Source organism: Desemzia sp. FAM 23988, from assembly GCF_045528365.1.
Classification (GTDB): Bacteria; Bacillota; Bacilli; order Lactobacillales; family Carnobacteriaceae; genus Desemzia.
Window position 1 is genome coordinate 1 of the sequence record NZ_JBGQQS010000004.1, and the last position, 115343, is coordinate 115343.

At 37.5% G+C, this 115343-nt stretch carries 121 protein-coding genes, 1 pseudogene, 1 riboswitch and 4 other annotated features (1 of these 127 running past the window's edge); of the genes and pseudogenes, 31 read left to right on the forward strand and 91 right to left on the reverse strand.

The annotated features are described in order from the left end of the window. The first annotated feature begins 100 nt into the window (after positions 1 to 100). The 4 genes from ACEN4L_RS03345 to ACEN4L_RS03360 all read left to right on the forward strand — a co-directional run bounded on the left by ACEN4L_RS03345 (position 101) and on the right by ACEN4L_RS03360 (position 5970). A complete protein-coding gene (locus tag ACEN4L_RS03345) occupies positions 101 to 1378 on the forward strand; it encodes a sensor histidine kinase (RefSeq protein ID WP_407095947.1) in 1278 nt (425 codons plus the stop codon). Between the two features lie 191 nt (positions 1379 to 1569). After that, positions 1570 to 1971: a (deoxy)nucleoside triphosphate pyrophosphohydrolase gene (locus tag ACEN4L_RS03350; RefSeq protein WP_407095948.1), complete on the forward strand. Its 402-nt coding sequence runs from the start codon at positions 1570 to 1572 to the stop codon at positions 1969 to 1971. Continuing rightward, positions 1968 to 4841 carry a DUF3427 domain-containing protein gene (locus ACEN4L_RS03355; RefSeq protein ID WP_407095949.1) on the forward strand — a complete coding sequence of 958 codons (2874 nt, stop codon included), beginning with the start codon at positions 1968 to 1970 and terminating at the stop codon, positions 4839 to 4841. The genes ACEN4L_RS03350 and ACEN4L_RS03355 overlap by 4 nt, the downstream gene beginning before the upstream one ends. A 244-nt stretch (positions 4842 to 5085) precedes the next feature. Beyond that, complete coding sequence (locus tag ACEN4L_RS03360; protein WP_407095950.1) at positions 5086 to 5970, forward strand: DUF4238 domain-containing protein; 885 nt, start codon at positions 5086 to 5088, stop codon at positions 5968 to 5970. Between the two features lie 329 nt (positions 5971 to 6299). Here ACEN4L_RS03360 and ACEN4L_RS03365 read toward each other — a convergent pair whose 3' ends face one another. Next, positions 6300 to 6431: a hypothetical protein gene (locus tag ACEN4L_RS03365; RefSeq protein ID WP_262926741.1), complete on the reverse strand. Its 132-nt coding sequence runs from the start codon at positions 6429 to 6431 to the stop codon at positions 6300 to 6302. A gap of 427 nt (positions 6432 to 6858) precedes the next feature. Here ACEN4L_RS03365 and ACEN4L_RS03370 point away from each other — a divergent pair, with 427 nt between their 5' ends. Next, complete coding sequence (locus ACEN4L_RS03370) at positions 6859 to 7653, forward strand: hypothetical protein (RefSeq protein ID WP_407095951.1); 795 nt, start codon at positions 6859 to 6861, stop codon at positions 7651 to 7653. Positions 7654 to 7864: 211 nt separating this feature from the next. Here the strand turns inward: ACEN4L_RS03370 and ACEN4L_RS03375 are convergent, their stop codons facing one another. The 6 genes and pseudogenes from ACEN4L_RS03375 to ACEN4L_RS03400 form a co-directional block, all read right to left on the reverse strand. Beyond that, a complete protein-coding gene (locus tag ACEN4L_RS03375; protein ID WP_188205278.1) occupies positions 7865 to 8128 on the reverse strand; it encodes a hypothetical protein in 264 nt (87 codons plus the stop codon). A gap of 81 nt (positions 8129 to 8209) precedes the next feature. After that, positions 8210 to 9522 (reverse strand): annotated as a pseudogene (locus ACEN4L_RS03380) (ISL3 family transposase). Positions 9523 to 9722: 200 nt separating this feature from the next. Then, a complete protein-coding gene (locus ACEN4L_RS03385; RefSeq protein ID WP_407095952.1) occupies positions 9723 to 10445 on the reverse strand; it encodes an energy-coupling factor transporter transmembrane component T family protein in 723 nt (240 codons plus the stop codon). After that, positions 10438 to 11934 (reverse strand): ABC transporter ATP-binding protein, encoded by a 1497-nt coding sequence (locus ACEN4L_RS03390; protein ID WP_407095953.1) that lies wholly within the window; start codon positions 11932 to 11934, stop codon positions 10438 to 10440. Before ACEN4L_RS03390 ends, ACEN4L_RS03385 begins: the two co-directional genes overlap by 8 nt. Then, positions 11918 to 12505 (reverse strand): ECF transporter S component, encoded by a 588-nt coding sequence (locus tag ACEN4L_RS03395; protein WP_188205490.1) that lies wholly within the window; start codon positions 12503 to 12505, stop codon positions 11918 to 11920. Before ACEN4L_RS03395 ends, ACEN4L_RS03390 begins: the two co-directional genes overlap by 17 nt. Further along, a complete protein-coding gene (locus tag ACEN4L_RS03400) occupies positions 12502 to 13134 on the reverse strand; it encodes a YkoF family thiamine/hydroxymethylpyrimidine-binding protein (RefSeq protein ID WP_407095954.1) in 633 nt (210 codons plus the stop codon). The genes ACEN4L_RS03395 and ACEN4L_RS03400 overlap by 4 nt, the downstream gene beginning before the upstream one ends. Positions 13135 to 13176: 42 nt before the next feature. Next, a riboswitch (TPP riboswitch) is annotated at positions 13177 to 13280 on the reverse strand. Positions 13281 to 13447: 167 nt separating this feature from the next. Here ACEN4L_RS03400 and ACEN4L_RS03405 point away from each other — a divergent pair. Then, the gene (locus ACEN4L_RS03405) at positions 13448 to 13621 is read left to right on the forward strand and encodes a hypothetical protein (RefSeq protein ID WP_407095955.1); all 174 of its coding nucleotides are present in this window, start codon (positions 13448 to 13450) and stop codon (positions 13619 to 13621) included. A gap of 69 nt (positions 13622 to 13690) precedes the next feature. Here the strand turns inward: ACEN4L_RS03405 and ACEN4L_RS03410 are convergent, their stop codons facing one another. Further along, positions 13691 to 14470: an SPFH domain-containing protein gene (locus ACEN4L_RS03410; RefSeq protein WP_407096087.1), complete on the reverse strand. Its 780-nt coding sequence runs from the start codon at positions 14468 to 14470 to the stop codon at positions 13691 to 13693. Positions 14471 to 15056: 586 nt separating this feature from the next. Continuing rightward, the gene (locus ACEN4L_RS03415) at positions 15057 to 15941 is read right to left on the reverse strand and encodes a LysR substrate-binding domain-containing protein (protein WP_407095956.1); all 885 of its coding nucleotides are present in this window, start codon (positions 15939 to 15941) and stop codon (positions 15057 to 15059) included. Between the two features lie 111 nt (positions 15942 to 16052). Here ACEN4L_RS03415 and ACEN4L_RS03420 point away from each other — a divergent pair, with 111 nt between their 5' ends. The 4 genes from ACEN4L_RS03420 (at position 16053) to ACEN4L_RS03435 (ending at position 18870) form a co-directional block, all read left to right on the forward strand. Then, positions 16053 to 17090 carry a YeiH family protein gene (locus ACEN4L_RS03420; RefSeq protein WP_407095957.1) on the forward strand — a complete coding sequence of 346 codons (1038 nt, stop codon included), beginning with the start codon at positions 16053 to 16055 and terminating at the stop codon, positions 17088 to 17090. Positions 17091 to 17382: 292 nt separating this feature from the next. Beyond that, the gene (locus tag ACEN4L_RS03425; RefSeq protein WP_188205485.1) at positions 17383 to 17631 is read left to right on the forward strand and encodes a type II toxin-antitoxin system Phd/YefM family antitoxin; all 249 of its coding nucleotides are present in this window, start codon (positions 17383 to 17385) and stop codon (positions 17629 to 17631) included. After that, positions 17631 to 17915 carry a type II toxin-antitoxin system YoeB family toxin gene (locus ACEN4L_RS03430; RefSeq protein ID WP_188205484.1) on the forward strand — a complete coding sequence of 95 codons (285 nt, stop codon included), beginning with the start codon at positions 17631 to 17633 and terminating at the stop codon, positions 17913 to 17915. The genes ACEN4L_RS03425 and ACEN4L_RS03430 overlap by 1 nt, the downstream gene beginning before the upstream one ends. A gap of 562 nt (positions 17916 to 18477) precedes the next feature. Next, the gene (locus ACEN4L_RS03435; protein ID WP_207558087.1) at positions 18478 to 18870 is read left to right on the forward strand and encodes a hypothetical protein; all 393 of its coding nucleotides are present in this window, start codon (positions 18478 to 18480) and stop codon (positions 18868 to 18870) included. Between the two features lie 1113 nt (positions 18871 to 19983). On the opposite strand, the gene ACEN4L_RS03440 is transcribed toward ACEN4L_RS03435, so the two are convergent. The 7 genes from ACEN4L_RS03440 to hsdR all read right to left on the reverse strand — a co-directional run bounded on the left by ACEN4L_RS03440 (position 19984) and on the right by hsdR (position 29977). Continuing rightward, positions 19984 to 20589, reverse strand: coding sequence for a hypothetical protein (locus ACEN4L_RS03440; protein ID WP_407095958.1), 606 nt, complete (start codon positions 20587 to 20589; stop codon positions 19984 to 19986). Between the two features lie 297 nt (positions 20590 to 20886). After that, positions 20887 to 22236, reverse strand: a complete 1350-nt coding sequence (locus ACEN4L_RS03445; protein WP_407095959.1) for a nucleotide-binding domain-containing protein — start codon at positions 22234 to 22236, stop codon at positions 20887 to 20889. Then, positions 22236 to 23321 (reverse strand): SAVED domain-containing protein, encoded by a 1086-nt coding sequence (locus ACEN4L_RS03450; RefSeq protein WP_407095960.1) that lies wholly within the window; start codon positions 23319 to 23321, stop codon positions 22236 to 22238. The genes ACEN4L_RS03445 and ACEN4L_RS03450 overlap by 1 nt, the downstream gene beginning before the upstream one ends. Positions 23322 to 24056: 735 nt before the next feature. After that, complete coding sequence (locus tag ACEN4L_RS03455; protein ID WP_407095961.1) at positions 24057 to 25736, reverse strand: restriction endonuclease subunit S; 1680 nt, start codon at positions 25734 to 25736, stop codon at positions 24057 to 24059. Positions 25737 to 25748: 12 nt separating this feature from the next. Next, positions 25749 to 27197 (reverse strand): N-6 DNA methylase, encoded by a 1449-nt coding sequence (locus ACEN4L_RS03460; protein WP_407095962.1) that lies wholly within the window; start codon positions 27195 to 27197, stop codon positions 25749 to 25751. Then, positions 27188 to 27547, reverse strand: coding sequence for a hypothetical protein (locus ACEN4L_RS03465; protein ID WP_407095963.1), 360 nt, complete (start codon positions 27545 to 27547; stop codon positions 27188 to 27190). Before ACEN4L_RS03465 ends, ACEN4L_RS03460 begins: the two co-directional genes overlap by 10 nt. Before the next feature lie 81 nt (positions 27548 to 27628). Beyond that, positions 27629 to 29977 carry an EcoAI/FtnUII family type I restriction enzme subunit R gene (gene hsdR, locus ACEN4L_RS03470; protein ID WP_407095964.1) on the reverse strand — a complete coding sequence of 783 codons (2349 nt, stop codon included), beginning with the start codon at positions 29975 to 29977 and terminating at the stop codon, positions 27629 to 27631. 202 nt (positions 29978 to 30179) lie between these two features. Between hsdR and ACEN4L_RS03475 the strand changes: the two genes are divergently transcribed. Next, positions 30180 to 31088: a hypothetical protein gene (locus tag ACEN4L_RS03475; RefSeq protein WP_407095965.1), complete on the forward strand. Its 909-nt coding sequence runs from the start codon at positions 30180 to 30182 to the stop codon at positions 31086 to 31088. Positions 31089 to 31197: 109 nt separating this feature from the next. On the opposite strand, the gene ACEN4L_RS03480 is transcribed toward ACEN4L_RS03475, so the two are convergent. The 4 genes from ACEN4L_RS03480 to ACEN4L_RS03495 all read right to left on the reverse strand — a co-directional run bounded on the left by ACEN4L_RS03480 (position 31198) and on the right by ACEN4L_RS03495 (position 33203). Further along, complete coding sequence (locus ACEN4L_RS03480) at positions 31198 to 31464, reverse strand: helix-turn-helix transcriptional regulator (protein WP_407095966.1); 267 nt, start codon at positions 31462 to 31464, stop codon at positions 31198 to 31200. A 677-nt stretch (positions 31465 to 32141) separates the two neighbouring features. Then, positions 32142 to 32396 carry a hypothetical protein gene (locus ACEN4L_RS03485; protein WP_407095967.1) on the reverse strand — a complete coding sequence of 85 codons (255 nt, stop codon included), beginning with the start codon at positions 32394 to 32396 and terminating at the stop codon, positions 32142 to 32144. Positions 32397 to 32413: 17 nt separating this feature from the next. Next, positions 32414 to 32641 (reverse strand): AbrB/MazE/SpoVT family DNA-binding domain-containing protein, encoded by a 228-nt coding sequence (locus tag ACEN4L_RS03490; RefSeq protein ID WP_407095968.1) that lies wholly within the window; start codon positions 32639 to 32641, stop codon positions 32414 to 32416. 253 nt (positions 32642 to 32894) lie between these two features. Continuing rightward, positions 32895 to 33203 (reverse strand): hypothetical protein, encoded by a 309-nt coding sequence (locus ACEN4L_RS03495; protein ID WP_407095969.1) that lies wholly within the window; start codon positions 33201 to 33203, stop codon positions 32895 to 32897. Between the two features lie 355 nt (positions 33204 to 33558). On the opposite strand from ACEN4L_RS03495, the gene ACEN4L_RS03500 reads away from it, so the two are divergent. Beyond that, entirely contained in the window at positions 33559 to 34731 is a 1173-nt protein-coding gene (locus ACEN4L_RS03500; protein ID WP_407095970.1) for a tyrosine-type recombinase/integrase, read from the forward strand. Positions 34732 to 34818: 87 nt separating this feature from the next. On the opposite strand, the gene rpsI is transcribed toward ACEN4L_RS03500, so the two are convergent. Both rpsI and rplM read right to left on the reverse strand, forming a co-directional pair. Continuing rightward, on the reverse strand, positions 34819 to 35211 hold the full coding sequence (gene rpsI / locus ACEN4L_RS03505; protein ID WP_204212075.1) for a 30S ribosomal protein S9: 393 nt from the start codon (positions 35209 to 35211) through the stop codon (positions 34819 to 34821). A gap of 13 nt (positions 35212 to 35224) precedes the next feature. After that, positions 35225 to 35671 carry a 50S ribosomal protein L13 gene (rplM, locus tag ACEN4L_RS03510; RefSeq protein WP_407095971.1) on the reverse strand — a complete coding sequence of 149 codons (447 nt, stop codon included), beginning with the start codon at positions 35669 to 35671 and terminating at the stop codon, positions 35225 to 35227. 288 nt (positions 35672 to 35959) lie between these two features. Here rplM and ACEN4L_RS03515 point away from each other — a divergent pair, with 288 nt between their 5' ends. After that, positions 35960 to 36454 (forward strand): hypothetical protein, encoded by a 495-nt coding sequence (locus ACEN4L_RS03515; protein WP_407095972.1) that lies wholly within the window; start codon positions 35960 to 35962, stop codon positions 36452 to 36454. Here the strand turns inward: ACEN4L_RS03515 and ACEN4L_RS03520 are convergent. The 41 genes from ACEN4L_RS03520 to rpsL all read right to left on the reverse strand — a co-directional run bounded on the left by ACEN4L_RS03520 (position 36390) and on the right by rpsL (position 65332). Further along, on the reverse strand, positions 36390 to 38186 hold the full coding sequence (locus ACEN4L_RS03520; RefSeq protein WP_407095973.1) for an oligopeptide ABC transporter substrate-binding protein: 1797 nt from the start codon (positions 38184 to 38186) through the stop codon (positions 36390 to 36392). The two genes, ACEN4L_RS03515 and ACEN4L_RS03520, sit on opposite strands and share 65 nt — an antisense overlap. A 493-nt stretch (positions 38187 to 38679) precedes the next feature. Next, the gene (locus ACEN4L_RS03525; RefSeq protein ID WP_407095974.1) at positions 38680 to 39747 is read right to left on the reverse strand and encodes an FUSC family protein; all 1068 of its coding nucleotides are present in this window, start codon (positions 39745 to 39747) and stop codon (positions 38680 to 38682) included. Between the two features lie 247 nt (positions 39748 to 39994). Next, entirely contained in the window at positions 39995 to 40387 is a 393-nt protein-coding gene (locus ACEN4L_RS03530) for a hypothetical protein (protein WP_407095975.1), read from the reverse strand. 83 nt (positions 40388 to 40470) lie between these two features. Beyond that, positions 40471 to 41277, reverse strand: a complete 807-nt coding sequence (gene truA, locus ACEN4L_RS03535) for a tRNA pseudouridine(38-40) synthase TruA (protein ID WP_407095976.1) — start codon at positions 41275 to 41277, stop codon at positions 40471 to 40473. A 376-nt stretch (positions 41278 to 41653) separates the two neighbouring features. Further along, entirely contained in the window at positions 41654 to 42451 is a 798-nt protein-coding gene (locus ACEN4L_RS03540; RefSeq protein WP_407095977.1) for an energy-coupling factor transporter transmembrane component T family protein, read from the reverse strand. Next, positions 42448 to 43344, reverse strand: coding sequence for an energy-coupling factor ABC transporter ATP-binding protein (locus ACEN4L_RS03545; RefSeq protein ID WP_407096088.1), 897 nt, complete (start codon positions 43342 to 43344; stop codon positions 42448 to 42450). Before ACEN4L_RS03545 ends, ACEN4L_RS03540 begins: the two co-directional genes overlap by 4 nt. After that, positions 43320 to 44159, reverse strand: a complete 840-nt coding sequence (locus ACEN4L_RS03550; protein ID WP_407095978.1) for an energy-coupling factor ABC transporter ATP-binding protein — start codon at positions 44157 to 44159, stop codon at positions 43320 to 43322. Before ACEN4L_RS03550 ends, ACEN4L_RS03545 begins: the two co-directional genes overlap by 25 nt. A 477-nt stretch (positions 44160 to 44636) precedes the next feature. Further along, the gene (gene rplQ, locus ACEN4L_RS03555) at positions 44637 to 45017 is read right to left on the reverse strand and encodes a 50S ribosomal protein L17 (protein ID WP_407095979.1); all 381 of its coding nucleotides are present in this window, start codon (positions 45015 to 45017) and stop codon (positions 44637 to 44639) included. A gap of 30 nt (positions 45018 to 45047) precedes the next feature. Next, positions 45048 to 45992 (reverse strand): DNA-directed RNA polymerase subunit alpha, encoded by a 945-nt coding sequence (locus tag ACEN4L_RS03560; protein WP_204212082.1) that lies wholly within the window; start codon positions 45990 to 45992, stop codon positions 45048 to 45050. A gap of 76 nt (positions 45993 to 46068) precedes the next feature. Beyond that, positions 46069 to 46455, reverse strand: a complete 387-nt coding sequence (gene rpsK / locus ACEN4L_RS03565; RefSeq protein WP_407095980.1) for a 30S ribosomal protein S11 — start codon at positions 46453 to 46455, stop codon at positions 46069 to 46071. A gap of 25 nt (positions 46456 to 46480) precedes the next feature. Further along, positions 46481 to 46846: a 30S ribosomal protein S13 gene (rpsM, locus tag ACEN4L_RS03570; RefSeq protein WP_407095981.1), complete on the reverse strand. Its 366-nt coding sequence runs from the start codon at positions 46844 to 46846 to the stop codon at positions 46481 to 46483. 24 nt (positions 46847 to 46870) lie between these two features. After that, positions 46871 to 46984: a 50S ribosomal protein L36 gene (rpmJ, locus tag ACEN4L_RS03575; protein ID WP_034299928.1), complete on the reverse strand. Its 114-nt coding sequence runs from the start codon at positions 46982 to 46984 to the stop codon at positions 46871 to 46873. Between the two features lie 34 nt (positions 46985 to 47018). Continuing rightward, on the reverse strand, positions 47019 to 47237 hold the full coding sequence (infA, locus tag ACEN4L_RS03580; RefSeq protein WP_092480922.1) for a translation initiation factor IF-1: 219 nt from the start codon (positions 47235 to 47237) through the stop codon (positions 47019 to 47021). Positions 47238 to 47506: 269 nt separating this feature from the next. Continuing rightward, complete coding sequence (locus tag ACEN4L_RS03585) at positions 47507 to 48160, reverse strand: adenylate kinase (RefSeq protein WP_407095982.1); 654 nt, start codon at positions 48158 to 48160, stop codon at positions 47507 to 47509. Between the two features lie 58 nt (positions 48161 to 48218). Beyond that, positions 48219 to 49511, reverse strand: a complete 1293-nt coding sequence (gene secY, locus ACEN4L_RS03590; protein ID WP_407095983.1) for a preprotein translocase subunit SecY — start codon at positions 49509 to 49511, stop codon at positions 48219 to 48221. After that, a complete protein-coding gene (rplO, locus tag ACEN4L_RS03595) occupies positions 49511 to 49951 on the reverse strand; it encodes a 50S ribosomal protein L15 (protein WP_407095984.1) in 441 nt (146 codons plus the stop codon). Before rplO ends, secY begins: the two co-directional genes overlap by 1 nt. 42 nt (positions 49952 to 49993) lie before the next feature. Then, positions 49994 to 50173: a 50S ribosomal protein L30 gene (gene rpmD, locus ACEN4L_RS03600; RefSeq protein WP_092480918.1), complete on the reverse strand. Its 180-nt coding sequence runs from the start codon at positions 50171 to 50173 to the stop codon at positions 49994 to 49996. Between the two features lie 17 nt (positions 50174 to 50190). Further along, positions 50191 to 50691 (reverse strand): 30S ribosomal protein S5, encoded by a 501-nt coding sequence (gene rpsE / locus ACEN4L_RS03605; RefSeq protein ID WP_407095985.1) that lies wholly within the window; start codon positions 50689 to 50691, stop codon positions 50191 to 50193. Positions 50692 to 50711: 20 nt separating this feature from the next. Then, positions 50712 to 51068 carry a 50S ribosomal protein L18 gene (gene rplR / locus ACEN4L_RS03610; RefSeq protein WP_407095986.1) on the reverse strand — a complete coding sequence of 119 codons (357 nt, stop codon included), beginning with the start codon at positions 51066 to 51068 and terminating at the stop codon, positions 50712 to 50714. Between the two features lie 51 nt (positions 51069 to 51119). After that, the gene (rplF, locus tag ACEN4L_RS03615; RefSeq protein ID WP_407095987.1) at positions 51120 to 51656 is read right to left on the reverse strand and encodes a 50S ribosomal protein L6; all 537 of its coding nucleotides are present in this window, start codon (positions 51654 to 51656) and stop codon (positions 51120 to 51122) included. Between the two features lie 31 nt (positions 51657 to 51687). After that, positions 51688 to 52086, reverse strand: coding sequence for a 30S ribosomal protein S8 (rpsH, locus tag ACEN4L_RS03620; protein WP_407095988.1), 399 nt, complete (start codon positions 52084 to 52086; stop codon positions 51688 to 51690). Between the two features lie 32 nt (positions 52087 to 52118). Beyond that, positions 52119 to 52304 carry a type Z 30S ribosomal protein S14 gene (locus ACEN4L_RS03625; RefSeq protein WP_092480913.1) on the reverse strand — a complete coding sequence of 62 codons (186 nt, stop codon included), beginning with the start codon at positions 52302 to 52304 and terminating at the stop codon, positions 52119 to 52121. A 17-nt stretch (positions 52305 to 52321) separates the two neighbouring features. Then, a complete protein-coding gene (rplE, locus tag ACEN4L_RS03630; RefSeq protein WP_407095989.1) occupies positions 52322 to 52861 on the reverse strand; it encodes a 50S ribosomal protein L5 in 540 nt (179 codons plus the stop codon). Between the two features lie 27 nt (positions 52862 to 52888). After that, a complete protein-coding gene (rplX, locus tag ACEN4L_RS03635; protein ID WP_407095990.1) occupies positions 52889 to 53197 on the reverse strand; it encodes a 50S ribosomal protein L24 in 309 nt (102 codons plus the stop codon). A gap of 35 nt (positions 53198 to 53232) precedes the next feature. Further along, on the reverse strand, positions 53233 to 53601 hold the full coding sequence (rplN, locus tag ACEN4L_RS03640) for a 50S ribosomal protein L14 (protein WP_407095991.1): 369 nt from the start codon (positions 53599 to 53601) through the stop codon (positions 53233 to 53235). Between the two features lie 56 nt (positions 53602 to 53657). Further along, positions 53658 to 53924, reverse strand: a complete 267-nt coding sequence (rpsQ, locus tag ACEN4L_RS03645; protein ID WP_407095992.1) for a 30S ribosomal protein S17 — start codon at positions 53922 to 53924, stop codon at positions 53658 to 53660. Positions 53925 to 53956: 32 nt separating this feature from the next. Continuing rightward, positions 53957 to 54151 carry a 50S ribosomal protein L29 gene (rpmC, locus tag ACEN4L_RS03650; protein ID WP_092480908.1) on the reverse strand — a complete coding sequence of 65 codons (195 nt, stop codon included), beginning with the start codon at positions 54149 to 54151 and terminating at the stop codon, positions 53957 to 53959. Further along, a complete protein-coding gene (rplP, locus tag ACEN4L_RS03655; protein WP_204212096.1) occupies positions 54141 to 54575 on the reverse strand; it encodes a 50S ribosomal protein L16 in 435 nt (144 codons plus the stop codon). Before rplP ends, rpmC begins: the two co-directional genes overlap by 11 nt. Position 54576: 1 nt before the next feature. Next, positions 54577 to 55233, reverse strand: coding sequence for a 30S ribosomal protein S3 (rpsC, locus tag ACEN4L_RS03660; protein ID WP_407095993.1), 657 nt, complete (start codon positions 55231 to 55233; stop codon positions 54577 to 54579). A gap of 3 nt (positions 55234 to 55236) precedes the next feature. After that, positions 55237 to 55593, reverse strand: coding sequence for a 50S ribosomal protein L22 (rplV, locus tag ACEN4L_RS03665; RefSeq protein ID WP_204212098.1), 357 nt, complete (start codon positions 55591 to 55593; stop codon positions 55237 to 55239). Positions 55594 to 55614: 21 nt separating this feature from the next. Next, complete coding sequence (gene rpsS, locus ACEN4L_RS03670) at positions 55615 to 55893, reverse strand: 30S ribosomal protein S19 (protein WP_079650878.1); 279 nt, start codon at positions 55891 to 55893, stop codon at positions 55615 to 55617. Positions 55894 to 55945: 52 nt separating this feature from the next. Beyond that, positions 55946 to 56779, reverse strand: a complete 834-nt coding sequence (rplB, locus tag ACEN4L_RS03675; RefSeq protein ID WP_407095994.1) for a 50S ribosomal protein L2 — start codon at positions 56777 to 56779, stop codon at positions 55946 to 55948. 31 nt (positions 56780 to 56810) lie between these two features. Next, complete coding sequence (gene rplW / locus ACEN4L_RS03680; RefSeq protein ID WP_407095995.1) at positions 56811 to 57098, reverse strand: 50S ribosomal protein L23; 288 nt, start codon at positions 57096 to 57098, stop codon at positions 56811 to 56813. Next, positions 57098 to 57721, reverse strand: a complete 624-nt coding sequence (gene rplD / locus ACEN4L_RS03685; protein WP_407095996.1) for a 50S ribosomal protein L4 — start codon at positions 57719 to 57721, stop codon at positions 57098 to 57100. Before rplD ends, rplW begins: the two co-directional genes overlap by 1 nt. A gap of 26 nt (positions 57722 to 57747) precedes the next feature. Further along, positions 57748 to 58380, reverse strand: a complete 633-nt coding sequence (rplC, locus tag ACEN4L_RS03690; protein WP_407095997.1) for a 50S ribosomal protein L3 — start codon at positions 58378 to 58380, stop codon at positions 57748 to 57750. Positions 58381 to 58410: 30 nt separating this feature from the next. Beyond that, positions 58411 to 58719, reverse strand: coding sequence for a 30S ribosomal protein S10 (gene rpsJ, locus ACEN4L_RS03695; protein WP_143084253.1), 309 nt, complete (start codon positions 58717 to 58719; stop codon positions 58411 to 58413). Between the two features lie 440 nt (positions 58720 to 59159). Continuing rightward, entirely contained in the window at positions 59160 to 60182 is a 1023-nt protein-coding gene (locus ACEN4L_RS03700; protein WP_407095998.1) for a branched-chain amino acid aminotransferase, read from the reverse strand. 687 nt (positions 60183 to 60869) lie between these two features. After that, entirely contained in the window at positions 60870 to 62057 is a 1188-nt protein-coding gene (gene tuf, locus ACEN4L_RS03705; protein ID WP_407095999.1) for an elongation factor Tu, read from the reverse strand. Between the two features lie 171 nt (positions 62058 to 62228). Continuing rightward, entirely contained in the window at positions 62229 to 64319 is a 2091-nt protein-coding gene (gene fusA / locus ACEN4L_RS03710) for an elongation factor G (RefSeq protein ID WP_407096000.1), read from the reverse strand. A gap of 90 nt (positions 64320 to 64409) precedes the next feature. Further along, complete coding sequence (rpsG, locus tag ACEN4L_RS03715; protein ID WP_407096001.1) at positions 64410 to 64880, reverse strand: 30S ribosomal protein S7; 471 nt, start codon at positions 64878 to 64880, stop codon at positions 64410 to 64412. A 41-nt stretch (positions 64881 to 64921) separates the two neighbouring features. Continuing rightward, a complete protein-coding gene (rpsL, locus tag ACEN4L_RS03720; protein WP_407096002.1) occupies positions 64922 to 65332 on the reverse strand; it encodes a 30S ribosomal protein S12 in 411 nt (136 codons plus the stop codon). Between the two features lie 301 nt (positions 65333 to 65633). Here rpsL and ACEN4L_RS03725 point away from each other — a divergent pair, with 301 nt between their 5' ends. Further along, positions 65634 to 66395, forward strand: a complete 762-nt coding sequence (locus ACEN4L_RS03725; RefSeq protein ID WP_407096003.1) for a prepilin peptidase — start codon at positions 65634 to 65636, stop codon at positions 66393 to 66395. 134 nt (positions 66396 to 66529) lie between these two features. On the opposite strand, the gene ACEN4L_RS03730 is transcribed toward ACEN4L_RS03725, so the two are convergent. From ACEN4L_RS03730 to ACEN4L_RS03775, 10 genes are all read right to left on the reverse strand, one after another. Next, positions 66530 to 67996, reverse strand: a complete 1467-nt coding sequence (locus ACEN4L_RS03730; RefSeq protein WP_407096004.1) for an NAD-dependent succinate-semialdehyde dehydrogenase — start codon at positions 67994 to 67996, stop codon at positions 66530 to 66532. A 338-nt stretch (positions 67997 to 68334) separates the two neighbouring features. After that, positions 68335 to 71958, reverse strand: coding sequence for a DNA-directed RNA polymerase subunit beta' (rpoC, locus tag ACEN4L_RS03735; protein ID WP_407096005.1), 3624 nt, complete (start codon positions 71956 to 71958; stop codon positions 68335 to 68337). 118 nt (positions 71959 to 72076) lie between these two features. Then, positions 72077 to 75631, reverse strand: coding sequence for a DNA-directed RNA polymerase subunit beta (rpoB, locus tag ACEN4L_RS03740; protein ID WP_407096006.1), 3555 nt, complete (start codon positions 75629 to 75631; stop codon positions 72077 to 72079). 614 nt (positions 75632 to 76245) lie between these two features. Further along, on the reverse strand, positions 76246 to 77061 hold the full coding sequence (locus ACEN4L_RS03745; RefSeq protein ID WP_407096007.1) for a MetQ/NlpA family ABC transporter substrate-binding protein: 816 nt from the start codon (positions 77059 to 77061) through the stop codon (positions 76246 to 76248). Between the two features lie 148 nt (positions 77062 to 77209). Further along, positions 77210 to 77468: a binding site (T-box leader), on the reverse strand. 60 nt (positions 77469 to 77528) lie between these two features. Further along, positions 77529 to 77794: a binding site (T-box leader), on the reverse strand. A 98-nt stretch (positions 77795 to 77892) separates the two neighbouring features. Then, positions 77893 to 78498, reverse strand: a complete 606-nt coding sequence (locus tag ACEN4L_RS03750) for a class I SAM-dependent methyltransferase (RefSeq protein WP_407096008.1) — start codon at positions 78496 to 78498, stop codon at positions 77893 to 77895. A gap of 219 nt (positions 78499 to 78717) precedes the next feature. Next, positions 78718 to 79086 (reverse strand): 50S ribosomal protein L7/L12, encoded by a 369-nt coding sequence (gene rplL / locus ACEN4L_RS03755; protein WP_407096009.1) that lies wholly within the window; start codon positions 79084 to 79086, stop codon positions 78718 to 78720. Between the two features lie 78 nt (positions 79087 to 79164). Continuing rightward, entirely contained in the window at positions 79165 to 79665 is a 501-nt protein-coding gene (gene rplJ, locus ACEN4L_RS03760; protein WP_407096010.1) for a 50S ribosomal protein L10, read from the reverse strand. A gap of 62 nt (positions 79666 to 79727) precedes the next feature. Then, positions 79728 to 79856: a sequence feature (ribosomal protein L10 leader region), on the reverse strand. A gap of 57 nt (positions 79857 to 79913) precedes the next feature. Beyond that, entirely contained in the window at positions 79914 to 80603 is a 690-nt protein-coding gene (gene rplA, locus ACEN4L_RS03765) for a 50S ribosomal protein L1 (protein ID WP_407096011.1), read from the reverse strand. A 98-nt stretch (positions 80604 to 80701) separates the two neighbouring features. Further along, on the reverse strand, positions 80702 to 81127 hold the full coding sequence (gene rplK, locus ACEN4L_RS03770) for a 50S ribosomal protein L11 (RefSeq protein WP_407096012.1): 426 nt from the start codon (positions 81125 to 81127) through the stop codon (positions 80702 to 80704). A gap of 623 nt (positions 81128 to 81750) precedes the next feature. Beyond that, on the reverse strand, positions 81751 to 82302 hold the full coding sequence (locus tag ACEN4L_RS03775) for a hypothetical protein (protein ID WP_407096013.1): 552 nt from the start codon (positions 82300 to 82302) through the stop codon (positions 81751 to 81753). Positions 82303 to 82448: 146 nt separating this feature from the next. On the opposite strand from ACEN4L_RS03775, the gene ACEN4L_RS03780 reads away from it, so the two are divergent. Continuing rightward, positions 82449 to 83243 carry an NRDE family protein gene (locus ACEN4L_RS03780; RefSeq protein ID WP_407096014.1) on the forward strand — a complete coding sequence of 265 codons (795 nt, stop codon included), beginning with the start codon at positions 82449 to 82451 and terminating at the stop codon, positions 83241 to 83243. A gap of 681 nt (positions 83244 to 83924) precedes the next feature. Here the strand turns inward: ACEN4L_RS03780 and nusG are convergent. From nusG to ACEN4L_RS03800, 4 genes are all read right to left on the reverse strand, one after another. Further along, positions 83925 to 84473 (reverse strand): transcription termination/antitermination protein NusG, encoded by a 549-nt coding sequence (nusG, locus tag ACEN4L_RS03785; protein WP_407096015.1) that lies wholly within the window; start codon positions 84471 to 84473, stop codon positions 83925 to 83927. 169 nt (positions 84474 to 84642) lie between these two features. Continuing rightward, complete coding sequence (secE, locus tag ACEN4L_RS03790) at positions 84643 to 84822, reverse strand: preprotein translocase subunit SecE (RefSeq protein ID WP_407096016.1); 180 nt, start codon at positions 84820 to 84822, stop codon at positions 84643 to 84645. Between the two features lie 31 nt (positions 84823 to 84853). Continuing rightward, the gene (rpmG, locus tag ACEN4L_RS03795; RefSeq protein ID WP_204212123.1) at positions 84854 to 85006 is read right to left on the reverse strand and encodes a 50S ribosomal protein L33; all 153 of its coding nucleotides are present in this window, start codon (positions 85004 to 85006) and stop codon (positions 84854 to 84856) included. A gap of 189 nt (positions 85007 to 85195) precedes the next feature. Further along, positions 85196 to 86515, reverse strand: coding sequence for an HlyC/CorC family transporter (locus ACEN4L_RS03800; RefSeq protein WP_407096017.1), 1320 nt, complete (start codon positions 86513 to 86515; stop codon positions 85196 to 85198). 246 nt (positions 86516 to 86761) lie between these two features. Here ACEN4L_RS03800 and ACEN4L_RS03805 point away from each other — a divergent pair, with 246 nt between their 5' ends. Then, positions 86762 to 87550, forward strand: coding sequence for a general stress protein (locus ACEN4L_RS03805; RefSeq protein ID WP_407096018.1), 789 nt, complete (start codon positions 86762 to 86764; stop codon positions 87548 to 87550). A gap of 175 nt (positions 87551 to 87725) precedes the next feature. On the opposite strand, the gene ACEN4L_RS03810 is transcribed toward ACEN4L_RS03805, so the two are convergent. After that, complete coding sequence (locus ACEN4L_RS03810) at positions 87726 to 89063, reverse strand: uracil-xanthine permease family protein (protein WP_407096019.1); 1338 nt, start codon at positions 89061 to 89063, stop codon at positions 87726 to 87728. 288 nt (positions 89064 to 89351) lie between these two features. On the opposite strand from ACEN4L_RS03810, the gene ACEN4L_RS03815 reads away from it, so the two are divergent. Further along, positions 89352 to 89522 carry a hypothetical protein gene (locus tag ACEN4L_RS03815; RefSeq protein WP_407096020.1) on the forward strand — a complete coding sequence of 57 codons (171 nt, stop codon included), beginning with the start codon at positions 89352 to 89354 and terminating at the stop codon, positions 89520 to 89522. Positions 89523 to 89585: 63 nt separating this feature from the next. Here ACEN4L_RS03815 and zupT read toward each other — a convergent pair whose 3' ends face one another. After that, complete coding sequence (gene zupT, locus ACEN4L_RS03820; protein WP_407096021.1) at positions 89586 to 90410, reverse strand: zinc transporter ZupT; 825 nt, start codon at positions 90408 to 90410, stop codon at positions 89586 to 89588. Between the two features lie 159 nt (positions 90411 to 90569). Here zupT and ACEN4L_RS03825 point away from each other — a divergent pair, with 159 nt between their 5' ends. Continuing rightward, on the forward strand, positions 90570 to 91562 hold the full coding sequence (locus ACEN4L_RS03825) for an asparaginase (RefSeq protein WP_407096022.1): 993 nt from the start codon (positions 90570 to 90572) through the stop codon (positions 91560 to 91562). A 415-nt stretch (positions 91563 to 91977) separates the two neighbouring features. Here the strand turns inward: ACEN4L_RS03825 and ACEN4L_RS03830 are convergent, their stop codons facing one another. After that, positions 91978 to 92229 (reverse strand): hypothetical protein, encoded by a 252-nt coding sequence (locus ACEN4L_RS03830; RefSeq protein WP_407096023.1) that lies wholly within the window; start codon positions 92227 to 92229, stop codon positions 91978 to 91980. 446 nt (positions 92230 to 92675) lie between these two features. On the opposite strand from ACEN4L_RS03830, the gene ACEN4L_RS03835 reads away from it, so the two are divergent. Both ACEN4L_RS03835 and ACEN4L_RS03840 read left to right on the forward strand, forming a co-directional pair. Then, positions 92676 to 93290, forward strand: coding sequence for an acetate uptake transporter (locus ACEN4L_RS03835; RefSeq protein ID WP_407096024.1), 615 nt, complete (start codon positions 92676 to 92678; stop codon positions 93288 to 93290). A 187-nt stretch (positions 93291 to 93477) separates the two neighbouring features. Beyond that, positions 93478 to 93975: a lipopolysaccharide assembly protein LapA domain-containing protein gene (locus tag ACEN4L_RS03840; RefSeq protein ID WP_407096025.1), complete on the forward strand. Its 498-nt coding sequence runs from the start codon at positions 93478 to 93480 to the stop codon at positions 93973 to 93975. A 254-nt stretch (positions 93976 to 94229) separates the two neighbouring features. On the opposite strand, the gene ACEN4L_RS03845 is transcribed toward ACEN4L_RS03840, so the two are convergent. Then, positions 94230 to 94871 carry an NADPH-dependent FMN reductase gene (locus tag ACEN4L_RS03845; RefSeq protein ID WP_407096026.1) on the reverse strand — a complete coding sequence of 214 codons (642 nt, stop codon included), beginning with the start codon at positions 94869 to 94871 and terminating at the stop codon, positions 94230 to 94232. A gap of 250 nt (positions 94872 to 95121) precedes the next feature. On the opposite strand from ACEN4L_RS03845, the gene ACEN4L_RS03850 reads away from it, so the two are divergent. From ACEN4L_RS03850 to ACEN4L_RS03860, 3 genes are all read left to right on the forward strand, one after another. Continuing rightward, a complete protein-coding gene (locus tag ACEN4L_RS03850) occupies positions 95122 to 95556 on the forward strand; it encodes an RrF2 family transcriptional regulator (RefSeq protein WP_407096027.1) in 435 nt (144 codons plus the stop codon). After that, complete coding sequence (locus ACEN4L_RS03855) at positions 95553 to 96950, forward strand: dihydrolipoyl dehydrogenase family protein (protein ID WP_407096028.1); 1398 nt, start codon at positions 95553 to 95555, stop codon at positions 96948 to 96950. Before ACEN4L_RS03850 ends, ACEN4L_RS03855 begins: the two co-directional genes overlap by 4 nt. 160 nt (positions 96951 to 97110) lie before the next feature. Continuing rightward, positions 97111 to 97527, forward strand: coding sequence for a hypothetical protein (locus ACEN4L_RS03860; RefSeq protein WP_407096029.1), 417 nt, complete (start codon positions 97111 to 97113; stop codon positions 97525 to 97527). A gap of 128 nt (positions 97528 to 97655) precedes the next feature. On the opposite strand, the gene ACEN4L_RS03865 is transcribed toward ACEN4L_RS03860, so the two are convergent. The 3 genes from ACEN4L_RS03865 to ACEN4L_RS03875 form a co-directional block, all read right to left on the reverse strand. Further along, positions 97656 to 98159, reverse strand: a complete 504-nt coding sequence (locus ACEN4L_RS03865) for a helix-turn-helix domain-containing protein (protein ID WP_407096030.1) — start codon at positions 98157 to 98159, stop codon at positions 97656 to 97658. A gap of 248 nt (positions 98160 to 98407) precedes the next feature. Next, on the reverse strand, positions 98408 to 99679 hold the full coding sequence (gene celB, locus ACEN4L_RS03870; protein ID WP_407096031.1) for a PTS cellobiose transporter subunit IIC: 1272 nt from the start codon (positions 99677 to 99679) through the stop codon (positions 98408 to 98410). A 15-nt stretch (positions 99680 to 99694) separates the two neighbouring features. Beyond that, entirely contained in the window at positions 99695 to 100786 is a 1092-nt protein-coding gene (locus ACEN4L_RS03875) for a DUF871 domain-containing protein (protein ID WP_407096032.1), read from the reverse strand. Between the two features lie 187 nt (positions 100787 to 100973). On the opposite strand from ACEN4L_RS03875, the gene ACEN4L_RS03880 reads away from it, so the two are divergent. The 5 genes from ACEN4L_RS03880 to ACEN4L_RS03900 all read left to right on the forward strand — a co-directional run bounded on the left by ACEN4L_RS03880 (position 100974) and on the right by ACEN4L_RS03900 (position 104395). After that, complete coding sequence (locus ACEN4L_RS03880) at positions 100974 to 101645, forward strand: ATP-binding cassette domain-containing protein (RefSeq protein WP_407096033.1); 672 nt, start codon at positions 100974 to 100976, stop codon at positions 101643 to 101645. Continuing rightward, positions 101629 to 102387 carry an ABC transporter permease gene (locus ACEN4L_RS03885; RefSeq protein WP_407096034.1) on the forward strand — a complete coding sequence of 253 codons (759 nt, stop codon included), beginning with the start codon at positions 101629 to 101631 and terminating at the stop codon, positions 102385 to 102387. Before ACEN4L_RS03880 ends, ACEN4L_RS03885 begins: the two co-directional genes overlap by 17 nt. Positions 102388 to 102644: 257 nt before the next feature. After that, on the forward strand, positions 102645 to 102845 hold the full coding sequence (locus ACEN4L_RS03890; protein WP_407096035.1) for a cold-shock protein: 201 nt from the start codon (positions 102645 to 102647) through the stop codon (positions 102843 to 102845). 208 nt (positions 102846 to 103053) lie between these two features. Continuing rightward, positions 103054 to 104106, forward strand: a complete 1053-nt coding sequence (locus tag ACEN4L_RS03895; protein ID WP_407096036.1) for an SDR family oxidoreductase — start codon at positions 103054 to 103056, stop codon at positions 104104 to 104106. A gap of 73 nt (positions 104107 to 104179) precedes the next feature. Then, a complete protein-coding gene (locus ACEN4L_RS03900) occupies positions 104180 to 104395 on the forward strand; it encodes a glycine zipper family protein (protein WP_407096037.1) in 216 nt (71 codons plus the stop codon). Positions 104396 to 104865: 470 nt separating this feature from the next. Here ACEN4L_RS03900 and ACEN4L_RS03905 read toward each other — a convergent pair whose 3' ends face one another. From ACEN4L_RS03905 to ACEN4L_RS03915, 3 genes are all read right to left on the reverse strand, one after another. Then, positions 104866 to 105306: a VOC family protein gene (locus tag ACEN4L_RS03905; protein ID WP_407096038.1), complete on the reverse strand. Its 441-nt coding sequence runs from the start codon at positions 105304 to 105306 to the stop codon at positions 104866 to 104868. A gap of 77 nt (positions 105307 to 105383) precedes the next feature. Beyond that, the gene (gene argH, locus ACEN4L_RS03910) at positions 105384 to 106757 is read right to left on the reverse strand and encodes an argininosuccinate lyase (protein WP_407096039.1); all 1374 of its coding nucleotides are present in this window, start codon (positions 106755 to 106757) and stop codon (positions 105384 to 105386) included. Further along, complete coding sequence (locus ACEN4L_RS03915; protein ID WP_407096040.1) at positions 106754 to 107965, reverse strand: argininosuccinate synthase; 1212 nt, start codon at positions 107963 to 107965, stop codon at positions 106754 to 106756. The genes argH and ACEN4L_RS03915 overlap by 4 nt, the downstream gene beginning before the upstream one ends. A 397-nt stretch (positions 107966 to 108362) precedes the next feature. After that, positions 108363 to 108589: a binding site (T-box leader), on the forward strand. A 63-nt stretch (positions 108590 to 108652) separates the two neighbouring features. Here ACEN4L_RS03915 and ACEN4L_RS03920 point away from each other — a divergent pair. Genes ACEN4L_RS03920 through ACEN4L_RS03930 form a run of 3 tightly spaced genes read left to right on the forward strand, consistent with a single transcriptional unit; the run spans position 108653 to position 110900 of the window. Continuing rightward, positions 108653 to 109303 carry an amino acid ABC transporter permease gene (locus ACEN4L_RS03920; RefSeq protein WP_407096041.1) on the forward strand — a complete coding sequence of 217 codons (651 nt, stop codon included), beginning with the start codon at positions 108653 to 108655 and terminating at the stop codon, positions 109301 to 109303. Next, complete coding sequence (locus ACEN4L_RS03925; RefSeq protein ID WP_407096042.1) at positions 109296 to 110018, forward strand: amino acid ABC transporter ATP-binding protein; 723 nt, start codon at positions 109296 to 109298, stop codon at positions 110016 to 110018. The genes ACEN4L_RS03920 and ACEN4L_RS03925 overlap by 8 nt, the downstream gene beginning before the upstream one ends. 36 nt (positions 110019 to 110054) lie before the next feature. Then, positions 110055 to 110900: a transporter substrate-binding domain-containing protein gene (locus tag ACEN4L_RS03930; protein ID WP_407096043.1), complete on the forward strand. Its 846-nt coding sequence runs from the start codon at positions 110055 to 110057 to the stop codon at positions 110898 to 110900. A 65-nt stretch (positions 110901 to 110965) separates the two neighbouring features. On the opposite strand, the gene ACEN4L_RS03935 is transcribed toward ACEN4L_RS03930, so the two are convergent. The 4 genes from ACEN4L_RS03935 to ACEN4L_RS03950 all read right to left on the reverse strand — a co-directional run. Further along, on the reverse strand, positions 110966 to 111664 hold the full coding sequence (locus ACEN4L_RS03935) for a VIT1/CCC1 transporter family protein (RefSeq protein ID WP_407096044.1): 699 nt from the start codon (positions 111662 to 111664) through the stop codon (positions 110966 to 110968). Between the two features lie 207 nt (positions 111665 to 111871). Beyond that, a complete protein-coding gene (locus ACEN4L_RS03940) occupies positions 111872 to 113188 on the reverse strand; it encodes a PTS sugar transporter subunit IIC (protein ID WP_407096045.1) in 1317 nt (438 codons plus the stop codon). 133 nt (positions 113189 to 113321) lie between these two features. Next, positions 113322 to 114071: a MurR/RpiR family transcriptional regulator gene (locus ACEN4L_RS03945; RefSeq protein ID WP_407096046.1), complete on the reverse strand. Its 750-nt coding sequence runs from the start codon at positions 114069 to 114071 to the stop codon at positions 113322 to 113324. A 269-nt stretch (positions 114072 to 114340) separates the two neighbouring features. Continuing rightward, a protein-coding gene (locus tag ACEN4L_RS03950) for an ABC transporter ATP-binding protein (RefSeq protein WP_407096089.1) crosses the window boundary here: on the reverse strand, positions 114341 to 115343 show its 3' portion. The gene runs 749 nt beyond the window's last position; the window shows 1003 of its 1752 coding nt (coding positions 750-1752); the start codon falls outside the window, past its right edge; it ends in the stop codon at positions 114341 to 114343.

Below are 115343 nucleotides of genomic sequence, written 5' to 3' on the forward strand. Positions count from 1 at the left end.
TACTTATCCATAAGTTGGGTCCTTTTTATTGGTCTTGGATAAGTCATCCAAGTTCAGTATAAAGGACTTTTTTGCATATTGGAATAGGATACATAACATTGTGAAACATATTATGTTTCATGCAACACTAGTGCTAAACAATACAACAAAAGTTTCTTATTTTTTTGATACAAAAAGTAAAAAAATATTTTTATACAGTCAAATTTTTTCTAATATTAGAGAAGATATTAATATTGTAGTTTTTGAAATAGCACCTGAAGTGATATTTCAAAATTTAGATACCATTTCTAATGATCCTTATGCCTTAACTATACAAACCGATAAAGAAGAAACACTGTTCCACTTTTCTAATCAACCTAAACAAAGTCAGTTAAGTTTTATTCATCGTCTACTGCAACCTTTTGCTCAATCCAGCTCAGAGGGTACAAAAACTTTTGCAAACTCATGGAGTTTAACTTTTTCCAGACCTTTCTATTCTATCTATACAGGGGTTCTTATACTGATTTTCGTTGCATTTCTAATTTTTGTTTTTGTTTTATTAATGTTAACTTTATCCATTTGGGGGTTATCCAAAACAGTCGTATTACCTATCCAACAACTTACAGAAACTATGAAGGGTTCACCAGAAAACACTTTAAAACTAAAACCCACATACCAGCTAGATGATGAAATCGGCTATTTATACCGTAGTTTTTATCAAATGATTCAACAAATCCAAAATCTGATTGACCAAGTTTACAAATCAGAAATTAATCAGAAAAAGCATGAATTACGCGCTCTGCAGGCACAGATTAATCCTCATTTCTTTTATAATTCTCTTTCATTGATCAGTAATAAAGCTATCATGATTGGAAACGAAGAAATTAGCGAAATGACGCAGCTTCTTTCTCGGTTCTATCGTCTTAGTTTGAATAATGGTAAAAATACTTTGTCTATAGAAAAAGAATTAGACTTAACCCTTACTTATGCAAAAATTCAATTAAAGATGCATAATAATTCTTTTGATTTAATAACCGATGTGCATCATGATATTAAAGAATATGAAATTATTACGCTCTTAATTCAACCTTTTGTAGAAAATGCTATTTTTCACGGTATTGATCATATAGAAGAAAATCGTAGAGGAATATTGACTATTCGTGGAAGTCTCGTCGATGATTTTATTCAGTTTGAAATAACGGATAATGGAGCAGGCATGACTTCTGATCAAGTAAGTAATATATTAAAACACCATAGTAAGCATTATGGAATTCAAAACGTTCAGCAAAGGATTTCATTGTTTTATGATATTAATAATGCCATTTCATACAAATCTGAACTAAATGTTGGAACAACCGTTCTCATCAAGTTACCTAAAGAACGTTCAATCAACGAGTAGAAGAATGAGCTTAACATATCGTTACAAATTTCTGAATTTTTATTTCAAAAAATATTAATTAAAAAACAGACGATTTGTAACCTGAAGTGGTGGAAATCGTCTATTCTGGTTAGGCTCGTTAATTAAATTTATACCTAAGCTCAAAAGTGATATGATAAAAGTATTAAACAATGTAGAAGGAAGTGAGCACATTGAAAGAAATTACTGTTGTAGGCGCTATTTTAATAGAAAACGGGAAAATCCTATGTGCACAAAGAGGCGAAAGCAAATCGCTAGCTTATTTGTGGGAATTTCCTGGTGGGAAAATAGAAGCTGGGGAATCCCCTCAAGAGGCCTTGATACGAGAACTTCAAGAAGAACTCCTTATTGAAATGGATGTACAACCTGATGTGTTTGAACAAACCAGTTACCAATATGACTTTGGTTTAGTCCACTTGACCACTTTTGTTTGCTTCTTGAAAAAAGGTACGCCACAGTTGACTGAACACATTGCTGTGAAATGGCTAGAACCTAAAGAATTAAACCAATTAGAATGGGCACCAGCAGATATACCAGCTGTTGAGAAATTAATGGAAATGGGAATAGTAGAATGACAGATATGTTAGAGCGTTCATTAAAAAAAGCCTTTATAGATCAAAAAACTGAAGGATCTTTATATGATCCTCAAATCATCCTCAATGATACGAAGAAAAAGCAATACATGCTAAATGTGGTACAAAACGAATTGGATACATGCGAAGAATTCTTTTTCTCAGTAGCTTTCTTAACTCAAAGCGGTCTTGCAGCACTAAAAACACAATTAGCGGACCTTCATCTCCGTGGAATCAAAGGGAAAATTTTGACTTCTATCTACTTAGCCTTTAATCAACCTGCTGTCTTTGAAGACTTAATGAAAATTCCTAATGTAGAAGTCCGTATTTCCAAAAAGGAAGGTTTTCACTCCAAAGGCTATTTATTTAAGCAATCGGGATATCATTCTTTCATTATCGGGAGTTCTAATTTGACCATGAGCGCTTTAAAAGTCAACTATGAGTGGAATGTGCGCTTAACTTCTTATGACCACGGTCAAATGATCCAAGAGATTCAATTACATATGGAACAAGAATGGCAAGCGGCTCTAGTATTAAATGATGATTGGCTTCGCAATTATAAACAGAGTTATCAACCAGCAACCTATTATAAAGAAGTTAACACTATTCAAGACCCGACTCTTATTGATGAGCCGAATTCTTATATCGTGCCAAATACCATGCAAAAAACAGCCCTATTGAATCTTAAAGAACTACGAGCTACAGGCGCTAAAAAAGGCTTAGTTATTTCTGCTACAGGGACTGGGAAGACATATTTGTCTGCTTTTGATGTCTTACAAGCTAAACCTAAACGGGTTTTATTTATTGTCCATAGGGAACAAATCCTAAATAAAGCTAAAAGTGATTTCCAAAAGATCCTTGGTGGTAACAATGAAGACTATGGTATTCTTTCTGGAAACAAGAAAGAAATTGAAGCTACTTATTTATTTGCTACAATCCAAACCATTTCTAAAGATCTAGTCTTGCAACAATTTGCTAAGGACCATTTTGATTACATCTTAATTGATGAAGTCCATAAAGCTGGCGCTCCTTCGTATCATCGAGTAATGAATTATTTTCAACCAGACTTCTTATTAGGCATGACAGCAACACCTGAGCGAACTGATGGATTCAATATTTTTGAATTGTTCGACTACAACATTGCTTATGAAATTCGTCTTCAAGAAGCATTGGAAGAAGATATGCTCTCTCCTTTCCACTATTTTGGAGTAACCGATTATGTAAAAGATGGAGAACTGATTTCTGAGTCGACAGATCTGAAGTATTTGATTGAGGAAGAACGTGTCACTTATTTGTTAGAAAAACTTGACTATTATGGATGTTCTGGCAATATCCCTAAAGGATTGGTTTTTTGTAGCCGCAAAGAAGAAGCAAAAACGTTGTCTGCTTTGTTCCAGCAAAAAGGACATCCTAGTTCTTATTTAACTGGAGAACACTTGTTAGAAGAACGAGAAAGACAAGTCGAACGGTTAGAAGATGGCGAGATTGAATACATTTTTACTGTAGATGTATTTAATGAGGGAATTGATATTCCGAAAATCAACCAAGTAGTCATGCTTCGGAACACTCAATCAAGTATTATCTTTGTCCAACAACTGGGACGTGGTCTAAGAAAAGACCCTTCTAAAAAATTCGTCACAGTGATTGATTTTATTGGTAACTACAAAAACAATTACATGATTCCAATGGCTTTATCTGGTGATGTGTCTAGAGATAAGAACAATTTGCGTAAAGACACCTTTGATACGAATTTTATTTCAGGCGTTTCTTCTATTAACTTTGAAAAAATCGCCAAACAACAGATCTTCTTGTCCATCAATCAAGCGTCTATGGACAGTATGAACGAGTTAAAAAAATCATTCCAACTGCTTTATAATCGCCTTGGTCGTGTACCGTACTTGAAAGATTTTGAAGAACAACATACGATTGATCCTTTGCTAGTTGCTAATAAGAAAAATAGTTATTACGATTTTCTAGTCAACATCAAACAAAACGAAGTGACTATTTCTGACGTAGAAAATCGATTCTTGATGATTGCATCAAGAGAATTATTGCCAGGAAAGAGAAGACAAGAATTGGTTTTGTTAGAACGATTGATGAGGGACCCAACACAAAGCATCTCATTAACAGGGATCAAAGAGTTGTTTACAGAGCATGGAATTCTAGCAGATGAAGAAACAGTCCATTCTGTCCTCAACACTCTAGATTTAAGCTTTTACACTGGTTCAGCGGCTGCTCTATATAAACAACAAGCTTTTATTGAGCGAGTAGAAACTGAAGTATCATTGTCGCCTTCATTTAAAGAAGCGATGGAAAACGACTATTTTACACATTTAATGACCGACATTCTTGAAACAGGATTGCTAAAGTCAAAAGAGTATTCTTCTACCGAGCCCTTAACGCGTTACCAAAAATACAAACGAAAAGATGTTTTGCGTTTGTTGAACTGGGAGAAACAAATGGTGGATCAAAACGTTGGTGGGTATACCTCAAGCAAAGATGAATTTGTTATTTTCGTCACTCTGAAAAAAGGAGAAACCTTCTCAGGTGCCCAAATGGCTTACGAAGATGAGTTGATTGATTATTCTACGATGAAGTGGTTCACGAAGTCTCCCAGAACCATGTCTTCACCTGAAGTACAAAAGTTAATGGAAGCTGAAAAATGGCACATTCGTGTATTTGCGAAAAAATCAGATAACGAAGGAACAGAATTTTATTATTTAGGAGAAGTAAAACCTGTACAAGATTCCATCATTGAATTAGAAAAACCTCTACAAAACGGCGAAAAGAAGAAAGTGGTAGAAATGTTTTTAAAGTTTTTAGAACCGATTGATGTGAATCTTTATCGGTATTTGGAGGCTGGCCAGGAGTAAGTCTAGGTTAGTGGGAAAATGTGAAACTATCTTTTATTTAAGATAATCTTTTAATGTTAATTTTTCAATTAATACTTGAATTGTAGTTATTCACTATGATTTACAATATAAAGTCTCGTATAGTTTCCCATGCAGAACAGTTCAAGAAAGTCTGAATTGACTTTATAACAAGAAGTAGTAGTTCATTTTAATGTAATATAATTATTGGTTACTTAATACAAACAGAATCAAGGAGCTAAACTATATGAACTATACGAAGAAACAACACTATATTTCAAGGTATATTCTAAAGAGGTTTCTAAATCAAAATGAAAAAATAGATGCGGTATTGCTACAATCCTCTCCAAAAAGAATACAGGCTTCAATTGACAATGTTTTTTCTGAAAAAGATTTTTATGAGACAAAAGATAAGAGTGGTAATTACATTAATCGAAATCATACTGAGAATAAATTCGCTGACATGGAATCTGAACTTGCTAAATGGGTTAATAAGTTTATTTCTATTTTAGATAGTAATGATAGAAATAAAATACTTAAAGAAGCAACTGCGTCAGGAGAATATGAAAACTTTACAGTATGGTTAATGTTACATTTGATATTAGTTTTAATTAGATTGCCTAAAATTAAGCAAATTGCTTTTAAAAGTGATATTCCTTTTGAAATGCAACAAGTGTTTTATAATGCACTTATTTGGGGTGATCACGAAGCTAAACACTTAGCTAAATCTTTTTATGAAGATAACGATCTAAACCAAATAGAAAAAATATTTGATGAGGACAATAATACTGGAGCAATAACAACTCTAATGAATTATATAATAAATAATCATTATATAGAAACATATGAGGTCCCTGAAGATAAAAAATTATATTTATCTGATAATCCAGTTATTATAAATGACATCACTAGTATCGATTACTTTTTGCCATTATCACCTCAGTATGCCATTGCTCTAAAAAAAATTCCAGGTGATAAATCTTTTAAATTCCATTATGCTCCTTTTATTATGAAAGACTCAATGGTAGACAATGTGAACAAAGTTTTTATAAAAAATGCTTCAAATTTTGTAGTTGTTCAAAATATGACCAAATATGATGAACAGTTTATTACTGATTGTATTTCAAATTAACCTGAACAGCTATGTAATACAGAGTTGAGAATATCTTGTGTAAATGATAAAATTCATCTGAAGCAGGATTTTTCTGGTATACCAATCACGACACATACCTTGCACAGCAAATTTTCTCGTTTCGTTAATTTTTTCCTTAACGATCTGATGTCAAATTCCATTTAACTTACACCTTTACATCGATTTTGTTTAACATACCATTTCAAGCGCTTCATTGATTGACATGGCAATAGATTCGATTTTTAGACACAAAAAAGAACAGCTTATATACTGACCGCAAAAATCTAGCATTTTGGGGTCAGTATACAGCTATTCTTTTTTTGACTAAATTATTTGTTAAAAATCTTCGGACCTTTGCGCATGTTTTTCATATCATTCTTTGGATCGGTCGTTTGCTTAGACTTCCCGCCGCCTGCTTGTTTCTTTTTGATCAACTCTAACATTTTTTCTTTTGAATTCATTTTCCCACCACCTCATTGGTGTAACACTAAATACTCTCAGTGAGATAAGAGGAGCGGCAACTACATGAATGGAGATTTTTGAAAATGACTAACTCATTCTAAAAATTGTACTATTCTACATTCAACATGATTTCCCATATCCTTTGCCCAACTTCACAATATCCGGTTTACATTCTTCCCTAAATCATACAGGATAAACCGCGATGTGACAACATATTTTCATTTACAGAACAGATAAATTGTCTAAGAAATGTCAGTAATGTCGCTCAAAAACAGCATACACTTTTTATATTTCAAATGTAATCCCTGTAACTGCCATTAAGGATATTGGGAGTACATTCTGTTATAGTAAGGAAAAGAGCCACTAGTTTTTTATTGTTTACTAACTGTTGGTTTGGTACATTTTCTCACTATACGGAGTGTTGTTATGTTTACATTAGGCAGAAAAATCGATTTGCGTTATAAACCTAATCTCATAATCGTACTCGCTGCATTGGTAGTAGTTGCGGCAGGGTGGCTAATGTTTGGGGAGTTCTCCTTAGGAATCTCACTAGGCGGAGGATTCTTTTTGACCTGGGTATTCTCTAGAGAATTGGATCCGGCACATGACTATTCCGCCTACTTAGCGGCTGTTTTGTCTCTTTCGATGCTAGTTGATTTTGAAAGCATCGGCTTCCTTAATGCCTTGTGGCTGGTGCTTCACATGAGAGCAGTAAATGGCATCACAGGCAAAAGTCTGACACTTTTTGATGTTCTCGCCTTATTGGGTCTCACTGTTTTTCTCTCTTTAAATGATGAGAACAGTATCTATTTACTTCTCTTTGTTTTAGCTATGATTTTTATCCGACAAACGAGAGCAAAAACGAAAATGCCAGCGATAGCTGGTTTCCTTGCTCTCATATTGTTTACCATCCAAAGTACTTTGATGGACGCTTTATCTCTAAATCAAATAGACTACTCTAACCTTTTTAACTTGCTCATGATAGTAGTGCCTTGTTTGTCTTTGATTCCATTTTGGTTTTTATCCCGCATCAAAAGTGAAGATGATAAAGGGAATCGTGTCGCTCGATCTAAAGTGTTTGCCAGCCAACTGTTGTACATTGTAGCGGTGCTGCTTTTCTTTTTCTTCAGCGACATCTCTTTTAGCGATCAGATGATTTATTTGTCTGCTAATATCGGAGTCGTCCTTCATTTTCTTATCCTTAAGTCTAAAATTAAATAACGTTAAACCAGCGCCCATGCGATTAATCAGACGCATGGGTGCTGGTTTCTTAAGTTAATGAAATTATTTGATAACCAGTCCCGTTAGAAATCTAAATCATCATCTTCCTGTTTAGGTTCTTTTTTAAACAGCAACGATACTAAACTGCCTATCAAAAGGACCACTATCGCTGCAAAAATAAACTTCGCTAAGAAGAAAACCATGTTATCACCTACTCGTTAGTATCTACAATGGCTTGACCAGTTTGTACTTCAACCCAGCCATGTTCCAAGCGAGCTTCTACTTCTTTTAATTTGATCAATTCTTCAGAAATGGATTCTGATAATTTTTTATTGGCTTCCGCCTCGGCTTCTGCAGCTTTTGTTTTGGCTGTATCAGCTTCTAAGAGAGCTTTTTCTTTTTCTTGACCCGCTTTGATGATCTCATCAATTGATTTTTGTATTTCCGCATCAACATCCGAAACTCCAAAAACCACGTCTTCTACTAAGAATCCTTTAGGCTCAACTGCTTTAGTGGTTCTTCGTCAAATAGGGTTGATGAGAAAATTTTACACAGACTAGGCAACTTGCTTAGTCTGTTTTTCTTTCTCCGGTAAATATAAGCGCGTCATTAATAAAATCCGATTACGGAAGTTGTGTAATTTCGGTAACCGAACGCCGTTCGTTTTAGGTCTTTAATTTTATTATTGATTCCTTCAATAGGACCATTTGTTAAATGGGGGTATTGAAACGTATTCTGGACAAGTCTGAGGTATTTTCTCAACGTTCTGAGTACCCGTTGCAATCCTCTTGAAATGGGTTTGATTTTTGCTTGGTTGAGAACATATGTAAAGAGTTCCCTCTGATTATTTGTTAAAGCGTAACGCAAATTTTGAACGACAGTATATGTTTCTTTTAAAGTTTCATTTAACGACATTAAGTAATCCACAATAGATTGCGTATTGGTTAAGTAATCGAAAAGTTTAAACTTAGCATACTTGGAAGAAGTTAACAGGGTTTCAGATTTTAAAGGCAGTTTCCAGTATCTTTTATATTTATTATAAAGACGGCCGTCTTTATAGCGGTATTCATTCATGGGGGTTACTCTGCATTTATTTAGCTTTCTGTTTAAAGCCTGAACGATAAGAAAGCGATCAAAAATAGTCGCTGCATTGGGAAAGAGAGCAGGAATTAATTGGATGTAAGGTTCGTACATATCAATTGTTACCGTCTTTACCTTTTTTCGGACAGGTAATGAGAACCGTTGGAAATAACGCAATAACTCACCTTTTTGTCTATTCGCTACAACATCTACAACCCTATGGGTCAGCGCATCACAATAAATAAAACTCATCGAAAATTTAACCGAGTTGACACTTTTAAATTCATCAAAATTGAGGTGATCCGGCAAAGAAGAAACCGGTCGAATTTTTAGTTTTTCAGCCGTTTGAGTGATGACGCGATGCACCGTATTCCAAGATACCGAATGTTCTTCAGCAATCATTTTCACAGATTTTATTTTCGTTGCTTGATCGGCGATGTGTTGCTTGACACGAGTAGAGACAAAGCAGTCTTGATCGACAATAGCTGTTTGAGCAGTATAAGCAGAGAGGCATTTTTTACAGAAGAAACGTTGTTTCTTTAACATTAAGTAGGCCGGTAGGCCAGACACATGCATTAACGTTAGACGCGATGTTCTAGTGCCATTTTTTACAATAGAATAGTGCTCGTTTTTAGTCCCACATCCAGGATATCTTTCTGGGATATAGGATAACTGAGCATGATAAAACAACGAGCGTCGATCTTTATACATCTTTTCTTCAACGGTTTCTCCATCAAAATAAATATTTTTGTCTTTTAATTGCAGTGTATTTGCGATAAACTGTTGCATATGGACGTATCTCCTTTAATTTGGTTTGGCGATTAAATTATATCGGAGATACGTTCTTTTTTCATTACATACGAAAAAATACGGTTGGTGGAAAAATTATCCATCAACCGTATTTATTATAGAACCAAAAAAAATAAACTGTTATAACAAGGTTTTTGACTCATTTTTGAGAAACTATGAATTATTCAGGTTTAATTAAATTATAGGAGTCTGAGGTATACCAACCCGATTAACGTCATGAGTGGAAGCGTAATGAGAAAAACAACATCATACCACTTCACTTTAGTTTGAATGTAATGGGTCCGTTCTTCAGAAAAACCTTTTGCATGCATTGCCATTGCTAATGCATCAGACCAACGTATAGACCGAATGAGGAGTCCAATCATGGGTCTATAATCAAATTTCCTCAATTTAATTTGTCTAACTTGATAAGCTAGTTTTGCTTGTGAATAATTTTCCCTCATTGAAGGGATTAGATAAACAGATGCCAAAACACCATAAGATAGACTGTTCGATAACTTTCCTTGCTGAACCATACTAGCAATTAACTCATTTGGATAGATAGTCAATGCTGTTAATAAACCAAGTACTGCGAAAGAAAAGATACGTGTCCCTAATCGTAGCCCATTTAAAAATGTAGCATCTTCCACAACAAAACGTGTTGACTGCGCGGATAGACTAATGTCAGTACCGCCAGTATGACTAAACTGCCATCCTGTAATGAAGAAAGCAAATGATAAGAAAAGAGCTGGAAGAATGATTTTTAATGCTTGCCTTAATTGAACTCTTTTACTAGTAAATAGAAGTAAGAGAACAATCACAATTATAAAAGTATTGAGGCGCCAGTCTGGTGAGAACATTAAGAGTAAACTGGTGACTAAAACAGTGATTAGTTTTATAAATGGGTTAATGCAATCAATCATAGGACACCTCAATTAACTCTTGGTTTTCTAGTAAATAACCACGGTCAGCATAGTGCTTTACTAAGTCATGATCGTGACTGGTGAAGATGATGGACGTTCCATTTTGCCTGAGTTCATTTAAATTATTCATAATTTCGAGTGCATTTTGTTTATCTTGACCGTAGGTTGGTTCATCAACTAGTAGCAGTCTCTGTCCTTTAATTAACATACAAAGTACTGCTAATCGGCGTTGTTGACCCTGACTTAAAAGCCATGGTGAAGTAGAAGCTTGATCTTCTAAGTTATGTCGCTTCAAGAGATTAGTGATTAATTTTGTAGTTTCTTCTTCAGTCTTTTCAGGATAAACAGCTTGCACTCCAATATTCAATTCGTCAAAACATGAAGTTGTTAAAAATTGAAGAGAAGGATCTTGAAAAACAACTCCAATTTGAGAAAGCCAATCTTTCCTATTCTTAGAATCAAACTTTAAATCTTTCATATGCATAGTCCCGTCAAAAGGATATTCCCCCAGAATCGTCTGAAAAATAGTTGATTTACCGGATCCACTTTTTCCTTGTAATGCAATTAATTCTCCTGGATAAATCTTCATGTTGCAGTTTTTTACTAAAATGCGGTAAGGATGCCACATTTTTTTCAGCCACTTTGTTTTATATTCTCCTAGTTTAATCGTTATATTTTCGATTTGAAAAATAGGCTCCAAGTTATTTGATACTTCTGCTCGTTGCAGAGGTTTTTCTAGTTCTGATAATAACCCTTCTTGTTCAAGTAGGAGTTGATCGTTAGTAGAAAGTGGATTAAGTGAGATATTTGTCTCTAGAAGTTGCCCCACTCGACTTAATACCATCATTCGGTCAACGAATTGCCACCTATCAAGACGGTGATCGATGACTAGAATGATTTTATTTTGTTTTTTTAGTTCTAAAATTGTTTCTTGAAGTTCGTTTGCTTTTTGATCATCCAAGTTAGAAAATGGTTCATCTAATATATAGACGAGTGGATCAATGATTTCCAAACATGAAAAGTTTGATCGCTGTAATTCTCCACCAGACATGGCATCAAAAGAACGTTCAAGCAATTCGGTAACACCTGTTTTCTTTGCGTGTTCTTTAACCATTTCATCCATTAATGAAGGATCAAAACCTTTGTTCTCTAAGCAAAAAATTAATTCTTGATAGAGATTTTCCATAGCAAATGCTAGTCGGGCATTCTGAAATGATGCAGATATATACCTCATAGATTCCTGATTGTCCATAGATAATAGGTCTTGTCCAGAAACAGAAATTGTGCCGGATTTTAATGTGCCGCCACTTTCAGGATAATATCCTGTTAGAACACCTGCTAGTGTACTTTTTCCTGATCCGCTTGCACCCGCTAGAAGCACAATTTCTCCAGGATTGATTGAAAAACTTATATCCAAAAAGTGTACGCTATCTTCTAGATTGAATTCTAATTGCTCAACAACAAGTCCATGATTATTTCCCTTTTTCATGACTGACACCATAAGATTTCAATAGCCCCGTATTGTCCAAAGCAATACAAATTTTATGCGCAATAAACCCAGTAAAAATAAGTGAACTTACTAAACGAATAACAAAGATAGCGATAACGATAGAAATTTCAAGTGAAGCATAATCGTTTCTGAATGCAGTCCAGATAAAACTGAAAATGGTAGCCAAAACGGCACCTACCATTGAATTTCTCATATTATAGCGACGGTATTTCGTAAACATATAAGGCAATTCAACACCTAAACCTTGAATAAAGGCACTGACTATAACAATGGGACCAAAAACATTTCCCAAAACAACTTCTATAACAGCAGCAAATATTTCAGTAATAATACCCACGCTTGGCCGTCTAAGAACGTAAAGAGCAACAACAGGTGCCATAAACCATATCCCGTAAAAAGGTTCATATCCTAAAATACCAATACCTGCTGGAGTGAGAGCAGTTGTTAGAGCAGCTCCTAAATACAATGCAATTAAATAAACAATTCCAAATGCGACAGAGATTAATCCCATAAAAATAAAGTCTCTTAATTTCAATGGCTCTTTATTCATAATGATTCCCCCTCAGGTAAGTTACAGAGTAAAGAGGCTTCTATAATATAATGGCTAACATCTTTGCCTGTTCTTTCTGCGACATATTCTAAATAATCAAAGACATCATGTACTTCACCTTTTAAGTAAGTCGTGTAATGGCCACTTCCAGCATAAACACCTCGGTCAATCCCATTGTTAACCACTTCTTCAATAAGTGACATATAGTTATCAGTGCCCATTGGATACAGCGAAAATTTACCAACAACTGGGAAGGATCTTTTGCGGCTGTTGCGGTCATTGATACGTCTATCATCATAATCAAGTGTGTAGTCTGCATCGTGATCTCCCGGGCAACCTTTCGAGATAGTCATATGAAGACTCATATGTACATCATCATGATATGCTTGAGAAAATACCGCTCGAACGCCGTCAAATACAGCCGATTCTCTACCACGGTAAACCGTTGAAGTGGGATCAGTTTCACTCCACACCATAGAAGTGTCTACATTTTCAAGTGAAGAGAGGATAATGTCGACAAAGTTATCAGACATCGGGGCTAAGTTGAATCTAATTCCCGCAATTCCTTCTTTTGAACCAGGAACACCTACTGCGCAACTGCCGTATGAGACATATTCTTTTTTTGACAAAATAAAAACTCCTTTTCCAGTTAATAATCCAGAAAAAGAGTATAGTAAAAATTATAATCTTCCTACGCAACAATAAAGTTGATCAGGTTCACGAATCTGCTTCTAGCACTCTCAGCCTCCTTTAAAAGGCTCTCCGGATTAAATAACTATTTAATTTTGTTAATTCAGTATACTTGAAAAGAAAATCGATGGCAAGCTAAACATTTTTATTATTTTAGAATTTATCGTTCGAACGTGATAATGTCCTAAGTAGGTCGAAGCATAAAATGTCCCAAAATGATAAAATAAAATCATGAAAAGGATAATACTAACGATGAATGAAGATAAGAAATATAAAGTAATAAAAGCTGTGGCAGAAAAAAGAAAGGAAAAAAAGAGAGCTTGTGTTGTGAAACAAGAATCCCTTTTCCCTTTTTGCAACAAGTCCTTAAAAATTCAAATCATCATCTTCCTGTTTAGGATCTTTTTTAAACAGCAAAGACAATAAGTTTCCTATTAAAATGACCACTATCGCTGCAAAAATAAGTTTACCTAAGAAGAAAATCATTTTTATCACCTACTCGTTAGTATCAACAATTGCCTGACCCGTTTGTACTTCAACCCAACCATGTTCTAAACGTGCTTCTACTTCTTTTAACTTGATCAATTCTTCAGAAATGGATTCAGATAATTTTTTATTGGCTTCCGCCTCTGCTTCTGCTGCTTTTACTTTTTGGTAAGCTAAACTGTCTGCTTTTGTTTTGGCTGTATCGGCTTCCAAGAGAGCTTTTTCTTTTTCTTGACCCGCTTTGATGATCTCATCAATGGATTTTTGCGTTTCCGCATCAACATCTGGAACTCCAAAAGCAACGTCTTCTACCAAGAATCCTTTAGGTTCAACTGCTTTAGTGAAATCTTCTAAAATCGATTGCTGAACTTCTGTTGATTTTGATCCCGTTACATCCAACAAGCTATATCTAGCAACGACACTACGCGATGATTTCAGCAATTGTGCCTTCAACCAGTTAGCTTCAATATCTTCTACGCTGATGCTCCCAAATTCTTTAAACACATCGGAAACTTTTTTCGAATCGACTTTGTAAGCATATGTAATCGATACATGGGTAGCTTTTCCATCTTCCGTAGCCAAATTCAACTTCTCTGCTTTAACCGTCTGTAAGCGAATAGGATACTGAGTTACTTTATCCAATCCGACAAATTTAACCCCTTGGCTTAGCGTTTGATCTCTCACTCCGCCGTTCATTGAATAACGAACCCCTACATAACCATTTTCGATTTTTTCAAAAAACACTAAAAATCCACCTACCAATAAGATAATGACTAAAAGACCAATCATTAACCCTTTGATTTTTTTGATGCTGTTCTTATCGTATATTTTTTCGTTCAATTCTATGTCCTCTTTTCTTTTTTTAACTAAATAATTTTCTTAATAACAAATACTTTTCCTTACTCTCTTACAACAAACCACCCCGTGTAACTATTTACTGCAATACACAAAAAGAAATACACAGGCTTTTCTGCTGTAAGCCTATGTATTCTTTTCGGCATACTTTTTCTTTTACGAGTTGACTCTATTTACCTTACTCTTCTCATAAAAAATCATCTTAATCATTATACCAAAGAAATGAAGAAAAACGGTGGATTCTTTAGATATCTAAGCTTAATTATAGCAATTAATTTAATTACCGCGATTCTGGAAAGCCATTTTTATACAAATCTAGTTCTTTCACAAGTGTTTGCTTCCTAAATCAGAATTAAAGGAATAATGTATATAGCCTTTGACATCTACATCACTCCCAATTCCTATTGGATTAATTTCATGCTCTTTGATCATAGAGTTGTTGAGACCTGAATTTTTTCAACTCTGCTGCTTAGAATCAAAAAAGCGGTTAAACTTAACATGCCTTGTACATTAGGCCTGTCTAGTTTGATTCCGCGACTTTTAAAAAGTTCTTCATCGTCTCCATCCCTCTCACTTGAATTCTTTTTAGATAAATGAAATGAAATGAATGAATTACATTAAAATCGCTTAAAGGTATCTTTTTCAATATTCCTTTATTGAGTTCCTCTTCAACAGCCATCTGATAAATAAAACTGATCCCTAAATTTTTTTCGACTAATTTTTTAGTTGCACCAATGCTCCCAATCATCATAACTTTCGAAAAGCTGTCTAAGTGGATCCCTTTGCTTTTTATAGCTGTTTCGAAAATCAGGCGTGATCCCGATCCTTCTTCACGGACTAGAAGAGGTGTAGTAAATAAGTCGTTAATGCTCTGTTCTTGTTTCCATAAAGAACTTTTTTCTGAACAGACAGCGATAAACGGTTCTTCAGCGATTTTCTGGAATTCAAATACAGACTGATTGAATTCTCCTTCTACGACCGCAAAATCAATTTTCCCATGTTCCATCAATTCGATCAAATGTTGGGTATTGTCCGTTACCATCGAGATATCGTGCGCTGGATATTGGTTCAAATACGACTCAATTAGTCCAGGCATCATGTATTCCCCAATCGTCAAGGAAGCCCCAAATGAAAGGGTAGTGTGCTCTACAGTAGAAGTTAGTTGCTCTTGCACCTTAACGATCTCTCTTTGGAGCAAATAAAGATCCTTTTGCAGCTGTTTTCCTTTAGCGGTTAATGATAATTGTCTCTTTTCATAATGAATCAGTTCAACCCCTAACTCCTGTTGCAAAGACTGAATATGCTGGGTGACAGCCGGCTGGGTAATGTGCAATCTTTTAGCTGTGGTCGTGTAATTCATTTCTTCTGTCAAAGTAAGGAATGTTTGGTACCGGTAATCTAACATCTAATGCCACTCCTCAATAACAATTTCTTATAATTATATAATAATTGATTATTTTATTTTATACAATCTTCGGTATATCATAATACCATAAATATTTGGAGGAGGTTTAACATGCTCGCAAAATTCAAAAAAAGCTATCCTATCTTGCCCGGGCTACTAATCAGTGTTTTGATATCATTAATCAGCCAGTATTTATCTGCCCTTCTGCCAAATCTAGGAGCAGCACTGATCGCAATTTTTTTAGGAATTTTGTTAGGAAATACTTTTTTAAACAAGCCTTATTTTAAAAGAGGAACTAAGTTTTCTGAAAAATCTCTCTTAGAATGGTCGATCGTGTTAAATGGAATGATTTTAGATTTTCAAATCATCAAGCAAGTTGGTTTTACTGGATTTATTTACGTTATTTTTCAAATGGTTTTGACGATTTTATTCGCTTATTGGGTCGGTCGAACTATGAAGTTCAATAAAAAAATGTCTTTACTGATGGGTGCCGGTAATGCAGTCTGCGGTTCTTCTGCTATTGGAACTGTCTCTCCGGTGATTGATGCCGACAAGAAAGATAAAGCCATGTCCATCACTATAGTTAATGTAACAGGAACCATATTGATGGTCTTACTGCCTATTCTCGCTTCTGTTCTGTACCACAACGAAGTCGTTCAAACATCAGCCTTGATTGGAGGAACGGTCCAATCCATAGGGCAAGTCGTTGCTTCAGCTAAATTGGTAAGTATGGACGTTACTAATCTGTCTATAGTATTCAAACTTATGAGAGTCCTCCTTATCATCGGAGTAGCCTTATCTTTCAGTAAATTAAACACTAAAGAGGAAGAACCGCTATTTTCTAAATCAGCAGTTGATCCAATATCTGCTGATTTGGAAAAAAATGCAAGCCTAATGACTATTCCCTGGTTTATTGCAGGATTTTTCATTTTGTTCTTGCTTAGAAGTTTTCTACCCTTACCTTCCTTTATGATCCATAGTTCCGAAGTCATCAGTAATCAATTTGAGATTACCGCTTTAGCTGCAATTGGTCTTCAGGTCAAGTTCTCTGATATCTTGAAAGAAGGGCCTCGTACCATGTTATATGGCTTACTGATTGGCTGCTTCCAAGTTATTCTAGCAATTAGTTTGATTTTTTGGCTGTTCTAGTTTAGAATACAATATTTCAAAAAAAGCAGCGGCTGATTGATGATACTCTCTAGAAAGCATACAGTGCACCGAGTCTTACCCCAAGTATCTAACAAGAGTAATAATAAGTATTCATTTCTCACTCTATAAAGTAGCTGCAACCATTGGGAGAGTAAGTATTAGAACACTATTTGATACCTATTAACCGACTATACTAATAGTATCAAAGTCGATACTTATTTAAGAGTATTAGTTGATTTTTCTCTATATGTACACTATAATGTACATATAGAGAAAAAGGAGTTGAGAAAAGATGGATATAATCACACCAACAAACTTCAGAAAAGACATGTTCAACACTTTAAACAAGATATCAACTGAAAACGCAACTTTAGAAATCACTTTAAATGCGAAGAATGGTTCAAATGATGGTGTAGTCTTACTCTCTAAAAGAGAATATGATAAAATGCAAGAAGAATTGTACTTGGAAAGAACTGGCACATTGAGTTATGTGTTAGATGCAATGGAAAATTCAACTGAAGACGACTTCGAGGAAATTTAATGACAGATTGGAAAATAAGACAATATAAAGAAGTCAAAAAGAAGCACATTCCATTATTAGAAAAAGCTGGTCTAAAAGGTGACTATGATGAAATAGTTGAAATACTAAGAAAGAATCCTTTTGAGCAGGTCAGGAGAAATGAAGTTCTTCAGCCAAAACACAAGAAAATCCATTCAATGAGAATCAATGGACAGCATAGAGTTGTGTTTACAATTGATAAGAAGGAAAAGACTGTGACAATATGGACAGCATGGTCTCACTATGAGAAGAACATACCTATCTGATACTGGTGTATGTTCTTCTCATTATTACTTATTTGGAATCCTATCATATGAGTAGGGTAATGTACGAGAGTATTCCTGATTCTATTAGGGTTTCCCCTTTTGAAACAAAAAAAGAACCTTAAACTAATAAAATTCTCAATACATGATTTTATATAAAATAGTGTGTTGAAAGTTATAAATAGCTTTTTTCTTAACCTATAACATATTTTTATCGTTTAAGTAGCTAATTACACCACTTTACAACTTTTTAAGTAATGGAGGACATAAAAATACAAACAACCCTGACTTTTTTGTATGATTGATTTGACAAAAAAACCAACAAAAAAGGGAGTTGTTTGTTATGAACCCATTATACCAAAAGGGATTCACAATCCATAGCTTAAGGAACTATTTTTCTACAACTTCGTCCTTCCGCTCGAAGATAGGATAAATTCATTCCCACTTTTAGCTGCTTTTAACCGGTGGGTTAGACAGAAACCTAGTGACTAATTTTTTTGTAAAGTGGTGTTCTCTTTACTAAGAAGGATCTTTTTATGGGGAAGAATTTACTCAGAATATTGAATTGGAAGAAGTTGTACAAAATACCGAAGAATTATCAATCGATAATCATATTACTCCTTTTATGAATAGTAACTGGGAATACTTAAAAACCTTTAAAACAAGTACTTACGTCAAAGGATTATCTATTGGTGCAATCGCATTAGCAATTTCGCGCGTCATTGACTATATTCCTAACGTATATGCTAAGATATCAGCTTATTTAATCGATGTTGCAGCATTAGCTTATTCTATGACCCTTACATATGTTTATAATTCTGAAGAGGTGTATAGAATTTTTGACTACTCTACTCCTGTTCCAACTATAAAGGGTGAAAGAGTCATTATAAAACAATTTTCAAATAGCAGCAGAACAAAACTTTTAGGTCAAAAAACAGTTTATTATAGTCCTAATTAATGATAAATATTTGTTCTAATTAAAAAAATATAGTTCAGAGATACAATATAGATTATAAAACTTTGATATGTGTGGGATAAACTGATGAATAATAAAAAATACTTAAAGACTTCCTGGGAAGAGAGCTTACTGAAATTTATTATTTTAGTCTCAATATTTTTCAGCAGTCATGCCTTTTCAACTGATAACAATTTTGTGAAAATTATCATTGGTATTGTGATATATACGATTTGTTGGCTTCTTATATATTCAATAAAGAAAAAATGCTTTAATGATTAGCAAACAAAAAATTTCTCTAGTCTAAAAAAAGAATCAGCTCTCAGTATTAATACTGAGAGTTGATTCTTTCATTTTCAATCATTACAGTTATATTTTGTTTTAAAAAAAGCAGTTGCTAATTTATCACCCATGCCGGGCGCACTAAAAAAAGACACTCTCCAAAAATTGGAAAGCGCCTTGAAATGTTGATATATAAAGATATATTAACATTTTGAGCAACGCTCTTTCCATTCGCCTTATACTACATCCGTACATCACTGCGTTCTTACGGCTGCAGCAAATTGAGACCGCCAATTTTCACGCACAAAAAAAAGAGAACTGCATATAAGCAATTCTCTTTTGATAATACAAATTGTGATCTTAACGTTTTGAGAATTGAGAAGCTTTACGAGCTTTCTTAAGACCTGGTTTTTGGTCTTCTGAGTTGTATAGGATTGTATGTACTTGTAAAAAGCATATATCAATGCTTTTTATCAAATACGAATTGGATGAAGCGGTACATGATTGGATTCTTTCAGTCACGAGTTCAGTCACAATATAACCAAACGCTTCTTACTTTTATTTGTGACTGAATAATACAAAATAAATACTTTAAGGAATTTTGACCACGCTGAGAAAAACATTTATATTATTAGCAGAACATCTTCATTAAGATAAATGAAGATGTTCTGCTATTTTTATTGGCCTGCAATTATGACCATCTTGAGTTATATAGGTTTATAAACTCCGATAAATATTTTTATCAACTATAATTTAAAATTAAAGAAATAATTTCGACCATGTTTTATAATTTAAGGTTTATTACTGACCTCACTTAATGAAACTAAAGTAATTTCAATAATTTTCTCGTGGATATTTTCCTTTAATTTCTTCCTCAATTATATTTATATCATACTTCTTCTTAATTAATATCTCACATTCATTTTTGATTTTTTCATTATACTTTATGGAAATATAAGTTAAATACAAAGATTCAGCTATTGTAAATTCTCTTCTCATAAATATTTTTAATAATTGATTATTCTTTTCATAATAAAGGTCATATATTGGGTCAACCAAAAATCGTCTGACAACTTCAAAAGGTACTTTGTTTGCTAATGCGTTAAGAGTTATATCGTATAATTCATCATTTATTGGAAAAGTAGCATGATAAAACATAAACCAATTCCTCTCTGTATAAGACATTCCATTCATATAAGCTTGTCTATAGTATAAGATTCTTTCATCTCTAATATCTGATTCAATATAAAAGAGTATATCACTACACGACCAGTCGTCTATTATATCTTTAGCGACAACAGAAATTATTTTAGGTGGCACATTTAAAGTATAATCAAAAATCACTTCATAATCTTCAATACTTTTATTTTTTAATTTTATGGCAGAAAAAATCTCTAAATGCTTCTTTCTTTTTTGTCTTTCAAATATATTTTCCGTCAATTATATTACCTCCAAATATCGTCTATCTCGTAGCAACATCTGCCTCAATTTCAACAAGAGTCCCAACCGATAAAATATACTACTTTTTAATAAATTATACAAACTAAACGTATAAAAATCGACAATAGTCAATATATCATGCATAAATATAAATAAATAAAAAAACACTTATAAATCACCAAATTAATGAGAAATATAAGTGTTTTTTGTACATAAACATCTTATTTTATTGTAAAAGTTAAGTTAACGATTAAGGAAATTTCTCTTAGGTGCAATTCCAAGAACACTAAATGGTCTTTATCTAATTGGAACGTCTATTCTTGAAGTTGCAACACAAACACCGTTTTTAATTAGATAGCATTCTACATAATGATTTCCTATAAATGATGCGGTTTCTTTTCTAACTCCTTTTGCTCCATCTTCATCAGGTGCTATCTCTCCCCGTAAGCAATTTTTACGCTTGGCTTCTTCCCCTCTGTTTTTAACCTTCCACCAAACATCATAAGGCGTGCTTACTTTTGTTGCTGTAAGAAAATATCTCAATGAACTACCTACATCTATAGTTTCATTGTTTGCCAACATCGCTCTTAAAGATTTTGTTCTATGAAGATTATCCGTGACTTCGCAGTCAATTCGGACAAACTTATCGTTTGATACCTGAAAAACATTCTGAATATATGCTTCATCAGGGGCTGAATAATCTTCAGTAAGCACTCTTGCTGAAGTTCCTTCTGTTAACTGTTCTTTCCAAAAATCATGATTAAAAAAATCGCTCCAAACTGAAAGAGCTTCATCACGACTACAATCACTTTCAAAAAGCACATCCAGCTTGGATATGTAGTCACTCAATCGGGTCATTAGATTTCTCATCTTCGAGTCATCTTCTTTTATTAACAACAACGATTGAGCAATATCAGTTGGGTTATATACAGCTGTGTAGTTCTGCAAACGGTCACGTATGTTTACAATAGTTTTGTAAAACATTTCATCTAACCGTTCGCTGTTGGAATATTGTTCGTTGCATAAAACTGAAAGTATTAATCCTCCAGGCATATTCCAATGTTTCCGAGATGTGCTAAACATCTTTATAAGTCGGGTTATCTTCCGTAGATTATTATCCTTATCGTCATCTTGCTCGGCGAACCAATTGGTAATAACTTTTGGGTTTCTTTTTCTCCACTGACTGCCTGCATGCTCATAAGAGTAGTCATCATTAAAAGTTTTCGTTCTTCTATACACCGCAAAATCTATGTGATACCCTTCTGAATAAACAACTCGAATGCAATTTGTTTTAAATTCTGGTGCTTGCTTGAATAAATAAGTTTTCTTTTCTAACGCATTTAATACCATATTTTTGGTAGCTCTTGTGTCCCCATCTGGAAGATTATCTGAATCAAACACTATAGCAACATCAATATCATATTCATTTTTTTCGTTCTGCGTCACAGTTGACATAGCTACACTTCCTTGCACGATATGCTCTGCCAACTTGTATTTAGTCCCTTTCTCTTCATTATACTCAGCTAACCCGTTTTCCAAACGCTCGATATTTAGGTTTTTCTTGGTATGCAGACTCTTAATCGCCTCATGTTCCAAGATGACATGCTCATCGTAAAAAGTATTGAATTCTTTATTTAAATCGTACATTAAAAGCTCCTTTCTTTAGACATAATGAGCTTTCCCTTATTTTGCTCTGTTACAATTATGCCGAATGGATAGCGTATTTTATTCGCTGCATTGTAATGATACACAATTACTGTTGGGATTCTATTCCTATTCATTGCAATGTGTCTCCCAATTTCCAATACCAAACAACTTTGAGTTGCCATTACAAGATGAATTGTATTAACTCCATTTTGTTGTTTCACTCTTTCAATTTCCTCCGATATTTCAAGTGCATATTTCATAAGTTGATTGTATGTGCTGATTGTATTATCTTTTGCAGAATTTACTTTAATTTCAACGACAGGTATTTTCCCAAATTGAACCAAATCTTTTTTGTTTATTTCAGCCGTTGTCGAAACCGTAATAATAACTTCTTCAAATTCAGATTTCGATGCGTATGACTTGTTAACATTTATTTTGGGATATAAAGGTCTGGAAAATTTACGACTCTCCAACTTGTTATATACTTTATTATATCGGTCATATTCAAAATAAACATCGACTTCGTTACTCGCAAAATAAGTTCCTGCCAGACAAATCAGAGGAATAGAGGCCATTCCAGTAAAACCTCGTTTGGATTCACTACTCTCATAAATAAAAGTCTCAGTCTTCTCTTTTATTTCCTCACAAATATATTTTGCCTTTTGCTCATTCATATTATTTCCTGTACCGAGTATTCTTACAACATCCAATTCTCGCTCTCTAACAATCAAATCAGAATATTTTAATTTCTTCAGTACTTTTTTATCTCTAATTCTTTTCTTGTCATTTCCAAAGAAATTTAATATGTAAATTTTCTTTCTAAATTCAAACTGTAAGTAAATTCCCAAAAGCAATAGACAAATACCAATAATTAGAGAGGTATAATTTGTTCCGTTACTATAATTTTTATTAACCAAAGTTTGAAATAAAGTATCCGACCAATCCGGAAAAGATTGAAAAATCAAAGTTGCGCCTGATGCTGTCACGTACGCAGAAAGATTATCCTCTTTCTTTTTGAAAAAAAATTTCCATATCAAAAATATTGCAGCAAATATTACTAATCCAATGACAAGCTTCATATTCATAATGGAATCTCCTTTTTTATTTTTCTCATAACTATTAAATGAGCAATTATTTCAGCAACGTCTTTCTATTTGATAGCGAAGGTGTTTGGTCCTTGATGATTTCTGCTATTCTTCTTATTATAATCCAGAAAGGATAAAGAGATATCAATTTTTTGAAAATTCCACCTGTTTCTCCAAAAATTATCTCCCCAAAAAACAAAAATAAATAAAAAGCAGCCAACCTTAAAAGGTCAGCTGCCAACACAAAAAAATAACCGCCACTCTCACTTTAGCCGGTTGCGGTTAAGAACCATTTTTCAAGAGGTGGCTTTATTATTATATCATATTGAGCTCATAAAGAGACATAATATTGTTATTGATAATGAATATTATTATCATACTTAATAGAACGGAGATGAGTCATTGGAATAACCGAAATAAATGAAACGGACCTAACAATATATCACTCAGTCCTATTATTAAGTGAGCAGCATTGGACGTTATCTCAGTCATTCCCTTTCTTTTTAATGATGGCATCTTTTAACTTACTTCTATTTCTTTACCATTAAAAGGTTAGAACTTATCCATAATTTCTTTTTTTTTGACATTTAAAAAAGTTAAAATGACTTCTTCCCGATTTTTTAATATAGCCTCATTACTACTTTCATTGCAGTTATTAGAAATTCTGTTCAACTTAATACGTTGATACAATAGAGTTGATTGATGTTTTAGATATCAATCAAACAAACTAATCATTCAAACACTTTGTAATTCCTTTGCAGCTCCTTGTATGGTTGCCATATTTTCAACCAATACTTCTTTTTTCCCCATTTCAATTTCCAGCTGGTCTATCAATACCATTAACGAGTTGATTTTTGCTACAATGCGAGGCTGTTCCTCTATAGGTGGAATAGGAATGGGCGCTTTTAATAAGTCATCCCGAGAAATACCTGGAATGATACTTTTTGCATTTTCTTGTAAAAGGTGTACATATGATTGTAAAAAGTAATGCACATAATTCATATCTACATAATAATCATTTCTCAAAGCCATAATTTGCCGAGCAATATGTGCTTCTTTTATATCTTGAAAAGCCATATCCCCAATAGTACCCTTTACAGTTATCAATAAATCTCCAGCTTGAGATATTACTTTTGGTTTTTCCGTCCATCTATTGATAATCAAATTACCCTTGCTAAAGTTACTTGCTCCAGTAAGATAAGGAACCCCTTTTTCCTGATTGTTGTATTCTGCCGGTTTAAGGTCTCTACCAGAGACCAAGGTTAAAACATTTCCAAGCATTTCCCATTCCCATTTATCTGGAATTATCCAAGGTATTTCAACTTCTTCAAGTTCAGACAACCTTTTTTCATTTTTGTTTTGCTTTTTTTTAAACAATTGTTCTTTCTCTTTTTGGATATGTGATAAGAAATGAATTGCTGGCTCATCATCGGGGGCTTGAGTGAGTAATTTCCCTTGTATTCCCAACTGGATAATCACATCACGCAATTCTTGCAAGGAATCAGGGGTGTGATAAATTTCAGAAAAATGGTTAATAACCCTTACCAGATTAGTTCTTAGCTCATCTTCATCTTTACATTTAGCTATTGCGGAAACAACGGCTTTCGGAATAGCTTTTTCCAAACTATTTTTTTTATCAAGTAATAATTCGAGTTGGTCGATTTCAGACATCAATGTATCAATTTTGCACACAATTTTTTCTTGTTCTTCTAAAGATGCAATAGGGAAAATGATGTCCTGTATGTTCCTAATAGAAAGTTTTGGTTGCGCCATCTGAGTTGTTTTTTCTTTCATCTGATTTTGCACAAATCCAGATTCTAAGAAATATTTTAGGAAAAATTTATTAATTTTGATAGGCATGATTTTATTTGCATTTTCGGTTAGGCTCATGTTGTGGACTTCCTCTGGTATTGTCCCTATATCACCAATAGTTCCAGCAACGGTAATATAAAGTTCTTCTTTACTTATAGTGTAATTCTTTATTTTTTCAAAGACTTCATCGTCAATGTATTTCAATCCTTTTAAATCGATAGTTCCTTTTTTCATGTCTGTTACACGCAAGTACACGTGTTCTGTCTTCTCTTCAAAATAATGATACCCTTTGGGGATTCTTTTTCCGCCTTTTATTACCGCAACATCGCCTAACCTTACCCATTCCCATTTTTTTGGAATTATAAATGGCATTTCTTTTCTTACTATATTACGGGATAACGTTTCTTTTTTTATTTTTTTATCCCTTATTAATTGTTCCTTTTCAAGTTGAATCATTTCAATTAATTCACTGGCTGGTTTATCCTCAGTGCGTTGTTCTACTAACTTTCCCTGAATTGCTAAATTCAGTACCTCATTTTTTAAAGCTCGGATATTTTTTTTCGTGCTAAATATTGTTTTAAAATGTTCTTGGTAAATATTCAAATTATTCACCTCCTATAAGAATTTTCCTAACTCTTCAAGTAGCGCATCTTGAAGTTTTGATATTTTTTTATTTACTTCATCATATTTTTCTAACAATTCCCCTGGGTTATATATTTTTTCTATGGGCTTATTTGGATTCTTCATGTCTAAATCATAATTTCTTTTGATAATATCTTCTTTACTTACTTTCCAACTATACTCTGACTCTTCCCTATTGTCCCACCATGTTCTTACGGTATCGAAATGATTGGAAAGTAAAGGTTTTGTTTTTGAAAAAGCTTTGTAACTATCTGGCAACGGCAATTCATAGTACCAAGTTTCTTTTGTTCCTGTTTGATTATTTTCAAAAAACAGGATATTTGTTGCAATGGTTGTATATGGTGCAAAAACGGAGCCTGGCAATCGTACAATTGTGTGCAGGTTATATTCATTGAATAACTTTTCTTTCAATCTTTGCTTCACGCCGTCCCCATACATGAATCCATCTGGCAAAATCACTCCACAACGTCCGTCCTTCTTTAAACGATACATTATTAAAGCCATGAACAAGTCAGCCGTTTCTGAGGTTTGGAATTCTTTTGGGAAATTCATTTGGATACTGCTATCCTCTGATTTAGAGCCAAACGGCGGATTCATCAAGATAACAGAAACTTTATCCTGTTCTCTATACTCCAGTACGTTTTCAGAAAACGAGTTTTTATGTTCCAGGTTAGGAGTATTAATTCCGTGCAACATTAAATTTGTCACGCCCAACAAAAAAGGAAGATGGAATTTTTCTGCTCCGAAAATACTTTCGTTAATGATTTTATAGTCTTCCACTGTCTTCGCTTGTTTTTCTAAAATTTTATAGGCACTGGTTAAGAAACCACCGGTTCCAGCGGCATAATCCGCAACTGTATCACCGATTTTAATATCTATCATCTCTGCAGTAAACTCAGTTAGTGCCCGTGGGGTAAAATATTGTCCATTGTTCCCAGCAGTTTGCAAGCCACGTAAAAGTTCCTCATATATGTCATTAAAGGCATGACGTTCCTCTATTTCATCAAAGTTCATTTGATTGATGAGATTCACCAATTGACGCAAGTAGGTCCCGTTTTTCATGTAGTTATTCGAGTCTTCAAAGATACTCTTCACAATGGCTTTTCTCTTCTCGATTGTTTCATCAATTTCAAGTGTTTTCAATGTTGGCAATAGTTGTAAATCGATAAAAGATAAGAGTGCATCGCCTGTTAGAACATTGCCATCTTTCTCGTCAACTGCCCAATTTCGCCACCGTAGCTCTTCTGGAATAATGGATTGGAAGTTATCTTCGTGGAGTTCCCATTCTTCTTCTTTATAATCGTATATATACAGGAACAAGAGCCAAACCAATTGTTCTAATATTAATACATCGTTGGTTCCTACACCTTTGTCCTTCCTCATGATATTTTGGATACTCTTGATAAAATTCCCTAAACCCATTTCCCTTTTCCTCCTTGTATCGTTATCTGCTTCTCATCATCAGAATAGATGATAGTCATCTCCAAAACATCTGATTCTTGAAACAGGCTTTTGAGCTCGCTAACCGGTTCATACATCCCTCTGTCAATTCGAAGCAATAATCTCTCTTCACTCATTTTAGATATCAGGTTATCGATACTTCCAACGGTAATCTGAATCTTTCCACTGATTTCACGCTTCAATGCAGCATTTACCACAATTTTTCCGTCTCTGCTCGTCACCTTCAATAATTCATGCAACAACGGTGCAGTACTTTTGGGAAAGCCTTTCACTTGCACATAATCTATCAGTAAAGCTAATCGTGTATCCATATCACTTCTCCTCATTCAAAAATAAGTATAATATCCATGTCATTTCATGAATATTATACCTATTTTTTGATGAGTATTCAATCAAGCATACAACATTTTTTCTAAATCTTTTACTGCTGCCATAAATTTCTTCTTATTTCCAAAAGCTCTTACTAATTTTATGGGCGTCCCTATTTCAGTGAAGGGTTGCAGCTCCAAAATTTTAGTATCATTAAAATCTACGATTTCTGCATCTGTATACTTATCCAGCAATGCTTGAAGAACCTTTTGGGCTACTTCAGAATACTGATAAAGATACCCTTGTTTTTTGACATTATTCGCACGTTCAGAACGAGTCAATGGTTTCTTATCATAAGCAATGTGTAAAATAAGGTCAAACGGGTCAAGGTCTACTCCAACTTCATCCTGCAACGCATCCAACAACACGCCTTCTTCTTTTAATTCTTCGATGATGGCTTGTTTTTTATTTTCTGAATTCCATCGCTTGATAAAAGTATCCATTGTTTCGTAATGCTCCAGAATGTGTTTCTTTGAATAATCACGAATTGATTCTGTAATGAGTTTCCCGTTTACATCCACATACTGAACTCGTTCATTCAAAATTGTAACCAGTACACCATTGATGTGGTACTTTTGTTGATGTTCTTCGAGTTCATCTTCTTCGCCATTCGGAATATCTGCACCTCCCAGCCCGTAAACTACTCCAGTGTCTTCACCCTCACTGGTCTCATCTTCTGAGTCTGGGGGGATAATTTCACCTGCATCAACAATTTTAATTTGTACTGGGTCTCCGTCAAACTCGGGGTCAGCAAACATACGGGAAACATTTCGGAAATCCATGAAGGTGAAATACATTTTCCCATCTTCTTCCCGAATACGCGTTCCACGTCCTAATATTTGTTTGAACATGATTTGGGACTGAATTTCCTTATCTACCACAATGAGTTTACACATCTTGGCATCCACACCTGTTGAGAGCAATTCGCTCGTCACGGCAATTGTGGGAAAGGGAGAATTCACAGCAATAAAGTTAGACAGTTGGGCTTTCCCTTCCTTATCGTCTCCAGTTATTTTCATAATGTAATTGGGGTGTTCTTTCACAATGTCCGCATTTTGCTGAATCAAGGCTAATCGCATCCGGTTTGCATGGTCAATATCTACGCAGAAAATGATGGTTTTCATAAATCGGTCATTTGTCTTCAAAAATTCCGTAATTCGTTTGGCGACTTCCTTCGTCCGTTCATCAATCACTAAGCTCCGGTCAAAGTCTTTCGTATTGTATTCTCTGTCCTCTACGATTTCACCGTTTATATCAGTCATTCCTTTTGTAGGACGATAACCCTCCAGGTCAACATTCATTCCTACTCGAAGAACCTTGTAAGGAGCCAAGAAGCCATCTCGTATTCCTTGTTTCAAACTATAAGTATAAATAGGTTCACCAAAATAATCGATGTTACTTACTTCTTTTGTTTCTTTTGGGGTAGCCGTCATCCCGATTTGAATCGCGGATTGGAAGTAGTCCAGAATTTGTCTCCATTGACTGTCTTCTTTTGCTGACCCTCTATGTGCTTCATCAATAATAATTAAATCAAAGAAGTCTGGTTGGAACTCTTCAAAGATTCTATCACCATTTTCTCCAACCAACTGTTGGTACAGTGCCATGTAAATTTCATAAGAACTATCTAAATGACGATTCTGTACTTTGGTAATGGCTCCTTCAAATGGTCGGAAGTCATTAATCATGGTTTGGTCAATAAGGATATTCCTGTCTGCCAAATACAGCACCCGTTTCACTTTCCCACTTTGCCACAACCTCCAGATAGTCTGAAATGCGGTATAGGTTTTTCCAGTTCCGGTGGCCATCAGCAACAACATCCGGTTCCTCCCTTGAGCAACAGCTTCCACGACACGGTTAACAGCTACCCGTTGGTAGTAACGTGGAGCATTGTACCCCGTCATATAGTAGAACGGTTCTGAAACGATTTGTTCTTTTTCAGGAGTGTCTATCCCTTTATACTTTTTATAACGTTGCCAAAGACGTTCTGGTGACGGAAATTCGTCCAAGCGAATCTCGGTTTCCATCCCAGTTGTGAAGTCGTGTTCGATGAATCCATCTCCATTCGAACTGTAGGCGAATGGAATGTCCAGCCTTTCCGCATAGTCCATCGCTTGCTGCATACCATCTCCTAAACGATGTTTATTATCTTTCGCTTCAACAATAGCAAGAGGAATGTTGGGTTTGTAAGATAAAAAGTAGTCCGCACGCTTTCTTTCTCCACGTGTCGTCACGTTTCCCCGAACGATAACCGTTCCGTCTGTAAAGGTGTATTCTGTCCTAATTTGTTTCATTTTGTCCCATCCTGCTTCTTCAAGAGCAGGCGTTATGTATCGTAAGCATATGTCTTGTTCCGATAAGTTCTTCTTATTCACATCAATTCTCCTTTCTGTCCCATTCTATATTTCTATTCTATCATTTATTCGAATATTAAGTTCAAAATTATTACTACATACATAATTAAAAATAGGCTAAATTGATTCTCAAGTGCTCGAACCATTCTCGAGCATTCATACGGAATTTTATTAACACCTCTTGTCTATATTAAGTTATCTAATAAAGCAAAGGGTGAATGGAATGTTAAATAAAGAAAATATTAAGCAACTGACCATACTGGACAAAGATTTTGTAAAGGTAATACCCACCTTGAACAATGTGGACATCCGATATACAAAATACCCAGAGAACAATGCAACACACAAAAAAGAACAAACATATGTGCAACCGATAGAAAAAGTAAAAAGAATCGACAAGGACACTTACCTTGACCCCACGGGGAACGAAAAAAAAGAATACATTCATAATACAGAACGAACACAAAATGAATCAACCTTTTATCGTACTCGTAGAGAATTGAATTGGCTGATATTGAATAACTTTTCTGGTGATAATCAGGAACTTTTTTTGACCCTTACTTATGCAAATCCTTTTCTGAATCCAGATGGATTATCGTCTGATTTTCGTAATTACATGAAGCGTATTAGTAATCAATTAAAAAGCAATTGTTCCTTTGACTACATCGTGGTTAGGGAACCACATTTGTCAGGTTCCTGGCACATGCATGTGTTGCTCCGTTGCAACAAAGAAATAACCGCTGACATTGAATCAGTTCTTATAAAGAAATGGAAGAATGGGACAGTACATACACAGACTATTATCCAAGTTAACAAATTAGCCGCATATCTTACTTCACATCTCACTCATCTTATTATTGACGAAGATGGAGAAGATTCCATCATGGTTGATTATTCAACTATGACAACAAAAAATATGATGAAGAATGCACGCCTTGGTCTATATCCCATGCAATTCAGAATCTACTCTTCTTCAAAGAATATCAAGAAACCACTCAAAAGATATATGACTCTTGCGGAATGCAAGCGTCTCTACCAAATATCTCATTTTAAGAATTATGATGCTTCCTTCAAATTATTCAATACGCACTTTGCGCTTATACAGAGACATATTCAACTCACAAAAAAGTAGAAATTGTTCTCTTAGGAACTTCTTGATTATATATACACAAGTTGTCCATCTAATCTACAAACAACAAATAAAAGCATGAGACCTTTAAAGTCCCATGCTCTTTTCATGCTTATATTTGAAATAATTTATTTTCTTTCACCCACTGGTCAATATCTACCTTGTCATATTTAATCGTCTTACCAAATTTAAGGTGCGGTGTAATTGGAAAAATATACTTTTCTGCAGTAGCATATGATATTCCAAGATACACACACGTTTCTTTTTTGTTCAAGTACTTCTTATTTTGAATAATGAGTTCATTATAGTACTTTTCAACTTGAGCAGAAATTACGTTTTCAATCCATTCAGGGACTTGTTCTTCCAAACCTTTTTCCATCCTATCACCTCCTTAAAGTAATTGTATGGAGTTCTATAGACTTTTATTCAAATCATATTGAATCTCATAGAATAATAGTGACCGTTATTTATGGAAGTATAACGCTTGAGTTCTTTTTCTATATAGTTAAAAGAAAACTATCAACACACCTACCTTCAAGTAAAATATAATTACTAAAACGGAAAAAGAGTACCTGTTCAATAACAGATACTCTTATGCTTTCTTTCGGACTATTTCCCCGAATTGCGATTCCTTCTTTAGATGAGCCGGTCTTCCGTTTCTTGATAAACCTCACATACCCTTACCTGGCGAAGCGTGAACTCTTGCTTTTCTTCATAGCGGGGTTTCTATAGAGGCGACCACCATCTGAGGCCCCACACATATTGACAGGAACAACTTCGTACACACCTTGCTTAATATCTATCCTCTCAACTTTGAACCAATAACAGCCGTTGTCTAAAATCAGCATGTAATCATCCTTTCTTTTACTAAGCTAATCACGTCAACGCAAGTAGCAAAATTTTTTTTTATCCATCACCAAATAAAAAAGAACCCATACTCGGTTCTCTCTTCACTATTCATCTTAATCAAGCAGCAAAGCCAATCAGTTATGCCATGTAAGACGGTCTATATCTTACAATTATCTATTCGTATCAAGGACCGTCGTATTGTTATAGTTAAACTTCATCCTCTTTCTTTTCATCTCTGACTGGTTCAGGGTCTGGATACCACTGGATTTCATTCCCCTCCTCATTCAGTTCGTAGAAGCCTTTCGAATGGTCCTCAACATCCAGCCACACACGGTTACCAACTTCCCCGATAGGGTACCCCCTCTTTATCTCCATTTTTTTGAGCCACTCATACTTATTCCTGCTTCGAGGCCTTTTCCGTTTCGTGTCCGGTCCAAATGACCTGTACGGTTTCTCTCTCATGTCCTTCCCTCCTTTCTTCATCTATCCTTCAATGCTCTAAACACTTCATCGTTCTCGTCGGTAATCTTCCGGACTAAATCCATGAAGTCTTTCATTTCGGATTGCCCTTTCTTAGCAACCAGCATGCTGTCTCCGTGCACGGAGAAGTTTAATATATCTCCTTCCTCCAATCCCAAATGCTCTACGATTCCGTCAGGAACTTCGACCATTAGGCTTTTTCCGATTCTTTTCAGTTTATTTGTCATCATCCACCGCTCCTCGTTTCTTTTCTACCTTTATTATACGACAGCTTCATTAAATCCTACACAAAAAAACACATCTGATGAGCCACCCTATGCTATATCCACCTTAACTTAATAGCAATACTATGCAGGTATACATCATGCGATGTACGCGTGCTTTGAGGGCGACTCTCTTCTCTGTAAAATTGTAGATATTAAAAAAGGCTGAATCACTCCATAGCGTCCCCTCTTTTTCTCCTTATTTAATTTCATGAAATTAAGATGCACGCTTTCTATTTCTCATTTTAATCATCTCGTCATGTATTTCAAACCATTCATCCACTCGTTTGGCATTAAATCGAATAGCTCCCGATATGTTCGTAGACGGAAAATTGGAATGTTCTTTCATAAATTTATCTAATGTTTTAAAGGAAACTCCTAAATACTTCGCACATTCTGTTTTATTCATCCACATTTTTTCAGCTTTTTTATGAGAAGTATTCTCCAATTGTTGAGTTAATTTCTCCGTAATTCGTTGTTCCATTTCTTTCAAATATGTATCCATCACTTTTCCAAAATCATTCATTGGGCATTTCTCCTTTTAGTTTTTCCTATTCTATTCATAGAGTTGGAAAAATATGCCCCAAATTTTAACTTAACCTGTTCGAGCCCTGTTCAAGCAAAAAGAAATTCTATAATATCACGATGACCTTTGCTTCTGTAACGATAAATATTTGATGTAGCATAGGTTATATAGTAATAGATGTTATATAATGTACTTTGAAAGGGGGAAATATTAGTAAAAATTCTACCGGTGGATGAACATAGAACTGTGGTCGAACATCGAAGTGTTATATTTTTGAATCCTTTTATCTATGATAAGCGAATTCAACCAAAAGGCGTGGTCAGAATTCCATTACATTAGAAAAGGGGTCATCATTATGACAAAGGTAAAAGAATACAAGGGAAAAAGAACAGGCAAAACAACATATTGGTTTTCTCATTATATCGGTATAAATCCTTCCACCGGAAAAAGAGAGTCCATCACAAAAAGAGGGTTCTCTTCTGAAGCTGAAGCCGAATTTGAACTGGCGAAATTAAGATTAGAACTATCAAAAGGAACATTTTCAAAAAAAGAAACAGCTACTTTTTTTGATGTATTTAATGAATGGAAAATTGGGTATCAAAACACAGTCCGTCCAATAACATTGGATAGGACTATGCAGCAATTCGACAAATATATTTTGCCGAAATTTGGAGATAAGTCAGTTGATTCCATTACATTAGGTTACTGCCAGCAAGTAGTCAATGAATGGAGCACCTACTATACAAATTTTAAAGTATTGAAATCATGTGTACAAAGAGTTCTTGACTATTCCGTACGATTAAAATATACATCAGACAACCCTATCCGATTTGTACAGATGCCTCGGAAAAAAGTGACCAAGGACCAACTATTAGACCAAGTTGACAAAAACTTCTATGATACCAACGAACTCCAATCTTTTTTTGGTACGTTAACCAAACATTTTGGGCTCAAAGAATTAGCCATATTTAGGGTTTTAGCTTTTTCCGGTTTAAGAAAGGGTGAGTTAATCGCTCTTAACTGGTCAGACATAGATTTTGAACGGAAGACATTGAGCGTAAAGCGAAATATATCTTACTTGGATGGAAAACAACAGTTGAGTGAAGTAAAAACAAAAAAATCCATCCGAACTATATCTCTCGATGGTAAAACGGTCTCTATCTTGAAAAGATGGAAAAATGCTCAAGCACAAGAGTTGTTGCAACTTGGTATAAATCAATTTCAAAAAACTCAGCCTGTTTTCAATCGCTTTTCCAATTATGCCTTTAATGAGCCTTTATACATGAAGTATCCTGATACTATTGTGGAGAAAGTTCTAAAGTTTAATCCCATGTTGCACAAAATTACAGTACACGGCTTTCGTCATACACATGCCTCTATATTAATTGAAAGTGGGGCGAGCATGAAAGAAATCCAAGAACGTTTGGGTCATTCTACTGTCCAAATCACCATGGACGTATACGGACATATGACTAAAAGAGCACTGGAAAACACCGCTGAGAAGTTTGCACAACAGGTCAATTTTTAGTCCATTCAGTCATGTTTTCAGTCACTACAAAAAAAAGACACCTTCCAAAAAATGGAAAGTGTCTTGAAACGTTGATATAGTAACGAATTAACGTTTTGAGAATTGAGAAGCTTTACGAGCTTTCTTAAGACCTGGTTTTTTACGTTCTTTCATACGAGGGTCACGTGTTAATAGACCAGCTGATTTTAATGGTGCACGGAAAGAAGGATCTACTTCTAACAATGCGCGAGCGATACCGTGACGAGCTGCTCCAGCTTGTCCAGCGTATCCACCACCATTAACGTTGATGATGATATCGTAGTTACCTGTAGTTTCAGTTACTTCTAAAGGTTGTTTTACAATAACATGTAAACTTTCGTATGGAAGATATTCAGCGATATCTTTTTTGTTGAACATGATTTTACCTGTACCTGGTACTAGGCGTACACGTGCAGTTGAGTTTTTACGACGTCCTGTTGCAGTATATTGTACTTGTGCCAATGAAATTCCCTCCTTAAATTAAGTCTGTAATGTCTAAAGTTTTTGGTTGTTGTGCTTGGTGGCTGTGTTCTGAGCCGCCGTAAACGTGTAATTTCATGCCTTGTTTACGTCCCAAAGTGTTTTTAGGAAGCATACCTTTTACAGACAATTCAACTAATTTACGAGAGTCTTTAGCACGTAATGCACCAGCAGAGATTTGTTTCAATCCACCTGGGTTACCATCGATGTTACGAGAGTAAATTTTGTCAGTTGCTTTTTTACCTGTTAATTTTACTTGATCTGCATTGATTACAATTACAAAGTCCCCTGTATCAACATGAGGAGTGTAAGTTGGTTTATTTTTTCCACGTAAGATAGATGCAACGACAGTAGATAAGCGACCTAATGGGATATCAGTAGCATCGATTACATACCAGTTACGTTCTACTTCGCTTGGTTTAGCCATATAAGTTGTACGCACGTTAATTTCCTCCATATTCTTCTGTTTGTTTGAATGCATAATAAGTTTCCGGGGCTCATCATGGGGCAAACAATACCATATAATATCTTAACTTTTTTCAAGTCAAATGTCAATGATTTGAAAGATAAAAAAGTGATTCTTTAAGTCTTTTTTTTGAACAACTTAGCCGTGTGAGTCTCCCCTCTTTTTTTCAACTCTAGAAGCTTCCGCTTCCTTCTTTCTTCAATCAAAAAAATGGAATTAGAAAAAATAATAGTATACGATAGACTCTAAAAGGAGGCGTGTATTTTGAAAAATCAGAAAAAAGTTTTCAGAATCGTGATGGCGTTTATGGGTGTTTTCGTCGGAGCCGGTTTCGCCTCAGGTCAAGAAATTATCCAATATTTTACTAGTTTTGGACTGTGGGGAATTGTTGGTGCTGTTGTAGCAACTGCTTTATTCGCTTTTGTTGGAATGATACTATTAGATCTCGGAAGTCATTATAATGCTGGATCTTATTTAGATGTTTTTGATAATATTGCGAACAAAGTCATCAGCCGAATCATTGATGTTTTTCTGCTGATGACACTATTTGGATTGGGGGTAATTATACAAGTTTTTAAAATTTTACGACAAAAGAATATCTTTAAAATAAAAGACGAAACATTTTGTTCGTTTTTTATTTTTTTATGTAAAAAAACAGGAACTGATCTGGTATCAGCTCCTGTTTTTATTATTTCTATTGAGCGGGTTCCACCGCCGTTAATTCTACTACTTCCCAACCGTTTGGATTGCCTCGAGTGATATCGTAGTTTTTCACACGATTATTCACCGCAATCAGCTCTGTAGGGTTTAGTAATGGCAATGCAGGGACTTCTTCCATGAAATAAGCTTGCCACTCGTGATAGGCATTAATTTGGTACTCATGGTCAAAGGCTTCTTGAGAAGAGATATTGTCCAGCAATTGAGTATTTTCTTCTGTTGCCCAACGTGGATAGTTGTAAATTTCTCTTGGTCCGTATAAACCACTTGGGTTAGGGTCAGAACCTGTACTCCAAGCTCCTTTGTACATATCAATAGCTTCATCGTCTACATGCACGCGGTTATAGAAATCTTGAAATTCCATCAATCGACCATCGACTAAATCGACATTCAAGCCGACCGCTTCCCATTGTTGGATGTAGTAGTCGGTAATCGGTTCTGCTTCCTCGCTACCAGACATTCCTGCGTAATTAATAACGAGTTCTTCGCCTACTGGAGTTTCTCTAAAGCCGTCATCATTGGTATCCACATAACCGGCTTCATCCAGTAGTTCCATCGCTTTCTCAGGATTGTACGAGTAGCCTGTCAATTCAGCATTATGGTATTCCTCATAAGCTGGTGCAATAGGTGAAGTGGCTCTCATTTGTAAGCCGTTGTAGAATTGTTCTCCGACGGCATCGTTGTCAATCGCATAAGCGATGGCTTGTCGCAATTCTTTATCAGCTAGTTTTGCATCCGGGTCAAGAACGTTGATGCCTTCTTCTTCATTCCATTTACCCATTTTAAAGCCTAAATAAGAATATTGAGTGTCCGGTTGCCCCAACAAAGCGATGTTTTCTAAATCTTTGTAGGCATCATACTCACCGGCTGGCATGCTGGCAATGTCGTATTCCCCATTTTCCATCGCAATGGAAATCGTAGAGGTTGGTACGGTTTCGGCCACTACTTCGGCAACTCCCGGTTCACCTTTCCAATAGTGCTCATTGACCACATAATGGACGGATTCGCCTGGAACGATGCTTTCAACTTTGAAAGGACCTGTTCCAACGGGATTTTCCCGAATTTCAGGAGCAGACGGCATATCCGCTACTTCGATGCCTTCCAAGTGATGTTTCGGCATCGGATACTCCCAGATTCCCCCACCAGACTGTAAGAGAGATGGCGTCGTTTTTAAGTACTCGATTTCAATGGTCAAATCGTCCACCACGGTAATGCCTGAAATCGTCTCTGCTTCTCCCTTGTTGTAAGCTTCCATTCCCGCAATGTTCAAATAAGCTTCTCCAAAGTTCGTTCCAGGATAGTCAGGGTGGCCTAGCACTGCATAAGGAAATACCAAATCCTCCGAAGTAATCGGTTCGCCGTCAGACCAATTGAGCTCTTCAGTCAACCGGATTGTTACTTGATTATTCGCTTCATCAAATTCATAAGTCGCATATCCGTCATTGCTCAAGCGGAAGCTTTCATCGATTGAAAACATGGGTTCCATATTGAAGCTGAGTAATTGAGCATCATACGCATTCGCTTTGAATTCAGGACTCATGATTCCTTGGAATGGCGTATCTGTGACTAAGGCATAGTTTAATACGCCTCCATCAATTGCTTCTTCCTCATTGGTCGTAGCTAATGGAAAAGCCGCTTCTGCAGATTCATTCGCAGAAGTTTCTGTCGTACTTTCAGAAGCGTCTTGGCTGGTAGCTTCATTTGTCCTACACGCTGTTAGTATCAACGTACTTGCAAATGTCAGCACCAGTAATTTTTTATTTAATAAATGCATAATTTCCTCCTAAATAACCACCTTCACTTTTTCAGCAATAGGGGTTTCTAGTTGAATTATGAACAGGCCCGTTCGATAACAACGTATTTATTGTAAGTCAATTATCCAATTCTCACAAAGGTATTTTGTAATTTTCCGAGATGAATCCTTAGAAGTTTCTTCCGTATGTTTTAAATTTGCTTACAGAAAGTTTGGTATATAAACGTTTAAGTGCAATTTTTTTCTATTTAATCCTTCAATTTCTGCCCTCCATAAAGACAACTTTGTTTTATTTATTGCTTTAAACGGAATCGGTATACAAAAAAATGACCTTTTAAAATAAAAACTATACCGATGATTACCATAATGATTGGATTAAAACAAAATTGGCCGGAATGAATCCGGTCAATTTCCGAAAACATTCCAGCCAAGCAACTGCTTAACTTATTTAATTGAACTACTCTAATTTTTAGAATTCATTACAGTTCACGCTCTGCACTATTTTTTAATACACTTATTGATTTTCATTTTCTTCTGATTTTTCAAGATCCAAGTCCCATTTTCGGTTATAAAATTTCAGAGTGGTTACCATCACCCAAGCAGCCGTGACACCTAAAATACAGCCAAGAACAATACCAATCAGCCGGTTGGAGATAGCTGAAGTGACTGTCAGTTTATTAGAGATCATAGTCGTCAGCAGGATAGCCATAGGGGTAGAAACAAATATTCCTAAAGCATAGTTAACACGCATACAATATTGCAGCGTCCCATAAAGAGCAACCACAATGAAAATTTGCATGAGTTGAGACATTGGGAAAGCAGTAATCATACTGGCAACGATCAAGCCTAGAACGGTTCCAGAAATCCGCTGGATGTTGCGGTTCATCATAGCTCGTATGTTTTTCACCTGTAAAATTCCTGCACAGGAGAAAATCATCCAAGAAGGTTTATCCAGTCCGATTCCCATACTTAAATAAACAGCAAAAAAGAGCGTGCCGGCGTAGAACAGGGCATCCATCAAGGCACCTGGATCTCGGTTAATTCTTTCTTTAAGATTCGATTTGTCTATTTGGTAGTCTGAACTATTCCTTTCTGTGAAGTGCACGACGACAGCTAGGATAATCCCTAAGGTAACGCCTAGTGACATGGCTCCCATAATTCCTACCATGGATTGAAAATTGGATTCGATTCCTACCCCAACAGCTGATAATAAGATGACAAAAAGGGCCCCTGGTTTTTGCATCCCATAAAGCCGAAAAAAGAGACGGCAAAGAAAAGCTAAGCTACCTATAACCATAGGAGCAGTCCATTGGAAATGCCAACACAGTAAGGAGACAAACATCACAAACAGCAGCAAAAGACCAACTAAAACCAGCCTCTTTAATAGCAGACGCAATGGCATCTGTTCATAGTAAAAAAAGACAAATAACCCTAGCGTCATCAATCCCCCTAAGGAAACTTTCCCAATAAAGTAGCCGAACAGCAAACAGAATGCCATTCCTGCCATAGGAGCAATAATCTGCGCCCAATCGTCTTTTTCCGGTCGGCGAAACGTTAATAATTCTTCTTTGATGTAGCGCATATACGCACTCACTTCCTTTCTAAACAGTCTACGTCTTTTATGAGGTACTGACAAGGTCTCAGTACTTCCTTTTATGAGCGAATCAAAAAAAGCTGACTGGTATGAATCCAGTTATTTACCGGATACTTACCAGCCAATCAGCGGCACAGACCATTTAATTAACCATTTGATGTTGATGAGTAAAAATATCTTTCTTTACCGATGCTGGAGGATGAAGAACGATTGCACTGCTCCACATTAGAGTAATTTACTCCATCCATTCTTCATCTATCATCAATTCATCGGATTTGAGATTCACTAACTTCAACCGATTATCCGATTTAATGTAGATACTTTTATACGCTTGTTCGCCGTCTTCCACAAAAATCATGACTCTGGTTCCTTGATTATCCGTCATCAAATAACTTTCTACAGTCTCCAGATCAATCTTTTCTTGAATGACAGTAAGTTCAGGATAGTCTGGTGATTGGATAGAGTCTGCAGAATCCAGTTCCTCTTCAGGTACTGGTGCCAAGTCTTCTTCCGCTGCTGGAGAACTTGACGCTACTTGAGAGGCTGTACTGTCCGTTGAACCAGTTTCTTCCTGCGTACTGCATCCGGCAAATAGAAATGCCGTTAAAATCAGTGCGATCCATTTCATCTTAAGAACTCCTTTAATCCGTTATAATGGACTTGATTTCCGTCCATTGAGCCTATTTTAGCAAAATAACGCTTCGTTTTCGACTATTTAACTTCTTCCTCTACAGCCTCAAAGATCGTTCCTTTAGTCGCTTCCTGCTTGTCATAAAAAGTCTCCATCATGTACAACCCATGAGCAGCAGCAGTAGGACCAGCTTGATTGCGGTCTTTGACTTCTAGAAGACGCTTGATATCATCAGCAGGGCGCAACCCGTCAGCAATTTGCAACAACGTGCCGATAAAGATTCGCACCATGTTGTACAAGAATCCATTGCCTCTAAAGGTAAAAATCAATTCGCCATTCAGCTCATCTTTTTCGACTTTCGCTTCATAAACGGTACGTACTTTATCTTCTTTGCCACTATTGCTGGCACAAAAACTCGTAAAATCATGCTCTCCGACAAGGTCGTTTAGAGCAACCTCTAAAGCTTCCATATCAATACGATAAGGGTGATGTAAGGCATATAAGCGTTTAAATGGACTCATGACCTGATTGATATCCACACGGTATTGATACTTCTTCCCTGCTGTCGAGTATTGAGCATGAAAGTCAGTGTCCACAATTTCCGCAGAATAAAAAGTCAGTTCATCTGTGGTTAGACTGTTTAAGGCTCGCAGCATATTTTTAGGCGGCAAATAAAACGGGTAATCAAAATGAATCACTTGTCCTTTAGCATGGACACCCGAGTCGGTACGTCCAGCGCTGCGCAGTCTGATCGTTTGTCCTTTAGTCATGATGTTCAAAGCTTTCTCAATGTCCCCTTGGACTGTACGACCATTTGGTTGTATTTGGAATCCTACAAATTGGCTTCCATCATATTGCAATAATACTTTGTAACGATAGCTTTCCATGTGCTGCCTCCTTGATATCTTTTAGTGACTCTTTTTTCTATATAAAAAGTACGCTATATATTGACTGATTTGATTTGCGTGCCCTTTTTAGATGTTTTAGCTTATAAAGGTCACGCAACAAGTATTTATGTGCCTTTTTCTAGGCGTTTTTATTTAAAAAGGAACACAAACTATTTTTGCGTTCCTTTTTCCAGATTTTAAGGCTTATTTAGTAACGTAAAAACGTCAAGCTCTTTAAGCAGAGCAAGATTTGTCTGTGCTGTCTCTCTGCACTAAAGACTAAAGACGCTTTACTCATTAAAAAAGACGCCTCATACAACAAACAGCGTTGGAAGCGTCTCATGAGTCGGGCAATTTTTGTTGCGGTCACTACTTATTAATTTCTTAAAAAGACTAAAGCAGCGGTCAACACTGCAAAAGTGAGCATCACTAGAGTATCTGAAGCACTCCAGTCCAACTTACGGAATTTCGTACGACCTTCGCCGCCGCTGTATCCTCTGGCTTCCATAGCAGTTGCTAAATCCTCAGCACGATTGAATGAGCTTACGAATAAAGGAATCAGCAGCGGAACGATGGATTTCATTTGCTGGAAGACATTTCCTTCCCCAAAATCTACCCCTCTAGCTCGTTGGGCGTTCATGATCTTCTCCGTTTCATCCATCAACGTAGGAACGAAACGAAGCGCTATAGAGAGCATCAAAGCAATCTCATACACTGGAACCTTCAAAGCGGTCAGCGGACGCATCAGGTACTCTAAAGCGTCTGTTAAGGACAGTGGCATTGTAGTCAGTGTTAACAGTGTCGACATGAAGATGATCAACACGAAACGACAGAAAATAAAGACCCCGTTCAGCAATCCTTGAGAAGTCAGCATCAAAATCCACCACTGGAAGTAAACTTCTCCCCCTCCAGTGAAGAACACCTGTAAAATCACGGTAAACAGGATCAGCCAAATCATGGGTTTGATCCCATTGATAAAGAAGCTGAATTTGATTTTCGATAATAAGACAGCGGTCAATACAAAAATGAATAAGAGCAAATACGTTTGCCAATTGTTAGCCAAAAAGATCACGAAAATAAACAGGATCGTGCTGATCAGTTTCGCTCTAGGATCCAATCGGTGTATCCAGGAATTTCCGGGAATGTAACGTCCAAAAATCAATTTCTCCATCATTTGGCATCACCGCCTTCGAATGCATCAACGGCTAACTGGGCGGCTAATTGGGCTACTAATTGATCTGCCAATTCATCTGTAGTCAACGGTATTTCCTCTAACTTCAGCCCCAGACGCTCTTCTAAACGACTTGCAAAAGATACAGTTGCCGGAACATCCAATTGTTTGCTTTCCAACCATGCTTCATTTTGAAAGATCTCACGAGGAGGACCTTCTTTCACAACGGTACCTTGTTCTAAAATGATGACGTGATTGGCGTAATTGGCTACATCTTCCATTTGGTGAGTCACTAAGACAATAGTCATACCTTGTTCTTGATACAGTCGATAGAACATGTCCATCATTTCTTTGCGCCCTTTTGGATCTAATCCAGCAGTCGGCTCGTCCAACACCAATACTTCCGGTTCCATTGCCAACACACCAGCTATCGCTACACGGCGCATTTGTCCGCCTGACAAGTCGAATGGTGAACGTTCCATGTAAGTCTCATCCAATCCCACTAACGGCAGCATACGCTTAGCAATTTCGATACCTTCTTCTTCAGTAGCACCAAAGTTTTTTGGTCCAAAAGCAATATCTTTGGCAATCGTTTCTTCAAACAATTGCGATTCAGGAAATTGAAAGACGATTCCAACCTTTTTACGGATGCTTTTGAGATTTTTATTATTGGTCGTTGAGATGATTTCACGGTCTCCAATAACGACTTTACCTTCAGTCGGTTTGTTCAATGCGTTCAAATGACGCAATATCGTGGATTTTCCGCTTCCAGTATGTCCAACGAGAGCAGTATAACTGCCATCTTTAATAGCAAAATCAATATCATATAACGCTCGGCTTTCGAATGGTGTGCCTTTTTGGTATGTGTACCCTACTTTTTCGAAAGTAATGTCCATAACCATTCCACCATCCCTTCTTCTGTTAAGTATGTTTCGGGAACTTTTAAGCCTCTTTCTTCCAAAGCCACTTTCAATTTCTCCGGAAATGGCAAATCCAATCCCATATCGATCAATTGGTCTCCGTTAGAAAAGATTTCTTGCGGAGTGCCTTCTCTCACTAATTTTCCTTCTTGCATCACTAAGATACGGTTCGCATTGGCTGCTTCGTCAATATCATGCGTGATGGAGATAACGGTCAAATTTTCTTTTTCTTTGATCTGTTGTACAGTTTCAATCACTTCTTGACGTCCTTGAGGGTCCAGCATACTTGTAGCTTCATCTAAAATAATAATTTTAGGCGCTATTGCCACCACACCTGCAATAGCTACGCGCTGCTTTTGTCCTCCAGATAGACGCGCCGGTTCTCGCTCTTTAAAGTCCAGCATCTTAACTTGCCCTAGAGCCGATTCGACTCTTTGCAGCATTTCGTCTCTTGGAACAGCTTGATTTTCTAAACCAAAGGCCACATCATCTTGCACTGTTGATCCTACAAATTGATTGTCCGGATTTTGAAAAACCATGCCCACTTTTTCACGGATTCCCCAAATATTTTCTTCTGATAACGCTAATTGATCCACAAAAACTTCTCCACTGTCTGGAGCAATCAAGCCATTGATCGTTTTTGCCAGCGTAGATTTTCCTGATCCATTTGGTCCAATGATCGCGATCCATTCGCCTTCTTCGATTTCTAAAGATACTCCGTTCAGAGCAGGTCGCAGATCCGTTTCATTGTATTGGTATATTAAATTATTTAGTGTAATGATTTTATTCATGGCTAACTCCCCAAGTCTTCTATTAGGATTACAACGTCATCACGGATCACGTTGTTAGGCAGATAATGTTGCTCAGACCTTTCACTCGTCATCAGTCTTGACACCTGTCATGGTCCATTACGTAATTATTATACACTATTCTACTATACAGACCATCTTGTTTTTCAGAAAATTTAGTGTACCTGTACTTGCTTCTTTTTACTTTAAAGTAACTGAAAAAAGGAGTGATTCCAGTTTTCAGCTGCTTTAAAATAAAAAAAATCACTTTAATTGATGAATGTACCTCTCTTAGAGAACAGATTCTCTAAGAGAAGTTTAGAGCTAGACTCGAAAGATATTGCTATCTATTCATCATCATAACACTCCGATCATACATCTAAAAAAGTGAACGTCATTTTGTTTCCTTATTATTCAACCAGTTGTCTCAACAGAATTGTTGCAACAACTGGCTGAAATATGAAGTGCTGGTTGAATGAATTATACTAATTCAATAACGACCATTGGTGCACCATCACCGCGACGGTTTTCAGTTTTCAAAATACGAGTGTATCCACCTTGACGTTCAGCATAACGTGGTGCAATGTCCCCGAATAATTTTTGTAAAGCTGATTCAACGATGATTGCATCTTCTTCTTCTTTAACTGTTGCAACTTCGTTACGAACGAATGCAGCAGCACGACGACGAGCAGCTAAATCGCCTTTTTTACCTAAAGTAATCATTTTTTCTGTTGTTTTGCGAACTTCTTTAGCGCGAGCTTCAGTAGTCACAATACGTTCGTTAATGATTAGATCAGAAGTTAAATCACGCAACATAGCTTTACGTTGAGAGCTTGTACGTCCTAATTTACGGTAACCCATTGTATATTATCCTCCCTTGATACAGTACTACTAGTCTTCGTGGCGCAATCCCAATTCAAGTTCATTCAGTTTGAATTTAACTTCTTCAAGTGATTTACGTCCAAGATTACGTACCTTAATCATTTCAGCTTCTGATTTGTCAGTCAACTCTTGTACAGTGTTGATTCCAGCACGTTTCAAACAGTTGTATGAACGTACAGACAAATCAAGTTCTTCTATTGTCATTTCAAGTTTTTTCTCTTTTTGAGTCTCTTCTTTTTCCACCATGATTTCCACTTTACGTGTTTCATCTGTTAGATTTACGAAGATATTCAAGTGTTCGGTTAGAATTCGAGCGGCTAAACTAACTGCCTCTTCAGGGCTAATTGAACCGTCTGTCCATACATCAAGTGTTAACTTGTCAAAAGCGTCTTTTTGACCCACTCGAGTGTTTTCAACTTGATAGTTCACACGACTAACTGGGGTGTAGATTGAATCGACTGGCAATACACCGATAGGCATATCGTCTTTTTTATTGTGTTCAGCTCTTGCGTAACCTCTACCTTTTCTAGCTGTCATACGAACATGGAAGTGTCCGCCTTCAGCTACAGTACAGATATACAAGTCAGGGTTCAAGATTTCAACATCACTATCAAAAATGATGTCTGCTGCTGTAACCACTGCAGGGCCTTTCACATCGATTTCAATTGTCTTGTCCTCTTCAGAGTATAATTTGAGTGCCAACTTTTTAATATTTAAGATGATTGCTGTAACATCCTCAACAACACCGTCAATAGTAGAAAATTCATGTAAAACACTGTCAATTTGAATATTTGTTACAGCTGCTCCCGGAAGAGAAGACAATAAAATACGACGTAGGGAATTACCCAACGTTGTTCCATATCCACGTTCAAGTGGCTCTACAACGAATTTACCAAACTTGGCATCATCGCTGATCTCAATCGTTTCAATTCTTGGCTTTTCAATTTCGATCATTCTGCTATTTACCCCTTTCAAAACGTTAAGTTCATGTTATCGAGTGCAAACCTACAAAAAATGAAGCAGCTCTCAATTAAACACGACGGCGTTTTGGAGGGCGGCATCCATTATGAGGAATTGGAGTTACGTCACGAATTGCTGTAACTTCTAAACCTGTTGCTTGCAAAGAACGAATTGCTGCTTCACGACCTGAACCAGGACCTTTAACTGCAACTTCGACTGTTTTCATTCCATTTTCCATACTTACTTTAGCTGCTGCTTCAGCTGCTAATTGAGCTGCAAATGGAGTTGATTTTTTTGATCCGCGGAAACCTAGTGATCCAGCTGATGACCATGAAATTGCGTTACCATGAGTATCAGTAATCATTACAATAGTGTTGTTAAATGTAGAACGGATATGAGCTACTCCGCTCTCGATATTTTTTTTCACACGACGTTTGCGTTGAACTTTTCTTGCCATTAAGGTTTACCTCCTTACTTCTAAATTATTTTTTCTTACCTGCAATTGCCTTAGCTGGGCCTTTACGAGTACGTGCATTATTTTTCGTGTTTTGTCCACGAACTGGTAATCCACGACGGTGACGCATGCCTCGGTATGAACCAATATCAATCAAACGTTTGATATTTTGGCTTACTTCACGACGTAAATCTCCTTCAACTTTCAATTTATCCACTTCCACACGGATAGCGTCTAATTGATCATTGCTAAGATCACGAACACGAATATCTTCTGATACATCAGCTGCTTTTAAAACCTCGCTAGCTGTATTTTTACCGATTCCATATATATAAGTTAGAGAAATTACTACACGTTTGTCACGTGGAATATCTACACCTGCAATACGAGCCATTACAATTACACCTCCTAATTTTTATTATCCTTGACGTTGTTTATGTTTTGGATTTTCACAAATAACCATTACCCGACCATTACGACGGATAACTTTACATTTATCACACATTTTTTTAACTGATGGTCTTACTTTCATGAACTAACCCTCCTATTTTAGTGACGGAGTGCAATTATTTAAAGCGGTAAGTTATACGTCCACGTGATAAATCATATGGAGATAACTCAACTGTAACTTTATCCCCTGGTAAAATTCGAATGTAATTCATGCGAATTTTTCCGGAAACATGCGCCAATACTATATGGCCATTTTCAAGTTCAACTTTAAAACTTGCATTTGGCAAAGTTTCAACGACTGTACCTTCAATTTCTATGACATCGTCTTTCGCCACGCCTAGTACCTCCCTTAATTTTTTCGCTTCTATTACGCGATAAACAGTGAGCGCATTACAAGCCCTCACCTGTTTTCATCTTAACTTATAGATTATAACACAACAAAAAAGCATTTTAAAGTCAATACTTTTAATATTATAGCATAATCCCTTTTCTTCTACAAGGTTTTGAAAAACGAACAAATCAATTTCTGTGAACAATTGTGAAGATTCTTCTTTTTTAAAGAACGAAAAAAGCAAGATGGTTTTTTTTGTTTTATATGAAGAGATTATTTGGTTTTATCAATAACTTCTTTGATTGAGTTAAATACATCTTTAACATCATCTTCACCGTTTACGGTATACAAAACATCGCGCTCTTTATAGAAGTTTAAAAGAGGTTCTGTTAATTCAACGTTTACGTTTATACGATTCTCGACTGTTTCAGGTTTGTCGTCTTCTCTTTGATAGAACTCATGTCCTCCGCAACGATCACACGTACCTTCAACTTTTGTCGGTTTATTCAGTTTGTGGTAAGTAGCTCCACAATTGCTGCATATAAAACGACCAGTAAGTCTTTGCATTAAAATGTCTTTGTTCACTTCAATGTAAAAAACAGCATCGATTGGTTTATTTAAGCCTTTTGTAATTTCTTCCAACGCTTCCGCTTGATTCAAAGTTCGAGGGAAACCATCTAAAAGAAATCCGTTGTCCGTATCGGATTCAGCCAAACGTTCTTTGACAATTCCATTAGTCACTTCATCAGGAACTAAGTTACCAGAATCCATAAAGGATTTTGCTTTGATTCCTAATTCGGTTTGTTTTTCAACTGCAGCCCGGAACATATCTCCCGTTGAAATATGAGGTATTTGATAAGCATCTACAATTTGTTCTGCTTGCGTTCCTTTTCCTGCACCAGGAAGCCCCATTAAAATGAGATTCATCATTTTTCCTCCTTAAATGTAAGAATCAGTGCTGAGGAAATTCCTCAACACAGTCTTCTTATTGGATAAAGCCTCGATAACTTCTTTTAACAGTTTGTCCTTCCAGCTGTCTCATTGAGTCTAAAGCTACACCGACAACAATCAGTAAGCTTGTTCCTCCAAGAGCAACGGATGAAGGTAAATTCCACAAATTAGAAGCAAGAATCGGTATTAAAGAAATAATACCTAAATATAGTGCTCCTAATGTACTTAGACGGGCAAGAACTTTCGATAAATAATCTTGAGTAGGTTGTCCGGGGCGTACACTTGCGATATAACCACCCTGTTTTTGCAAGTTCTCAGAAACTATTTCCGGATTCACTTGGATGAAAGCATAGAAGAACGTAAAGACAACGATCAATAACGTGTACAATACAGCTCCTATTGGTTCTTCCAAATTGAAAACTTGATTAAGCACTTGATACCATGTTTCATTCGCTGAATTTTGACTAAAGAAACCTAAAATGGTTTGAGGAGTCATAATAAAGGAACTCGCAAAAATAACCGGAATAACTCCAGCTGAATTTACTTTTAATGGAATGTGAGCACTTTGATCATTTGACGAAACACGTTTCGAATACTGAACAGGAATTTTGCGTCTAGCATTTTCCATATACACAACTAAGATCACAATCAGGATGAACCCGATAGCAATAGCAATTGAGAACAGAATAGCTTTGGTCATTTCGTCTCCAGCATTTCTGATTTGAGTATTGTAAAAATTGTAAAGGTCTGAAGGAACACGGGCAATGATACCTGAGAAGATGATCATTGAAGTGCCGTTCCCAAAACCATTAACAGTTATGAGCTCAGCTAACCATAAAACCATCATTGTTCCTGCAGTAAGAATAAGTGCAATGGAAAGATATGTTGCAACGGTTGGATTATTAACCAGTCCCAAGTTTGTTAGGGCATTGAACCCATAAGATATCCCCACGGCTTGAACAAACGCTAAACCGATTGTCAAGTAACGAGTCACTTGATTCAATTTACGTCGTCCAACCTCACCTTGATCAGCCCATTCTGCAAATTTTGGAATAATATCCATTTGCAGTAATTGGACAACGATCGAAGCGGTGATATACGGAGAAACACCAAGCGCAAATATAGAATAGCTGCTAAGTGCTCCACCACCAAAGGTATTCAATAAGCTAAATAGTCCAGACGAAGATAAATCTCCCAATGCATTTGCATTAACGCCAGGAACCGTAATATGGGTTCCTAAACGAAAGAGAATCAAGATTCCTAGAGTGAAGAGTATTCTTCCTCTGATGTCCTTATCTTTAAATGCATCTTTTAGGACCTTTAACATTAAATCACCTCAACTGAACCGCCAGCAGCTTCAATTGCTTCTTTAGCTGCTTGGGAGAATTTATTTGCTTTAACAGTCAATTTACGTTCAATTGATCCGTTACCTAGCACTTTAATTCCAGATTTTTCGTCTTTGATGACTCCTGTTTCAACTAGTAATGCAGGGGTTACTTCTGTTCCATCTTCAAAACGGTTTAAAGTTTCAAGATTTACAACAGCGTATTCCTTGCGGTTGATGTTCGTGAAACCACGTTTTGGTAAAGTACGGAATAAAGGTGTTTGTCCACCTTCGAATCCTAAACGTACGCCACCACCTGAACGTGATTTTTGACCTTTTTGTCCACGACCTGATGTTTTACCGTTACCAGAAGAAGTTCCGCGTCCTACACGGTTACGAACTTTACGAGAACCTTCTGCAGGTTTTAATTCATGAAGTTTCATTGTTTGGGCACCTCCTTCAATTTGAATCTTACAAAGTTTACATTAAACTTCTTTAACGTCCACTAAATGTGAAATTGTGTTAACCATACCTTTGATTGCTTCATTAGCAGGTTTAACTACAGTACTGTTAGTCTTTTTAAGACCTAAAGCTTTAACTGTATCACGTTGATTTTGAGGACGTCCGATAACGCTACGTTTTAAAGTAATTTCTAAATTAGCCATTTCTTATAGTCCTCCTTTTATCCGATAATTTCTTCTACAGTTTTACCGCGAAGTCTTGCAACTTCTTCAACGCGTTTTAATTGAGTTAATCCGTCGATTGTCGCACGAACCATGTTGATTGGAGTGCTTGAACCTAATGATTTACTTGTTACGTCAGCGACACCAGCTAGTTCCAATACGGCACGAACCGGACCACCAGCAGAAACCCCAGAACCTTCAATAGCAGGTTTGATTAAAACATTTCCACCGCTGTAACGTCCAATAACTTCATGAGGTACAGTTGAACCATCTCTCGGTACTTCAATAAGATTTTTCTTAGCACTTTCAATCGCTTTACGAATAGCTTCAGGTACTTCTTTAGCTTTACCTGTACCAAAGCCAACGTGTCCATTTTTGTCTCCGACAACAACTAATGCAGCAAAACGCAAGTTACGTCCACCTTTTACTACTTTAGTTACACGGTTGATTGTAACAACACGATCTTCTAATTCCAATGTGTTTGGATCGATGTATACCATGTGTGGTTTTCCTCCTTTTCCTAAAAGTCTAGTCCATTTTCGCGAGCAGCTTCAGCTAAAGCTTGTACACGGCCATGGTATAGGTACCCACCACGGTCAAAGACTACTTCTTTAATACCTTTTTCAGCAGCACGTTGAGCAACTAATGCTCCAACAGCTGTAGCTTGTTCTGTTCTTGTTTCGCCTGAAACTTCTTTATCTAATGTAGATGCACTTGCGAGCGTGACACCCGCTACGTCATCAATCACTTGAGCGTAGATATTCTTGTTTGAGCGGAAAACGTTCAAACGTGGGCACTCAGCAGTACCAGAAATTTTAGCGCGTACTCGTCCATGTCTTTTTAGACGTAGTTTATTTTTGTCTGGTTTTGAAATCACAATTGTCACCTCTTTATTTTATTTACTAGCAATCAGGCAGCCAGGTAAGTATTATTTACCTGTTTTACCTTCTTTACGACGTACGAATTCGTCAGTGTAACGAATACCTTTCCCTTTATAAGGCTCAGGAGGACGTACTCCACGAATGTTGGCTGCTAATTCTCCAACATGTTCTTTGTTGATTCCTTTAACAATAATCTTAGTGTTTGAAGGAACTTCAACAGTAATACCTTCTCTAGCTTCAAATTCAACTGGATGTGAAAGACCAACGTTCAATACAAGTTTAGTTCCTTGTAATTGAGCACGGTATCCAACCCCGATCAAATCTAAAGTTTTTTCGAATCCTTCAGTAACTCCAACGACCATGTTGTTAACAAGGGCGCGTGTAGTACCGTGGATCGTACGGCTAGGTTTGCTGTCGTCAGGACGAGTGAAAGTAATTTCATTATCTGAAACAGTCATCGTAATGACAGGACTGATTGTAAGGTTCAATTCACCTTTAGGTCCTTTAACAGTAACATCATTTCCGTTTTGAGTAACTTCTACTCCAGCAGGAATAGTAATAACTTTATTTCCAATACGGCTCATAGCAGGGCACCTCCTTATTTCTTCTTGTTTATTACCAAACGTAAGCGAGTATTTCGCCACCGATATTTTTTGTTCTTGCTTCTTTGTCTGTAACGACACCTTCTGAAGTTGATACGATCGCGATACCTAGTCCGTTAAGAACTTTAGGTACATCGCCAGCTTTAGCGTAAACACGCAAACCTGGTTTAGAGATACGTTTCAATCCAGTGATAACACGTTCGTTGTCTTGTCCATATTTTAAGAAAACACGGATAACGCCTTGTTTGTCATCTTCAACAAATTCAACATTTTTTACAAAACCTTCACGTTTTAAAATGTTAGCAATCTCTTTTTTAACTTTTGAAGCAGGTACTTCTAATGATTCGTGTTTTGCTGAGTTAGCGTTACGAACACGTGTTAGAAAATCTGCGATTGGATCAGTCATGACCATGATTTTTTAGCCTCCTTTTTGCGAGTTTCGTTTTACCAGCTTGCTTTTTTCATACCTGGAATTTCACCTTTATAGGCTAGTTCGCGTAAGCAAATACGGCAAAGTTTGAATTTGCGGTAAACTGAATGTGGACGACCACAACGTTCACAACGAGTGTATTCTTGAGTTGAGAATTTAGCAGGGCGTTTACTTTTAGCAATCATTGATTTTTTAGCCACTATCTTCGCCTCCTATATTATTTTTGGAATGGCATTCCAAGTTGCGTTAACAATTCACGAGATTCTTCGTCAGTGTTAGCAGTAGTTACAATAACGATGTCCATTCCGCGAACTTTATCAACCATGTCATATTCAACTTCAGGGAAGATAAGTTGTTCTTTAATTCCTAACGTGTAGTTTCCACGTCCGTCGAAAGCTTTATTGCTTACGCCGCGGAAGTCGCGTACACGAGGAAGTGAAACAGAAACCAATTTGTCTAAGAAATCGTACATTCTGTCTCCACGTAATGTTACTTTAGTACCAATAGGCATGCCTTCACGTAAACGGAAGCCAGCGATTGATTTTTTAGCTTTTGTAATTACTGGTTTTTGACCAGCGATAACTGTCAATTCATTAACTGCTTTGTCTAAGTTTTTAGTGTTTGATACTGCATCACCCACACCCATGTTAATAACGATTTTATCAACTTTTGGTGTTTGCATGATTGATGAGTAGTTGAATTTCTCCATCATAGCTGGAGTAACTTCTTTAGTATATTTTTCTTTAAGGCGGTTCATGAAGTTTGTCCCTCCTTCCTTAATCTATTAGTTTAAAACTTCACCGGTTTTTTTAGATACACGTACTTTTTTACCATCTTCAACTTTGTAGCCAACGCGAGTTGGTTCGCCAGTTGAAGCGTCGATCAACATAACATTTGAAGCATCAACTGGGGCTTCGATTTCTAGAATGCCGCCATTTGGTTCAAATGTTGATGGTTTTTGGTGTTTTTTCATAATGTTAACACCTTCAACGGTAACGCGATTTTTCTTAGGAAATACAGCTTTAACTACGCCTTCTTTGCCTTTATCTTTACCAGTGATAACTTTAACTTTATCTCCTGTTTTAATAAACATATTTATCTCGCACCTCCTTCGTGGATGGTTGGGTATTAAAGAACTTCTGGAGCCAATGAAACGATTTTCATGAAACTGTTGTCACGTAATTCACGTGCAACAGGTCCAAAGATACGAGTTCCTCTTGGGCTCTTATCGTCACGGATAATGACACATGCATTTTCATCAAATTTAATATAAGAACCGTCTGCACGACGAGCTCCTGTTTTGGTACGTACAATTACAGCTTTAACAACTTCACCTTTTTTGACAACGCCACCTGGTGTTGCATGTTTTACAGTACAAACAATAACATCACCAATGTTAGCAGTCTTACGGCCTGAACCACCTAGTACTTTTATTGCAAGTACTTCACGTGCACCAGAGTTGTCAGCTACTTTCAAACGACTTTCTGCTTGGATCACTTTCGTATCCTCCTTTCGGAATTAGAAACTTCATTTTTAAAATCAGGTTTTTATGCTTAGATAATGATAGATTCTTCCACGATTTCAACTAAACGGAAATGTTTAGTAGCTGATAATGGACGAGTTTCCATAATTTTAACGATATCGCCTAATTTTGCACTGTTGTTTTCATCATGTGCTTTGTATTTTTTAGAATATTTCATACGTTTGCCGTATACTGGGTGGCGTTTTTGAGTATCAATTTGAACAACGATAGTTTTGTCCATTTTGTCAGAAATAACGTGTCCTTGGTACACTTTACGTTGATTACGTTCTTCAGTCATTTGTTAGCGACCTCCTTTTTCGTTTCGATCAACTATTTTTGTAATTCAGCTTGGCGCAACGCTGTTTTAATGCGTGCGATAGATTTGCGAACTTCGCTCAATCTTGAAGTATTCTCTAACTGGCCAGTAGCCAATTGGAATCTTAGATTGAATAATTCTTCTTTAAATTCTTTTTCTTTTTCAATCATTTCTGAAGTGGATAATTCTTTAAGTTCATTAGCCTTCATTAGATTCACCACCAATTTCTTCACGTTTTACAAATTTCGTTTTGATCGGTAATTTGTGTGATGCTAAACGTAATGCTTCACGAGCTACTTCTTCAGATACGCCGCCAACTTCAAACATGATTTTTCCACGTTTAACTGGTGAAACCCATCCTTCAGGAGCACCTTTACCAGATCCCATACGAACTCCGATTGCTTTTGATGTGTATGATTTATGAGGGAAAATTTTGATCCATACTTTCCCACCACGTTTCATGTAACGAGTCATAGCAATACGAGCAGCTTCAATTTGACGGTTAGTGATCCAGTGAGATTCTACAGCTTGTAAGCCGAATTCTCCATAAGCGATCTCTTTACCACCTTTAGCTTCACCGCGCATTTTACCTCTAAATTCACGACGGAATTTTACACGTTTAGGTACTAACATGTTATTTCCCTCCTTTCTCTGCATTCTTTTTAGCAGGAAGAACTTCTCCACGGTAAATCCAAACTTTAACACCTAGTTTACCATAAGTAGTATCTGCTTCTTCCCAAGCGTAATCGATATCTGCACGTAATGTGTGCAATGGAACAGTTCCTTCAGAATGGATCTCAGTACGAGCCATATCTGCACCGTTCAAACGACCAGAAACTTGAGTTTTGATTCCTTTAGCTCCAGCACGCATTGTGCGTTGGATAGCTTGTTTTTGAGCACGGCGGAAAGCTACACGATTTTCAAGTTGACGTGCAATTCCTTCACCGACTAATTTAGCGTCTAAATCAGGTCTTTTGATTTCAACGATGTTGATGTGAACTCGTTTACCTGTTAAGTCGTTTAATTTTTTGCGTAATGCATCTACTTCAGATCCACCTTTACCAATAACCATTCCTGGTTTAGCAGTGTGAATAGAGATGTTTACACGATTAGCAGCACGTTCAATTTCTACTAATGAGATTGAAGCGTCACTAAGATTTTTAAAGATGTATTCACGAATTGCAATATCTTCATGTAGGTAGTCGCCGAATTCTTTTTCTGCATACCATTTAGAATCCCAGCCGCGAATAATTCCTACACGCATACCTTTTGGATTAATTTTTTGACCCACAGATTAGCCCTCCTTTTTCTCTGATACCACGATTGTAATGTGGCTTGTGCGTTTCATGATTGGTGAAGCTGATCCTTTTGCACGAGGACGGAAACGTTTCATCGTTGGTCCTTCGTTAACATAAGCTTCGCTTACTACCAAGTTTTCAATATCTAAATCATAATTGTGTTCAGCATTAGCGATAGCAGATTTTAAAACTTTCTCTACTACTGGTGATGCTCCTCTAGGAGTGAATTTCAAAATTGAAATTGCTTCACCAACACTTTTACCTCTAATAAGATCGACAACTAAACGAACCTTACGAGCGGTAATGCGAACAGTTTTTGCAGTTGATTTAGCTGCTGTAATTTGTTCTGACATGAGTAATCCTCCCCTCAATAATTAACGATTCGTTTTTTTGTCATCCGCAGTGTGTCCGCGGTAAGTTCTTGTTGGCGCAAATTCACCTAATTTGTGTCCGACCATGTCTTCTTGTACAAAAACTGGGACATGCTTCCGTCCATCATATACAGCAATTGTGTGACCTACAAAGTTTGGAAAAATTGTAGAACGACGAGACCAAGTTTTAATAACTGATTTCTTTTCGCTAGCGTCCATTGCTTGTACTTTTTTCATTAAGTGTTCATCGACAAAAGGTCCCTTTTTAATACTACGACCCATAGTTGAACCTCCTTCCAGTTATGCAGCAAATTGGTTATCCAACTTGCCTGGTTTATTTTGTTTTACGACGACGTACGATTCGTTTGTTAGATCTTGCTTTAGAGTTACGTGTTTTCAATCCAAGAGCAGGTTTACCCCATGGAGTTAATGGACCAGCATGTCCGATTGGAGCTTTACCTTCACCACCACCGTGTGGGTGATCGTTAGGGTTCATTACAGAACCACGAACAGTTGGGCGTTTACCCATCCAACGTGAACGTCCAGCTTTACCAATGTTGATCAATTCATGTTGTTCATTACCAACTTCACCGATTGTAGCACGGCAAGTAGCTAAGATTTGACGAACTTCGCCTGATCCTAAACGAACTAACACGTATTTTCCTTCTTTACCTAAAACTTGTGCGCTTGTTCCTGCTGAACGAACCAATTGTCCACCTTTACCAGGTTTCAATTCGATGTTGTGAACAACAGTACCAACCGGAATATTTGATAGTGGTAAAGTATTACCCACTTTAATATCAGCATTTTCTCCTGAAAGAATATGTTGACCAATTTCAATTCCTTTTGGTGCAAGAATGTAAGTTTTGATTCCATCTACATAATGGATTAGTGCAATGTTTGCTGAACGGTTTGGATCATATTCAACAGTTTTTACGATACCGACAACATCGTCTTTGTTACGTTTGAAGTCGATAATACGGTAACTACGTTTGTGCCCGCCACCTTGGTGACGTACTGTAATTTTACCATTGTTGTTACGGCCAGCTTTTCTTTTGTTTGGTTCTAACAAAGTCTTTTCAGGCGTTGTTGAAGTGATTTCAGCGAAATCAGAACCAGTCATATTACGACGGCCGTTAGTGGTAGGTTTGTACTTTTTAATCGCCACGTGTTTTCCCTCCTATAAGTGATATTTTGAATTATTCAGCTTCGAAAAATTCGATTTCTTTTGAATCAGCTGTTAATGTAACAACTGCTTTACGACGTTTTTTAGTGTAACCAGAATATCTTCCCATACGTTTTAATTTTCCACGTACGTTCATAACATTCACGTTTTTAACTTTAACGCCAAAGATTTCTTCAATTGCTTGTTTGATATGAGTTTTGTTTGCGCGAACGTCTACTTCAAAAGTATATTTTTTGCTGTCTTCAGCAAGCATAGCTTTTTCAGTAATCATAGGGCGCAAGATAACTTCGCGTGCTTCCATTATTGAAGAGCCTCCTCTACTTGAGTTAGAGCAGTTTGCGTTAAGATCAATTTGTTATGAGATACAACATCTAAAACTGTAACGTTATCTGGAGCTACTACTGTTACTCCTGGAAGGTTACGAGCTGATAATGTTGTGAAATCATTTCCGTTTTCTACAACAACTAACACTTTTGTATCAACATTTAAATTGTTTAACACTTGTGCAAATTCTTTCGTTTTTGGTGCATCAAAGTTCAATGCATCTACAACGATCATGTTTCCTTCAGCTACTTTAGAAGAAAGAACAGATCTGATTGCTAAACGACGAACTTTTTTAGGAAGTTTGTAGCTGTATGAACGAGGTGTCGGTCCAAAGACTACACCACCGCCACGCCATTGTGGTGAACGGATAGATCCTTGACGAGCACGTCCAGTACCTTTTTGTCTCCATGGTTTACGGCCACCGCCTCTTACTGCACTACGGTTTTTTACTTTGTGTGTTCCTTGTCTTAATGAAGCACGTTGCATGATGATTGCATCAAAAACAACATTTTCATTTGGTTCAATTCCGAAAACAGCATCGTTTAAAGTAACTTCGCCATTTTGAGAACCGTCTTGTTTAAATAAGACTAATTTTGCCATTCCTTTGCTCCTCCTTTCTTCGATCTTTATTTAACTGCTTTAAGAGCAGTTCTAATTTGGATTAAGGATTTTTTAGCTCCAGGTACATTACCTTTAATTAAGATAACATTTCTTTCAACGTCAACACGTACGATTTCAAGATTTTGAATTGTTACGCGGTTTCCGCCCATACGACCTGGCAATAATTTACGTTTGAATACGCGATTAGGATCAACGGGACCCATTGAACCAGGACGACGGTGGTAACGAGATCCGTGAGACATTGGTCCACGAGATTGGCCATGGCGTTTGATAACACCTTGGAAACCTTTACCTTTAGTTGTCCCCGTGACATCAACGATGTCTCCAGCTGCGAACATATCAACTTTAATTTCTTTTCCTACTTCGTATTCCCCTAGCTCAACACCGTCAAATTCACGAATGAAGCGCTTAGGAGTAGCATTTGCTTTTGCTACATGACCTTTAGCAGGTTTGTTAGACAATACTTCACGTTTGTCTTGGTAACCAAGTTGAACTGCTTCGTAGCCATCGTTTTCCATTGTTTTAAGTTGTAAAACAACGTTTGGAGTAGCTTCGATTACTGTTACAGGAATTAATTCCCCAGCTTCAGTAAAGACTTGTGTCATTCCTACTTTTTTTCCTAAGATTCCTTTGGTCATGAGTACACCTCCATTATTTTTTTAGTTTGATTATAATTTAATTTCGATATCTACGCCTGATGGTAGATCTAATTTTGTTAAAGCATCAACAGTTTTTGGTGTTGGGTTAACAATATCAATCACACGTTTGTGAGTGCGCATTTCAAATTGTTCACGAGAGTCTTTGTATTTGTGAGTCGCACGAATCACAGTGTACACACTTCTCTCAGTTGGTAATGGAATTGGACCAGACACGCTAGCACCAGTTCTCTTTGCTGTTTCTACAATTTTGTCCGCTGATTGATCCAAGATACGGTGTTCGTATGCTTTCAAACGGATACGGATTTTTTGTTTTGCCATAATTTTCCCTCCTTCGCCTATTCTTATAAAGTAGACATTGCTCCACGAAAATTTCCGACACACTCGCCGTGGCAAAGCGGCCGGGTGTATCGCAACCTCCCGTTTCTTAGCCATCGATTCCAAATGAAATCGGGGTCTGTGCTTCTCTCTTTTAAATCAGCACCTTAAATAGTATAACCAATATACATTATCAAATCAAGTGTTTTTCGCGGTTTTTTCAACTTTTTTGAAAATAAGTCGGCTTTTTTCTTCACATTTCATCCACTATTAACGGTTTTACCATTTGCGAGATTGATCTTGTCCATTATCAGTCTTCTAAATGATGAAAAAAGCTACTTCTTATCATCTGCAATGATTAAGATAGTAGCTTAGTTCAAATTATTTGTCTAGTAAAACTTCTTTTTTAAATTTTTTTATCCACTGTTTTGTTTCTGCTTCTCTCAGACTTTCACTATCCAATTTTCAGGAGCTGCTACATCGCCAAATTGAATCCCGATCAGTTCGTCATACAATTTTTTCGTTACCGGTCCAACTTCTGTTTCACTATAGAAAACATGGAAGTCATCCCCATTTTGAATTCCGCCGATCGGAGAAATCACAGCTGCTGTACCACAAGCTCCTGCTTCTTTAAACTGATCCAACTGATCAATGTAGACATCGCCTTGGACAACTTCTAATCCTAAACGTTTCTCAGCTAGATAAAGCAAGGAATATTTTGTAATGCTAGGCAAAATAGACGGAGATTCAGGTGTGATGAATTTATCGTCTTTTGTAATACCAAAGAAATTAGCGGCCCCAACTTCTTCTATTTTTGTATGCGTAATAGGATCTAAATAAATCGCATCACTAAATGCTCGTTTATGGGCTTCTGCTCCAGGAAGCAGACTTCCGGCATAATTTCCGCCGACTTTCGCTGCGCCTGTACCTCGTCCTGCGGCTCTATCGTATTGAGAAACTAAAAAGTTTGTCGGTGTAAGCCCGCCTTTGAAATACGGACCAACCGGCATACAAAAAACAGAAAAAATATACTCTGCAGCCGGCTTCACTCCTATATTGTCTCCCACACCAATGATATAAGGGCGAAGATACAAGGTTCCTCCTGTGCCATACGGCGGCAAGAAATGCTCGTTTGCCTTCACCACTTGTTTTACAGCATCTATAAAAATCTCTGTTGAAACTTCAGGCATTAACAAACGGCGACAGCTTCGTTGCATACGTTCTGCATTTTGATCTGGTCTGAACAAATTAATATCCCCATCTTTTGTTCGGTAAGCTTTTAATCCTTCAAAACAAGCTTGCCCATAATGGAGTGCTGTCGAGCCCTCACTAATATGTACTTGATTGTCTTCGGTAAGCGTTCCTTCGTCCCAACTGCCATCTTTCCAATAGGACAAGTAGCGCAAGTCCGTTTTAATATAATTAAACCCTAAATTGTTCCAATCGATCGATACTTCTTTTCCCATAATTCTCACCCCACTTGAATTTGTTATTTAGTGTATCACAAGAATGAAAGAAATGGCTATTTTTTCATATAAACAAATAAAGAAGTTTCTCTTTTGAAAAGAAACTTCTTTTACTCTCACTTTTGCAAACGAGTAATTTTTAATTCATCAAACAACTTTTAGAACTGACGCGTTCTCCTATAATAGTTGTTCTACAATATTTAACGTTGGTGAGTAGAAAATACACTTCTTTTTAATTCTAACTCTATTAGAAACTCAGTTTTAGAAATTTCTGGAGGAATATGGGGTTGCTTATAGCCATGGAAAGGACGCAAAAAAAGGAAACACTGTGGGCGTACGCCCAAGTGTACCATGCTTGTAAGCTGCTGAAGCAGCAACAATCATGGCAATTACTTAGCGTTAGGCTTTAGCCGTTACGCTAAGTTTGTTCTCCGCTACGCTACGCATACTATATCCGTACGTCGCTATCGCTCCAACGGCTTCAGCAACGCTTGCAAGCCTTGAGATGTAGTTTTCAGCACCAAGGCGTTCCCATGGCTTTCCATAAGCAACCCCATAGGCCGGAGGAAATTTCTTTACCAACGTTAGAAGATGAAGAGCCATAATAGTGGTAGAAGCAAAAAAGAAGCCTTCCTAATGAAAGGAAAGCTTCTTTAAAGGTTTTAATTAAAGTTTAAACTAGGTTGATTAAGCTTCGATTGAAGCAACAACGCCAGCTCCAACAGTACGTCCACCTTCACGGATAGTGAATTTAGTACCTTGGTCTAAAGCGATAGGAGCGATTAATTCAACGTTGATTGTAACGTTATCTCCAGGCATAACCATTTCAGTACCTTCTGGCAACTCGATAACACCAGTTACGTCAGTTGTACGGAAGTAAAATTGTGGGCGGTAGTTACCGAAGAATGGAGTGTGACGTCCACCTTCTTCTTTAGATAAGATATAAACTTCGCCTGTAAATTTTGTGTGTGGAGTAATTGAACCTGGTTTAGCTAATACTTGACCACGTTGGATGTCTTCACGAGAAACCCCACGTAATAAAGCACCGATGTTATCTCCAGCTTCAGCGTAATCCAATAATTTACGGAACATTTCAACACCAGTAACAGTTGATTTAACTGTATCGTGTAAACCGATGATTTCAACTTCGTCTCCGACTTTAACTTGTCCAGCTTCAACACGGCCTGTAGCAACAGTACCACGTCCAGTGATTGAGAATACGTCCTCAACTGGCATCATGAATGGTTTGTCAGTGTCGCGTTCTGGGTTTGGAATGTAAGAGTCAACAGCATCCATCAATTCCATGATTTTATCTTCGTATTCAGCTACGCCTTCAAGAGCTTTAAGAGCTGAACCAGCGATAACTGGAGTGTCATCACCTGGGAATTCGTATTCTGATAATAAGTCACGAACTTCCATTTCAACTAATTCTAATAATTCTTCGTCATCAACCATATCAACTTTGTTTAAGAAAACAACGATGTATGGAACACCAACTTGGCGAGACAATAGGATGTGTTCGCGAGTTTGTGGCATTGGGCCATCAGCAGCAGAAACTACTAAGATAGCTCCATCCATTTGAGCAGCACCAGTGATCATGTTTTTAACGTAGTCCGCGTGACCTGGGCAGTCAACGTGAGCATAGTGACGAGCTGCAGTTTCATATTCAACGTGAGAAGTGTTGATTGTGATTCCACGTTCGCGTTCTTCTGGAGCTCCATCGATTGAAGCGTAGTCAGTTGCAGTACTTGCAAAACCTTTTTTAGCTAAAACTGTAGTAATTGCAGCAGTTAAAGTTGTTTTACCGTGGTCAACGTGTCCAATTGTACCAATATTAGCATGTGGTTTTGTACGTTCGAATTTTTCTTTTGCCATTTTGTTAATTTCCTCCTCATAATTGAGTTGCTATTTTTTGAATCAAGTCGTCTATATTGGCCCAGTGGTGACACTTAGACCAACAACAGACTAACCCAATTCTTTAGTAAAAATTATAACGATTTTTTGAAAGAAAAGCAATACTTAACAGTTTTCGGCTGAAATCAATGATTAGTCAGCTGAAACACCATTTTTCTTGATGATTTCTTCAGAGATAGATTTTGGTACAGCTTCATAATGATCAAATTGCATTGTAAAAGTACCGCGACCTTGTGTTGATGAACGCAATGCTGTAGCGTATCCGAACATTTCAGAAAGAGGAACGATTCCTTTAACGATAGTAGTGTTTCCACGTACTTCGCTTCCTTCGATGCGTCCACGACGAGCACTGATGTGTCCCATTACATCACCTAGGTAATCTTCTGGAATTGTAACATCAACTTCCATCATTGGCTCTAAGATAACAGGGCCGGCTTTTTTCGCAGCATTTTTCAATGCTAGTGAAGCAGCAACTTTAAAGGCCGTTTCATTCGAGTCAACATCATGATAAGATCCATCGTAAAGTTTCGCTTTAACATCCACCAATGGATATCCAGCAAGAACTCCGCCTTCTAGAGAAGACTCTAAACCAGCTTTAACTGCAGGAATGTATTCACGTGGAACAGATCCCCCAACGATAGCATCTTCAAATTCAAATCCGCCACCTTCTTCATTAGGTGAGAATTCAACCCAAACATGTCCGTATTGACCTTTACCACCTGATTGACGTACAAATTTACCTTCAGCTTCAGTAGCTTTAGTAAATGTTTCACGGTAAGAAACTTGAGGAGCTCCTACAGTTGCTTCAACGTTAAATTCACGTCTCATACGGTCAACGATGATGTCTAAGTGCAACTCACCCATACCGGCGATAATAGTTTCGCCAGTTTCGTGGTCAGTTTCAGCACGGAATGTTGGATCTTCTTCAGCTAATTTTTGAAGAGCGACACCCATTTTATCTTGGTCTGCTTTTGATTTTGGTTCAATAGCAACTTGGATAACTGGTTCTGGGAAGTCCATAGACTCTAAAATAACTTGTTCTTTTTCATCTGATAAAGTATCTCCTGTAGTTGTGTCTTTCAACCCAACTGCAGCAGCGATATCTCCAGAAAATACTTCAGGAATCTCGCTACGTGAGTTCGCGTGCATTTGTAAGATACGACCTACACGTTCACGTTTACCTTTTGTAGCGTTCATAACGTATGAACCTGATTGTAAAGTACCAGAGTAAACACGGAAGAATGTCAAACGACCAACATAAGGGTCAGTTGCTACTTTAAATGCAAGAGCAGCAAATGGTTCGTTGTCATCAGCATGGTGTTCAATTACTGTATCTGGATCATCTACTGAGTGTCCTTCGATTGGAGGAACATCAAGTGGTGATGGAAGGTAATCAATAACAGCGTTCAATAATAATTGAACCCCTTTATTTTTAAAGGCCGTTCCACAAAGAACAGGGTAGAATTCTACTTTAACTGTTGCTTTACGGATAGCTGATTTGATTTCTTCTACAGAGAATTCTTCACCTTCAAGATATTTCATCATGAATTCTTCATCTGTTTCAGCAAGTGCTTCTAACAATTTTGTACGCCATTCGTCAGCTTCATCTTTTTTATCTTCAGGAATTTCGATTTCTTCAATTTCAGTTCCTAAATCATTTGCATAATTGAAGGCTTTCATTTCTACTAAATCGATAATACCAGTAAAGTTATCTTCAGCTCCGATTGGCAATTGAATAGGATGTGCATTGGCTTGTAAACGATCATGGATTGTACCTACAGAATATAAGAAGTCTGCTCCAGTTTTATCCATTTTGTTTACAAATACAATACGTGGAACACCGTAAGTTGTTGCTTGACGCCAAACTGTTTCAGTTTGAGGTTCAACACCTGATTGAGCATCTAGCAATGCAACAGCACCATCTAATACACGTAATGAACGTTCAACTTCAACAGTGAAGTCCACGTGTCCAGGTGTATCAATGATATTAACACGGTGACCCTCCCAAGCTGCTGTTGTTGCGGCAGAAGTGATAGTGATACCACGTTCTTGTTCCTGTTCCATCCAGTCCATTTGTGAAGCTCCCTCATGAGTTTCACCAATTTTGTGGATACGTCCAGTGTAATAAAGGATACGTTCAGTCGTTGTTGTTTTACCAGCATCGATATGAGCCATGATTCCGATATTACGAGTTTTTTCTAAAGAAAATTCTCTTTTTGCCATCTTGAATATACACCTCTTTTTTGTAAATTTTAAAAACTATTATATTCCAACGCTGCTAAATCCCAGCGTTGGAATATAGAAAGCAGAATCTTACCAACGGTAATGAGCGAATGCTTTATTCGCTTCTGCCATTTTATGTGTATCTTCACGTTTTTTAACTGCTGAACCAGTGTTGTTAGCAGCATCCATGATTTCACGAGCTAAACGAAGATCCATAGTATCTTCTCCGCGTAAACGAGAGTAGCTTACTAACCAACGTAGAGCAAGCGCTGAACGACGTTCTGGACGAACTTCGATTGGCACTTGGTAGTTAGAACCCCCAACACGGCGAGCTTTAACTTCAAGAACTGGCATGATATTTTTCATTGCTTCTTCAAAGACTTCCATTGGATCATTTCCAGTTTGTTCTTTGATTGAATCAAATGCGTTATAAAGAATAGTTGCTGCTTTACCACGTTTTCCATCAACCATCAAACGGTTGATTAAACGAGTAACTAATTTTGAATTGTAAATTGGATCTGGTAACACGTCACGTTTTGCGACAGGACCTTTACGAGGCATTTAAATTCCTCCTTTCGACTATTTTATATTTATCAGAATTTTTATTTAGGCTTTTTAGTACCGTATTTAGAACGGCTTTGTTTACGATCAGTAACACCTGCTGTATCTAAAGCACCACGAACGATGTGGTAACGTACCCCTGGTAAATCTTTCACACGGCCTCCACGAAGAAGAACAACACTATGTTCTTGTAAGTTGTGACCTTCACCCGGGATATATGCTGTAACTTCGATCAAGTTAGACAAACGAACACGAGCATATTTACGTAAAGCAGAGTTAGGTTTTTTAGGAGTCATAGTACCTACACGAGTACATACACCACGTTTTTGTGGAGAATTTACAATAGTTTGTTTTTTCTGTTTACTATTGTACCCTTTGTTTAAAGCAGGAGACTCAGATTTTTCGATTTTTGATTTACGAGATTTACGAACCAATTGGTTAATTGTTGGCATTTTTTGTTTCCTCCCTTCCGGTTATTAAATATCTAATCCCACACATCCAGGTGTTTCTTTTATTTTTAAAAAAATATTGCTGCATAGCATGCAACTTCTGGGTATGGAGGTTATACGCCTTTGCAACAGTCAGAACGACTGATTTACAGGAATCTGCGTACAAAAGCACCTTATGAATAATACCATGTAAAAAAAAATCTGTCAATAAAAAATCGTTTTTTTTGTTTTTTTCTTTTCAACAGAACTTACTTTTTCTTGCGTATAGTATAGAAACTAATGAAATTGGAAAGGTAGATTGCTCATGCCCTTGTTAACTATTCTTCCCTTAATGATTTACGGTCTTATTTGGGGGTCTTTTTTAACAGTTGTCGGTCTTAGGACCCCTATTAACCAACCTTTTGTCTGTTCGAGATCCCGTTGTCCCTATTGTCACCATATCTTATCTTCAAAAGAACTCGTTCCACTCTTTTCGATTTTGTTTCAAAAAGGAAAGTGCCGTCACTGCAACCATCCAATAGCTTTACTCTACCCTTTAGTGGAACTCACTACGGCTTGTTTGCTGGTGATTGGTTTTCTTTGGGCGCAGCCTAATTGGCCAACGTTCACCAATTTGTTTTTAGTGCTTTCTTTTGGAATAGTTTTTTCCATTTCTGATTTAACCACCCAAATCCTCCCAGACAAAATCATGTTGCTGTTTTTTATATTCGTTTTTTTGTATCAATTATTTGCCCGTCCAGATATTTTTTTTTCTTATTTAATATGCGGCATAGGCTTTTTTTCTGTTTTCTACTTATTTTTCCTTATCTTTCCATACGGCATTGGTGGTGGAGATGTAAAGTACTACGGAATTCTTGGATTTCTTTTAGGCTATCAAACCACCGCGCTAGCATTATTGTTGGCTTGCAGTATAGCATGTACTTTCTATTTACCAATGCGTTTCATTAAAAAGCACAACCGAAACCACCCAATCCCTTTTGCTCCCTTTATTTTTCTGGGAGCATATATAAGTTGCCTCATCAGCCCTTTGTTTTTTACCTATTTAAATTCGTATTTCCTTTTTTAACGATGCGAAACGGTATAATAGAAAGAGTACGGCTTTACCACTGTTCTGTTTGTGATAAAGCCGTACTCTTTCTATTATTTAAGGAGCAATCAGTTGAGACACACGACTGTCTACAGCTTAAAAAACATTGGTATTTAGTTTTCTGTAAAGTAAGTGGTGTGTACAAATTTCACTTCTTGAAATTCTTCAATTCCATATTTCCCGTTTTCACGACCTAAACCAGAATATTTTACCCCGCCAAATGGCGCTTCTGATTGAGAGACACCTGTATTATTTATGCCTACTAAACCATATTCCAACTCAGTACTCACTTTTTCCGCTAAGCGTAAATCCTTCGTAAACACATATGAAGCTAAACCAAAATGAGAATCATTTGCTAATGCAATCACTTTATCTTCATTATCAAATGAAATCACTGGAATGACTGGTCCAAATGTTTCTTCATAAAAGATATCCATGTCAGTCGTTATTCTATCTATAACAGTTGGTTGATAGAAAAATCCATCTTTATATTCCCCTTCAACCAGTCTTCCGCCACCGATTAAAACCTCAGCGCCTTTATCTTTAGCATCTGCGATTTGGCCATCAATAGTTTCCCGTGCTTCTTCATTGATCAGCGGACCTACCATTACATCATCTTGTCCGTTACCCACTGTTACTTTTTCTACTGCTTTAACGAGTTTTTCGGTAAATTCTTTTTTGATAGGCTCTTCTACGAAAATACGATTAGGCGCCGTACAAGCTTGACCGTTATTTCTAAACTTCATTGCTACGAGGGCATCAATGGTTTGTTGAATAGGCGCATCTTTAAAGACGATAAAAGGCGCATGTCCACCCAGTTCCAACGAAATCTTCTTCAGCGTTTGTCCTGATTGCTTATACAACAATTGCCCTACTTTGGTTGAACCCGTAAACGTTAATTTGCGTACATCACTGCTTTCAGCAAATGCTTCACCGATCTCACTCGCTGAACCCATTACTAAGTTGGCAACACCCTTCGGTAAACCGGCTTTTTCAAATAGTTCAAAAATGGCAATAGCGGATAACGGCGTATTTCCTGCTGGTTTCAGTACAACAGTACACCCCGCTGAAATTGCTGGAGATATTTTACGCACAATCATATTGGACGGGAAATTCCAAGGAGTAATGGCACCTATTACTCCTACTGGTTGTTTTTTCACTTCAAACTTGTGATTATTTGGTGCTGGGATAGTTTCTCCATACACACGTCTTGCTTCTTCCGCATTCCAATGCATATTTTCAACATCTGTTTTGATTTCACCTTTTGCTTCTTTTAACGGTTTCCCTTGTTCTAACGTCATAATTAAAGCCAAGCGATCTGCATTTTCTTCAATTAAATCAGCAACCTTGTGTAAAATAGCTACTCGTTCCTTCAGTTCCATACCGGACCATATCGGAAAAGCCTTTTTAGCTGCTTCGACAGCTTGATTCGTTTCTTCTTTTCCACCTTGCGAAACACGTACTAATTCTTCTCCTGTCGCAGGGTTGATAACAGCTTTTTTATCCATTGAGCCTTCTACCCACTGTCCGTCAATAAACAGATTGGTTTGAATTTCTGGTAATGATTGTCTTGTTGTCAAATAGATTCGCCTCCTATTAGATTTCATTCTATATTCAAAATAACATAAATGCTAAACGGTCTAAACTGATACACATTTTGGCTGCCTGCTTCAACCCGATGGACGCTATCTCTAAATTCCTAATCACCTAAAAAATGCGCAAAAAAACAACAACCGACGGATAGAAAAAATATCCATCTGTCGGTTGTTGGTTTATATTCGATGAGCTGAACGCCTTACTCTACACTCTCCATAGACGCGCTGCATAAGGCAGCTCATACGCCTATAAGCCAACCCGCATCTGTTAGGAAAAGCACCTAACTGATGTGGGTTTTCTTATATTCGATGAGCTGAACGCCTTACTCTTCGCTCTCCATTTGGTCATTGATGCTGTAAACATTTTCGCTTACGACGCCAATTCCTTTTGGATCCATTTTACGGTATTTGCGCATTCCTGTACCAGCTGGAATGATTTTACCGATGATAACATTTTCTTTCAATCCTAGTAAGTTATCACGTTTACCGCGGATAGCAGCATCCGTCAAGACACGAGTAGTTTCTTGGAAGGAAGCAGCAGACAAGAAACTATTCGTTTCAAGTGATGCTTTAGTGATTCCAAGCAATACTGGGCGACTTGTAGCAGGTAATCCACCAGACATAAGAACTTCTTTGTTCTTTTGAGTAAATTCATGGATGTCGATCTTAGAACCTGGTAATAAATCTGTATTACCTGGGTCAAGGATACGTACTTTACGCAACATTTGACGAACCATTACCTCAATATGTTTGTCTCCGATTTCTACCCCTTGCATACGGTATACTTTTTGAACTTCACCCAACATATAGTTTTCAACGGTTAATACATCGCTGATATCGATCAATTCTTTAGGATCAATAGAACCTTGAATCAATGCTTCTCCACGGTGAATCAAGTCCCCTTCTTCTACTAGCATACGAGAAGTGTAAGGAACAGTGTAGCTACGTGTATCTGTAGCACCTTTGATGGTAACTTCTTTAATACGTTCAGCTTGTTTATCTTCAATCGAAACAACTTCACCAGTAACTTCAGTGATCGTTGCGCGACCTTTCGGATGACGAGCTTCAAAAATTTCTTGGATACGAGGAAGACCTTGAGTAATATCGTCTCCGGCAACCCCACCTGTATGGAACGTACGCATGGTTAATTGAGTACCTGGTTCTCCGATTGATTGAGCGGCAATTGTTCCAACTGCTTCCCCAACTTCAACTTCGCTACCAGTAGCCAAGTTACGTCCATAACAGTATTTACATACACCATGAGGAGTATTACATGTAAATGCAGAGCGGATAGTAACTTCTTTAATACCTGCGTCAATAATCGTTTTAGACAATGGTTCTGTAATCAATTGGTTTTTCTCCATGATAACTTCGCCAGTTTCTGGATGGATAACCGATTTGTTCGTATAACGACCTAATAGACGTTCTTCAAGAGTTTCGATAATTTCATTACCGTTCTTGATAGCATGAACTACTAAACCACGGTCTGTATGACAATCTGTTTCACGGATAATAACATCTTGTGCTACGTCAACCAAACGACGAGTCAAGTAACCTGAATCGGCTGTCTTCAAGGCTGTATCGGTCATACCTTTACGAGCCCCATGGGTAGAGATAAACATTTCCATAACACTTAGACCTTCACGGAAGTTCGAAGTGATCGGCAATTCCATGATTTGTCCGTTCGGAGCAGCCATCAATCCACGCATACCAGCTAACTGAGTAAAGTTTGAGATGTTACCACGGGCACCAGAGTCACTCATCATAAAGATAGAGTTTCTGTCATCCAATACTTCCATCAGTTTTTCTTGAATCGTGTCTTTAGCAGCATTCCAAATGTCGATAACATTTGAATAACGTTCTTCATCTGTAATCAAACCACGACGGAATTGTTTTGTAACTTTTTCAACTTGTTTATGCGCATCTTCCAAGATCTGTTCTTTTTCTTTCAAGACAGCAATATCTGCGATCCCTACTGTGATACCAGATTTTGTAGAATGTTTGTAACCTAAGTTTTTCATTCTGTCCAACATTTTTGAAGTTTCAGCAACTTTGAAACGTTTGAAGACTTCTGCAATGATATTTCCTAAGTTTTTCTTTTTGAATGGTTTTACTAAACTTTGTTTAGCAATGTGTTCTGGAATGTTTGTTCCATATTCAACAAAGTAGCTGTCTGGAGTTTTAACTTCCAAGTTGACTTGTGTCGGTTCATTCAAGTAAGGGAATTCTGTAGGCATGATTTGGTTGAAAATCAATTTCCCAACAGTAGTGATCAAGACTTTATCCTTTTGCCATTCAGTAAATGGTTTGTTTCGGATATCTGAAACTTGGATCCCTACTCTAGAGTGCAAATGAACGTATCCTTGTTGGTAAGCTAATTCAGCTTCTTCAATACTGCTGAATACCATTCCTTCGCCTTCACGTCCAGCTTCTTCCATTGTCAGGTAGTAGTTACCTAAAACCATATCTTGAGATGGTGTAACAACTGGTTTACCATCTTTAGGGTTCAAGATATTTTGTGCACCTAACATCAAAATACGTGCTTCAGCTTGAGCAGCGTCGCTTAACGGTACGTGGACCGCCATTTGGTCACCATCAAAATCGGCATTGTAAGCTTCACACACTAATGGGTGCAGACGAATCGCTTTTCCTTCTACTAAGATAGGCTCAAAAGCTTGGATACCTAATCTGTGCAATGTTGGTGCGCGGTTCAATAGAACTGGGTGTTCACGAATAACTTCTTCTAAAACGTCCCAGATATCTTCGTCTAAACGTTCGATTTTTCTTTTCGCATTTTTGATGTTGTTCGCAATACCACGTTCAACTAATTCTCTCATTACAAACGGCTTGAATAGTTCAACAGCCATTTCTTTCGGTAAACCACATTGGTACATTTTCAATGTCGGTCCTACTACGATAACGGAACGGCCAGAGTAGTCAACACGTTTACCCAGCAAGTTTTGACGGAAACGACCTTGTTTCCCTTTCAACATGTGAGAAAGAGATTTTAATGGACGGTTACCTGGTCCAGTAACTGGACGGCCGCGACGACCATTATCGATCAATGCATCTACTGCTTCTTGCAACATACGTTTTTCATTTTGAACAATGATGTTTGGTGCATTCAAGTCCAATAAACGTTTCAAACGGTTGTTACGGTTGATTACGCGACGGTATAAGTCATTCAAGTCACTTGTTGCAAAACGTCCGCCTTCTAATTGAACCATTGGGCGGATTTCTGGCGGGATAACCGGAACTACGTCCATTACCATCCAAGTTGGGTGGTTGCCAGATAAATGGAATGCTTCCAAAATATCTAAACGGCGGATCGCACGAGTTCGTTTTTGACCAGTTGCAGTAGTTAACTCTTCTTTTAACTCTTCAACTTCTTTACCTAATTCTACATCGTCCAACAATTGTTTAATCGCTTCAGCACCCATACCGGCTTTGAATTCATTTCCGTATTGCGCACGTTTTTCACGATATTCTCTTTCTGTTAACAATTGTTTCTTTTCAAGCGTTGTGTTACCTGGTTCAATAACTACATAAGAAGCAAAATAAATGATTTCTTCTAACGCACGAGGACTCATATCCAATACAAGACCCATACGGCTCGGAATACCTTTAAAGTACCAAATGTGTGTTACTGGTGCTGCTAATTCAATGTGACCCATACGTTCGCGACGTACTTTTGAACGAGTAACTTCAACGCCGCAACGATCACAAACGATTCCTTTATAACGAATACGTTTGTACTTCCCACAAGCACATTCCCAGTCTTTTGATGGGCCAAAAATGCGTTCACAGAATAAACCATCACGTTCAGGTTTTAGCGTACGATAGTTGATAGTTTCAGGTTTTTTAACTTCTCCATAAGACCAACTGCGGATTTTATCAGAAGAAGCCAAACCGATTTGCATGCTTTCAAAATTATTAACGTCTATCAAGGGGCCTACCTCCCTTTATTTTTTGAGCTGCCCTAACTTGCTCGAATTGTTTCGTTCTTTTTATTGAATAAGGTGCAGAGCTGATCCCAATTACTTTGGAATCAACTCTAACTACCTCTTATTCAGAATCTTGTTGTCTAGCTTTTTCTTGCTCTTCAGCGTATTTGCTAAGCGCATCGACAGTTCCGATATCATCGTCATCATCCATATCGCGTAATTCAATTTCTTCATCTTGTGCATCCAATACTTTCATGTCTAATCCAAGAGATTGCAACTCTTTGACTAATACACGGAAAGATTCAGGAACACCTGGTGTAGGAATTGGTTCTCCTTTAACAATAGCTTCATAAGTTTTCACACGTCCAACAACATCATCTGATTTGTACGTTAAGATTTCTTGTAAAGTATAAGCAGCTCCGTATGCTTCAAGAGCCCAAACTTCCATCTCACCGAAACGTTGTCCACCAAATTGAGCTTTACCACCCAATGGTTGTTGTGTAACAAGTGAGTATGGTCCAGTTGAACGAGCATGTAATTTGTCATCGACCATGTGAGCCAATTTGATCATGTACATAACCCCAACGGTTACACGGTTGTCAAAAGGTTCACCAGTTCGTCCGTCATACAATACGGTTTTAGCATCTGAAGCCATTCCTGCTTCTTTAACAGTAGCCCATAAGTCTTCTTCACGAACACCATCAAATACTGGCGTTGCGATACGAATACCTAAACGACGAGCAGCCATACCCATGTGAGTTTCAAATACTTGCCCAATATTCATACGAGAAGGAACCCCTAATGGATTCAACATAATATCGATTGGTGTACCATCTGGTAAGAATGGCATATCTTCTTCAGGTAAGATTAAGGAAACTACCCCTTTATTACCGTGACGACCCGCCATCTTATCTCCAACGTTGATTTTACGTTTTTGAACGATGTACACACGAACCAGCATATTGACACCTGGAGATAATTCGTCCCCAGCTTCACGAGTAAAGATTTTCACATCATGAACAATACCGCCGCCTCCGTGAGGTACACGCAAGGATGTATCTCTAACTTCACGAGCTTTTTCTCCAAAGATTGCGTGCAATAAGCGTTCTTCAGCAGATAATTCCGTTACCCCTTTAGGAGTTACTTTACCTACTAATAAATCACCATCTTTTACTTCAGCACCAATACGGATAATACCCATTTCGTTCAAGTTTTTCAGTGCGTCATCACCGACGTTTGGAATTTCACGAGTGATTTCTTCAGGTCCAAGTTTTGTATCACGAGCTTCTGATTCATATTCTTCAATATGAATAGAAGTATAAACGTCGTCTTTTACTAAACGTTCACTCATAATGATAGCATCCTCAAAGTTGTACCCATCATAAGTCATAAAAGCAATAACCGGGTTTTGTCCAAGAGCCATTTCTCCTTGATCCATTGAAGGACCATCAGCTAGGATCTCGCCTTTGTCTACGCGGTCGCCTTTAGCAACGATAGGGTTTTGGTTATAAGAAGTACCTGAGTTAGAACGTTGGAACTTGATAACTGTATATTTGTCTAATGCGCCATTGTCGCGACGAACGCGAACTTCATCAGCATCGACGTATTCTACAATACCGTCATTTTTACAAATCAAAGCAGCTCCAGAGTCTTTAGCTGTTACGTGTTCCATACCAGTCCCTACAAGAGGAGCGTCTGGTTTGATCAACGGTACAGCTTGACGTTGCATGTTCGCACCCATTAAGGCACGGTTCGAGTCATCGTTTTCCAAGAAAGGAATACATGCTGTCGCAACGGCAACTACTTGTTTAGGAGAAACGTCCATGTAGTCTACACGAGCTACATCCATCTCCAAGTTTTCATCTTTATAACGAGCTAATACAACATCATTTGCAAATGTACCATCTTCATTCAAAATAGCATTTGCTTGAGCAATGACATAGTTATCTTCTTCATCAGCTGTCAGGTAGTCGATCTTTCCAGTTACTTTACCTGATTCACGGTCAACACGACGGTAAGGAGTCTCAATAAATCCAAATTTATTTACTTTCGCAAAACTGGATAAACTATTGATCAAACCGATGTTAGGACCTTCAGGCGTTTCAATCGGACACATACGGCCATAGTGAGAATAGTGAACGTCACGAACTTCATATCCGGCACGGTCTCTTGTTAAACCACCGGGTCCTAATGCTGATAGACGACGTTTGTGAGTCAATTCCCCTAATGGGTTAGTTTGATCCATGAATTGAGACAATTGAGAAGAACCAAAGAATTCTTTGATTGATGCTACAACTGGACGAATATTGATCAATTGTTGTGGTGTAACAGTAGACATATCTTGAATAGACATACGTTCACGAACCACACGTTCCATACGAGACAAACCAATACGGAATTGATTTTGCAATAATTCACCTACTGAACGAATACGACGATTACCTAAGTGGTCAATATCGTCTACGTTTCCGATGCTTTCTTGCAAGTTAAAGAAGTAACTCATAGCAGATAAAATATCAGCCGGTGTAACGTGTTTGTGGTCTTCAGAAACATTTCCGTTTCCAATAACATTTACAATGCGTTCAGGGTTTTCTTTAGAGTAAACTTTTACAATTTGCAATTTGATGGGTTCTGGAACTACACCATCTTCATTTGGATAGAAAGTTACACTATTTAAGCCGTTGTCCAAGTAGTCATTTAATTTATCCATTTGGTCGCGGTCTAATAATGTACCAGCCTCAACGATAATTTCTCCTGTTTCAGAATCGATCAACGTTTCAGCTACTGTTTGATTGAACAAACGCGTTTTCAAGCTTAATTTTTTATTTACTTTGTAACGACCTACAGCTGCCAAGTCATAACGTTTTGGATCAAAGAAACGAGCTGTTAACAAGCTTCTTGAACTGTCTGCTGTCTTTGGTTCACCTGGTCGTAGTCGTTCATAAACATCTTTTAAGGCTTCTTCAGTACGAGAGTCGCTAGCGTTTTTATGAATGTCTTTTTCCAAAGTTAATCCTAGTGAAGTATTTTCACCAAAGATTTCTAGAATTTGATCATCCGAGCCGAATCCTAATGCACGAACAAGAACACTCAATGGAATTTTACGTGTACGGTCAATACGCACATAAGAGATGTTTTTAGCATCTGTTTCAAATTCCAACCAAGCTCCACGGTTAGGAATCAAAGTAGTTCCGAAGCTTTCACGGCCGTTTTTATCGATTTTCAGATTGAAATAAACACCTGGTGAACGAACCAATTGAGAAACGATAACACGTTCAGCTCCATTGATAATGAACGTTCCCATTTCAGTCATTAACGGGAAATCACCGAAGAAGACTTCTTGGTCTTTCACTTCTCCAGTTTCTTTGTTGATCAAACGTAATTTTGCGTATATAGGTGCGGAATAATTTGCGTCATGAGCACGAGCTTCTGATACCGTGTATTTTGGTTCCTGTAATGTATAGTCAAGGAACTCTAATGATAAGTTTCCTGCGAAGTCTTCAATTGGTGAAATATCTCTAAACATTTCACGCAATCCTTCATCTAAGAACCATTGATATGAGTCTGATTGAATCTCAATCAGATTCGGCAGTTCTAAAACTTCATTGATACGTGCATAACTTCTACGTGTACGGTGTTTACCGTAATTTACTAAGTGGCCTGCCAACCTGTTCACCCCTCAAATGATTATTCATATCTAGTATGCCGCCTTTTATTACGTTTAGATTACAATTATTAAGAATAGAAATCACAACCTGTTTTTAGGCAAAAAAAAACCAAAAGATCCGTAACTTTTTCAGAAAAAGCACATTTTCTTTTGTTTTACATACATAACCCTTTGATTTGGACAATATTTCAAACCAAAAGCTTATTTTTTAGATAGTATTTGCATCTATTTATTTTACACTCCTTTAAAGCAATAGTCAATACTATAAAGGAAGTTTTTTTCTTTCTTATTCATCAAAAAAAAGACTGCCGAAAAAAACTACGCGGCTGCTGAAGTAGCGAAAGTCAATTTACGTGACCTTTTGTCAAAATTTAAGCTCTAAAAGGAACGCAAATCCAGTTTGCGTTCCTTTTCTAAGATAATATCATCTTAAAGGGAACGCAATTTAATTTTGCGTTCCCTTTATCCGAATAATTAATGCAATAGGTAACGTAAAAAAAGCGAGGACTGGTATATTCACCATTTCCTCGCCTTCATTTTCTAATCAGATCACCTTTGAAATAAAACTACATCTTTTCAACAGCCTCAAAAAAATCCTCAGTCAGTCTTTTTCACTCTATCCGTTATTCCCACACTGGGATGGAGGAGCCTTTTGAACTTTCTTCAATAACTTCTTTAGTTCCATCTGTTTGATAGACATCCAAGATTTTTTGATACAACTCATTATCTTTATCTTCTTCACGCACAACGATCGCATTGTAGTAAGGATCTGAATCTTCCGTTACTGGTTCTAAGAAAATCGCATCCTCAGTTGGAATAAATCCAGCATCGACTGCCATCCCGCTATTGATGACAGAAGCTGTTACATCCTCCAGAGCACGTGCTGTTTGAGCTGAATCTATCACTTCAAATTGTAGATTCAGCGGATTAGACGTCACATCTTCTACAACAGGAACTTGCCCTTTAGAAGGATCGACCTCAATCAAACCAGCTGTCTGCAACAACAGCAACGCCCGCCCTTCATTTGACGCATCATTTGGAATGGCAATACTGTCGCCCTCTTTGATCTCGCTGATATCTGTTATTTTTTGAGAATAGATTCCTAATGGCGCAATAACAGTATCCCCAATAGGAGTCAGATTATTTCCTGTATCTTCATTAAAAGCTTCCATAAAGATTTTTGTTTGGAAGGAGTTCATATCGATTTCCCCATCCGCTAAAGCTCGGTTCGGCGTACTATAATCGGAAAATTTCACCAATTCGATCTCGATTCCTTCTGCTGCCAACTGTTCTTTAACGTATTCCCAAGGTTCATTGATTTCTCCGACTACCCCTAATTTGACCGTTTGACTTTCTCCAGATGCCGCACCACACGCAGTAAGAACAATTAATGTTGCAATAGATAATATAGTAAGTATGAATGATTTGAATTTTTTCATGTTTCCACCTCTTTGGTTTAATTCTGGGTTCACCCAGCTGCTTTATAAAAATATACGTATTTAAAATAATTTCGAGCACACCTTAAGATTATGATCCCTCCTTCAAAAAATAAAAAAACGCTGCCCTTTTGACTGAACTCAGTTCAACCAAAAGGACGAACGTTTATTAGTTCGTGTTACCACCTTTTTTCAAATTGCTTTTTCAAACAATTCCTCAACAAGTACAAAGAATTCATCTCGATACTCTGACGCTTTAACGGGCGCACCCATGACAGCCTTACACTTAAAAGCATTCGGTATCCTTGCTCAGAGGCCATTTTCCATTTGCACCAACAAACCTGTTCTCAGCTCTCAGGCTCTCTGTCATTGTTGTACAGCAAACATACTTTTCTCTTCATCGCATTTAGTGTATTTAATTTAGAATAAAAAAATCGCCCTCAAAAAGAAAGCTCTTTACAGAACTTCTTTTCAAGGACGAAAGCAAATATCAATTTCGTGTTACCACCTTGTTTTACAAGCACATCACTGTGTTTGTCTCAATCAGTACAAAAATCTAGAATATTGTACTGAGGCACTGTAACGGGTGCATCCGTTATGGACTTATTTACTAATTGCCTTACTCATCCATCCCGCTCCAAGACCATCTTCTATTCATTCGCTCCTGCCTATTTTCACCAAACAAGGCTCTCTTTAAGGTTTCATCTGAATATACTCTTCTTTTCACAGCGTTTTATTATCTATTTCTAATTTCTAATTAACTTATCATTTAGTTTACAAATTACTTCCACAGAAGTCAATCAAAATAACCAAAAAAAGAAAGAATAGCATGATCTATTCTTTCACACTTTGGATAATCCAATATCCTTTATCTTTTGCAATGACTTCTGCATTGCCAAAAGTCTCGTTCATTTTTTCTTTCGCACTTGGAGCACCTTGTTTCTTTTGAATCACGATCACTAAAGCTCCACCTATCTTAAGGTAATCATAAGCTCCCGTCAGAATTTCATGAACCACTTGTTTTCCAGCTCGAATTGGCGGATTGCTGAAAACCCCGGCAAACTCAGTACCTTTTACATTTCCGTAAATATTGGACTGGTGTATATCCACATTCGTCACTTTGTTTTTAAGAGCATTTTGCTGAGCCAGCCCAATCGCTCGTTCGTTGACATCTACCATCTCTACCTTACGTTCGTTCTCTTCCTTAGCAAAGGATAATCCCATCGGACCATAGCCGCAGCCAAGATCTAATAAGTCTCCTTCAGGTAATTGGCTGAAATCAACTGTTTCAATTAATACACGCGAGCCGTAATCAACCGTCGCTTTAGAAAACACACCTGAATCTGTTAAAAAAGTAAATTCGTGTCCGCGCAAAGTAAACTTCCATGAATCAATATTGCTTTTAGCATTTGGATTGCTAGTATAATAATGATCAGACATATTTCTTGATCTCCTTTACTCGTATCTTCCTTCTTACAAATAGATACCTCTATTTTAACCTATTATATCCGGCTTGAGGGCTTTAGACAATCCGTTAAAGCCGCTTCTCTACATTAGGCAGCCTAAACCAGCCAATGTACACAAAGAAAAAAGGTGTGAATCGTTTCCGATTCACACCTTTTCGCTCGTTATAGAACTAAATGATCATTTAAAAAATGATTATTTAACTTCTACAGAACCACCAGCAGCTTCAATAGCTTCTTTCAATGCTTCAGCATCTTCTTTAGAGATGTTTTCTTTGATTGCTTTAGGAGCTTCGTCAACTAATGCTTTAGCTTCTTTCAAGCCTAAGCCAGTAGCTTCACGAACTGCTTTGATAACTTTGATTTTAGCAGATCCAGCATCTGTTAATTCAACTGTAAATTCAGTTTGTTCTGCAGCAGCAGCTTCTCCAGCTCCACCAGCAGCAGCTACAGGAGCAGCAGCAGTTACGCCAAATTCTTCTTCAATTGCTTTTACTAAGTCGTTTAATTCTAAGATTGTTGATTCTTTTAAGTCAGCAACAATTTGTTCAATGTTTAATGCCATTGTTAGTTCCTCCGTTTATAATGTTTTAGTTTTTTTATTAACTTGCTTGTTTGTTGATTGAAAGAATAGTGCTTTTAATTAAGCAACTTCTTCTTTTTGTTCTGCAACAGCTTTGACTGCAAATGCAGTATTGCGGATTGGTGCTTGAAGTACAGATAGCAACATAGAAAGTAGACCATCGTGGTCTGGTAGTGTTGCAAGTGTGTTGATTTCTTCTACTGAAGAAACTTTACCACTGATAACGCCACCTTTAATTTCTAAAGCTTCTGCTTCTTTAGCAAAATTAGCAATAATTTTGGCTGGTGCAACAACATCTTCGTTACTGAAAGCAACGGCTGTAGGGCCTTTAAATACGTCATCCATTCCTTCAAGTCCAGCTGTACTAGCCGCACGAGATAAGATAGAGTTTTTAATAACGCGCATTTCAACTCCTGCTTCACGTAATTGTTTACGTAATTCAGTAACTTGTTCAACTGTTAATCCACGGTAATCAACTACGACTACTGCGGCAGCATCTTTGAATTTTGTTGTAGCTAAATCTACTAATTCTTGTTTTTTAGCGATTGCTGCTTCACTCATTAACATTTCACCTCCTGATCAATTGGCGGGAATTTTTTATTTTGACTTTTTAAAAAAAATCCTAGACAAACAAAAAATCCCATGTCACCGTAGACATAGAGATTGTGTAGTGTATATTCACGACATATCATCCTCGGTAGGAAATTAAGGCAAATGCCACCTACTGTCTTCGGTAATAATTCAATTTATTCTTAACCTAGATGATTTTACCAATTCTAATCATCTAGGTCAAGAACTTTATGATTTTTTTAGAATGCTTGAGGGTTAACTTTAACCCCTGGGCCAAATGTTGATGTAATAGTGATGTTTTTAATGTAAACACCTTTAGCAGTTGAAGGTTTAGCTTTCAACACTGTATCTTGGATAGTTCTAAAGTTTTCGATCAATTTATCAGCATCGAAAGATACTTTACCGATTGGAGCATGCAAATTACTTTGTTTGTCCACGCGGTAAGTTACTTTACCAGCTTTGATTTCGTTGATAGCTTTAGTTACATCCATTGTAACAGTTCCTGTTTTAGGGTTAGGCATTAAACCTTTAGGTCCTAAGACACGTCCAAGACGTCCAACTTCACCCATCATGTCTGGAGTTGCTACAACAACGTCGAAGTCCATCCATCCACCATTGATTTTTTGAACAAGATCAGAATCACCTACGTAATCTGCTCCTGCAGCTTCTGCTTCAGCAGCTTTAGGGCCTTTAGCAAAAACTAATACTCTTTGTGTTTTACCTGTTCCGTTTGGAAGAACAACTGCTCCACGAATTTGTTGGTCAGCTTTCTTAGGGTCAACTCCAAGACGGTAAGCAACTTCTACAGTTGCATCGAAATTAGCGTAATCAATTTCTTTTACTAAAGCTACAGCTTCTTCAACTGAATATGCTTTTAAAGTATCTACTTTTTCCAAAGCAGCTAAGAATTTTTTACTCTTTTTAGCCATGTTTTTTTCCTCCTTGATTGTGGTTATAACGGTTAAACCTCCCACTTATTCTCCGTAAAGCAAGCTTCACGAAGAGATACTGAGAAGCTTTAATCAGATTAGTCTTCTACAACAAATCCCATGCTTCGTGCAGTACCTTCGACCATACGCATTGCAGCTTCAACAGATGCAGCGTTTAAGTCTTCTTGTTTAGTTTCAGCGATTTCTCTAACTTGCGCGCGAGAAACAGTTGCAACTTTTTTAGTATTTGGTTCACCAGAACCTGATTCAACACCTGCAGCTTTTTTCAATAAAATAGCAGCTGGTGGAGTTTTTGTAACAAATGTAAATGAACGGTCTTCATATACAGAGATTACAACAGGGATGATCATACCTGCTTGGTCAGCTGTGCGTGCATTGAATTCTTTACAGAATCCCATGATATTCACTTGTGCTTGACCTAAAGCTGGACCTACGGGTGGAGCAGGACTTGCTTTACCTGCAGGAATTTGTAATTTTACGACATTAACAACTTTTTTAGCCACGAGACATTCCTCCTTGATTTAGTCCGGGTGTGGTTGAATGGGGTTAATATTTCCCCTCCCACTTTAAACATACGTCTAAACGTACCATGGAATTATATTACACTTTCCAAATCTTGTCAATAAGATTTAGAGAAATAACCCATCATAAGATTTAGAGAAATAACCCATCATATGATTTAGAGAAATAACCCATCATACGCATGAAAAGTACTTTCTCCCAAAAATTAAGGTCTTCTTTTTAAAACGCTCTCTTAATAAGTAGGGGCGGCTCTATGGGGTGAAATTCCCTCCGGAATGGACGGGTTTGCTTGTGGAAAGCCATGGGACCGTCTGGAGCCTGTAGTCTCCAAACTTTCAAGTTTCAAACGGAATCGGAATCTTATTTTTTATTTAAATTTTTTCATGCGTATGACGTGGAGAAATAAGTATTTCAAGACCGATTTATCGTTAGCATTTAGGAAAAGCTTTTTAAATGGCTTAAAAATACCTTTGTTTTGGGGCATCTCTGCAAAAGCAATCAGCGCAGCGGTATCGGATCAAGAAATAGTTATTGTTTTAATGCAGCTTTTCATTTTAACCATTCTTTTTTTGACTTTCGAGCCATTCATTAAACAGACAAAACGCTATTCGCGTGATTGTTCTCGTTGTTTTCTGGCTTCAGTTCTGTATTTGACCGTCTGAGCTGGTTCTGATGAAGCCTCGCTCCATTCTTCCACAATGTCTGGATCCGATACCTTTTTTTGTTTCCCAGTATAGTTACTGTTTTTAATTGGTTTAGCCTTTCGCTTCTTCTTTCTAACTAATCGAAAAGCGTTATAAAAGATCCCTGCAATTACCGCATACACGGCAAAGAACACAACAAATCCCCAAAGCCCGGCAATAGCATCTGCAAATTCCATATTCCCGCTATTGGTAACAGCTTGCTGGATTTCGATAGCAAATACAAATACTGTCATCACTACAAAAGTAAAGATAAACGAAAGGATCGTTGTACTGAATTTCAATTTTTGAATAATTTTTGCTAAGACGAACACTGCTAAAAATGTTATTAATCCAATAAAACCGATCACCCAAAAATGCAATTCTTTATCTGACATGTCGATCCCTATTCCATACATAAGGACATCGTGGATTCGATTCATCATTTCTGAAAGAATCAATATAATTTCTCTCATTTACCTTCACCTCTTGAACTTAATTTCATTTAGTATAGCACAAAACTTGTTTACGACATCGATTTTAAGCCAATACACTTTATACCCCTATTTTATCTCATTACTGTATACTGAAAGGACCAACCACTGAAACCGAGGAGGATATTATGTGCAATATCGGCTTAAAATTCCATCAAAACGGCGCTTATAAATTTGTGTTTGCTGCTAACCGCGATGAAGCTTATCGCAGACCTACAAAATCTGCTCACTTCTGGAAAGACCATCCCGAGTTATTAGCTGGTCAAGACGAACTCCAAAAAGGCACTTGGCTGGGGTTGACCAAACAGGGTAAATTCGCAGCCCTCACAAATTGTCGAAAAGTTTCTACTAGACAGACGTCTGAAGATCCGCAAGCTTTTTTGACTTCCAGAGGCACTTTAGTCAAAAACTTTTTAACCGGTGATCAAACAGCCGCTGAATATGCGGATGATTTAATCAATACCAGACATCAGTATGACGGCTATAATTTAATCTTCGGCAACATTCTTGAAGGTCAATTTCTTCATTATAATAACAGTGAAAATCAGCTAAATGAGTTAACGCCTGGCACACATGGTTTAAGCAATGCTACTCTAGATACTCCCTGGCCTAAAGTTGCCACAGTTACCAGTAGAATAAAGCAACTAAGCGGCTCGAAAGAACAACTCACCGATCAATTATTCGCTTTGTTTTCAGACGAACAGACCGCTCCAAAAGAAGCATTGCCGAAAACCGGTCTTCCTATTGAATTCGAAGAAGCTGCTTCTGCCATTTTTATTCGCACGAAAGAATACGGGACTATCGGCACTACCGTTATCTTAGTTGACCAAGAAAACCACGTTACTTTTGTAGAACGTCGTTTCAACGAAGAAAGACAAATAGAAGAAAATCTTTACAGCTTTTCTTTGAGTTCTGATACCTAAGATTTTTTCTCAGAAGATAAAAAAGAGGAGCTGGGGAATAACTAGCTGAATTAGAAAACACCGTCAAATCTAGGAAGAAGGATCCTTGACTTGACGGTGTTTTTAATTACTCAGATTTATAAATTATTGGTTCTAAAACATTTGACGTTGGTAAGGAAAAAAATAAATCCTAAACCTTTAAAAAAATCATTCCTAGAAATTTTTGGAGGAATACGGGGTTGCTTATAGCCATGAAAAAGGATGCAAAAAAAGGAAACACTGTGGACGTACGCCCAAGTGTACCATGATTGCAAGCTGCTGAAGCAGCAACAATCACGGCAATTACTGAGCGTTAGGCTTTAGCCGTTACGCTTAGCTTGACGCTTGCAAGCCTTGAGACGCGTTTTTCGGCTCAAGGCGTTCCCATGGCTTTCATAAGCAACCCCGTAGACCGGAGAAAATTTCTTTACCAACGCTAGAAGATGAAGATCCAAATTATTATTAAAAAGTGACTTTTTCCCCAGTTCCTTCATTCCTTTTAAACAAGCTGCAGAAAGTTAAGCGCCTTATTCCACTCTCTATCTAAAACGAGTTGCGTAAGGCAGCTTACACGCCAATAAGTCCGGCACCAACAGTTAGGAACAACACCTAACTGTTGGTGGCGGGCTTATTTCCGGAAAGCCAAACGCCTTATTCCACTCTCTATAGTTTGTCTACTTGATCGAATTCTAATTCTGTACTTGTTTCACGTCCGAACATCTCAACGTTCACTTTTAATTTTGCTCTTTCTTCGTCAATTGCTGTTACCTTACCAGTCATACCATTGAAGGCTCCTTCAACAATCGTAACTGTTTCACCAACTTCAAAGTCAATTTCTTGATGACGTGTATTCATGCCCAAGCTGCGTAAAATAGATTTTACTTCTTCCGGCAATAATGGAGCTGGCTTGCTTCCCGCACCGTGTGAACCAACAAAACCAGTTACACCTGGAGTGTTACGTACAACATACCAAGAGTCATCTGACATGATCATTTCTACCAATACATACCCAGGAAAGACTTTTTTCATTTTGATCTTTTCTTTCCCATTTTTTACTTCGTGTTCCTCTTCTTCAGGTACTACCACTCTGTAAATGTGTTCTTCCATGTTCATGCTGTTTGCACGAGATTCAATGTTCTGTTTGACTTTGTTTTCATAGCCAGAATACGTATGCAGCACATACCATTGTTTTTCAAGTTCCAATTCTTCCATTATTAACACTCCTTGTATAGGTTATAATTCATTATACTCGCATCGTTTAATTTAAACACACAAAAAAACCTTCTCCATCATATAAGGAAGGTTCTGCGTGATGATTTATTGCACTCAGTATACCATTAGTCAAGCATTTGTGCTAGTCATATGGCAACAATATTGTTTTTTAGATGAACAAATCTAGTAAAGATGTGATTGCAAAATCAACTACAAAGAAGAAAATTGCAAACAGGATGACTACTCCAAAGACAGTAACCGTATATTTTCTCAGTTCTTTTCCTGTTGGCCAAGTCACTTGGCGCACTTCTTGACGAACACCGCCAAAAAAGTTTTTTACTTTTCCCACTACATTCCCTCCAGACTATGTGTAGACTCTATTATTTAGTTTCACGATGCATAGTATGTTTATTGCAATATTTACAGAATTTTTTGATTTCTAACCGTTCAGATCTTGCTGTTTCACCTGCGCGGGCTGTATAGTTACGCGAGCCGCAAACAGTGCATGCTAAAGCTGTTTTTTTCGCACTCAATTTTTTCACCTATTCTTTCTTAAAAACTAAGGTATCGGTCACAATTTACCATTACTTCCCTTTGCTGTCAAGCTGTTTTCAACCTGCAAGAAGGTAGTAAACTGATTCCTAGAGACCTGTTAGTTTGATTTAAAATGCCCTATAAGCATAGCAGCCAAATCCGCTATCGAAGCTCATAGGGCGTCATTTCTAACCTTTAACGGTATCAAATGATTGGTTCATCTCATTAAGAGAAAATGCATCTTCTGTTTCAGCAGTTGCAGGAATCACTTCAACAAGGGTCTCTAAAATCCGTCTAAACCTCACTTTAGTAACGGTTATTTTAAGATTGTGGTAGATGAAAGCTTCTCCCTCATCCGGCAATTTACCCAATTGTTCTATAATAAAACCGCTCACTGTATTGGAGACGAACTCTTCTTCAATACCAAACGAAGTCAACATTTTATCTAAATTGGCAGAAGCCGCAATGCGATAAGTAGTATCGTCTATCTTCACCACTTCTTCTGTCACTTCATCATGCTCATCCCAGATTTCTCCAACGAGTTCCTCTAGAATATCTTCTAATGTCACTATACCAATCGTTCCACCATACTCATCACTGACAATCGCCAAATGAGCTTTTTCCAATTGCAATTGTTTCAACAACTTAGAAATTTTCATATTCCCTGGCGTCCAAATGACATCTTTTATAATGGATTGAATATTTTTATTTGCTTGAGGATTGTCCAAGTTCTTGCTGAAAGCATAAAAATCTTTTTGGTGCAAAACACCTACGACTTTATCAATTGAGTCATCATAAAGTACTATTCTTGAATAACCTTCTGTAAGAAACAATTCTTCCATTTCTTCCAAGCTGCTATTAACATCTGTTCCCACAACATCTACACGAGGCGTTAGAATATCTTGCACTTCCAACTCATTAAACGTAATCGCTGATCGGATCAATTGATGTTCGTGATTTTCAATCCCACCGCTATTTTGAGCTTCATCCACCAAAAATAACAATTCTTTTTCGCTGATGCTGTCATCAGCTTCAAAAGTAAACATCTTGTTCAGTAATTTTTTCCATGATTTAAAGAAAAAATTAACTGGTGTCAGCAATACCATAAGAATTCTTAAAAATGGTGCAACGTTTACTGCAAAAACTTCAGGTCTTTCTTTGGCAATACTTTTTGGAGAAATCTCCCCAAAAATCAATACCAATACCGTCATAACAATTGTTGAAATGGTTACGCCGGCTACCGGAAAATACTTTACAAATAAAATGGTGGCTAAAGATGAAGCTAAAATATTTACGATATTGTTTCCTACTAAAATAGTAGACAGAAGCATATCGTAGTTGTCTGCTAGAGACAACGCTAAAGAAGCTTTCTTGTTTCCCTCATCTGCCATATTTTTCAAACGGATACGATTTAACGATGTGTAAGCTGTCTCAGAAGCAGAAAAGAATCCAGATGCTGCTATGAGCAGTCCTAAAAAGATAATGTACCTTATACTATCACTGTCCATGTAACAGTTATTCCCCCTAAAAATTCATTTTATTTCCTATGATAGCATGTCTTTTTATCCCCTACAAGTTTTAGTTTATTTTTTGAGCTGCCTCGTGAACACTCTATGGCTATACAGGGTTTAATTTGCTGGAACTGGATGTCTAAACTTCTTCTAGAAAAAAATTTCCAACGCATATGTTTTGCTGTTTATTTCAAATCTCTTTACACTAAAGGTACAGTAAATATCACTAAGGAGGAACGAAATATGGGAAAATTTGTTAAAGGAAGTTATGCAACAACTGAAGAAGCGAATCAAGCTATTGAGGAATTAATTCATCAAGGCTACGATAGAACATTGCTTACCTTAATATCGAATAAAGAGGCTTACGACCGATTCTCAGGAGCTGCAGATGCACAAATCAACACTGAACATGCAGACACGGATGAATCTATGTGGGAGAAAATCAAAGATGTCTTCTCAAGTGATGACTCTGGTTATGAAGCAGACGAAGACATATTAGAACCTTATCAAGATGACATTGATAATGGAAAACTTGTCTTATTGGTAGATGATTTTTCAAGTGAGGCAGGTGCAACTGATTTCAGCAACAGCACGCCTCCTGTCACTAGTGAAGAACATGTAGTAGCTGATTCTACTGACGAAGAACCGTCCAGTATCCCTCCTGTTTTAGATAACGAAGACGATATGGATGAAAAACGCCGCAATAGTCATTATGTACCAAATTCTAATCCCGGAAATGCCCGGACTCCTTCTATTTCAGAGGATGCTGTACTGGGAGGCGAATCAGATTACTCTTATGAAGATGAAGTAGATACTTCTATAGACACGAACCTTCTTGCCGATACAGATGAAAATATGCTGCCGGATGAGACTGTAGATACTTCTATGCCTGAAGGTTCCTTAGGCTCTCCTGCATCAGATGAACGCACTGGACTTGTAGATTCAGATGATTTGATTAGAGGAAACAGACCGGGAACACATGATACTGTTGTACCACCCTATTCCGATGACCCTTCACGTTCAGACAACTAAAACTACGGCACCGAAGCCATTGGAGCACTGGCAATCAATTTGCGTTCCCTTTATTCCTCTAATTGATCTAATAGGGAACGTAAAAAATACTCCTCCAGAAAACTCATTTTAGAAATTAAAAACAGGGATGGAGAAACAAATTCTCCGTCCCTGTTTAAGTTTGTGTTGCTTGTTTTTATTCATTTGCACTAACAGCGTTCTTCTCTGCTGCAGGTTCGATTTGCTCATCTGGCATATATTCTGTTTCTTGAGGCAGAATCAAGTTTAAAAGAATTCCTGCAATCGCACTTAAGGCTGTTCCTGAGAAAGTAATGATAGAGCCAATCTCCAAGACCGCTCCTCCAAGGCCTAATACCAACATACTGCTGGCAATGATCAAATTACGGATTTTCCCAAAGTCCACTTGTTCTTCAATTAAGACTTTCAATCCATTGCTTGCGATGACTCCGTAAAGCAAGATAGACATTCCTCCAAGAACTGCATTTGGAATAGTAGAAATCAAAGCTGTAAATTTCCCAAAGAAACTCAATCCGATCGCGATAAAAGCAGCATTACGAATAACGGACACTGAGGCGATTCTGGTCATTCCAATAACCCCGGTGTTCTCACCATAAGTCGTATTCGCAGGGCCTCCGATCAAAGCTGACACAGCTGTTGCTACTCCATCACCGATCAATGTACGAGATAAACCAGGATTCTTTAAATATTGACGATTGGTGATTTTCCCTAAAACAGTATGATCTCCAATGTGTTCAGAAACGGTTACTAATGCGACTGGCAAGATCGCTAGTGTTTCCGGACCAAAGTAAAATTCGTAATGCTCGAACCAAGGCGTTGCAAATGGCAAACGCAAACCCGGCACTTCAAACCAACTGGCTTCAGTGACTGCCGTGAAATCTACTAACCCCAACGCTAGGGCGACTAGATATCCGCCTACGATTCCAATCAAGAAGGGAATGATCTTGAAGAATCCTTTTCCTTTTGTATTGACAAACGCTGTGATCAAGAAGGTACTGATAGCTACAACGATGTGACGCAAGTCGCCTCCTTTTACAAAACCGGCATTCGTAACTGCAGAACCGGCCAGACCTAACCCGATCACCATGATCATTGGCCCAATCACAATCGGCGGCAATAATTTATCAATCCATGCTGTTCCCAGTAATTTCACAAACCCTGCTATTAAAACATACAGTAACCCAACTAGAACGACTCCTGTTTGAGCCGCACTGATATCTCCGCCCATTTGCTGAATAGCCACAGCCATTGCTGTAATATAAGCAAATGAAGAACCTAGATAGACAGGTACTTTTGATTTTGTAGCGATTTGATAAATCAATGTTCCGATTCCGCTGGCTAATAAAGCTACGGAAACCGGCATGCCTAGAATCAATGGAACTAGGATGGTTGCTCCAAACATAGCAAACACGTGTTGGAAACTTAACAGCAATCCTTTGGCTATTGGTGGTTTCTCCTCAATATCCAATAATAATTTCTTGTGCTCTACAGCCATACCAATACTTCCTCTCCTGGGCACAAAAAAATGCCCCTATGTGAATTTTTTTATTCGCAAAAGGACCTCTGGTATCAAATATATTCGATTTGTTACCCTTCTCGATCTCACAGGATCAAATTAAAAGGACTTTGCTGTAAATGATTGTAGCAGTAATGACTCAGGATTACAACCAGAAACTTTATTCATTTTTAAACATTCTTATCTATTGATTTCTGTCTAAAAACGGTACAATACAATTGAAGAAGACATGCATAAGGGCTACTTTTAATTACAAGGAGGGTTTAGATGGGGTTTTGGATCATGTTGTTATCCTTTATTTGTGGATTAGGATTATTTATTTTCGGATTTGATTTTAAGGGAAAAGGCACTCATTTCTCAGGAAATTTAAGCAAATTCGGTGCAGTAATCGGCCTTATTTTAATTGGTTTTGCTGTCTATTTAGCTTGGCCCAAATAAAGTCATTAGAGCAGGATAAACACTTATTCTGTTCTACATCGACTTACATTGTCCTGATTTAAATTATTCTGCAAGCAGCAATAAGCTGAGGGCCATGACAGCCATTCCAAGGATCAAGCCCCAAATGGCAATATGATGTTCTGCATATTTCTCAGCAGTCGGCAGCAATTCGTCGAGCGAAATGTAGACCATAACGCCCGCTACACCAGCAAATATCACACCAAAAAGTGTATCACTAAGAAACGGTCTTAGAAGAGTAAACCCAATGACGGCTCCTAACGGTTCAGCCATCCCTGACAAGAAACTATACTTGAAAGCTTTCTTTTTATTTCCAGTTGCATAATAAATGGGAACCGAAACAGCTATCCCTTCAGGAATATTGTGAATCGCTATAGCTAAAGCCACACTGATTCCAAACGTTGGATTTTCCAATGCACTTAGGAAAGTAGCCAGTCCGTCCGGAAAATTATGGAGGGCAAGAGCCGATGCAACAAATACACCCATTCGCATCAATTCTTTATTCTCTGTAGCTTCTTTTTGGTTTTCCGTTCCATCCATCTCTTCAATTTCAGGAGGACTCACAGGATTCGGAACCAGTTTATCAAATAACGCGGTAAGGACGATTCCGCCAAAGAATGAAAATGTAGTGTACCAATAAGCTGCTTCAGCTCCATGAACAGAGGTGAACGCCTCGCGCGCTGTCGGAAAAATTTCGATCATAGATACATATAGCATGACACCAGCAGAAAAACCCAGTGCTCCGGATAAAAAACGGGTATCTACTTTCTTTGAATAAAAAGCCACTGCACTTCCAATTCCTGTTGAAAGACCTGCAAAAAGTGTCAGACCAAATGCAAATAAAATAGTTTGCCATGGGATAGATTCCATTTTCATCCTCTTTTCTACTAAATGATACTAGCTCACGTTTAGTATACAAAAAATAAAAGATGGGAACCAAAAAAGCACCTCACATGTTCCTCAGTAAGTTGATTCTTATAAAAAACTTAGTTTACAACTTTAAACAACTAAAAAATAAGGAGTATGATTATGAAACGTATTTTAATGATTGGAACAGGCGGAACGATTGCTTCTGCGGCAACACCAGACGGCTTAGATCCTCAAATGTCCTCAGCAGATATCTTGCACTACATACCCAGCATCTCTAAACTGTGCGAGATCGATACGTTGGAAGTCTGCAACATCGACAGCACCAATATATCTCCTGACATTTGGACCCTTTTGACGGAGACCATTTGTGAACATTATGACCAGTATGATGGCTTCGTTATAACCCATGGTACGGATACAATGGCTTATACGGCGGCGGCATTGTCCTATATGATCCAAAATTCTCCCAAGCCCATTGTGATCACCGGTTCTCAAAAGCCGATCAATATGGAAATCAGTGATTCGAAAACGAACCTATACGATAGTTTCTTGTACGCTTCATCTGACAAAGCCAGCGGAATACAAATCGTATTCAACGGCAAAGTCATTTTAGGGACACGCGCGCGAAAAACGCATTCTAAAAGTTTCAATGCTTTTTCCAGCATCAACTACCCTTATATTGCGATTATCCAGGACAGCCATTTGATCCAGTTTATTGAACAACCAAAAATGGAGCAACCTATCTTCTACCCCTCCATTAACGCGAAAGTCGGTTTGTACAAATTGACCCCAGGCGCTGAAGCTGAAGTATTGGATTTTATGTTGTCCAAAAAAGACGCCATCATTATTGAAAGTTACGGCGTCGGAGGAATCCCTTCATTGCCGGAATACGGCTTTTATGACGTCATCAAAAAATGGACTAAACTTGGGAAAGTCATCGTCATGACAACTCAAGTTCCAAATGAAGGCAGTGACATGGAAGTCTACAAAGTAGGCCACAAGTTAAAAAATAAAGTCAGTGTGCTAGAAGCTTACGACATGACCACAGAAGCTGTTGTCTGCAAACTCATGTGGGCCTTAGGCAGGGAATCCAGTCCAGAAAAAATCAAAGATTTATTCTATACGACGATTGCTAATGACATCCTTTATTAAGAAAGTGAAACAGAGCAGCAAGGACTATTTTTGGTTACTACCTTTCTAACTAAGTCCACATGACGATCAGAAGCATTCTACCTACCTTATCGTTAAGCAAATAAACTCGATATGGTTGTTAAGAGCTTCCTATATGCCTTATCGAGAATTAATTTCCAACGATATGGTCGTTAAGGACTACCCTTTTAGTTCCAACAAAAAGAAGCTGAGAAAAATCAAGCAACTGCTTTACACCATTTTGAGGTCACTCTTATAAATTCTATGTACCAACTGACGTTTGTAGTTTAAGTCTACTAATTACCAATAGAGGTTGCTTAGCATGAAAATTTTAGCCGCACTAGATTCGTTTAAAAGATTATTTACCAATAAAGAAGCCAAGTCTATTGTGCAGCATGTTTGGGAGCGGTACTATCCTCTATTTTTTAGTTTTCAGTACTGCATTCATTGAAGACACTAAATAAGTATCGCCGTTTTCAAACGTAATTTGCAGCTGTTCGCCTTCGTAATCTGTCCAGCTTTTGATTTTTCCTTCTATGATGTCACCATTGGGTAAAGAAACTATAGCGTAATCAAAAGTGTATGTCGTGTCGAAAATCTCTTTGTTTCCGCAACCAGCTAATATGCCGCCTAAAATAGTTAGAACTAATAATTGCTTCATTTTTTTCATTGTATATTCTCCTCTTCGCTATTTGACTGAATTTCGTTTTTTTTTTTCTAAAATCGAATGTAATCATTTCAAATGCTGTTAACGTGAAGAACATAAAAACTAATAAACCAGAAAAATGACTAGTTAAAGATAGTTCACCCGAGTATAAAAATTGATTTGGGAAATAGAATTTATTTGCACCTAGAATAACAATGCCAATACAGCCTAGGTAAAAAGAGATAGGCTTTTTTCTCACTATTTAACCGCTCCTTCGTTCATGTTTTTGTAGTTCAAACTTAATTTATTTCAGTAAAAATGATTCCTTGCTTCATTATAAATCAATTCATTCTGATTGTATCTCACTATTTTTAACGCGGTATAAATTATGCTATTGACTTCCCTCCCTGAAGCCAGCTATAATTCAACCTGTTGTGTTTAAAAATATAGGTACATAGGAGAATATGATTTTGGAAAAAGAAAAATTGGGATCATTTAAAGAAATTACTGCCAACCCTGCACCACTAGGTTTAATGGGCTTTGGTATGACAACGATCTTATTGAATATCCACAATGCTGGATTCTTCGAAATGAACGCTATGATTTTTGCAATGGGAATTTTTTACGGTGGATTAGCACAAGTTATTGCAGGAATCATGGAATTTAAGAAAAACAATACATTTGGAACTACAGCGTTTACATCTTATGGTTTCTTCTGGTTATCATTGGCGGCCTTGAACATTCTTCCAATGATGGGATACGGTCAAGCAGCTGATTCATTGTCTATGGCAGCTTACTTATTCATGTGGGGAGTTTTCACTTTGTTTATGTTCATTGCTACATTGCGCATCAACAAAGCTCTACAAGTCGTTTTTGGGACATTGACGCTACTTTTCTTCTTGCTAGCTATCGGAAACTTCACAGGTTCTACTTTGATTTTAACGATTGCTGGATACGAAGGTATCCTTTGCGGTTTCTCAGCTATCTACGCTGCAATGGCACAAGTAATCAATGAAGTATATGGTAAAACTGTTCTTCCAATTGGTGAAGTTCAAGTTTCACAAGCAATTCCTGTAAGTGAATAATCAAAAGTCTCTACATCTAAACGGTGTAGAGGCTTTTTTTCTGTATTAAATGAGTTTTTACAAGTCCTTTCATTAGCAGAGCTTTTATTTTCCTATTTCGTCTCAAAGTCTTATACTTAACGTGTAAAGCAATGCTTTTCCTTTCAGCCAACTGTTGATTGTAGGAAGATGCAGAGGTGGAAGAATAATGATTGTACTAGCCATTATATTGCTCATTTTAGTCGGGGTTGTTGCTTTTTTGAATATGGGAATGGTTCCGCTAGACCTTTACTTTATCTCTTTCCAAATACCTTTCTGGCTGCTGGTAGCGGGATTAGTTCTCATTGGAATGGCAATAGCTGGATTGTTCGCAGCTTCTAAAGGCGCACGCAACCGTCAAATGCTGAAAAATAAAAAAGAAGAACTGGAACACGCTGAGACTTCAAAAGATGAAGCTGTTGATAGAGTTAGAAAAGAATCAGAAGCTCAACTAGAAATTCAAATAAAAGAAGCAGAAATACAAAAATTGAATGAACGGTTAACTACTTTAGAAAGAAATCAATCGAATACAGAAAAGCCTCCTTCTCAAACAGTAAGCCAAGGCAATTCAGCTAACGCTCAAAAAGTTGAACCGGATAATGTTGATGTTGTTCGTGTAGAAGAATATCAAGTGGATCCTTCTAAGAAGAAAAAATCGACACGCTGAAAATACCGAGTAAAATTAAAAATAAGAAAAAGCCGAGCTGTCATCAGAAATCAATCTGATGACAGCTCGGCTTTCGTTACCAAGTGACTAAACGCCTGGGCATCTTTACATAGGTTTGCGCTCGCACTTTAGACGAGCTGCGCAGAGCAGCTTACATGTCTATAAGCCGAATTCGACCTGTTAGGAAAAGCACCTAACTGGTCGAATCCTTCTTATAGCCAGTAAGCTAAACGCTCTACTCCGCTCTCTTGTTATTATCTAATTGTATTAAAAGCTTTTGTCCATAACAATAAGTCATCGAACATACCTGCAGCGTTTACTTCGTTGTGAGCTGCTGGTTTGAAGACACTCATGTTTTCAAAGTCAGTGATCAATGAGAAATTCGTTGTGGTGCGTACAGTTGCTACGCGTTGTTCAGCTAAGATTACACGGATATTTTCGTGAGCACGAGCTCCACCTAAACTACCGTATCCAACTAATGCTGCTGCTTTGTTGTTTACTTCTGGGTTTAAGTAGTCTAAAGCATTTTTCATTGCGCCGCCTAATGCGTGGTTGTATTCTGGAGTGATGAATACATATCCATCGAATGAAGCCATTTTTTCAGACCAAGCTTTGATTGCAGCACCTGCAGTTTCTGCACGATCTTCAGAAAGTTTTGCTCCCAATAACGGTAAATCATAATCCGCTAAAGAAACTAATTCATATTCTACACCTTCGTCGTTTCTGTTTTTAGCAAAATCTAAAATCCATTGTGATACTGCTGCTGCGTTGTTTCCTTCACGTACACTACCTGAAATAATACCGATTTTCATAATTTTTGTCTCCTTAATTTCTGTTTGATTTTGGTTCCCGAATAAAGAATTTTTCACTCGAGTTAAAAAGCTTTCTTGCGCCAATGTGTTTCCTCCCATTTGTGTAACGAATTGTGGGAAACCCACCAACCCTTTACTTACTTTTTGTCGACTTACTTACATTATTACACGACATAATAATAAATGCAAGTAGAAATTTACTATTTCGAGATATTTATTTTCAAACTATCCATTGGGCTGATATAAATCCTATTTCTTTATCTTTTTCACTTTCTGCTTTATTGTATAAGTAACTTAAAAAGTTACAAATTAAATCGAAATGCGGTGAATTCAATTGAGTGAATTTGTGATTGCTGTTCATAGCTTAGTTTTTTTAGGCCATAAGCAAGAAAGCCTAACCAGTGATCAGTTAGCAGAAAATGTCTGTACCAACCCTGTACGCGTGCGTCGCGTGATGGCAAAATGCAAACAAGCCAATTTAGTGGATACTAAACGAGTAGTCAGCGGAGGTTATTTTCTAAAAGGAAGCTTAGAAAACATTACTTTAAAAGATGTCTATCAAGCTATCAATGTCCCTCTTATCCAGCAGAATTGGCAATCTGGAGATTCAGAAGCAAGTTGTTTAGTGTCTTCAGGAATGTCTGATGTGATGGAAGAAATATATGTGGAACTGAACCAAGCAGCTGTAGCCCAGTTAAGTCACATTACTTTGAAACAAATGGAAGCAAAATTACAGCATTTAAATACGGAGAGGAAGATTGCAAAATGAACAACTATCAAACAGATGTCGCGATTATTGGCTTTGGAAAAGCAGGGAAAACATTAGCAGGTGCCTTAGCTAAAAAAGGAAAAACAGCGATTGTCATTGAGAAGTCTCCAAAAATGTATGGTGGAACATGCATCAATGTAGGCTGTTTACCTACTAAATCACTGACAAATAGTGCTAAAACCATCAGTCAATTAACGGAATTTGGTATTGAGCGAACACCAGAACTCAATAATCAATACTACCAAAAAGCGCTTCATTATAAGGACGATATGGTCAGCAAATTAAATCAAAAAAACTACCACAAAATTGCGGACTTGGATAACGTGACGGTCTTGGATGGATTTGCTGCTTTTAAAGATGAACACACTTTATCCGTGGATACAGGAGAAGAAATCGTTCAAGTAACCGCTGAAAACATCATTATCAATACGGGTTCAGTTGCCAACATACCTGATATAGATGGCATTTCAGGAAACAGTCGTGTGTATACCAGCGAAAGTATTTTAGATTTGGAACAACTGCCTCAGCGCTTAGCGATTATCGGTTCAGGCTACATCGGATTGGAATACGCTTCTTACTTTAATGGTTTCGGTTCAGCCGTCACGATTTTTGAAGCTAAGGACACTTTCCTTGGCCGCGAAGATGAAGACGTAGCACAATCTGTTTTGGAACGCATGAAAGAAACTGGAATTCAATTTGAATTTGAAGCGGCTACTTCTCAAATAAAAGAAACAGCATCCGGCGTAACCGTTGCTTATAGTCAAAATGAGGGAGAAAATGAAGCCAAATTTGACGCTGTTTTATTGGCAACGGGCAGAAAACCAAATACGGAGCATTTGGGAACTGAAAAAGCTGGCGTTGCTCTAGGAGAAAAAGGTGAAGTCAAAGTAAACGCCAATTTACAAACAACTATCGAGCACATTTGGGCAGTTGGAGATGTAAAAGGTGGTCCTCAGTTTACTTATATTTCATTGGATGATTACCGTATTGTGTTGCCGCAACTACTTGGCGAAGCTGCAGAATATTCATTAGATTCTCGTCCTGTATTTCCAAACGCAACTTTCATCGATCCACCATTAGCTTCTGTAGGCATGAACGAAAAAGCGGCTAAAAAAGCTGGATTAGCTTATGAAGTAGCGAAAATGCCAACTGCTAATGTACCGAAAGCTCAAGTACTTCGGGAAACAGCCGGCTTTATGAAGGTATTGGTTGATTCTGAAACTAAATCCATCATTGGCGCTACTTTATTCAGTGCCGAATCGCATGAAATGATCAATTTGTTGGCATTGGCGATTAATGAAAAAATCCCTTACACGACGTTAAGAGATACCATTTATACGCACCCGATTATGACCGAGGCGTTGAATGATTTATTGGGCATGATCGAGGATTAATACGAAAAGCCGCCATCCTCTTTTAGCAGAAAAGAGGATGGCGGCTTTTTTATTTTGGATTGAAATTAAGGGCAGTCTACGAATTTTCTAATGAACTTCCAAAAACATTGCAGTATGGTAAAGTTAAAGATATAAATTGAGATACAAAGGAGATTAACAGATGACTTTTTCATTTAAAGGTTTGGATCACATCCAAATTACTGCACCATTAGGTTCAGAGACAGAGACTAGAAGATTTTTCACAGAAATTTTGGGGTGCAAGGAAATGGAAAAACCTGAAACACTCAGCCATTTCGAAAGTTTATGGTTTGATATTGGTAAACACATTCTGCATGTCGGATTAGACGAAGACTTCCGCGCAGAAAAAAGAGGCCATCCTGCATTTGAGATAAATAATATTGCTGGATTGATGGACCGTCTGAAAGAATACAACGTTTCTTTTGAAGAAGATTATAACCTTCCTGGTGCTCGCCGCTTCTATACGTATGCATTCTTTGGCCATCGAATGGAATTTTTGGAATGGCAAGACAAACCTGAAGCAATGATGACCGATGCAGAAAAATCGGGTACAGAATAAGCACAATTCAACTAATCCCTGAAGTAACTAAAAGTACTAAAAAAGAAGTCAGAGAAACTGTTTATTGTTTCCGACTTCTTTTTTTATTGTGGGTAGAAAATATGGCGTAACAAAAAAAGCTGTCTGGACTATCTCACCACAAATAACATGTACAGCACTATACTAACAATGGCTGTTGCCAACAAAATGAGGCCGTCCTTAAAAGTAAACGACTTGTCTTTCAATTGATTGATTTTCGCTTGAAAATAAAAAATGGTAATCATATTAAATGTGGCAATCAAGGCCAATAAAAGAAGTACTATAAGTGGTAAATCTCCCAACCACTTTTGACTAACTAAAATAACTAACACACAAGCACTCGTTAATCCAGCAACTTTACTAATTTTCTCAAGCGATTTGAGTTCAGCTTTTTCTTTGATGTCTTCCACAATATCTGATCCCTCCAATAATAAATTGTCTAGGGATAAATCATACAATTTAGCCAAACGAATCAAGCTATCAATATCAGGATAAGTTTTCCCTGTTTCCCAATTAGAAACGGATTTTTGAGAAACAAATATTTTTTCAGCAACTTGTGCCTGAGTTAATAATTGTTCTTTTCTTTTTGCTTTTAGTGTTTGGCTGATTTGCATTTATCCCACTCCTACATTTTATTATCAGATTCATTCCTTCTCTACCCAATATAGTTACTAAACACCAAAAAAGCCATAGAAAGATGTTACTAAACCGATGAAATCAGTGTTTATAAAACAGTGAGCGAATAAATAAAACTACAGCTTCCAAGGCCTAGATAAAAACAGGTCGTGGAAGCTGTAGTTATTTTTGAGCGGATATTTACCTTAGTTACTCCAATAGCTCATTCGGTTTTTTACTGTCTTTCTTAATCGATTAAAGCATCCGCAGTCTCCGTCTCACTTTCTTGTTTCAACTGAGCCTTATCCATGGAACGCACGAACGGATAATAAATCGCAACTGTGACGGCTAACGTAATGATTTGAAGCACAGCTCCACTAATCGCCCCACCTGTAGCTAAATAACCGCTGATGATTGGCGGCATTGTCCACGGCACTGCTATTCCAACCGTCTTAGCTACTAGACCTGTTGCCATCGCAAAATAAGTAATCAATGCTGTAGCTACCGGCGCTAAAATGAAAGGTACCAATAATTTAAAGTTCAACACCACCGGAAATCCAAATAAAATGGGTTCGTTGATGTTAAAGATTCCTGGTGCGATCGATAATTTACCCATGGCTTTATTTTGTTTGCTTTTCGTGAAAGCAAATAAACAAATAGCCAATCCTATCGTTGCTCCCCCGCCGCCCATCCACACAAAATTCATCATGAATTCATTCGTGATAATGTTCGGCAACTCTTCCCCTGCTTGAAAGGCCAAACGGTTCGCATCTGTATTTTGCAACCAAATCGGTTGAATCAGCGGGTTGGTTGTATTCGCTCCATGAATGCCCACAAACCAAAATAACGAGTTGATGGCAACCATAACTAAAGTTCCCCACAACGAACTCCCGATAGCCCCTAGAGGTTTTCCTAAAATAAGCGTCAACACATCATGGATATTTCCACCATTGAGGTCGAGCAGAATGTAAATCGCACCCCAAAAGAGAATGACCATTAGTCCGGGAAGAATCGCTGCAAATGATTTAGCCACTGCAGGCGGAACTCCTTCCGGCATTTTGATGGTCCAATTTTTTTGGACAAAGAAACGGAAAATTTCTGCAGCTGTTAACCCAACCACAATGGCTACAAACAAACCAGTACTGCCTAGATAAGTATAATTCACTCCTGTACCCACATCTGTCGCTAAATCAGGCGACACAATGACAAAAGCAGATAACGCTATAATCCCTGCTGAAACGCCATCAACATCGTAGTACCTCGCTAAACTGTTCGCAATTCCAAATACGGCCACTAAAGCCATCAAGCCAAATGACCCATTCACAATTTTGTTGATCCAATCCGAAATACCTGCTTCAGCCAACATCTCGGGATAGCCTTCAAATGGCAAATTTCCTAATACTAAGAAAATGGACCCGATAATGATAAGCGGCATCCCTAAAACAATCCCATCACGCAACGATTTCAAATGCCGTTGCGCAGCTATTCTGCCCGCAATCGCCTCGATTTTTTCCAACATGTGAATTCCCCCTTTTTATTGAGCTTCAATAAATTTGAAACTTGACCAAGGTTCTAAATAATCCAGCAAGAAAATGGATTCCGGAGTTAATTTGGCAACGATATTTCGTGTTTCATCGTCTTCCATCGATTTCAGCGCGATTTGCGTCTCCCCTTTGTATTGCCCAAAGTTGTTGTTGCAAATCAATACGTCGCCTTTTTTCGTTTCCGCAGTAGCATGGACTGGGAAATCTTCAGCTTTGTATTTTACACGTGTCATAGAAGAACGAATCATGTATTCAGAACGGTCTCCTCTATATTGGTGCACTTCATCTAGAATCACTTTCTTTTCTAAATCCGTCACATCGGGTTCAAACGCAATTTCCAATTCCGCATGCGAATTCATAAAAGCTTCAGACATGGCTTTTAATTCTTCTGGGGAAGCATACCCGTTTCCAATCAGTAAATCATCGATCGTATCCATCAAACGATAGTGATTGACTTGTGTACGGATAGATAAGGAACGGTGTTGTTCTAAGCTGCAGAGCCCTGTCTGTACTGGCCAAGGACCTAATTCTCCTACTTGTGAAGTCACAAAAGCCGCTGTATTCAAGCGGTAAACCGTATATTGTGCAGTCGTTTTTTCAAAATGAGCTTGAGACAATCCTGAATACTTCTGTGGGTAAAAGTTGTGTGAGGCTGTCAGGTTTTCTTTATTTGGCTTGTAGCTCATGATATTGTCAATGTATTTTGTTCCGCTGCTCATGTTCACTTCAATTTGAAGATTAAAAGGATTTTTGGTCATTCGCGCTTCTTCAGCCCCAGTAAAACCTAAATCCAATCGCACAGCCGTAGCTCCTAAATCGCTAAAAAACGTTAGATCATCATAGCTGACATTTAATTGTTCAAATAATCCAGGATTGATATCGACAACCGTTTCCATTCCCAATGAATTTCCATACTCAATGATTTTCTTAAATTTATTGACCACTTCTTCTGTATCTCCAGTTATTTCAAGCAAACTGGTAAAAATACGCTTAAATCCGTATTGATGTACTAAATCTAAATACTCTTTGTCCTTTTCATATGTACTTTTTGCTGGATAGATTGAGACGCCCATTTTCTTCATTGCCATTCCTCCTGAAATGTAATTGTAAGCGATTTAAACTCACGAAATAAGTCTACCTTTTAAAAATAGGAGTGTCAATTTATCATCCACACAAATCCCAATACTTTTTTAGGTGAAAACCTCCCTCTTTTCACCAAATAGTGTTACGATAAACTACATACAATATTGTAAAGGAGATTAAAAAAATATGTCCTTATTGGAAATCAAAAACCTGTCTTTTCAAGCAACAGATAAAAAAATACTCGAAGACATCCAGTTCACTATAGAAGAAGGCGACTTTCTATCGATTACTGGGCCCTCTGGAAGTGGAAAAAGCACGCTTTTAAAGATTATTGCTACTGTCTTGTCTAAAACCAGTGGAGAAATTCTTTACAATGGCCATCCTATTGAATCCTATGAGCCCACAGAATACCGTAAAGAAGTTTCTTATTGTTTCCAATCTCCGGTTTTATTTGGAGAAACGGTCAAAGAGAACTTGGCTTTTCCCTACGTCATTCGTCAAGTGGAGTTTGATGAAGCTAAGGCTGTGGACTATTTAAAAACCGTTGGATTACCTGAAGACTATTTGAACAAACCCATCACTAGTTTATCTGGTGGAGAAAAACAACGGATTGCTCTAATCCGCAACGTTCTCTTCCAACCTAAAATTTTGTTGCTAGATGAAGTCACTAGTGCGTTAGATGATGAAAATCGACAAATCATCTGGAAATGGCTCCATGATATGCGCCAAAAAACCGAGATGACGATTTTAATGATCAGCCACAACGAAGCAGAAGCTGCTCTTGCGGATAAACACATACATATTGTAGCAGGGAAAATGGTTGATAAAGGAGGACGTGTAAATGAATCTGCAAATTAGTCCAGGTACGATTGCATTGAGTTTTGCGCTGGTATTAGTGGGCGTCTTTATTTCTTATAAAGAAAAGTTGGGAACGGCTAAAGAAATTTTGTATAGCATTACGCGTGCAGTCATTCAATTGGTGGCTGTAGGTTACGCTTTAACGTACTTGTTCGGCTTTGACAACCCTATTGTCACTGTCGCGCTGGTTTTGGTTATTGCGTTTAATGCCTCTTGGAACGCTCATAAGCGCAGCAACCATATCCCCAATTCATTCAAAATTTCTATGATCGCCATTTTCTCAACGATTATTTTGACTCTGGTGGTATTAGTATTATCTGGTTCTATAGAATTTATCCCTTCTCAAATTGTCCCTATCGCGGGTATGATTTGCGGAACAGCCATGACGACTATCGGATTGTGCTATCGGAATTTAAATACGTTGTTTCGAGACCAGCGTCAACAAATATTGGAAATGTTATCCTTAGGGGCAACACCAAACCAAGCTTCTCGTTCTATTTTACGTGAGACAATCAAATCAGGGATGCAACCTTCCTTGGATTCAGCTAAAACTATTGGAATCGTCACTCTTCCCGGAATGATGTCCGGTCTGATATTTGCGGGAACGGTACCTACAACTGCTATCATGTATCAAATTATGGTTACCTTTATGATTGTAGCTACAACCAGCTTGTCTTCTTATATTGCATCCTTTTTAGCGTATAAAAGTTTCTTTAATGACAGACAGCAATTTATGTTGTAAGCAATTTCCCAAATAAAACCATTAGGTATCCATCTTTTGATAATTATGTCTTTTTTGTTCACCTCAAAAATAAACATTGAGTCGATAAAGCTTTACTTATCTTAAATAACAGGATATACTAATTCTTGTAGTAGATTTTTTAAACAAATTAATTGGTAGTTTTATTCATTATTATGTCTAAATTCCCTGTTGTTTTTTTAAATGAAATATTGCAAATACAACGTGCTATAAGCACATATAAATGGAGGAATTTAGTTATGAATAAAGGTACAGTTAAATGGTTTAATGCAGATAAAGGTTTTGGTTTCATCGAACGTGAAGGCGAAGAAGATTTATTCGCACACTTCTCAGCAATCCAAACAGACGGTTTCAAAACATTAGAAGAAGGCGAAACAGTTTCTTTTGATATTGAAGAAGGTAACCGTGGATTACAAGCAGTAAACATCGTTAAAGGTTAATTCTAAAAAAACTAAACCTAACCTCCAAAAATCGGCTAGCTGATTTTTGGAGGTTTTTCGTTGTCTAAAACATTATTTTTGCATTCTCGTTACCCGCTTCATTATGATAAGAGATAAGGATAGAATTCTTCAGGTACTTCATTGCTATTTGGAAGAAATTCGTTTGTTGTCACTGATTGATCGTGGACTTAAATGAGGAGGAATAATGATGTCATCAGACAAAATGGAAAGCAAAATGCCTTCAAATAATCTAAAATTGAATTTGAAAAAAGTAGCAGATCAAGTTATTGTCATCACCGGAGCATCAAGCGGAATTGGGTTGGTAACGGCAAGAATGGCCGCTGCTAAAGGAGCAAAAGTAGTTGCTGCAGCACGAAATGAAGAGGCTTTAAAAAAACTTGTAGATGAGTTGACTGCCAAAGGTCAAACTGCCATCTATGTCACTGCTGACGTTTCAAAAGAAGAAGATGTTGATCGAATTGCGGAGAAAGCCATTGAAGAGTTTGACCATTTTGATACTTGGGTAAATAACGCAGGTGTAGCCATTTATGGCCACGGTACAGAAATCAGTATTCCGGATATGAAGCAAATGTTCGAAACCGACTTTTGGGGTACCGTTTACGGCTCTAGAGCAGCCGCTAAACATTTTAAAGACACCAGAACACCAAGTGCTATCATCAATGTGGGCTCCGTATTTGGGGATAAGTCTTCCGTGATGCAGTCTATTTATGCAACTTCTAAATTTGCTGTGCACGGTTGGACCGACAGTATCCGCATGGTGTTCGAAAAAGAACACTTGCCTATTTCGGTTACATTGATTCATCCCTATAAAACCGACACGCCTTATACAGAACATGCTCATAGTTATATACCGAATCAACCTTCTCATTTAGGAATCGTTTATCCGCCAGAAGCTGTGGCCGAAGCGATTTTATTTGCAGCTCAAAAACCTAAAAGAGATATGTATGTTGGTGGGATGTCGAAACTCACTGCTGTATTAAATGATTTTTTCCCTCGCTTTACGGATCGATTTGTTGAAGAAGTCGTGTATCCATCTCAATATAGAGACCGCCCTTCTAAACCACAAGACGAAAGCAGCTTATACAAAGCAGGCTATGGACTCCATGAACGAGGAACCAATAAAGGCTGGATTCGTAAAAGAAGTTATTACGTAAAAGCTCAAAAGCATCCTGTATTAACAACCGTGGCTATTACGAGTATTGCGGTATTAGGGTTAAAATTATTCAAATGCAAAAAGTAACACTTCACAACTAATCAAATAACGTTTTTTTGTCTCCAAATTGATGAAAAGCCCACACAAAGGAGTTTTCAAAATGGAAGAAAAGCCTAATCGGTCTTCGTCTAATTCTACTGGAATAGGTATGTCTCTTGGTGTTTCTTTTGGAGTAGTATTTGGAATACTGTTTGATAATTTAGGTGTAGGTATAGCTATAGGAATCGCTCTTGGTGCTGCATTTGGAGCGGCAATGGGTTCCAAATCAGATAAACATAGTAAATCTGGAGATGAATCTGAAAATCAAGACGAGTAATGCAAGCATCGATTTTCTAGTTCCAACCCAATTTCCATCTAGCAACAGCAATATAAGACCACCCCTTTCGCCCTACTTCTGCGGCAATAAGGAGTGGTCTTGTTTTTAGAAAGTACCATACCTCTCTATTGGAAAGCACTTTATGGTACTTGAAAACCTTCTTAGTACCATATCTCTCTGTTTGAAAGCTCTTTATGGTACTTGAAAACCTTCTTAGTACCATATCTCTCTGTTCAAAAGCTCTTTATGGTACTTGAAAACCTTCTTAGTACCATACCTCTCTATTCAAAAGCTCTTTATGGTATTTGAAAACCTTCTCACTACCGTATCTCTCTGTTCGAAAGCTCTTTACGGTACTTGAAAACCTTTTCAGTACCCTCTCTCTGTTTGAAAGAAAAGTGATAAAACGTTAAAAAAGCTAGAGCACAGTACTGAGCTGTCCTAGCTTTTTTAAGTTAATTTACTTTTATTTAATTAACGTCTTCTGCATCAAGAGTCGATACTTGCCATTGAATACCAAATTTATCAAATAGATTCCCATACAACGGACTCCAAAAAGTTTCTTGCAACTCCATCTCAATCTTGCCATCCACTTTTAATTTGTCGAAAACGGCTCGTGTTTCTTCAGGGTCCTCATAAATTAAAGTCAATGACACATTAGTGCCTACAGTATACGGGGTTCCCGGAAAATTATCCGAAAACATGATATAAGACTCATTGGGCAACTGAATCGTCGCATTCATAATCAATTCTTTTGCGGCATCAGGGATAGGAGGTTCATCTGGATTGATCGGCATCTCTTTAAACTTAGTGCTGTCCAACACTTTGGCTTCAAAAACAGCTGCATAAAAACGAATCGCTTCATCCGCATTTCCATTGAAAATAAAATAGGGGTATGAATCTTTTAACATATCCTTACCTTCTCTCCTTTTGATAACTTTCGCTTCCAGTTTAGAGCTAAGATGTTGGTTAAGCAAATAATTCGTACCTAAATTAATCCCTTTTTTGCTTGTTCAATTTGATAGCGAATTTGTTCAAATCCAGTTCCGCCAACTGAATTGCGTCTCGCTACTGCAGCCCGGGAATCCAATAGCGGATAGACATCTTCCATGATTTCAGGTGCAATGGCTTGGTAATCTACCAACGAAACATCTTGCAAATAAATGCCTTTTTTCAAGCAGTCCAGGACCAATTTGCCGACGATTTCGTGTGCTTCGCGAAACGGAATCCCTTTTGTGCTCAAATAATCCGCTAATTCGGTTGCGTTAGAGAAATCTTTCGTCGTGGCTTCCAGCATGTTATTTTCTCTGACTTCCATGGTTTCCAACATCCCAGCAAAAACGCGCAAACACTCTTTCACCGTCTGGACAGTGTCAAACATGCCTTCTTTATCCTCTTGTAAATCTTTATTGTAAGCTAGCGGCAAGCTTTTCATCGTTGTCAGCAAAGAAACCAGGTTCCCATATACGCGCCCAGTTTTCCCCCGAATCAATTCAGCCATATCCGGATTTTTCTTTTGCGGCATAATCGAGCTGCCGGTTGAATAAGTATCCGATAAAACGACGAATTGGTATTCATGACTCGTCCATAGAATGATTTCTTCACAAAAACGCGACAAGTGCATCATTAATAAACTGCTGTTTGAAAGGAATTCTACAATAAAATCGCGGTCACTGACAGCATCAAGACTATTTGTATAAATATCCGAAAACCCTAATTGTTCTGCAGCATAGTGCCGGTCTATTGGAAAGGTTGTGCCCGCTAAAGCCGCTGCGCCTAGAGGAGACAAGTCGATGCGAGACATGCTTTCTTCGTAGCGCTCATGATCTCGTTTGAACATGTTGAAATACGCCAATAAATGATATGCAAAAGAAATCGGTTGTGCGTGCTGCAAGTGGGTATAGCCGGGTAAAATCGTTTCTACATGTTGGTCCGCTTTCGTTACAACTACCGATTGCAAATGAACCAGTGAATCAATGATTTCGTTCACTGCTTTTTTCAAATACAGATGCATATCCGTCGCTACTTGGTCATTACGACTACGTGCCGTGTGCAGTTTTCCTGCTACTGGTCCAATTTCTTTATGCAAAAGCATTTCGATGTTTAAATGGATATCCTCATTCTCAACTGAAAACACCAATTCGTGGTCTCGGTATTTTGTCAGCAGGCTCTCTAAACCACGAGTAATCTCTTTAGCCTCATCAGCCGTTAAAATCCCTGTTTTAGCCAGCATGTTTACATGGGCTAAACTTCCCCGGATATCTTCTTCCGCTAGAATTTGGTCCACCTCAATTGAAGCGCCAAATTCATCGATCCATTTTACATTTTCGCCTTCAAAACGGCCTCCCCATAACTTTTTCATACCTTTTTCACCAACACCGGGTGATTGACTTCAGCATGGGTTTTCGTTGGCAAGCCCCACAACTTGATAAATCCAACGGCTGCTTCTTGGTCAAAGGCGTCTTCAGCTGTATAAGTAGCCAGCTTTTCGTTGTACAACGAATTAGGCGATTTTCTTCCTTCAACGATTGCGTGGCCTTTGAACAATCTGACACGCACTGTTCCGTTTACGTATTGTTGTGTCGATTTCAAAAAGGCTATCAAACTTTCTGTTAACGGGTTATACCACAAACCGTTGTACAACATCTCAGCCAATTTTTGTTCAATCAGTGGTTTAAAATGAGCAATATCTTTTACAAAGTTTAAATCTTCCAATTCTTTATGAGCTGTCATCAACGTCAATGCACCAGGTGCTTCGTAGACTTCACGAGATTTGATTCCTACCAGTCTGTTTTCGATATGGTCGATGCGCCCGATGCCGTGTTTTCCGGCAACTTTGTTTATTTTTTCAATGAGTTCTGCTAATGAATAAGGGACTCCATCAATCGCTGCTGGCACTCCGGCTTCAAACTCAATCTCAATCGTATCTGCCGTATCCGGTGTATAGTCTAAACTAGTCGTCAATTCATAAGCTGCTTCTGGCGGTGTAGCCCACGGGTCTTCTAAAATACCACACTCATTACTTCTTCCCCAGAGATTTTGGTCAATAGAGAACGGATTATCCAAATCGATTGGAACCGGAATATTGTGTTGAACAGCGTAGTCAATTTCTTCTTCACGCGACCATTTCCAGTCACGAACCGGAGAAAGAACCGTTAATTCTGGCGCTAAAGAGTTGATAGCCACTTCAAAACGCACTTGGTCATTCCCTTTTCCCGTACATCCGTGAGCAACAGCGATCGCATCTTCTTGCAAGGCAACTTCTACCAGCTTTTTAGCAATTAACGGACGCGATAAAGCCGAAATCAAAGGGTATTTGCCTTCATAAAGCGTATGGGCTTGTAAAGCAACCAGAGCAAAATCTTTTGCAAATTCTTCTTTAGCGTCAATCGTGTAAGAAGCCGCTGCTCCCATTTTAAGGGCCTTTTCTTTTATGAATGCTAAATCTTTTCCTTCACCTACATCCAGACAACAAGCCACCACATCATAACCTTTATCCACTAACCATTTAATTGCAACTGACGTATCCAAACCTCCTGAATAAGCAAGAACGACTTTCCCTTTTTTCATATCAACACTCCTTTGATTTTTTAAACTTGTTACGCATCTTAATATGCCGAAAGATTAAAATCAAGTAATAATTTTTCTTCAAAAATTAGAAAACGCCTCTCTGTATTATGAAAATGCTGAAATATCGCCTTTTGTCATTTATAAATTAAATTGAATTTTTATTAATTTTATAGAATATTTTATTTAAATTAGTTTTTTGCAATAAAAGAGTTGCATTTCTAAAATAAAGGTGTAATATAAGCTTTAACATTTAAAACGAACAAGATACATCAGCTAAAAATTATATATCACTCATTTTTTATTTGTATAAAAAATATTTTAAATGTATAGACGAGTCGTTTAAAACTATTCAACAACATTAGAAAATAGTGAGCAAAATCGTTTGTAACTAAATATCCTAAAATCTATGATAGAGAGAGTAGACTTGAATTTTTCTCCCAGCGAGTCGGGACAGAGTGTAAGCCCGTCAGAAAATTTCTTGTTGAAGCGCACTTTATCCGATGAAGAGGTGAACTTAAAGTAGCTTCTTCCGCATTTCAGGCGTTATTATAATGAGGTGGATGTGCCTGAGCGCACGTCAACTAGAGTGGTACCGCGGATTAAATTACTTAACCCGTCTCTTGCGTTATACGCAAGAGACGGGTTTTTTTGTATCTAAAAATAAAGTTGAAAAGGAGTTCTGTACTCATGACTGTCGAATCTTTACTCACTTATTTGCCCCTTTATTTTAAAGGAGCTGGTTATACCCTAGCTTTATCTTTCTTTTCGATTATCATCGGTGTGGTGCTGGGTTCATTGTTGGCTATTGTAAAAATGTCCAACAACCCATTTTTGAATAAACCTGCATCGGCCTACATCCAACTGGTAAGAGGAACACCCATGCTGGTGCAACTGTTCATTATCTATTATGGATTGTATGTGATCAATATTGATCTTCCTGATTTTATGTCAGGCGTGATTACTATAGCACTCAACTCAGCTGCCTACATTGCTGAAATCATCCGTGCCGGAATACAAGCCGTTGATAAAGGACAAATGGAAGCTGCACGATCTATTGGAATGAGCTACAAAACAGCTATGCAGAAAATTATTTACCCGCAAGCCTTAAAAAACATTTTGCCTACATTAGGAAACGAATTTGTGACATTGATTAAAGAGTCTTCTATCATTTCCGTAGTTGGAATGAACGACTTAATGTACAACGCTCAAGTGGTAGCCGGTGCTACCTTCTCACCTTTTCTTCCTTATGTGATCGTGGCTGTGTTTTATTTCTTTATGACAACTGGCGCTTCCAAGATAGTTAATACATATGAAAAGAGGTTACAACTAAGTGATTAAAACAATTGAACTCATAAAATCCTATGACAATAAAGAAGTTTTGAAAGGCATTACTGAAGAAATCCATGATGGTGAAGTAGTTGTTGTGATCGGTCCATCCGGTTCTGGGAAAAGCACTTTCTTACGTTGTTTGAATATGTTGGAAGAACCGACTTCTGGACAAATCATTTTCGAAAACCAAACAATCAATCAGAAAGGAGTCAACATTGATGCTATCCGTACTAAATTAGGGATGGTCTTTCAAAATTTCAACTTGTTTCCCCATTTGACTATCATGGAGAATATTACGATTGGTCCGACTCAAATCCAAAGAAAGAACATACAAGAGGCTACACAAATTGCAGAAGACCTGCTTAACAGTATGGGATTATCAGATAAAGCAGCTGCTTACCCAAGCTCGCTCTCTGGTGGACAAAAACAGCGGATTGCTATCGCCAGATCTTTAGCGATGCAACCAGATATGATGTTATTTGATGAACCTACTTCGGCTTTAGACCCAGAAATGGTCGGTGAAGTCTTACAAGTCATGAAAAATTTGGCCAATAGCGGGATGACGATGGTTATTGTCACTCATGAAATGAATTTCGCTCGTGAAGTTGGAGATCGAGTCATTTTTATGGATGAAGGAAAAATCATTGAACAAGGAACACCTGATGAACTATTTGATGATCCAAAACAAGAACGCACAAAAGCTTTCTTATCAAAAATATTGTAAAAAATAAGTCTTAACAGACAACAGGGGGAAGAAAAAATGAAAAAGAATTGGGTAAAAGCTTTATTAGGGATTATGAGTATTTTGGCATTAACAGCTTGCGGCGATAGTGAAGCGGCTGAGACAGGCACGGGAGATACTGCTGCTACAGCTCCTACTACCGTTGCTGATATACAGGAAAAAGGTGAATTAGTTGTGGTCACTTCTGCAGACTACCCTCCTTATGAATGGCATTTAGTAAAAGACGGCAAGGATAAAATAGTTGGATTTGATATCGATATTGCTCAAAAAATTGCAGATGAACTGGAGGTGGAGCTGGTCATCAATGATATGGACTTTAACGGTTTAATTCCTGCCGTTTCTACAGGGAAAGCCGATTTAGTTATTGCTGGTATGAATCCTACTCCTGAAAGAGCTGAAAATGTTGATTTTACAGATGTATATGTCACTACACAAGATGTCGTTTTAATCAAAAAAGAAGATCAAGATAAATTCAATTCCCCAGAATCACTGAAAGACATGAAATGGGCAACACAAAAAGCTACTATCCAAGAAGATTTCTTAAAAGAAAGCTACCCAGATTCTTATTTGCAATCCGTTGGGAAATGGGGGGCAGCCATTCTTTCTTTAACTACTGGTAAAGTAGACGGTATCTTAATGGTAGAAACTGTTGCAAATCAATACGCTAAATCAAACGAAGATTTGGCTGTAGCCGAAATTGATTTGGGCAGCGAACCAAACCAAGCCGCAATAGCGGTTCAAAAAGGCAGCGACGATTTACTTACTACAGTAAATGATATTTTAAAAGGAATGCAGGCAGACGGTACTATTGATGAACTGATCGAAAAAAATACGCAACTGATGGAAGATAACAACGCTAACTAATCGATCTTTATTTAAAAAGGTATGGCCTCTCAGAAAAGAGACACCATACCTTTTTTGTATTTCATTTATTGTCCCAATAAAAAGCCTACTAAGTAAGCGAATAGAGCAGCAAAACCGCCGATAATCAGCATCTCTAAACCTGATTTAATCCAATTGGAGTGCGTTACCCGAGATTTTAATGCTCCTAAAATAAATAATGTCAAACCCGTCAATCCTGAAGCCAGCAAAAAGGAATAACTGATCACGCCTGGAATAAATTGGCTAAAAACATATGCTAACAACGGTACTAACCCAAAAGTAAAAAAGGAAGTAAAGGTTACTAAAGCATTTTTTATCGGACTGCCTTCTTCTTTCTCAACTTCTGTACAAAACAATTTTTCTTTAACAGAATCATCGTATTGGTTCATGATGGTACTCACAGTCGCTGCATCTGCTTGAGTTAAACCGATATTTTGATAGTGTTCAGCAAGAGACTGTTCAGCATTTTTTTGCTGCTTTATTTGGTTACGATGTTCTTCGTACTCTTTTTCTGACTTGCTGGATAGGAAATCTCCCGTTGCCATTGAGAAACCATCTGCTAGCAAATTTGAAAAACCAAGAATAATAATCACTCGCAAATCCAACGCTCCTCCGACAACACCCGCTACAACCGCAAACGTAGTAATGATACCGTCTAACCCGCCATAGACCATACTTTTTACATACGAACCTTGATTGCCAGACTTTTTGGACTTATTTCGCACTTTTCTTCTATATAATGTCATTTTTTACTCCTCCTAATTCTATTCAGTCGATCACAGTATTAGAATACTTTGTTTTAAAAGTTTTCCATGTTGTATATCGACATTCCTTTTGATAAGTTTTTTATTATATCTATAATATACAAAAAACTGACCCTATTAACAGCAACTTTATCTGCTATTTATGGGGTCAGTTTATATTATTCTATATCATCCGCTTCTAACAAGTTTTTAAATAGAATCTGTGTAAGCTTCTTCTACAGATTGTCCTTTTTCTAAAGCATAAGCTTTTTGATCCTCCATGCGGAAGAATGGGAAATAGATAGCAGTTGAAATACCAATTTCAACTACTTGCCATAAAGCTCCGCGCCAACCTGAAACAAGAAATCCTGAAAAAATCGGTGGCGTTGTCCATGGTACATTAACTCCATTTGTCGGAGGCACCAATCCTGTTGTCATAACGATATAAGATAAGATCGTAAGAATTACGGGCGTTATAATGAATGGAATGATAAATACTGGGTTTAATACAATTGGCAATCCAAATATTAATGGTTCATTGATATTAAAGATAGACGGGCCGATCGCTAATTTTCCTAAAGTTTTAAATTGTTGCGACTTAGCTGCAAACAAACATAACAGAGCAAGCCCAACAGTAGCTCCAGCACCACCCATTTTAATAAAATTGCTATAAAATTGATAAGTTACAATATTCGGTAAATCTAAATTAGCTTGGAAAGCTGCTAGATTTTCAGCCATTGTAGATAACCAAATCGGCTGCATAACTCCACCTACGATGTTAGGCCCATGAAGACCAAAAGAAAATAAGATTGTTTCAAGGATAATAACTAGAACAGTTGCCGGCAAGCTTGTACCTATCGTAGTTAACGGCGTTTGAATGATTTGGAAGATGAAGGTTTGAGCTGTTTCATAACCGGTTGAACCAAAGCCCATACGGATCAGCATAAAAATCAAGATAATGAACAACCCAGGAATCAATGCATCAAATGAACGTGCTACATTGCTGGGAACTGATTCAGGCAAAGTGATTTTCCACCCTCTGCGCAAGACGAAAGCCATGATTTCAACCGCTAATATCGCTGCCAGCATCCCTAAGAAAAGTCCACTTGCACTAAAGTTAGCCATTGGAAGAAATGCAGAAGTTGCTTCATTGACTTCAAATGACGAAATGGGTGTTAAAATCAAAAAACCAATCAGAGCCCAAAGAACAGCTCCTAAATCATCTATTCCATTACTTTTAGCTAATGAACGAGATAGCCCAATAATAACGAATAATGTCATAATGTTCATTGTTACATCATACGGCACATTGAAAAATGTTGCCCAATTGTTTCCAAACAGGTTTGCCATCATATCCGCATATCCTGGAATAGGCAAATTGGCAAATAATAAAAATAACGATCCTAAAATCAAGAGAGACATAGCTCCCATAAAGCCATCACGTATTGCTGCTAAGTATTTGTTCTCATTTAACTTTAACGCTATTGGACCTAACTTATTCTGTAAACCTTCAAAGAATTTATCCATATGTGAAAACCCTTTCTATATTTAATTTCTTTTATTATAAAAGGATTCTCTCTTTAATGAAAGCGGTATCTTTAATATTGTGTTGATTTTCAATAGAAAGAAATTTTTTTCACACATGAAAAAGAACGAATCATCATAATTTTCTTTCTTTCTTCAGTTTATAAGTTTGCCTTGCAATGATTTCAATTAAATAAACCACTGGTACTGAAGAAGTCATCACATAATGATCTCCTATAACTTCTTTTTCAAAATTATAAGTCAAATTCATATTAGACAATTTTGCTAAAGTACTGGAAGCTGAACCCGTAATGCTCAGGACAAAATTTTGTTCTTTTCTTCGCAGTTTAGTCACTAGTTCGTTCACTACAGGCATTTCCCCTGTTACGGATAAGACAACAAAAATTAAATCAGATTGAATCCCCATTAAGGAATCAAATGGATAATATGGATCCTTAATACTAAATGCAGGAACGCCTACATTAGACAATATTCGAGCGCCGTAATCAGCATTGATTCCTGAAGAACCCGTTCCTAAGAAGACCAAAGTTCGACCTTCCAATATCAATTCAACGATATAATCAACTTTTTGCTGGAAATCATGATTATCAATATTATCCAGAAAATTATAAATGCTGTTTGTTAAATTATTTAACTCTTTTTGTTCATTTTGTTTAACTTCCTCTTTCATCTTAACTCTAAATTCAGCGAAAGAATCATATCCCATTTTTCGAATAAATCTAGTGATTGAAGCATTGGAAACATGCGTAGCTTCTGCCAGGTCTATTACCCGCATAAATTGAACTTTATCCAAATTTTGCAGAATAAATTTATAAATTATCATATCTGTTTCTGATAATTCATTGATTTTATCCATTCGAAACATATTATCCCCCCTGAATAATTAAGCTTTTTAACACTAATTAAAGAGTAACATTACTAAATCGATAAAGGAATGGTTATTTTATGGGTACGATAAACCACAGTAGTACATTTTAAAAGAATCAGTACTAACTTCGATACTCTTGAAAAAAAAGTCTACGAACAATATTATGTTAACTCATTTTGCTATACAAAAAAACAGCACTCTCTGCAAATAACTCAGGGAGTGCTGTTCAAATGATATTTTATTTATTCAGCGACTGCCGAACTGTCTTAAGCTTCTTCAAACTGACTATTGTACAAGTTAGCGTAGAATCCGCCATTTGCCAATAATTCTTCATGGTTTCCTTTTTCAATGATATCTCCATTGTCCATCACTAAAATAACGTCAGAGTTTCTGATCGTAGACAAACGGTGTGCGATAACAAATGACGTACGGCCGATCATCAATTTATCCATAGCTTGTTGGATCAGTACTTCTGTACGTGTATCCACTGAGCTGGTTGCTTCATCTAAGATCAATAACGGAGCATCTTTGACCATAGCACGAGCGATCGTGATCAATTGTTTTTGACCAGCAGATAAGCTGGTTTGATCATCCAATACAGTATCGTAACCATGTGGAAGAGTATGGATAAAGTGATCAATTCCTACTGCTTTACAAGCAGCTTCCACTTGTTCATCGGTTACCCCTTTTACGTTATAAACGATATTGTCGCGTACTGTTCCTTCAAAGATCCATGTATCTTGCAGAACCATACAGAATTGATCATGAACCATTTCGCGGGTCATCTGCGTAGTAGGGATACCATCTATTTTAATGGCTCCGCTATTCACTTCGTAGAAACGCATCAATAAGTTGACAACTGTTGTTTTCCCAGCTCCGGTCGGTCCAACAATAGCCACTTTTTGTCCAGCTTTGATGTCTACTGAGAAGTCATTGATGATGGTTTTATCCGATGTATAACCAAAGTGAACATGGTCAAATTCAACATCTCCACGAACATTTGTCAATTGAGCTGTACGGTTGGTTTCTTCTCCTAATTCATCTTCACCTAGAAAATCAAAAACACGTTCACTAGCTGCAGCTGTTGATTGAAGACTAGTAGCCGCTTGTGCAAATTGAGATAGAGGTTGCGTAAATAAACGAATGTACATCATAAAGGCTACGATGACACCAAAAGTAATGTGACCATTCAATGCCAAACTTGCTCCTAAGATACTCACTACTACATAACCGAAGTTCCCGATAAAGTTCATCAAGGGCATCATGATA

Excerpts from the sequence above, each read along its gene's own strand:
- ACEN4L_RS03935 (WP_407096044.1), bottom strand. The coding sequence starts at position 111,664 with ATGACATTATATAGAAGAAAAGTGCGAAATAAGTCCAAAAAGTCTGGC.
- ACEN4L_RS03425 (WP_188205485.1), top strand. The coding sequence starts at position 17,383 with ATGGATATAATCACACCAACAAACTTCAGAAAAGACATGTTCAACACT.
- ACEN4L_RS03905 (WP_407096038.1), bottom strand. The coding sequence starts at position 105,306 with ATGTTAAAAGATTCATACCCCTATTTTATTTTCAATGGAAATGCGGAT.
- ACEN4L_RS03390 (WP_407095953.1), bottom strand. The coding sequence starts at position 11,934 with ATGAAAAAGGGAAATAATCATGGACTTGTTGTTGAGCAATTAGAATTC.
- ACEN4L_RS03475 (WP_407095965.1), top strand. The coding sequence starts at position 30,180 with ATGTTAAATAAAGAAAATATTAAGCAACTGACCATACTGGACAAAGAT.
- ACEN4L_RS03810 (WP_407096019.1), bottom strand. The coding sequence starts at position 89,063 with ATGGCTGTAGAGCACAAGAAATTATTATTGGATATTGAGGAGAAACCA.
- ACEN4L_RS03725 (WP_407096003.1), top strand. The coding sequence starts at position 65,634 with ATGCCCTTGTTAACTATTCTTCCCTTAATGATTTACGGTCTTATTTGG.
- ACEN4L_RS03700 (WP_407095998.1), bottom strand. The coding sequence starts at position 60,182 with ATGGGAAAAGAAGTATCGATCGATTGGAACAATTTAGGGTTTAATTAT.
- ACEN4L_RS03900 (WP_407096037.1), top strand. The coding sequence starts at position 104,180 with ATGGAAGAAAAGCCTAATCGGTCTTCGTCTAATTCTACTGGAATAGGT.
- ACEN4L_RS03890 (WP_407096035.1), top strand. The coding sequence starts at position 102,645 with ATGAATAAAGGTACAGTTAAATGGTTTAATGCAGATAAAGGTTTTGGT.
- ACEN4L_RS03480 (WP_407095966.1), bottom strand. The coding sequence starts at position 31,464 with ATGGAAAAAGGTTTGGAAGAACAAGTCCCTGAATGGATTGAAAACGTA.
- ACEN4L_RS03500 (WP_407095970.1), top strand. The coding sequence starts at position 33,559 with ATGACAAAGGTAAAAGAATACAAGGGAAAAAGAACAGGCAAAACAACA.
- ACEN4L_RS03830 (WP_407096023.1), bottom strand. The coding sequence starts at position 92,229 with ATGAAAAAAATGAAGCAATTATTAGTTCTAACTATTTTAGGCGGCATA.
- ACEN4L_RS03355 (WP_407095949.1), top strand. The coding sequence starts at position 1,968 with ATGACAGATATGTTAGAGCGTTCATTAAAAAAAGCCTTTATAGATCAA.
- ACEN4L_RS03825 (WP_407096022.1), top strand. The coding sequence starts at position 90,570 with ATGAAACGTATTTTAATGATTGGAACAGGCGGAACGATTGCTTCTGCG.
- ACEN4L_RS03945 (WP_407096046.1), bottom strand. The coding sequence starts at position 114,071 with ATGTTTCGAATGGATAAAATCAATGAATTATCAGAAACAGATATGATA.
- ACEN4L_RS03855 (WP_407096028.1), top strand. The coding sequence starts at position 95,553 with ATGAACAACTATCAAACAGATGTCGCGATTATTGGCTTTGGAAAAGCA.
- ACEN4L_RS03460 (WP_407095962.1), bottom strand. The coding sequence starts at position 27,197 with ATGGGTTTAGGGAATTTTATCAAGAGTATCCAAAATATCATGAGGAAG.
- ACEN4L_RS03880 (WP_407096033.1), top strand. The coding sequence starts at position 100,974 with ATGTCCTTATTGGAAATCAAAAACCTGTCTTTTCAAGCAACAGATAAA.
- rplF (WP_407095987.1), bottom strand. The coding sequence starts at position 51,656 with ATGAGCCGTATTGGAAATAAAGTTATTACTATTCCTGCTGGAGTAGAA.
- ACEN4L_RS03485 (WP_407095967.1), bottom strand. The coding sequence starts at position 32,396 with ATGAGAGAGAAACCGTACAGGTCATTTGGACCGGACACGAAACGGAAA.
- ACEN4L_RS03585 (WP_407095982.1), bottom strand. The coding sequence starts at position 48,160 with ATGAATCTCATTTTAATGGGGCTTCCTGGTGCAGGAAAAGGAACGCAA.
- rpsM (WP_407095981.1), bottom strand. The coding sequence starts at position 46,846 with ATGGCTCGTATTGCAGGTGTAGATATTCCACGTGACAAACGTGTAGTA.
- ACEN4L_RS03495 (WP_407095969.1), bottom strand. The coding sequence starts at position 33,203 with ATGAATGATTTTGGAAAAGTGATGGATACATATTTGAAAGAAATGGAA.
- ACEN4L_RS03540 (WP_407095977.1), bottom strand. The coding sequence starts at position 42,451 with ATGATGGAGAAATTGATTTTTGGACGTTACATTCCCGGAAATTCCTGG.
- ACEN4L_RS03370 (WP_407095951.1), top strand. The coding sequence starts at position 6,859 with ATGTTTACATTAGGCAGAAAAATCGATTTGCGTTATAAACCTAATCTC.
- ACEN4L_RS03465 (WP_407095963.1), bottom strand. The coding sequence starts at position 27,547 with ATGGATACACGATTAGCTTTACTGATAGATTATGTGCAAGTGAAAGGC.
- rplO (WP_407095984.1), bottom strand. The coding sequence starts at position 49,951 with ATGAAACTTCATGAATTAAAACCTGCAGAAGGTTCTCGTAAAGTTCGT.
- ACEN4L_RS03560 (WP_204212082.1), bottom strand. The coding sequence starts at position 45,992 with ATGATCGAAATTGAAAAGCCAAGAATTGAAACGATTGAGATCAGCGAT.
- rpsQ (WP_407095992.1), bottom strand. The coding sequence starts at position 53,924 with ATGACTGAAGAACGTAATCAACGTAAAGTGTACCAAGGACACGTTATT.
- ACEN4L_RS03360 (WP_407095950.1), top strand. The coding sequence starts at position 5,086 with ATGAACTATACGAAGAAACAACACTATATTTCAAGGTATATTCTAAAG.
- ACEN4L_RS03430 (WP_188205484.1), top strand. The coding sequence starts at position 17,631 with ATGACAGATTGGAAAATAAGACAATATAAAGAAGTCAAAAAGAAGCAC.
- zupT (WP_407096021.1), bottom strand. The coding sequence starts at position 90,410 with ATGGAATCTATCCCATGGCAAACTATTTTATTTGCATTTGGTCTGACA.
- rplC (WP_407095997.1), bottom strand. The coding sequence starts at position 58,380 with ATGACCAAAGGAATCTTAGGAAAAAAAGTAGGAATGACACAAGTCTTT.
- ACEN4L_RS03750 (WP_407096008.1), bottom strand. The coding sequence starts at position 78,498 with ATGTCTGATCATTATTATACTAGCAATCCAAATGCTAAAAGCAATATT.
- ACEN4L_RS03875 (WP_407096032.1), bottom strand. The coding sequence starts at position 100,786 with ATGAAGAAAATGGGCGTCTCAATCTATCCAGCAAAAAGTACATATGAA.
- ACEN4L_RS03365 (WP_262926741.1), bottom strand. The coding sequence starts at position 6,431 with ATGAATTCAAAAGAAAAAATGTTAGAGTTGATCAAAAAGAAACAAGCA.
- ACEN4L_RS03545 (WP_407096088.1), bottom strand. The coding sequence starts at position 43,344 with ATGGACATTACTTTCGAAAAAGTAGGGTACACATACCAAAAAGGCACA.
- ACEN4L_RS03930 (WP_407096043.1), top strand. The coding sequence starts at position 110,055 with ATGAAAAAGAATTGGGTAAAAGCTTTATTAGGGATTATGAGTATTTTG.
- rplA (WP_407096011.1), bottom strand. The coding sequence starts at position 80,603 with ATGGCTAAAAAGAGTAAAAAATTCTTAGCTGCTTTGGAAAAAGTAGAT.
- ACEN4L_RS03410 (WP_407096087.1), bottom strand. The coding sequence starts at position 14,470 with ATGATTGGTCTTTTAGTCATTATCTTATTGGTAGGTGGATTTTTAGTG.
- ACEN4L_RS03405 (WP_407095955.1), top strand. The coding sequence starts at position 13,448 with ATGAATGAAGATAAGAAATATAAAGTAATAAAAGCTGTGGCAGAAAAA.
- ACEN4L_RS03530 (WP_407095975.1), bottom strand. The coding sequence starts at position 40,387 with ATGAAATGGATCGCACTGATTTTAACGGCATTTCTATTTGCCGGATGC.
- ACEN4L_RS03885 (WP_407096034.1), top strand. The coding sequence starts at position 101,629 with ATGAATCTGCAAATTAGTCCAGGTACGATTGCATTGAGTTTTGCGCTG.
- ACEN4L_RS03865 (WP_407096030.1), bottom strand. The coding sequence starts at position 98,159 with ATGCAAATCAGCCAAACACTAAAAGCAAAAAGAAAAGAACAATTATTA.
- ACEN4L_RS03550 (WP_407095978.1), bottom strand. The coding sequence starts at position 44,159 with ATGAATAAAATCATTACACTAAATAATTTAATATACCAATACAATGAA.
- ACEN4L_RS03525 (WP_407095974.1), bottom strand. The coding sequence starts at position 39,747 with ATGCGCTACATCAAAGAAGAATTATTAACGTTTCGCCGACCGGAAAAA.
- rpsK (WP_407095980.1), bottom strand. The coding sequence starts at position 46,455 with ATGGCAAGAAAAGTTCAACGCAAACGTCGTGTGAAAAAAAATATCGAG.
- rpsL (WP_407096002.1), bottom strand. The coding sequence starts at position 65,332 with ATGCCAACAATTAACCAATTGGTTCGTAAATCTCGTAAATCAAAAATC.
- ACEN4L_RS03840 (WP_407096025.1), top strand. The coding sequence starts at position 93,478 with ATGATTGTACTAGCCATTATATTGCTCATTTTAGTCGGGGTTGTTGCT.
- ACEN4L_RS03415 (WP_407095956.1), bottom strand. The coding sequence starts at position 15,941 with ATGTTAGATTACCGGTACCAAACATTCCTTACTTTGACAGAAGAAATG.
- rpsS (WP_079650878.1), bottom strand. The coding sequence starts at position 55,893 with ATGGGTCGTAGTATTAAAAAGGGACCTTTTGTCGATGAACACTTAATG.
- rpsE (WP_407095985.1), bottom strand. The coding sequence starts at position 50,691 with ATGGTATACATCGATCCAAACACATTGGAATTAGAAGATCGTGTTGTT.
- ACEN4L_RS03395 (WP_188205490.1), bottom strand. The coding sequence starts at position 12,505 with ATGAATAAAGAGCCATTGAAATTAAGAGACTTTATTTTTATGGGATTA.
- rpmJ (WP_034299928.1), bottom strand. The coding sequence starts at position 46,984 with ATGAAAGTAAGACCATCAGTTAAAAAAATGTGTGATAAATGTAAAGTT.
- rpmC (WP_092480908.1), bottom strand. The coding sequence starts at position 54,151 with ATGAAGGCTAATGAACTTAAAGAATTATCCACTTCAGAAATGATTGAA.
- ACEN4L_RS03805 (WP_407096018.1), top strand. The coding sequence starts at position 86,762 with ATGGGAAAATTTGTTAAAGGAAGTTATGCAACAACTGAAGAAGCGAAT.
- ACEN4L_RS03860 (WP_407096029.1), top strand. The coding sequence starts at position 97,111 with ATGACTTTTTCATTTAAAGGTTTGGATCACATCCAAATTACTGCACCA.
- ACEN4L_RS03775 (WP_407096013.1), bottom strand. The coding sequence starts at position 82,302 with ATGAGAGAAATTATATTGATTCTTTCAGAAATGATGAATCGAATCCAC.
- ACEN4L_RS03915 (WP_407096040.1), bottom strand. The coding sequence starts at position 107,965 with ATGAAAAAAGGGAAAGTCGTTCTTGCTTATTCAGGAGGTTTGGATACG.
- ACEN4L_RS03520 (WP_407095973.1), bottom strand. The coding sequence starts at position 38,186 with ATGCATTTATTAAATAAAAAATTACTGGTGCTGACATTTGCAAGTACG.
- celB (WP_407096031.1), bottom strand. The coding sequence starts at position 99,679 with ATGTTGGAAAAAATCGAGGCGATTGCGGGCAGAATAGCTGCGCAACGG.
- ACEN4L_RS03940 (WP_407096045.1), bottom strand. The coding sequence starts at position 113,188 with ATGGATAAATTCTTTGAAGGTTTACAGAATAAGTTAGGTCCAATAGCG.
- ACEN4L_RS03800 (WP_407096017.1), bottom strand. The coding sequence starts at position 86,515 with ATGGACAGTGATAGTATAAGGTACATTATCTTTTTAGGACTGCTCATA.
- rplQ (WP_407095979.1), bottom strand. The coding sequence starts at position 45,017 with ATGGGTTACCGTAAATTAGGACGTACAAGCTCTCAACGTAAAGCTATG.
- fusA (WP_407096000.1), bottom strand. The coding sequence starts at position 64,319 with ATGGCAAAAAGAGAATTTTCTTTAGAAAAAACTCGTAATATCGGAATC.
- rplL (WP_407096009.1), bottom strand. The coding sequence starts at position 79,086 with ATGGCATTAAACATTGAACAAATTGTTGCTGACTTAAAAGAATCAACA.
- rpmD (WP_092480918.1), bottom strand. The coding sequence starts at position 50,173 with ATGGCTAATTTAGAAATTACTTTAAAACGTAGCGTTATCGGACGTCCT.
- rplP (WP_204212096.1), bottom strand. The coding sequence starts at position 54,575 with ATGTTAGTACCTAAACGTGTAAAATTCCGTCGTGAATTTAGAGGTAAA.
- ACEN4L_RS03385 (WP_407095952.1), bottom strand. The coding sequence starts at position 10,445 with ATGATTGATTGCATTAACCCATTTATAAAACTAATCACTGTTTTAGTC.
- tuf (WP_407095999.1), bottom strand. The coding sequence starts at position 62,057 with ATGGCAAAAGAAAAATTCGAACGTACAAAACCACATGCTAATATTGGT.
- ACEN4L_RS03745 (WP_407096007.1), bottom strand. The coding sequence starts at position 77,061 with ATGAAAAAATTCAAATCATTCATACTTACTATATTATCTATTGCAACA.
- ACEN4L_RS03490 (WP_407095968.1), bottom strand. The coding sequence starts at position 32,641 with ATGACAAATAAACTGAAAAGAATCGGAAAAAGCCTAATGGTCGAAGTT.
- rplE (WP_407095989.1), bottom strand. The coding sequence starts at position 52,861 with ATGAACCGCCTTAAAGAAAAATATACTAAAGAAGTTACTCCAGCTATG.
- rpsG (WP_407096001.1), bottom strand. The coding sequence starts at position 64,880 with ATGCCTCGTAAAGGTCCTGTCGCAAAACGTGACGTGTTACCAGATCCA.
- rpsH (WP_407095988.1), bottom strand. The coding sequence starts at position 52,086 with ATGGTCATGACTGATCCAATCGCAGATTTTCTAACACGTGTTCGTAAC.
- secY (WP_407095983.1), bottom strand. The coding sequence starts at position 49,511 with ATGTTAAAGGTCCTAAAAGATGCATTTAAAGATAAGGACATCAGAGGA.
- rplJ (WP_407096010.1), bottom strand. The coding sequence starts at position 79,665 with ATGAGTGAAGCAGCAATCGCTAAAAAACAAGAATTAGTAGATTTAGCT.
- ACEN4L_RS03450 (WP_407095960.1), bottom strand. The coding sequence starts at position 23,321 with ATGAATATGAAGCTTGTCATTGGATTAGTAATATTTGCTGCAATATTT.
- argH (WP_407096039.1), bottom strand. The coding sequence starts at position 106,757 with ATGAAAAAGTTATGGGGAGGCCGTTTTGAAGGCGAAAATGTAAAATGG.
- ACEN4L_RS03780 (WP_407096014.1), top strand. The coding sequence starts at position 82,449 with ATGTGCAATATCGGCTTAAAATTCCATCAAAACGGCGCTTATAAATTT.
- ACEN4L_RS03920 (WP_407096041.1), top strand. The coding sequence starts at position 108,653 with ATGACTGTCGAATCTTTACTCACTTATTTGCCCCTTTATTTTAAAGGA.
- ACEN4L_RS03445 (WP_407095959.1), bottom strand. The coding sequence starts at position 22,236 with ATGTACGATTTAAATAAAGAATTCAATACTTTTTACGATGAGCATGTC.
- rpsJ (WP_143084253.1), bottom strand. The coding sequence starts at position 58,719 with ATGGCAAAACAAAAAATCCGTATCCGTTTGAAAGCATACGAACACCGT.
- rplD (WP_407095996.1), bottom strand. The coding sequence starts at position 57,721 with ATGGCAAAATTAGTCTTATTTAAACAAGACGGTTCTCAAAATGGCGAA.
- rplX (WP_407095990.1), bottom strand. The coding sequence starts at position 53,197 with ATGTTTATTAAAACAGGAGATAAAGTTAAAGTTATCACTGGTAAAGAT.
- ACEN4L_RS03420 (WP_407095957.1), top strand. The coding sequence starts at position 16,053 with ATGCTCGCAAAATTCAAAAAAAGCTATCCTATCTTGCCCGGGCTACTA.
- nusG (WP_407096015.1), bottom strand. The coding sequence starts at position 84,473 with ATGGAAGAATTGGAACTTGAAAAACAATGGTATGTGCTGCATACGTAT.
- rplV (WP_204212098.1), bottom strand. The coding sequence starts at position 55,593 with ATGTCAGAACAAATTACAGCAGCTAAATCAACTGCAAAAACTGTTCGC.
- truA (WP_407095976.1), bottom strand. The coding sequence starts at position 41,277 with ATGGAAAGCTATCGTTACAAAGTATTATTGCAATATGATGGAAGCCAA.
- ACEN4L_RS03815 (WP_407096020.1), top strand. The coding sequence starts at position 89,352 with ATGGGGTTTTGGATCATGTTGTTATCCTTTATTTGTGGATTAGGATTA.
- rplW (WP_407095995.1), bottom strand. The coding sequence starts at position 57,098 with ATGGAAGCACGCGAAGTTATCTTGCGCCCTATGATTACTGAAAAAGCT.
- ACEN4L_RS03895 (WP_407096036.1), top strand. The coding sequence starts at position 103,054 with ATGTCATCAGACAAAATGGAAAGCAAAATGCCTTCAAATAATCTAAAA.